The organism is Pseudomonas sp. GL_117 (genome assembly GCF_057835125.1).
This window is the reverse complement of sequence record NZ_CM174418.1, coordinates 284873-400215: the sequence shown is the minus strand read 5'-3', so window position 1 is coordinate 400215 and position 115343 is coordinate 284873. Positions and strand designations below refer to the sequence as shown.

Annotated in this window: 80 protein-coding genes, 2 tRNA genes and 3 pseudogenes (2 of these 85 running past the window's edge); 49 read left to right on the top strand and 36 right to left on the bottom strand. The window is 60.6% G+C overall.

Annotated elements, in window-relative coordinates:
• Nucleotides 1-2473: the 5' portion of a DUF2339 domain-containing protein gene (locus AC3ISR_RS01710; RefSeq protein ID WP_463983836.1), read on the bottom strand. The gene continues 1049 nt to the left of window position 1, outside the view; only the first 2473 of its 3522 coding nucleotides appear in the window; it begins with the start codon at nt 2471-2473; its stop codon lies beyond the left edge, outside the window.
• A 202-nt stretch (nt 2474-2675) separates the two neighbouring features.
• Entirely contained in the window at nt 2676-5126 is a 2451-nt protein-coding gene (locus AC3ISR_RS01705) for a glycogen/starch/alpha-glucan phosphorylase (protein WP_463983835.1), read from the bottom strand.
• 239 nt (nt 5127-5365) lie between these two features.
• On the opposite strand from AC3ISR_RS01705, the gene AC3ISR_RS01700 reads away from it, so the two are divergent.
• Nucleotides 5366-5800, top strand: a complete 435-nt coding sequence (locus AC3ISR_RS01700; RefSeq protein ID WP_017734855.1) for a YkgJ family cysteine cluster protein — start codon at nt 5366-5368, stop codon at nt 5798-5800.
• A 203-nt stretch (nt 5801-6003) separates the two neighbouring features.
• Here the strand turns inward: AC3ISR_RS01700 and typA are convergent, their stop codons facing one another.
• Both typA and thiI read right to left on the bottom strand, forming a co-directional pair.
• Nucleotides 6004-7824: a translational GTPase TypA gene (gene typA / locus AC3ISR_RS01695; RefSeq protein ID WP_181080294.1), complete on the bottom strand. Its 1821-nt coding sequence runs from the start codon at nt 7822-7824 to the stop codon at nt 6004-6006.
• Nucleotides 7825-7963: 139 nt separating this feature from the next.
• Nucleotides 7964-9418, bottom strand: a complete 1455-nt coding sequence (gene thiI / locus AC3ISR_RS01690) for a tRNA uracil 4-sulfurtransferase ThiI (protein ID WP_192298395.1) — start codon at nt 9416-9418, stop codon at nt 7964-7966.
• A gap of 334 nt (nt 9419-9752) precedes the next feature.
• Here thiI and glnA point away from each other — a divergent pair, with 334 nt between their 5' ends.
• The 4 genes from glnA (at nt 9753) to ntrC (ending at nt 14691) form a co-directional block, all read left to right on the top strand.
• Nucleotides 9753-11159, top strand: a complete 1407-nt coding sequence (gene glnA, locus AC3ISR_RS01685) for a type I glutamate--ammonia ligase (protein ID WP_192298396.1) — start codon at nt 9753-9755, stop codon at nt 11157-11159.
• A gap of 293 nt (nt 11160-11452) precedes the next feature.
• Nucleotides 11453-11878 (top strand): cupin domain-containing protein, encoded by a 426-nt coding sequence (locus AC3ISR_RS01680; RefSeq protein ID WP_463983834.1) that lies wholly within the window; start codon nt 11453-11455, stop codon nt 11876-11878.
• Between the two features lie 294 nt (nt 11879-12172).
• Nucleotides 12173-13258: a nitrogen regulation protein NR(II) gene (glnL, locus tag AC3ISR_RS01675; RefSeq protein WP_010213871.1), complete on the top strand. Its 1086-nt coding sequence runs from the start codon at nt 12173-12175 to the stop codon at nt 13256-13258.
• Entirely contained in the window at nt 13255-14691 is a 1437-nt protein-coding gene (gene ntrC, locus AC3ISR_RS01670; RefSeq protein WP_192298398.1) for a nitrogen regulation protein NR(I), read from the top strand. The genes glnL and ntrC overlap by 4 nt, the downstream gene beginning before the upstream one ends.
• Before the next feature lie 548 nt (nt 14692-15239).
• On the opposite strand, the gene AC3ISR_RS01665 is transcribed toward ntrC, so the two are convergent.
• Nucleotides 15240-15680, bottom strand: coding sequence for a hypothetical protein (locus AC3ISR_RS01665; protein ID WP_192298399.1), 441 nt, complete (start codon nt 15678-15680; stop codon nt 15240-15242).
• Here AC3ISR_RS01665 and AC3ISR_RS01660 point away from each other — a divergent pair.
• A complete protein-coding gene (locus tag AC3ISR_RS01660; RefSeq protein WP_226457630.1) occupies nt 15679-16134 on the top strand; it encodes a tRNA (cytidine(34)-2'-O)-methyltransferase in 456 nt (151 codons plus the stop codon). The two genes, AC3ISR_RS01665 and AC3ISR_RS01660, sit on opposite strands and share 2 nt — an antisense overlap.
• Before the next feature lie 128 nt (nt 16135-16262).
• Here AC3ISR_RS01660 and secB read toward each other — a convergent pair whose 3' ends face one another.
• Genes secB through AC3ISR_RS01645 form a run of 3 tightly spaced genes read right to left on the bottom strand, consistent with a single transcriptional unit; the run spans nt 16263 to nt 17443 of the window.
• Nucleotides 16263-16742 (bottom strand): protein-export chaperone SecB, encoded by a 480-nt coding sequence (secB, locus tag AC3ISR_RS01655; RefSeq protein WP_226457629.1) that lies wholly within the window; start codon nt 16740-16742, stop codon nt 16263-16265.
• A gap of 34 nt (nt 16743-16776) precedes the next feature.
• Nucleotides 16777-17028 carry a glutaredoxin 3 gene (gene grxC / locus AC3ISR_RS01650; RefSeq protein ID WP_463983833.1) on the bottom strand — a complete coding sequence of 84 codons (252 nt, stop codon included), beginning with the start codon at nt 17026-17028 and terminating at the stop codon, nt 16777-16779.
• Nucleotide 17029: 1 nt separating this feature from the next.
• Nucleotides 17030-17443 carry a rhodanese-like domain-containing protein gene (locus AC3ISR_RS01645; protein WP_192298403.1) on the bottom strand — a complete coding sequence of 138 codons (414 nt, stop codon included), beginning with the start codon at nt 17441-17443 and terminating at the stop codon, nt 17030-17032.
• Nucleotides 17444-17594: 151 nt separating this feature from the next.
• On the opposite strand from AC3ISR_RS01645, the gene gpmI reads away from it, so the two are divergent.
• The 6 genes from gpmI (at nt 17595) to AC3ISR_RS01615 (ending at nt 25811) form a co-directional block, all read left to right on the top strand.
• Nucleotides 17595-19121, top strand: a complete 1527-nt coding sequence (gene gpmI / locus AC3ISR_RS01640) for a 2,3-bisphosphoglycerate-independent phosphoglycerate mutase (protein WP_463983832.1) — start codon at nt 17595-17597, stop codon at nt 19119-19121.
• 259 nt (nt 19122-19380) lie between these two features.
• A complete protein-coding gene (locus AC3ISR_RS01635; protein WP_192298405.1) occupies nt 19381-20676 on the top strand; it encodes a murein hydrolase activator EnvC family protein in 1296 nt (431 codons plus the stop codon).
• A 30-nt stretch (nt 20677-20706) separates the two neighbouring features.
• On the top strand, nt 20707-22023 hold the full coding sequence (locus tag AC3ISR_RS01630) for a S41 family peptidase (RefSeq protein ID WP_192298406.1): 1317 nt from the start codon (nt 20707-20709) through the stop codon (nt 22021-22023).
• Between the two features lies 1 nt (nt 22024).
• On the top strand, nt 22025-22810 hold the full coding sequence (locus AC3ISR_RS01625; RefSeq protein WP_463983831.1) for a divergent polysaccharide deacetylase family protein: 786 nt from the start codon (nt 22025-22027) through the stop codon (nt 22808-22810).
• Between the two features lie 66 nt (nt 22811-22876).
• On the top strand, nt 22877-24466 hold the full coding sequence (locus tag AC3ISR_RS01620; RefSeq protein ID WP_463983830.1) for a trypsin-like serine peptidase: 1590 nt from the start codon (nt 22877-22879) through the stop codon (nt 24464-24466).
• Nucleotides 24467-24545: 79 nt separating this feature from the next.
• A complete protein-coding gene (locus AC3ISR_RS01615; protein ID WP_463983829.1) occupies nt 24546-25811 on the top strand; it encodes a Vps62-related protein in 1266 nt (421 codons plus the stop codon).
• On the opposite strand, the gene AC3ISR_RS01610 is transcribed toward AC3ISR_RS01615, so the two are convergent.
• The 7 genes from AC3ISR_RS01610 to AC3ISR_RS01580 form a co-directional block, all read right to left on the bottom strand.
• Nucleotides 25764-26519: a substrate-binding periplasmic protein gene (locus AC3ISR_RS01610; protein ID WP_192298410.1), complete on the bottom strand. Its 756-nt coding sequence runs from the start codon at nt 26517-26519 to the stop codon at nt 25764-25766. The genes AC3ISR_RS01615 and AC3ISR_RS01610 overlap by 48 nt on opposite strands.
• 66 nt (nt 26520-26585) lie before the next feature.
• Nucleotides 26586-27356, bottom strand: a complete 771-nt coding sequence (gene hisF, locus AC3ISR_RS01605) for an imidazole glycerol phosphate synthase subunit HisF (RefSeq protein WP_003171107.1) — start codon at nt 27354-27356, stop codon at nt 26586-26588.
• Nucleotides 27357-27435: 79 nt separating this feature from the next.
• Entirely contained in the window at nt 27436-28185 is a 750-nt protein-coding gene (gene hisA / locus AC3ISR_RS01600; RefSeq protein ID WP_192298411.1) for a 1-(5-phosphoribosyl)-5-[(5-phosphoribosylamino)methylideneamino]imidazole-4-carboxamide isomerase, read from the bottom strand.
• A 90-nt stretch (nt 28186-28275) separates the two neighbouring features.
• Nucleotides 28276-28536, bottom strand: a complete 261-nt coding sequence (locus AC3ISR_RS01595; protein ID WP_192298412.1) for a DUF2164 domain-containing protein — start codon at nt 28534-28536, stop codon at nt 28276-28278.
• A complete protein-coding gene (hisH, locus tag AC3ISR_RS01590; protein WP_226457623.1) occupies nt 28537-29175 on the bottom strand; it encodes an imidazole glycerol phosphate synthase subunit HisH in 639 nt (212 codons plus the stop codon).
• Nucleotides 29175-29768 carry an imidazoleglycerol-phosphate dehydratase HisB gene (hisB, locus tag AC3ISR_RS01585; protein WP_003218037.1) on the bottom strand — a complete coding sequence of 198 codons (594 nt, stop codon included), beginning with the start codon at nt 29766-29768 and terminating at the stop codon, nt 29175-29177. Before hisB ends, hisH begins: the two co-directional genes overlap by 1 nt.
• Nucleotides 29769-29989: 221 nt before the next feature.
• The gene (locus AC3ISR_RS01580) at nt 29990-31651 is read right to left on the bottom strand and encodes an OFA family MFS transporter (protein ID WP_226457622.1); all 1662 of its coding nucleotides are present in this window, start codon (nt 31649-31651) and stop codon (nt 29990-29992) included.
• Between the two features lie 326 nt (nt 31652-31977).
• On the opposite strand from AC3ISR_RS01580, the gene AC3ISR_RS01575 reads away from it, so the two are divergent.
• The 4 genes from AC3ISR_RS01575 to AC3ISR_RS01560 all read left to right on the top strand — a co-directional run bounded on the left by AC3ISR_RS01575 (nt 31978) and on the right by AC3ISR_RS01560 (nt 35712).
• Nucleotides 31978-34200, top strand: coding sequence for an AsmA family protein (locus AC3ISR_RS01575; RefSeq protein WP_463983828.1), 2223 nt, complete (start codon nt 31978-31980; stop codon nt 34198-34200).
• The gene (gene mutY / locus AC3ISR_RS01570; RefSeq protein WP_192298416.1) at nt 34197-35264 is read left to right on the top strand and encodes an A/G-specific adenine glycosylase; all 1068 of its coding nucleotides are present in this window, start codon (nt 34197-34199) and stop codon (nt 35262-35264) included. The genes AC3ISR_RS01575 and mutY overlap by 4 nt, the downstream gene beginning before the upstream one ends.
• Nucleotides 35261-35533 carry an oxidative damage protection protein gene (locus tag AC3ISR_RS01565; RefSeq protein WP_192298417.1) on the top strand — a complete coding sequence of 91 codons (273 nt, stop codon included), beginning with the start codon at nt 35261-35263 and terminating at the stop codon, nt 35531-35533. The genes mutY and AC3ISR_RS01565 overlap by 4 nt, the downstream gene beginning before the upstream one ends.
• A 103-nt stretch (nt 35534-35636) precedes the next feature.
• A tRNA-Phe gene (locus AC3ISR_RS01560) sits at nt 35637-35712 on the top strand.
• A gap of 132 nt (nt 35713-35844) precedes the next feature.
• On the opposite strand, the gene AC3ISR_RS01555 is transcribed toward AC3ISR_RS01560, so the two are convergent.
• The 3 genes and pseudogenes from AC3ISR_RS01555 to AC3ISR_RS01545 form a co-directional block, all read right to left on the bottom strand.
• Nucleotides 35845-37443, bottom strand: coding sequence for an ArnT family glycosyltransferase (locus AC3ISR_RS01555; RefSeq protein ID WP_192298418.1), 1599 nt, complete (start codon nt 37441-37443; stop codon nt 35845-35847).
• Between the two features lie 77 nt (nt 37444-37520).
• On the bottom strand, nt 37521-38486 hold the full coding sequence (locus AC3ISR_RS01550; protein WP_192298419.1) for an arsenic resistance protein: 966 nt from the start codon (nt 38484-38486) through the stop codon (nt 37521-37523).
• Nucleotides 38487-38536: 50 nt separating this feature from the next.
• Nucleotides 38537-38608, bottom strand: a pseudogene (locus AC3ISR_RS01545) (type II toxin-antitoxin system RelB family antitoxin); the annotation flags it as partial.
• Nucleotides 38609-38788: 180 nt separating this feature from the next.
• On the opposite strand from AC3ISR_RS01545, the gene AC3ISR_RS01540 reads away from it, so the two are divergent.
• Together AC3ISR_RS01540 and AC3ISR_RS01535 are read left to right on the top strand one after the other, a co-directional pair.
• Nucleotides 38789-39754, top strand: a complete 966-nt coding sequence (locus tag AC3ISR_RS01540) for an alpha/beta hydrolase family protein (RefSeq protein WP_463983827.1) — start codon at nt 38789-38791, stop codon at nt 39752-39754.
• A gap of 19 nt (nt 39755-39773) precedes the next feature.
• Nucleotides 39774-40187, top strand: coding sequence for a hypothetical protein (locus AC3ISR_RS01535; protein WP_463983826.1), 414 nt, complete (start codon nt 39774-39776; stop codon nt 40185-40187).
• A 79-nt stretch (nt 40188-40266) separates the two neighbouring features.
• Here the strand turns inward: AC3ISR_RS01535 and gabP are convergent, their stop codons facing one another.
• On the bottom strand, nt 40267-41658 hold the full coding sequence (gene gabP / locus AC3ISR_RS01530) for a GABA permease (RefSeq protein WP_463983825.1): 1392 nt from the start codon (nt 41656-41658) through the stop codon (nt 40267-40269).
• A 553-nt stretch (nt 41659-42211) separates the two neighbouring features.
• On the opposite strand from gabP, the gene AC3ISR_RS01525 reads away from it, so the two are divergent.
• The 5 genes from AC3ISR_RS01525 to AC3ISR_RS01505 all read left to right on the top strand — a co-directional run bounded on the left by AC3ISR_RS01525 (nt 42212) and on the right by AC3ISR_RS01505 (nt 46415).
• A complete protein-coding gene (locus AC3ISR_RS01525; RefSeq protein WP_010213906.1) occupies nt 42212-42985 on the top strand; it encodes an ABC transporter ATP-binding protein in 774 nt (257 codons plus the stop codon).
• A gap of 13 nt (nt 42986-42998) precedes the next feature.
• Nucleotides 42999-43751 carry an ABC transporter substrate-binding protein gene (locus AC3ISR_RS01520; protein ID WP_192298423.1) on the top strand — a complete coding sequence of 251 codons (753 nt, stop codon included), beginning with the start codon at nt 42999-43001 and terminating at the stop codon, nt 43749-43751.
• A gap of 72 nt (nt 43752-43823) precedes the next feature.
• Complete coding sequence (locus AC3ISR_RS01515) at nt 43824-44519, top strand: ABC transporter permease (RefSeq protein ID WP_053253867.1); 696 nt, start codon at nt 43824-43826, stop codon at nt 44517-44519.
• 38 nt (nt 44520-44557) lie between these two features.
• A complete protein-coding gene (locus tag AC3ISR_RS01510; RefSeq protein WP_025999969.1) occupies nt 44558-45247 on the top strand; it encodes an ABC transporter permease in 690 nt (229 codons plus the stop codon).
• Complete coding sequence (locus AC3ISR_RS01505) at nt 45228-46415, top strand: methyltransferase (protein WP_463983824.1); 1188 nt, start codon at nt 45228-45230, stop codon at nt 46413-46415. Before AC3ISR_RS01510 ends, AC3ISR_RS01505 begins: the two co-directional genes overlap by 20 nt.
• A 241-nt stretch (nt 46416-46656) precedes the next feature.
• Here the strand turns inward: AC3ISR_RS01505 and bcsQ are convergent, their stop codons facing one another.
• The gene (gene bcsQ, locus AC3ISR_RS01500) at nt 46657-47616 is read right to left on the bottom strand and encodes a cellulose biosynthesis protein BcsQ (RefSeq protein ID WP_463983823.1); all 960 of its coding nucleotides are present in this window, start codon (nt 47614-47616) and stop codon (nt 46657-46659) included.
• A 269-nt stretch (nt 47617-47885) separates the two neighbouring features.
• On the opposite strand from bcsQ, the gene lapG reads away from it, so the two are divergent.
• A complete protein-coding gene (gene lapG / locus AC3ISR_RS01495) occupies nt 47886-48602 on the top strand; it encodes a cysteine protease LapG (RefSeq protein WP_192298599.1) in 717 nt (238 codons plus the stop codon).
• Between the two features lie 11 nt (nt 48603-48613).
• Entirely contained in the window at nt 48614-50560 is a 1947-nt protein-coding gene (lapD, locus tag AC3ISR_RS01490; RefSeq protein WP_192298426.1) for a cyclic di-GMP receptor LapD, read from the top strand.
• Nucleotides 50561-50616: 56 nt separating this feature from the next.
• Here the strand turns inward: lapD and AC3ISR_RS01485 are convergent, their stop codons facing one another.
• Nucleotides 50617-50955 (bottom strand): tryptophan synthase subunit beta, encoded by a 339-nt coding sequence (locus AC3ISR_RS01485; protein WP_305391891.1) that lies wholly within the window; start codon nt 50953-50955, stop codon nt 50617-50619.
• 124 nt (nt 50956-51079) lie between these two features.
• Nucleotides 51080-70333, bottom strand: coding sequence for a retention module-containing protein (locus AC3ISR_RS01480; protein WP_489324558.1), 19254 nt, complete (start codon nt 70331-70333; stop codon nt 51080-51082).
• 341 nt (nt 70334-70674) lie between these two features.
• Between AC3ISR_RS01480 and AC3ISR_RS01475 the strand changes: the two genes are divergently transcribed.
• The 7 genes and pseudogenes from AC3ISR_RS01475 to AC3ISR_RS01445 all read left to right on the top strand — a co-directional run bounded on the left by AC3ISR_RS01475 (nt 70675) and on the right by AC3ISR_RS01445 (nt 79423).
• The gene (locus tag AC3ISR_RS01475; RefSeq protein ID WP_192298429.1) at nt 70675-72027 is read left to right on the top strand and encodes a TolC family outer membrane protein; all 1353 of its coding nucleotides are present in this window, start codon (nt 70675-70677) and stop codon (nt 72025-72027) included.
• A gap of 45 nt (nt 72028-72072) precedes the next feature.
• Nucleotides 72073-74226 (top strand): type I secretion system permease/ATPase, encoded by a 2154-nt coding sequence (locus tag AC3ISR_RS01470; protein WP_192298430.1) that lies wholly within the window; start codon nt 72073-72075, stop codon nt 74224-74226.
• On the top strand, nt 74216-75592 hold the full coding sequence (locus AC3ISR_RS01465) for an HlyD family type I secretion periplasmic adaptor subunit (RefSeq protein WP_192298431.1): 1377 nt from the start codon (nt 74216-74218) through the stop codon (nt 75590-75592). The genes AC3ISR_RS01470 and AC3ISR_RS01465 overlap by 11 nt, the downstream gene beginning before the upstream one ends.
• A 108-nt stretch (nt 75593-75700) precedes the next feature.
• Nucleotides 75701-75776, top strand: a tRNA-Thr gene (locus AC3ISR_RS01460).
• A gap of 164 nt (nt 75777-75940) precedes the next feature.
• A pseudogene (locus tag AC3ISR_RS01455) lies at nt 75941-77268 on the top strand (tyrosine-type recombinase/integrase).
• A gap of 902 nt (nt 77269-78170) precedes the next feature.
• Nucleotides 78171-79151 (top strand): annotated as a pseudogene (locus tag AC3ISR_RS01450) (integrase domain-containing protein).
• Nucleotides 79148-79423 (top strand): hypothetical protein, encoded by a 276-nt coding sequence (locus tag AC3ISR_RS01445; protein WP_463983820.1) that lies wholly within the window; start codon nt 79148-79150, stop codon nt 79421-79423. Before AC3ISR_RS01450 ends, AC3ISR_RS01445 begins: the two are co-directional and overlap by 4 nt.
• A gap of 86 nt (nt 79424-79509) precedes the next feature.
• Here AC3ISR_RS01445 and AC3ISR_RS01440 read toward each other — a convergent pair whose 3' ends face one another.
• From AC3ISR_RS01440 to AC3ISR_RS01425, 4 genes are all read right to left on the bottom strand, one after another.
• Nucleotides 79510-79914: a Mov34/MPN/PAD-1 family protein gene (locus AC3ISR_RS01440; RefSeq protein ID WP_489324829.1), complete on the bottom strand. Its 405-nt coding sequence runs from the start codon at nt 79912-79914 to the stop codon at nt 79510-79512.
• A gap of 94 nt (nt 79915-80008) precedes the next feature.
• Nucleotides 80009-80836 carry a toll/interleukin-1 receptor domain-containing protein gene (locus tag AC3ISR_RS01435; protein ID WP_463983818.1) on the bottom strand — a complete coding sequence of 276 codons (828 nt, stop codon included), beginning with the start codon at nt 80834-80836 and terminating at the stop codon, nt 80009-80011.
• A 1-nt stretch (nt 80837) separates the two neighbouring features.
• Nucleotides 80838-81263 carry a hypothetical protein gene (locus tag AC3ISR_RS01430; RefSeq protein ID WP_463983817.1) on the bottom strand — a complete coding sequence of 142 codons (426 nt, stop codon included), beginning with the start codon at nt 81261-81263 and terminating at the stop codon, nt 80838-80840.
• Between the two features lie 136 nt (nt 81264-81399).
• Nucleotides 81400-81978, bottom strand: coding sequence for a hypothetical protein (locus tag AC3ISR_RS01425; protein WP_463983816.1), 579 nt, complete (start codon nt 81976-81978; stop codon nt 81400-81402).
• 245 nt (nt 81979-82223) lie between these two features.
• Here AC3ISR_RS01425 and AC3ISR_RS01420 point away from each other — a divergent pair, with 245 nt between their 5' ends.
• Both AC3ISR_RS01420 and AC3ISR_RS01415 read left to right on the top strand, forming a co-directional pair.
• Nucleotides 82224-83705, top strand: coding sequence for a hypothetical protein (locus tag AC3ISR_RS01420; protein ID WP_463983815.1), 1482 nt, complete (start codon nt 82224-82226; stop codon nt 83703-83705).
• A 1106-nt stretch (nt 83706-84811) separates the two neighbouring features.
• Complete coding sequence (locus AC3ISR_RS01415; protein WP_463983814.1) at nt 84812-86941, top strand: M48 family metallopeptidase; 2130 nt, start codon at nt 84812-84814, stop codon at nt 86939-86941.
• A gap of 73 nt (nt 86942-87014) precedes the next feature.
• Here AC3ISR_RS01415 and AC3ISR_RS01410 read toward each other — a convergent pair whose 3' ends face one another.
• On the bottom strand, nt 87015-88310 hold the full coding sequence (locus AC3ISR_RS01410; protein WP_192298439.1) for an OprD family porin: 1296 nt from the start codon (nt 88308-88310) through the stop codon (nt 87015-87017).
• Nucleotides 88311-88720: 410 nt separating this feature from the next.
• On the opposite strand from AC3ISR_RS01410, the gene AC3ISR_RS01405 reads away from it, so the two are divergent.
• Nucleotides 88721-90796, top strand: a complete 2076-nt coding sequence (locus AC3ISR_RS01405; protein ID WP_192298440.1) for a TonB-dependent receptor — start codon at nt 88721-88723, stop codon at nt 90794-90796.
• Nucleotides 90797-90926: 130 nt separating this feature from the next.
• Here AC3ISR_RS01405 and AC3ISR_RS01400 read toward each other — a convergent pair whose 3' ends face one another.
• The 3 genes from AC3ISR_RS01400 to AC3ISR_RS01390 all read right to left on the bottom strand — a co-directional run bounded on the left by AC3ISR_RS01400 (nt 90927) and on the right by AC3ISR_RS01390 (nt 95502).
• The gene (locus tag AC3ISR_RS01400; protein WP_192298441.1) at nt 90927-91139 is read right to left on the bottom strand and encodes a hypothetical protein; all 213 of its coding nucleotides are present in this window, start codon (nt 91137-91139) and stop codon (nt 90927-90929) included.
• Between the two features lie 234 nt (nt 91140-91373).
• A complete protein-coding gene (gene aguA / locus AC3ISR_RS01395) occupies nt 91374-92480 on the bottom strand; it encodes an agmatine deiminase (protein ID WP_192298442.1) in 1107 nt (368 codons plus the stop codon).
• A 121-nt stretch (nt 92481-92601) separates the two neighbouring features.
• Complete coding sequence (locus AC3ISR_RS01390; protein ID WP_463983813.1) at nt 92602-95502, bottom strand: aminotransferase; 2901 nt, start codon at nt 95500-95502, stop codon at nt 92602-92604.
• A gap of 151 nt (nt 95503-95653) precedes the next feature.
• On the opposite strand from AC3ISR_RS01390, the gene rfbB reads away from it, so the two are divergent.
• From rfbB to AC3ISR_RS01355, 7 genes are read left to right on the top strand one after another with little or no spacing between them, the layout of a single operon-like run.
• Nucleotides 95654-96736: a dTDP-glucose 4,6-dehydratase gene (gene rfbB / locus AC3ISR_RS01385; RefSeq protein ID WP_463983812.1), complete on the top strand. Its 1083-nt coding sequence runs from the start codon at nt 95654-95656 to the stop codon at nt 96734-96736.
• The gene (gene rfbA / locus AC3ISR_RS01380) at nt 96733-97608 is read left to right on the top strand and encodes a glucose-1-phosphate thymidylyltransferase RfbA (RefSeq protein ID WP_192298445.1); all 876 of its coding nucleotides are present in this window, start codon (nt 96733-96735) and stop codon (nt 97606-97608) included. The genes rfbB and rfbA overlap by 4 nt, the downstream gene beginning before the upstream one ends.
• Nucleotides 97605-98150 carry a dTDP-4-dehydrorhamnose 3,5-epimerase gene (rfbC, locus tag AC3ISR_RS01375; protein ID WP_463983811.1) on the top strand — a complete coding sequence of 182 codons (546 nt, stop codon included), beginning with the start codon at nt 97605-97607 and terminating at the stop codon, nt 98148-98150. Before rfbA ends, rfbC begins: the two co-directional genes overlap by 4 nt.
• Nucleotides 98147-99028 carry a dTDP-4-dehydrorhamnose reductase gene (rfbD, locus tag AC3ISR_RS01370; protein ID WP_463983810.1) on the top strand — a complete coding sequence of 294 codons (882 nt, stop codon included), beginning with the start codon at nt 98147-98149 and terminating at the stop codon, nt 99026-99028. The genes rfbC and rfbD overlap by 4 nt, the downstream gene beginning before the upstream one ends.
• Nucleotides 99029-99064: 36 nt before the next feature.
• The gene (locus tag AC3ISR_RS01365) at nt 99065-100873 is read left to right on the top strand and encodes a sensor histidine kinase (RefSeq protein WP_463983809.1); all 1809 of its coding nucleotides are present in this window, start codon (nt 99065-99067) and stop codon (nt 100871-100873) included.
• Nucleotides 100870-102246, top strand: a complete 1377-nt coding sequence (locus AC3ISR_RS01360; protein ID WP_192298449.1) for a sigma-54-dependent transcriptional regulator — start codon at nt 100870-100872, stop codon at nt 102244-102246. Before AC3ISR_RS01365 ends, AC3ISR_RS01360 begins: the two co-directional genes overlap by 4 nt.
• Nucleotides 102247-102266: 20 nt before the next feature.
• The gene (locus tag AC3ISR_RS01355; RefSeq protein WP_192298600.1) at nt 102267-102722 is read left to right on the top strand and encodes a YiiD C-terminal domain-containing protein; all 456 of its coding nucleotides are present in this window, start codon (nt 102267-102269) and stop codon (nt 102720-102722) included.
• A gap of 128 nt (nt 102723-102850) precedes the next feature.
• Here AC3ISR_RS01355 and cysQ read toward each other — a convergent pair whose 3' ends face one another.
• Complete coding sequence (cysQ, locus tag AC3ISR_RS01350; RefSeq protein WP_463983808.1) at nt 102851-103687, bottom strand: 3'(2'),5'-bisphosphate nucleotidase CysQ; 837 nt, start codon at nt 103685-103687, stop codon at nt 102851-102853.
• Complete coding sequence (gene nudE, locus AC3ISR_RS01345) at nt 103684-104250, bottom strand: ADP compounds hydrolase NudE (RefSeq protein WP_192298451.1); 567 nt, start codon at nt 104248-104250, stop codon at nt 103684-103686. The genes cysQ and nudE overlap by 4 nt, the downstream gene beginning before the upstream one ends.
• Before the next feature lie 87 nt (nt 104251-104337).
• On the opposite strand from nudE, the gene yrfG reads away from it, so the two are divergent.
• A complete protein-coding gene (gene yrfG / locus AC3ISR_RS01340; RefSeq protein ID WP_192298452.1) occupies nt 104338-105000 on the top strand; it encodes a GMP/IMP nucleotidase in 663 nt (220 codons plus the stop codon).
• A gap of 103 nt (nt 105001-105103) precedes the next feature.
• Here the strand turns inward: yrfG and lysM are convergent, their stop codons facing one another.
• On the bottom strand, nt 105104-105544 hold the full coding sequence (lysM, locus tag AC3ISR_RS01335) for a peptidoglycan-binding protein LysM (protein WP_192298453.1): 441 nt from the start codon (nt 105542-105544) through the stop codon (nt 105104-105106).
• A 131-nt stretch (nt 105545-105675) separates the two neighbouring features.
• On the opposite strand from lysM, the gene AC3ISR_RS01330 reads away from it, so the two are divergent.
• From AC3ISR_RS01330 to AC3ISR_RS01315, 4 genes are all read left to right on the top strand, one after another.
• Complete coding sequence (locus tag AC3ISR_RS01330; protein ID WP_192298454.1) at nt 105676-106563, top strand: LysR family transcriptional regulator; 888 nt, start codon at nt 105676-105678, stop codon at nt 106561-106563.
• Between the two features lie 97 nt (nt 106564-106660).
• The gene (fdhD, locus tag AC3ISR_RS01325; protein ID WP_192298455.1) at nt 106661-107500 is read left to right on the top strand and encodes a formate dehydrogenase accessory sulfurtransferase FdhD; all 840 of its coding nucleotides are present in this window, start codon (nt 106661-106663) and stop codon (nt 107498-107500) included.
• The gene (locus AC3ISR_RS01320) at nt 107497-109845 is read left to right on the top strand and encodes an FdhF/YdeP family oxidoreductase (protein ID WP_226456736.1); all 2349 of its coding nucleotides are present in this window, start codon (nt 107497-107499) and stop codon (nt 109843-109845) included. Before fdhD ends, AC3ISR_RS01320 begins: the two co-directional genes overlap by 4 nt.
• Nucleotides 109846-110187: 342 nt before the next feature.
• Nucleotides 110188-110664 (top strand): glycine zipper domain-containing protein, encoded by a 477-nt coding sequence (locus AC3ISR_RS01315; RefSeq protein WP_463983807.1) that lies wholly within the window; start codon nt 110188-110190, stop codon nt 110662-110664.
• A 161-nt stretch (nt 110665-110825) separates the two neighbouring features.
• On the opposite strand, the gene AC3ISR_RS01310 is transcribed toward AC3ISR_RS01315, so the two are convergent.
• From AC3ISR_RS01310 to AC3ISR_RS01300, 3 genes are all read right to left on the bottom strand, one after another.
• Entirely contained in the window at nt 110826-111257 is a 432-nt protein-coding gene (locus AC3ISR_RS01310) for an acyl-CoA thioesterase (protein WP_192298457.1), read from the bottom strand.
• A 23-nt stretch (nt 111258-111280) separates the two neighbouring features.
• Nucleotides 111281-113218, bottom strand: a complete 1938-nt coding sequence (locus tag AC3ISR_RS01305; protein WP_192298458.1) for a RecQ family ATP-dependent DNA helicase — start codon at nt 113216-113218, stop codon at nt 111281-111283.
• Nucleotides 113219-113450: 232 nt separating this feature from the next.
• Nucleotides 113451-114626 carry a tetratricopeptide repeat protein gene (locus tag AC3ISR_RS01300; protein ID WP_192298459.1) on the bottom strand — a complete coding sequence of 392 codons (1176 nt, stop codon included), beginning with the start codon at nt 114624-114626 and terminating at the stop codon, nt 113451-113453.
• 175 nt (nt 114627-114801) lie between these two features.
• Here AC3ISR_RS01300 and AC3ISR_RS01295 point away from each other — a divergent pair, with 175 nt between their 5' ends.
• Together AC3ISR_RS01295 and AC3ISR_RS01290 are read left to right on the top strand one after the other, a co-directional pair.
• A complete protein-coding gene (locus AC3ISR_RS01295) occupies nt 114802-114972 on the top strand; it encodes a YhfG family protein (RefSeq protein ID WP_017737561.1) in 171 nt (56 codons plus the stop codon).
• A protein-coding gene (locus tag AC3ISR_RS01290) for a putative adenosine monophosphate-protein transferase Fic (RefSeq protein WP_463983806.1) crosses the window boundary here: on the top strand, nt 114972-115343 show its 5' portion. Its footprint extends 228 nt past the window's final position; only the first 372 of its 600 coding nucleotides appear in the window; it begins with the start codon at nt 114972-114974; its stop codon lies off the right edge, out of view. Before AC3ISR_RS01295 ends, AC3ISR_RS01290 begins: the two co-directional genes overlap by 1 nt.

Sequence of the window (115343 nt, the reverse complement as noted above, 5' to 3'; positions counted from 1 at the left end):
TCGGGACAAAGCGCAGCACCTCGCTGATCAACGCCAGCGCCCACCACGCGGCGCCCCACACCAACAGCACGTCGGACAGGCGTTGCAGTTTCAGCACCGCAAACACCGGCACATGCCGCTCGCGCTGCAAGCGCCAGGCGCCGACCAGCGCGGCCAGGCCCAGGACCATCGGTGTCCAGAAACCGCTATGCCCCAGCAGGCGCAAGCCTTCGCCGCTCAACGGCCCCAGCAGCTGCGGCACCGACAGCAGGAACGAACCGCCGCCGATCAGTTGCAGCAGCAAGCCAAACACAAAACTCACGCGCTGTTGCAGGTACAGGCTCAACCAGATGATCAACAGACCACTGGCCGCCCACACGCCACTCGCGCTTTGCCATGGCAGTACGAACAGCACCGCAAGGTTGATCAGCACCAGCCCGGCCAGCAACACCACCGACAGCCCGCGCAACAAGCGCACGTCACCGCGCACCATGTCGTCGCGCGCCGCCAGCAACATGCCGCCGATCAGCGCCAGGCCGATCAGCGAAGCGGTGAGCAAACCACTCCAACCCGCACTGAATACGGCTGCGCCCTCGCCGCCCTGCAAGCGCAGCAGGAACAACGCGCCGCCGAGCAGTTGCACGGCAAACGCGGTGAACAGGAAGGTGCGCGAGCCGATGCGCAGGCCGACAAACAGCGTCACCAGCCCGGCAATCGCCCAACTGATGGCAGTGCCCTGGGTCTGCAACAGCAACGGCGCCAGCAAGTACACAAAGCTCAAGCCCAGGCTCGCCAGTACCGGCAGGCCTCTACGTTCCCAATCCGCCGCCTGTTCAGCCGGCGCCTTGCGCAGTTGATCGAAGCTGAACAGCAACGCCGCGCCCAGCAGCAACGCCCCCAATGGCGCGCCGTCGAGCAGGCTGTGTTCGCCGATGCGCAACTCGCTGAGGAACGCCATTGCCGAGCCCAGTTGCAGCAGCAGGCCGAAGGCCCGCGCCAACGGCCGCTGTTGACGCAACCCGAGCCAGAAAATCCCCGCGCCCTCCACCGCCCACGCCGCGGCAGTCCAGCGCGCGTCGAGCCCAAGGGGAATCGCCAGGCTGGCAAAGATCACGCCCAGGGCCAGGCAGGTTTCCGCCAGCAACAAGGCGCGCCCACCACTGAGCAGACGGGCCAGGCCCATGTAGATAATGCCCAGGCCCAACGCACTGAACGCAGCGGCGAACTCCAGGTGCTGCACCAGCGCGAACTGCAAGCCAAAGCCCACCAGGGGCGGGCCGAACAGCATGCTGCCGTCGACATAATCACCCTTGGCCGCCGACCAGCGCAGCAGCGCTCCACGGCTGTCGTCCTCGGGCGCGTCACTCATCTCCAGCAATTTGCGCCGGGTGAACAACAGGCCGATGGCCAGGTACATCAGGAAAAACAGGATCAGGAACGGCTCGGTGCTCCACAGCAGTTCCGGCGTGTAGGAACGCAGGCCCCAGGCGAAGCCGATGCCGAAGGTGCCGACGAAGCCGATCAGGTTGAGCAGGCGCCAGGCCTTGAACCAGGCAATCGCGAGGATGCCCGCGTTAAGCAACGCGAAGTAACTGAACAGCGCCACATGGTTGCCAGCCCCCGTGGAAGTGAGGATCGGCGCGGCGAAACCACCGAGCGCGGCCGCACAGGCCAACCCCAGCGCGTCCTGGGTGATCGCCAGGATCGCCGAGAACACCGTAACCGCCACCAGCAGACCCAGTGCCGCGCTGGGGTCGATCAGCGGATGCAAGCGCATCGCCGCAAACACCGTGAGGTACAACACCGCGATCCCGGTGCCTTGCAGCATCAAGCCGTAATGGCTGTTGCGCAGGCGCAGCCACCAACCCAGGCCCAACAGGCCGACCGCAGCGGCGGCGACACCGGCGTAGCGCAACTCGATCGGCACCACCATGCCTTCGGTGGCATACCGCAGCAGGAACGCCAGGCCAAGGAACAACAGCACCACGCCGACGCGCAGCACGGTGTTGCCGCCAAACAGCCAATTGCGCGCACCGCCGATGGCGCGCTCGATCAGGCTGGGGCCACGCGGGGTTGCCGGTTCTTGCGGGCGTGGTGTCGGCATCGGCGCTGGCGCTGGCGCCCAGACATCATCCGGCAGCGGCTGGCTGGCCTCGGCAACCATCGGCACAGGCGCCAACTCGGTCGGCAGCTCCCAGACAAGGTCGGGCGCCTTGGCGACAGGGGTGGGGTCAGGAATGGCGGGTTCGACCCTGGCACTGCCGACCGGCGGCGTGGGCACTTCCAGTAGCCGCAGGCGTTCGCCCAGGGCGATCAGTGCCTTTTGCGTGGTTTCCAACTGGCTCGCCTGCTTGTCCGCCTGGGCCGACAGTTGCGACAGGCGAATCGCCTGGCCAAGCCCCAAGCCCAGCAGCGCACCGATGCCGGCGTCACTGAACGACTCGTCGAGTGTCCAGCCGAGCGCGAGGCCAATCAGCATGAAAATCCATTGCATGGTCGATATTCCCTAGGCAAACCGGGGCCTAGTATATCGACGCGAGAGCAATGTGGGAGAAGGCTTATGTGGGAGCGGGTTTGTGTGGGAGCGGGCTTGCTCGCGAAGACGGCGTGTCAGGCAACTCATCTGATACTGACCCACCGCTTTCGCGAGCAAGCCCGCTCCCACACAAGCCCGCTCCCACAACGTAGTGCGGCGTCTAGTCCAACGCTTTCCAGATTTCGGTGGCGTATTCGCGGATGGTTCGGTCGGAACTGAACCAGCCCATCCGCGCCGTATTGAGCACCGCCGAGCGCCACCACGCCTTGGAATCGTGCCAATGCGCTTCGACCCGCGCCTGGGCGTCCCAGTAGGAATCGAAGTCGGCACACACCAGGAAACGGTCGTAGTCGATCAACCCGTCGATCAGGCCCACATAACGCCCCGGATCATCCGGCGAGAACACCCCGCCGCGGATCGCTTGCAGCACATCGTTGAGGCGATGGGAGGCGGCAACATCGGGGCCGGCATTGAACTCCCCGGCATGTTTGCGCGCTTCCACCTGCTGCGCACTGAGGCCGAAGATGAACATGTGTTCGGCGCCGACGCGTTCGTGCATTTCCACGTTGGCGCCGTCCATGGTGCCGATGGTCAGCGCGCCGTTGAGGCCGAACTTCATGTTGCTGGTGCCCGAGGCCTCGAAGCCGGCGGTGGAGATTTGCTCCGACAAGTCCGCCGCCGGAATGATGCTTTCGGCCAGGCTGACGTTGTAGTTGGGCAGGAACACCACTTTGAGCAGCCCGCGCACGGTGGGGTCGTTGTTGACGGTGCGGGCGATGTCGTTGGTCAGCTTGATGATCAGCTTGGCCTGGTGATAACTGGCCGCCGCCTTGCCCGAGAAAATCTTCACCCGCGGCACCCAGTCGGTGCCCGGCTCGGCGCGGATCGCCTGGTACAGCGCCACGGTGTGCAGCAGGTTGAGCAGTTGGCGCTTGTACTCGTGGATGCGCTTGACCTGTACGTCGAACATTGCCGCCGGGTTGACCGAAATGCCCAGGCGCTCGTGGATGATTTGCGCCAGCGCCCGCTTACTGTGCAAGCGCTGCTCGGCGAAGGCTTTGCGGAACGTCTGCTTTTCGGCAAAGGTTTCCAATTCGCCCAGGCGGGTTTCCATGTTGTCGAGAATGTCCGGGCCCAATGCCTCCACCAGCATCTCGGTGAGCTTGGGGTTGGCCTGGTACAGCCAGCGGCGGAAGGTGATGCCGTTGGTTTTGTTGTTGATGCGTTCGGGGTAGAGCTTGTGCAGCTCGGAGAACACCGTGCTGCGCATCAATTGGGTATGTAAACCGGACACGCCGTTGACGCTATGGGAGCCGAGGAACGCCAGGTTACCCATGCGCACGCGGCGGCCGTTGTCTTCTTCGATCAGCGATACGGCGCGCAGTACGTCGAAGTCGTGGATGCCCTTGGCGCGCAGCGAATCGATGTGCTGGGCGTTGATCAGGTAGATGATCTGCATGTGCCGGGGCAGCATGCGTTCCATCAAACCCACAGGCCAGGTTTCCAGTGCCTCGGGCAGCAGGGTGTGGTTGGTGTAGGAAAGGGTTTCAACCGTCACATCCCACGCGGCGTCCCACGGAATGTCATGCAGGTCGACCAGTTGGCGCATCAACTCGGCCACGGCGATGGACGGGTGGGTGTCGTTGAGCTGGATCGCGGCGTGTTCGCCCAGGCTGAGCACCGAGCCGTGCATGTTCTTGTGGCGGCGCAACAGGTCTTGCAGGGACGCGGCGACGAAGAAGTATTCCTGGCGCAGGCGCAGTTCCTGCCCCGCTTCGGTGCTGTCGGCCGGGTAAAGCACCCGGGAGATGCTTTCGGCACGGGCGACCTCGGCGACGGCGCCAAGGTGATCACCGGCGTTGAAGCGCTCCAGGTGCAGGTCTTCCACCGCACGGGCGCGCCACAGGCGCAGGGTGTTGACGCTGGCGCCACGCCAGCCGACCACCGGAGTGTCATAGGCCACGGCCCGCACGGTTTCGTTGGGCGACCACACCTGAATCATCTTGCCGGAGGCGTCCGCCAGGGTTTCGACGCTGCCGCCAAAGCCGATCGGGTAAATCACTTCAGCCCGCTCGAACTCCCACGGGTTGCCAAAATCCAGCCAGCGCTCGGTCTGCTCCTGCTGCCAGCCGTCGACAATCGCCTGGCGGAACAAACCATGTTCATAACGAATGCCATAACCGTGGCCGGCAATGCCGAGAGTCGACATGCTTTCCATGAAGCACGCGGCCAGACGGCCCAGGCCGCCGTTGCCAAGCGCCGCGTCGGGCTCCAGCAGGCGGATGCGCTCAAGGTCCACGCCCAACTCGGCCAGGGCTTCGCGGGCAATCTCCAGCACGCCGAGGTTGCTCAGGCTGTCGTAGAGCAAACGGCCGATGAGGAACTCCAGGGAAAGGTAATACACGCGTTTCTGACCTTTGCGGTAAATGCGCCGCGTGTGGTCCATCCAGTGGTCGACCATCTGGTCGCGGGCGGCCAGGGCAATGGCTTCGAACCAGTCATGGTCGAAGGCGTGATCCGGGTCCTTGCCCACCGCGTAGGTGAGTTTGGTCAAGACAGCATCGCGAAATGCGGCTACCTCTGCTTCTCGTGCAAGTGGTTCCTGAGACATCAGATGCGACCTCGGGCGAGATAGAAGGAGTTGCTAGAGCCTAGACGGTCTGACAGACGGTGACCGCTCTGGTTCGGCACTTTTTTAACGCATTTACCTTTGGCGGTTTTTGATGCATTGGCCGTGCCTGCTTTGGCCCAGACACGCCTTCTGGCCGAAACCGGCAAAATATTGTTCAAAAAACCACCAATCCCGGTATGATCGCGCGCCCGGATACCGCCCCACCTTTTGGAACCCTGATGAAGCCTCAACTGATCGCCGCCGCGGAACTCGACCGTCTTGAAACATGGCAGAAATACTCCGCACACATGTGCGGTGGCTGCGTGTCCAGCTGCTGCACGCTGCCGGTCGAAGTGAAGGTCAAGGACCTGATCCGCATTGGTCTGGTCGATGAGTTCGAGCTGGGCGACCCGGCGAAGAACATCGCCAAGCGCTTGCAGAAGGAAGGCATCGTCGAGCGCTTCAATTCCAAGTCCGAGATTTTTACCCTGCAGCGCATGAGCAACAACGACTGCCTGTTCCTGGATCGTAAGACGCGCTTCTGCACTATTTATGACAAGCGCCCGGATACTTGCCGCAACCACCCCAAGATCGGGCCGCGGCCGGGGTATTGCGCGTACAAGCCCAAGGAAGTGGTGCGCGAGACCAAGTTCAAGACGCTCGATAAGTTCTGATCCGCATTTTGTATTGCTTGGGCTACCGCTTTCGCGAGCAAGCCCGCTCCCACATTTGACCGAGTTCCAACTTTGGAATGCATTCAAATGTGGGAGCGGGCTTGCTCGCGAAGGGGCCGGCACAGTCATCACATATTTTGCAGGCACAAAAAAACGCCCCCGGCCTTTCGACCGGGGGCGTTTTTCATTCAGCCTGAGTTAACTCAGTTCTTGGCTTTCTTGGCAGCGCGGGTACGCTCGCCTTCGTCCAGGATCTTCTTACGCAGGCGGATCGACTTAGGCGTGACTTCGCACAGCTCGTCGTCCTGGATGAATTCCAGGGCCTGTTCCAGGGTGAAGCGAACAGGTGGAACCAGAGCGATGGTTTCGTCTTTGCCCGAAGCACGCATGTTGTCGAGCTTCTTGCCTTTGGTTGGGTTGACGCCCATGTCGTTGTCACGGCTGTTCAGACCAACGATCTGACCGTTGTAGATCTCTTGACCGTGTTCAACGAACAGCTTGCCACGTGCCTGGAGGGTTTCCAGGGAGTAGGTCAGCGCCTTGCCGGTTTCAACCGATACCAGAACACCGTTCTGACGGCCGGACATGTCGCCGGACTTCATGGTGTCGTAGCGATCAAAGATCGAGGTCAGGATGCCAGCACCGTTGGTCAGGGTCAGGAACTGGTTACGGAAACCGATCAGACCACGAGCAGGGATGTTGTATTCCAGACGCACACGGCCTTTGCCATCCGGCACCATGTTGGTCAGGTCGCCTTTACGCAGACCCATCTCTTCCATCACCTTGCCCTGGGATTCTTCCGGGGTGTCGATGGTGACGTTTTCGAACGGTTCCTGCTTCACGCCGTCAACCTGACGGATGATCACTTCCGGACGACCAACGCCCATTTCGAAGCCTTCGCGACGCATGGTTTCGATCAGTACCGAGAGGTGCAGCTCACCACGGCCGGAAACCTTGAACTTGTCAGCCGAGTCGCCTTCTTCAACGCGCAGTGCAACGTTGTACAGCAGCTCTTTGTCCAGACGTTCCTTGATGTTACGGGAAGTCACGAACTTGCCTTCTTTACCGCAGAAAGGCGAGTCGTTTACCTGGAAGGTCATGGAAACGGTTGGCTCGTCAACGGTCAGAGGCTTCATCGCCTCGACGTTGTCCGGCTGGCACAGGGTGTCGGAGATGAACAGGGAGTCCATACCGCTCACGCATACGATGTCGCCTGCGAAAGCTTCTTCAACGTCGATACGGTGCAGACCGTGGTGACCCATCAGCTTCAGGATACGACCGTTACGCTTCTTGCCGTCAGCGCCGATAGCAACAACCGGGGTGTTCGGCTTGACGCTACCACGAGCGATACGGCCAACGCCGATAACACCCAGGAAGCTGTTGTAGTCCAGTGCCGAGATTTGCATCTGGAACGGGCCGTCACGGTCAACTTTTGGCGCCGGTACGTTGTCGACGATCGACTGGTACAGCGGGGTCATGTCTTCAGCCATGTCGTTGTGGTCCAGACCGGCAATGCCGTTCAGGGCCGAGGCGTAGACGACTTTGAAGTCCAGCTGTTCTTCGGTGGCACCCAGGTTGTCGAACAGGTCGAAGATCTGGTCCAGAACCCAGTCCGGACGCGCGCCTGGACGGTCAACCTTGTTGATGCACACGATCGGACGCAGGCCGGCTTCGAAAGCCTTCTTGGTCACGAAACGGGTTTGCGGCATAGGGCCGTCCTGGGCATCAACCAGCAGCAGAACGGAGTCAACCATCGACATTACGCGTTCAACTTCGCCGCCGAAGTCGGCGTGGCCCGGGGTATCCACGATGTTGATGTGGTAGCCGTTCCAGTTGATGGCGGTGTTTTTCGCCAGGATGGTAATACCGCGCTCTTTTTCCTGGTCGTTGGAGTCCATCACGCGCTCGTCATTGAGCTCGTTGCGCTCCAGGGTGCCGGACTGACGCAGGAGTTTGTCTACCAGGGTGGTTTTACCATGGTCAACGTGAGCAATGATGGCGATGTTACGTAGATTTTCGATCACTTGTGTATCTCGATCAGAGGATTCGGTGTGCTGACAGGTCGTGGCAGCGATTAACAGTAGAGTCAGGCCTTGCCGTTACAGCTTGACGGCAGAGTCGGGGGGCCGGTGACGCAGGCCACAGGCAAACAGCCCCGGGCTCTTAGCTCGGTCGATAAACGCGCACATTGGCATGCCCCTCACTGAGCAAATGGTGGGCATGCAGGCGACTCATCACGCCTTTGTCGCAATACAGCAGGTACTGACGGCTGTTATCCAGTTCCTTGAAACGCGCGTTCAATGCATAAAACGGCAGCGTTTGTACGTCGATGCCAGGAATCTCCAGCGGTTCATCTTCAGCGGCATCCGGGTGACGGATGTCGATGACGATCTGGCCGGCCAGGGCTTCGCTGACTTCTTCGATCTTCACGTCCTGGCCCAGTTCGTCGATGACACGATCGATAGGGACCAGCTTGGCGTTCTCGAGCGCACGCTCCAGAACCGCCATGTCGAACTGTTGTTCTTCGTACTCCACGCGGTTGCGCTTGGCGTGGGTCTTGGGGTTCACCGAGATGACCCCGCAATATTCAGGCATGTGCTTGGCAAAATCCGCCGTGCCGATTTCTTCGGCCAGGTCGATGATGTCCTGCTTGTGACTGGCGATCAGCGGGCGCAAGACCAGCTTTTCGGTGACGCAATCGATCAGCGACAGGTTCGGCAGCGTTTGGCTGGACACCTGGGAGATTGCTTCACCCGTCACCAGGGCGTCGATCTGCAACTGATCGGCGATCCGGGACGCAGCGCGCAACATCATACGCTTCAATACCACGCCCATATGACTGTTATCGACTTTGCCGAGAATTTCGCCCAGCACTTCTTCGAACGGTACGCTTACAAATAGCACGCGTTGGGAGCTGCCGTACTTCTTCCAGATAAAGTGCGCAACTTCCATCACGCCCAATTCGTGTGCACGCCCGCCCAGGTTAAAGAAGCAGAAATGGCTCATAAGGCCGCGGCGCATGATCTGGTAGGCGGCAACCGTGGAATCGAAACCGCCGGACATCAGGACCAGGGTCTGTTCCAGGGCGCCCAGCGGGTAACCGCCGATGCTGTTGTGCTGGCTGTGGATGACAAACAACCGTTGGTCGCGAATTTCCATGCGCACTTCAATTTGCGGCGCTTTCAGGGAAATTCCGGCGGCGCCGCACTCGCGACGCAGCTTGCTGCCGACGTATTTCTCGACATCCATGGAGCTGAAGGTGTGCTTGCCAGCGCGCTTGCAACGCACCGAAAAGATCTTGCCTTCAAGCTCGCTGCCGTAGTGCTGCTTGCACTTCTCGGTGATGTCGTCGAAGTCGCCCAGCGGGTACTCATCCACCTGCAGGAAATGCGCGATGCCCGGCATGCAGCTCAGGCGTTCGGTCATGTCCTTCAAGGCTTTGGCGTCGGTAATGCGGGTTTCCAGCTCGAGATTGTCCCACACGCCGTTCACCACCACAGCCGGGTCCAGGTCACGGAGCACGGCACGGATGTTCTTGGCCAATTGACGGATGAAACGCGTCCGTACCGGTCGGCTTTTGATGGTGATCTCGGGGAAGACTTTAACGATTAATTTCATGGAAACAGCGCGCGCCGGGCCTGCTGAAAAAGGGGGGCGCGGATTATAGCGGAAATCGCTCAAGGTTTAACCAGTTAATATGCATCGGACTGCAAGCGCACTAAAGCAGTGCATTTTCCAGTGCAAGCGCTACATTGCGGTGCGCCATTTTCGGGCTTTTGTCGCAATGCACCTTTATAGGGGCGTTTTTGGACCAGAAAACCCATGTTGGCGCACTGGCATGCAATTTGCTCTCTTGTGAGGCAGGTTGCCATGGCGGACTATCCGCGCCGGCATCACCCACATTCTAAGGGCTAACTCCACTACCCCAGCCCGAAGCCACCCGGAGGACACTATGTCGAAGTCGGTTCAACTCATCAAAGATCATGACGTTAAATGGATTGATCTGCGCTTCACGGACACCAAAGGCACTCAGCACCACGTGACCATGCCGGCTCGCGACGCGCTGGAAGACGACTTCTTCGAAGTTGGCAAGATGTTCGACGGTTCCTCCATCGCTGGCTGGAAAGGCATCGAAGCCTCCGACATGATCCTGCTGCCGGACGACGACTCTGCCGTACTGGACCCGTTCACCGAAGAGCCGACCCTGATCCTGGTCTGCGACATCATCGAACCTTCGACCATGCAAGGCTACGATCGCGACCCGCGCGCCATCGCCCACCGCGCCGAGGAATACCTGAAGACCACCGGTATCGGTGACACCGTCTTCTGCGGTCCTGAGCCTGAGTTCTTCATCTTCGACGAAGTGAAGTTCAAGTCCGACATCTCCGGCTCCATGTTCAAAATCTTCTCCGAGCAAGGCTCGTGGATGTCCGACCAAGACATCGAAGGCGGCAACAAAGGCCACCGTCCAGGTATCAAAGGCGGCTACTTCCCGGTTCCTCCGTTCGACCACGACCACGAAATCCGTACCTCCATGTGCAACGCACTGGAAGAAATGGGCCAAGTCGTTGAAGTTCACCACCACGAAGTAGCAACTGCCGGCCAGAACGAAATCGGCGTCAAGTTCAACACCCTGGTGAAGAAAGCTGACGAAGTTCAAACCCTGAAATACGTTGTCCACAACGTTGCCGATGCATACGGCCGCACCGCGACCTTCATGCCTAAGCCTCTGTACGGCGATAACGGTTCGGGTATGCACGTTCACATGTCCATCGCTAAAGATGGCAAGAACACCTTCGCTGGCGAAGGTTATGCCGGCCTGTCGGAAACTGCCCTGTTCTTCATCGGCGGTATCATCAAGCACGGTAAGGCCCTGAACGGCTTCACCAACCCGGCGACCAACTCCTACAAGCGTCTGGTTCCAGGCTTCGAAGCACCGGTAATGCTGGCCTACTCGGCGCGCAACCGCTCCGCTTCGATCCGTATTCCTTACGTCAACAGCCCACGCGGCCGTCGTATCGAAGCACGCTTCCCGGACCCGGCTGCCAACCCATACCTGGCTTTCGCAGCCCTGCTGATGGCTGGCCTGGACGGTATCCAGAACAAGATCCACCCTGGCGACGCCGCCGACAAAAACTTGTACGACCTGCCGCCTGAAGAGGCCAAAGAGATCCCACAAGTGTGCGGCAGCCTGAAAGAAGCCCTGGAAGAGCTGGACAAGGGCCGTGCGTTCCTGACCAAAGGCGGCGTGTTCAGCGACGACTTTATCGATGCCTACATCGCCCTGAAAAGCGAAGAAGAAATCAAGGTTCGCACCTTCGTACACCCACTGGAATACGAGCTGTACTACAGCTGCTGATCCGGTAGCGCTGCTTAAAGTAGCGTGATGAAAAAGACCTCCTTCGGGAGGTCTTTTTTTGCCTGGGATTCAGTCGCCCGGGGTATCGCGGCCGAGCATCTGCACGCCCGGCGCACTCGGTTGGTGGATGCCCGGACGGCATCGTGAGCCTTGCCTTCCGCCGCTTCAGATACGCTGAACAAAAGGGTGCTGACAATTGTGTACGCGGCCTACTTGATTTGAAGCACCGTCCTGCATCTTCACTTGGATAAGTCGCCATAGCCTGACCGTTCACTTACAGAACAGGATGGACCATGGACACTCTCAAGCTCTTGATTGCAGCAGCGTCGGGCTTATCGTTGCTGGGCTGCAACAGCCAGCCAAAGGGCGCCGTACAGATCGAAAAGGAGGTGCTGCTTGAGCGCAGCGAGTCGTGGGACGGCGAGCCTTACAGAGCCTACCCCTCCGGGCCGCCGCAGCTCACGCTGATAAGGCTCAGGATTCCTGCGCACACGCAATTGCCATGGCACACCCACCCAATGCCTAACGCCGCCTATATCGTCTCCGGAGAATTGACCGTTGAAACCCGCCAGAGCGGGGTTACTCGCACATTGAGACAAGGGCAAACCCTCGCCGAGATGGTGGGCACCGAACATCGTGGAGTCACCGGCGACACCCCCGTCGAACTTCTGGTCTTTTACGCCGGTACCGCGGGCATGCCGCTTTCCGAGCAACGTTGACCCACCGGCTATCGAGGATCGTTTTCACCACACACAGAAAGCGATCCGCCCACCACTTCCTGAACAACAGGCACAAAACCGCACTATATTGGTGCAACTGACTGCACCCTTCACACCCGCCAGCCCATTTTGGTTCGAAACTACCCGAGCAAGCTGGCAGAACGCCACAGATTCGCGCCTTAAACCCCTATTCCAGGGCATTTACGCTTCTTTTCGGAGCCTTGGTTTGGTTTTTGCATTTTCCTTGTATCAGCGTGTGCCTCAAGCCCGCGCCTTGCTCCAAAAGAGGTCCTGATGACCATCAGTGATGCACTGCACCGTTTGTTACTCGACAACCTGACCACCGCGACCATCCTGCTCAATGACGACCTGCGCCTTGAGTACATGAACCCGGCGGCGGAGATGCTCCTGGCCATCAGTGGTCAGCGCAGCCATGGGCAGTTCATCAGCGAATTGTTCACCGAGTCGGCCGAAGCCTTGAGCTCGCTGCGCCAGGCGGTGGAGCAGGCACACCCGTTCACCAAGCGCGAGGCGATGCTCACCGCACTCACCGGCCAGACGCTGACCGTCGACTACGCCGTAACCCCGATCCTCAGCAATGGCGCCACCCTGCTGCTGCTCGAAGTTCACCCCCGCGACCGCCTGCTGCGTATCACCAAGGAAGAAGCGCAACTGTCCAAGCAGGAGACCAGCAAGATGCTGGTGCGCGGCCTGGCCCACGAGATCAAGAACCCCCTGGGTGGCATCCGTGGCGCCGCGCAATTGCTCGCCCGCGAGCTGCCGGACGACAACCTCAAGGACTACACCAACGTCATCATCGAGGAAGCCGACCGCTTGCGTAACCTGGTGGACCGCATGCTCGGCTCCAACAAGCTGCCCTCCCTGGCGATGACCAATGTGCACGAGGTCCTGGAGCGCGTTTGCCAGCTGGTCGAGGCCGAAAGCCAGGGCTGCATCACCTTGGTGCGCGACTACGACCCAAGCATTCCCGACGTATTGATCGACCGCGAACAGATGATCCAGGCCGTGCTCAATATCGTGCGCAACGCCATGCAGGCCATCAGCAGCCAGAACGAGTTGCGCCTGGGCCGCATCAGCCTGCGCACCCGCGCCCTGCGCCAGTTCACCATCGGCCACGTGCGCCATCGCCTGGTGACCAAGGTCGAGATCATCGACAACGGCCCCGGCATTCCTGCGGAACTCCAGGAAACCATCTTCTTTCCCATGGTCAGCGGCCGCCCGGACGGTACCGGGCTGGGCCTGGCCATTACCCAGAACATCATCAGCCAGCACCAGGGTCTGATCGAATGTGAGAGCCATCCTGGCCACACCACGTTCTCGATCTTTCTGCCTCTGGAACAAGGAGCCCCATCGACATGAGCCGTAGTGAAACTGTCTGGATCGTCGATGACGACCGTTCTATCCGCTGGGTCCTCGAGAAAGCCTTGCAACAGGAAGGCATGACCACCCAGAGCTTCGACAGCGCCGACGGCGTGATGAGCCGCCTGGCACGCCAGCAGCCCGACGTGATCATCTCCGACATCCGCATGCCCGGCGCCAGTGGCCTGGACCTGCTGGCGCGCATCCGTGAGCAACACCCGCGCCTGCCGGTGATCATCATGACCGCGCACTCGGACCTGGATAGCGCTGTGGCGTCCTACCAGGGCGGCGCCTTTGAATACCTGCCCAAACCGTTCGACGTGGACGAGGCGGTGGCGCTGGTCAAGCGCGCCAACCAGCACGCCCAGGAACAGCAAAGCCAGGAAGCCCCACCCGCCCTGGCCCGCACCCCGGAAATCATCGGCGAAGCGCCGGCGATGCAGGAAGTGTTTCGCGCCATCGGGCGCTTGAGCCACTCCAACATCACCGTGCTGATCAACGGTGAGTCGGGTACTGGTAAAGAGTTGGTGGCCCACGCCCTGCACCGTCACAGCCCACGGGCGGCCTCGCCGTTCATCGCGCTGAACATGGCGGCAATTCCCAAGGACCTGATGGAGTCCGAGCTGTTCGGCCACGAAAAAGGCGCGTTCACCGGCGCAGCCAACCTGCGCCGCGGGCGTTTTGAACAGGCCGACGGCGGCACGTTGTTCCTCGATGAAATCGGCGACATGCCGGCCGACACCCAGACACGCTTGCTGCGCGTACTGGCCGATGGCGAGTTTTATCGCGTGGGCGGGCACACGCCGGTCAAGGTCGACGTGCGCATCATCGCGGCGACGCACCAGAACCTCGAAACCCTGGTGCATGCGGGCAAATTCCGTGAAGACCTGTTCCACCGTCTCAACGTGATCCGTATCCACATCCCGCGCATGTCGGACCGTCGCGAAGACATCCCGACCCTGGCCCGCCACTTCCTCAGCCGCGCCGCCCAGGAACTGGCCGTCGAGCCGAAGCTGCTGAAAAGCGAGACCGAGGAATACCTGAAGAACCTGCCGTGGCCCGGCAACGTGCGCCAACTGGAAAACACCTGCCGCTGGATCACCGTAATGGCGTCCGGCCGCGAAGTGCACATCAGCGACCTGCCGCCGGAGCTGTTGAGCCTGCCGCAGGACTCGGCGCCGGTAACCAACTGGGAGCAGGCATTGCGCCAATGGGCCGACCAGGCCCTGGCACGCGGCCAGTCGAACCTGCTGGACAGCGCCGTGCCGGCGTTCGAGCGCATCATGATCGAAACCGCCTTGAAGCACACCGCCGGTCGCCGTCGCGATGCCGCGGTGTTGCTGGGTTGGGGGCGTAATACCCTGACACGCAAGATCAAGGAATTGGGAATGAAGGTTGACGGTGGAGATGATGATGAGGGCGATGACGCCTGATTCTCAGCTCCACTGAAAATCCAATTTGGTAGCGGGCTTGTGTGGGAGCGGGCTTGCTCGCAAATACGGTGTAACAGGCACACATGTTCTGTCTGACCCACCGCTTTCGCGAGCAAGCCCGCTCCCACATTTGGATCGCCATAAACTTCGGGGATGTGCACCGCTTGAATGCACCATGAACCGGCATCGGGCACAGGTTTAGCGCTTCAAATCCTGGCCGCGCTGAAAAAAACAACAGCCAGAAACCACCAAAGCCCCGTATTCCGGGGCTTTGCGCTTTCTGTAGTAATTTTTTGGCACAACTCGGCCACTCTGGCACGCACCCTGCAATAACCCCTGTACAACCCGGTTTCGGGGACCTTGGTACAGGCAGGCCGAGAATCCCCTCTTTACACCCTGGGGTGCTTGATGCGAACCGCGTCGCACCCCGCCCCCGTTTCGGGAACCTCGGTACAGGCAGGCCGGGGCTTCCCTCTTTAACACCGAAGTCGTTGCGGCTTCAGCCCGTTTTGGGAGCCCTGGTACAGGCAGGCCGGGAACTCCCTCTTTTATTGCTCCTGGAGATGGATCTCCAACCGCCAGCGGCCGTCGGCCTTCTCGCCCTTCCACTCCCCGCGCAACGGCCGAGCCGCCACCAGGTTCAGCAGCAAGCCGCCATCGGTCTTGCGCACGCGCCAGTTCACATCCTTGTCATTGACCTTGAGTTGCCCGCCGGCGGCCTTGCCCTTGGCGTCGAACAGCAGCGCCACGGTGCCATCGATCAGCTCGCCATGCAGCTTGGGTTCGCTGTTGAACCACACCACCACACCGTCCGCGGCGGTCTCGACCTGTTGCAGTTCAACCGGGTCCGGCGTGGTCAGGCGGCCAATCATCAGCCCGACCATCATGCCGACAATCGCCAAAGAGCCCATGACCCTTGGCATTAGCTTCGGCCTTGGGTCGTCTTCGGGGGTAGAATGCAGCGCATCTTTACCTTCGGAGCCGTGCATGTTTCACGTCATCCTTTTTCAACCAGAAATTCCGCCGAATACCGGCAACGTTATCAGGCTGTGCGCCAACAGCGGCTGCCACCTGCATTTGATCGAGCCCCTGGGCTTCGACATGGACGATAAACGCCTGCGCCGTGCCGGGCTGGACTACCACGAGTACGCCACGCTCAAGCGCCACGCCGACCTGGCCAGCTGCCTGGAAAGCCTGGGCCACCCACGGTTGTTCGCGTTCACCACCAAGGGCTCGCGGCCGTTCCATGATGCCAGCTTTGCCGAAGGCGACGCCTTCCTGTTCGGCCCGGAAAGCCGTGGCCTGCCGGCCGAGGTGCTGGATGCCTTGCCTGACGGGCATCGCTTGCGTTTGCCGATGCGTGAAGGGTGCCGCAGCCTGAACCTGTCCAACACCGTGGCCGTCGCTGTTTACGAAGGCTGGCGCCAGCTGGGCTTTAGATAGCACCGCATAACAAATGTGGGAGCGGGCTTGCTCGCGAAAGCGGTGTGTCAGTCACTGAAAATATCGACTGATGGACCGCATTCGCGAGCAAGCCCGCTCCCACATTTAGTTCTGCGTCAGGTTCAGGATTACTGAACCGTCGAAGAACCTTCCTGTTGCATGCGCTGCAGCTCTTGCGCGTACAGGGCATCGAAGTTCACCGGAGCCAGCATCAGCGCCGGGAACGAGCCACGGGTGACCAGGCTGTCCAGGGTCTCACGGGCATACGGGAACAGGATGTTCGGGCAGAACGCGCCCAGGGTGTGGCTCATGGAGGCTTCGTCCAGGCCCTGGATCAGGAAGATACCGGCCTGTTGCACTTCAGCGATGAAGGCAACTTCTTCGCCGTTCTTGACGGTGACCGACAGGGTCAGCACGACTTCGTGGAAGTCGCCTTCCAGTGCCTTTTGACGGGTGTTCAGGTCCAGCGCGACGCTTGGGGTCCATTCCTGACGGAAGATGGCCGGGCTTTTCGGCGCTTCGAACGACAGGTCACGCACGTAGATGCGCTGCAGCGAGAACTGTGGGCTTTGGTCTTGCGCAGCTTCGGTGTTCTGTTGGTCAGTCATCGCAGATCCTTGTGATCTTGGGGTCTTTTAGGGGTTAGGCGAGCAGCGCATCAAGCTTGCCGGCGCGCTCCAGGGCAAACAGGTCGTCGCAACCACCGATATGCCGGGTGCCGATCCAGATCTGCGGCACGGACGTGCGCCCCGCTTTCTGGGCCATCTCGGCACGCACCTGGGGCTTGCCGTCGACCTTGATCTCTTCGAAGGCAACGCCCTTCTGCTGCAGCAAGGCCTTGGCCCGCATGCAGTAAGGGCACCAATCGCTGGAATATACGACAACCTGGCTCATATCACTTCACCAGCGGAAGGTTGTCGGCTTTCCAGCTGCCGATACCGCCGGACAGTTTGGCGGCGGTGAAACCGGCCTTGAGCATTTCGCGGGCGTGGGTGCCGGCGTGTTGGCCCTGGGCGTCGACCAGGATAATGGTCTTGGCCTTGTGCTTTTCCAGCTCGGCCATGCGCGCGACCAGCTTGTCCTGTGGAATGTTCAAGGCACCGACGATATGGCCGGCGGCAAATTCCTTGACCGGGCGGATGTCCACGACAACGGCCTCATCCTTGTTGACCAGCGCGGTCAGCTCCGATGTGCTCAGGCTGCGGCCACCACGGCTCATCTCGTGAGCGATCAGCAGCGCCAGCAGGATGACGAAGGCACCCACGAGCAGATAATGGGCAGTGGCAAATGCAATCAGGTGATCAACCATCAAGGAGGTTCCAGGGCGTTAAAATGGCGGTAAGTATACACAGCCGTCAGGGGGGGCCAACCCCCGTAAAGCGGTGACGCGGTTGGAACTTCGCTTTAAACTGCCACTCCCTTTTCAATCGCCTTCCTTTATTACCGCCACGAGAGGATCTATGACTACTACGCCTAAACCTTTGGTCCTGATAATTCTCGATGGCTTCGGACACAGTGAAAGCCACCACGACAACGCGGTGTACGCGGCCGACAAGCCGGTCCTCGACCGCTTGACCGCCAGCATGCCCAACGGCCTGATCTCGGGTTCCGGCATGGATGTCGGCCTGCCGGACGGCCAGATGGGCAACTCGGAAGTCGGCCATATGAATCTGGGCGCCGGACGAGTGGTCTATCAGGACTTCACCCGCGTCACCAAAGCGATCCGCGACGGCGAGTTCTTCGAGAACCCGACCCTCTGCGCCGCCGTCGATAAAGCTGTCGCTGCCGGCAAGGCCGTGCACTTCATGGGCCTGCTGTCCGATGGCGGCGTGCACAGCCACCAGGACCACCTGGTCGCCATGGCCGAGCTGGCCTTCAAGCGCGGTGCCGACAAGATCTACCTGCACGCCTTCCTCGACGGCCGCGACACCCCGCCGAAAAGCGCGCAATCGTCCATCGAACTGCTCGACGCCGCCTTCGCCGCCCTGGGCAAGGGCCGCATCGCCAGCCTCATCGGCCGCTACTTCGCCATGGACCGCGACAACCGCTGGGACCGCGTGTCCCAGGCCTACAACCTGATTGTCGACGGCCAGGCCGAGTTCAACGCCGCCACCGCCCAGCAAGGCCTGGAAGCCGCCTACGCCCGTGGCGAAAGCGACGAGTTCGTCAAAGCCACCACCATCGGTGAGCCGGTCAAAGTCGAAGACGGCGACGCCGTGGTGTTCATGAACTTCCGCGCCGACCGTGCCCGCGAACTGAGCCGCGTGTTTGTCGAGGATGACTTCAAAGAGTTCGAGCGCGCGCGCCAGCCGAAAGTGCACTACGTCGGCCTGACCCAATACGCCGCCAGCATCCCGGCCCCCGCCGCTTTTGCACCGGGCAGCCTGGAAAACGTGCTGGGCGACTACCTGGCGAAAAACGGCAAGACCCAGCTGCGCATTGCCGAAACCGAAAAATACGCCCACGTGACTTTCTTCTTCTCCGGCGGCCGTGAAGAACCGTTCCCGGGCGAGGAGCGCATCCTGATCCCGTCGCCAAAAGTCGCCACCTACGACCTGCAGCCGGAAATGAGCGCACCGGAAGTCACCGACAAGATCGTCGACGCCATCGACAACCAGCGTTACGACGTGATCGTGGTCAACTACGCCAACGGTGACATGGTCGGCCACAGCGGCAACCTCGCCGCCGCGATCAAGGCCGTGGAATGCCTGGACACCTGCGTCGGCCGTATCGTCGAGGCTCTGGAGAAAGTCGGTGGCGAAGCGCTGATCACCGCCGACCATGGCAACTGCGAGCAGATGTCCGACGAATCCACCGGCCAGGCCCACACCGCCCACACCACCGAGCCGGTGCCGTTCATCTATGTGGGCAAGCGCGACCTGAAAGTGCGCGAAGGCGGCGTGCTGGCGGATGTGGCGCCGACCATGCTGAAGCTGATGGGGCTGGAGAAGCCGGTTGAAATGACCGGCACTTCGATTCTGGTCTGATCCAAAGCACACCACCAACCCCTTGTGGGAGCGGGCTTGCCCGCGAATGCGCTCGTGCAGTCGACATCTTCAGTGACTGACACACCGTATTCGCGGGCAAGCCCGCTCCCACATTGGTTTTGCGTCGTCTGGAAGATGTCCTTTTGCCATCTCCCCACCGCTCGGCACCTATCTTGCCCACCAGCCCGAATTGGGCGTTTTTTTTGCAGCGCTTGCCGGGCATACTAGGCCGTCCATTTCCCTGGTGTCGCCCGCCTCTATGCTTCGCGCCCTGATTACCCTTGCCCTTGCCTGCCTGCTCCAACCGGCGTTTGCCGATGAGCGCGCACAAACCCAACAACAGTTGGACGCCACGCGTCAGGACATTACCGAGCTGAAAAAGCTGCTCGGCAAGCTCCAGGAAGAAAAATCCGGGGTGCAGAAAGACCTGCGCGGCACAGAGACCGAGATGGGCAAGCTGGAGAAGCAAGTCCAGGAGCTGCAAAAAGAACTAAAGAAGAGCGAGTCGGAACTGGAGCGACTCGACGCTGAGAAAAAAAAACTCCAGGGCGCCCGCGTTGAACAGCAACGCCTGATCGCGATCCAGGCCCGTGCCGCCTACCAAAGCGGCCGCCAGGAATACCTCAAGCTGCTGCTCAACCAGCAGAATCCGGAAAAATTTGCGCGCACCCTCACCTATTACGACTACCTGAGCCAGGCGCGCCTCGCGCAATTGAAGGGTTTCAACGAAACCCTGCGCCAACTGGCCAACGTCGAACAGGAAATTGCCGACCAGCAATCGCAGCTGCTCGACCAGAAAACCGCCCTGGACACCCAGCGCGACCAACTGGAGCAGGTGCGCAAGGAACGCCAGCTGGCCTTGGCCAAGCTCAATGACGACGTAAAAGCCCGCGACGCCAAGCTGCAGGCCCGCGAGCAGGACCAGGCCGACCTGGCCAAAGTGCTCAAGACCATTGAAGAAACCCTGGCGCGCCAGGCACGCGAGGCTGAAGAAGCGCGGCAAAAAGCGCTGATCGCCCAGCAGGAAGCGGAAAAAAAGCGCCAGCGTGAGGCCGAGCTGGCCGCCAGCTCGGACGCCCCGGCGCCGCGTAAACCGGCGCATGCAGCCCCTGGCCCACTGGTTTCCAGCGCCGGCGAGAACTTCGGCGGCCCTTTTGCTTCAGCCCGCGGCAAACTTCCATGGCCTGTTGATGGTCGATTACTGGCACGCTTTGGGGAAACCCGTGGCGATGACACCCGCGCCAAGTGGGACGGCGTGATGATCAGCGCCTCCGCCGGTAGCCAGGTGCATGCCGTTCACGGTGGGCGCGTGGTGTTTGCCGATTGGCTGCGGGGCGCCGGTTTGTTGGTGATTTTGGATCACGGTAATGGCTATTTGAGCCTTTATGGCCACAATCAGACATTACTCAAGTCGGCAGGTGATGTTGTAAAAGCCGGTGAATCCATCTCCACTGTCGGTAACAGTGGTGGCCAGGACACCCCGGCGCTGTACTTCGCTATTCGTCAGCAGGGTCGCCCGAGCGATCCTGCACAATGGTGCCGTTCCCAAGGATAGGGCCGCACCTACATTAGGAGTTCGTTCGACATGCTGCATTTGTCCCGCCTCACTTCGCTGGCTCTGACGATCGCCCTGGTGATCGGCGCGCCTCTGGCTTTCGCCGACCAGGCCGCACCGGCTGCACCTGCCGCCTCGGCCGCGACCACCAAGGCGCCGTTGCCGCTGGACGAGCTGCGCACCTTCGCCGAGGTCATGGACCGGATCAAGGCAGCCTATGTCGACCCCGTAGACGACAAGACTCTGCTGGAGAATGCCATCAAGGGCATGCTCAGCAACCTCGACCCGCACTCCGCCTACCTGGGCCCGGAAGATTTCGCCGAGCTGCAGGAAAGCACCAGCGGTGAATTCGGCGGCCTGGGCATCGAAGTCGGCGCCGAAGACGGCAACGTCAAGGTCGTCTCGCCCATCGATGACACCCCGGCGTCCAAGGCCGGCATCCAGGCCGGCGACTTCATCGTCAAGATCAATGGCCAGCCTACCCGTGGCCAGACCATGACCGAAGCCGTCGACAAGATGCGCGGCAAGATCGGCCAGAAAATCACCCTGACCCTGGTGCGCGACGGCGGTGCGCCATTCGACGTGACGCTGACCCGCGCGACCATCACGGTCAAGAGCGTGAAGAGCCAGTTGCTGGAGTCGGGCTACGGCTACATCCGCATCACGCAGTTCCAGGTCAAGACCGGCGACGAAGTGGCCAAGGCCCTGGCCAAGCTGCGCAAAGACAACGGCAAGAAACTCAACGGCATCGTGCTCGACCTGCGCAACAACCCCGGTGGCGTGTTGCAGGCGGCGGTGGAAGTGGTCGACCACTTCATCACCAAGGGCCTGATTGTGTACACCAAGGGCCGTATCGCCAACTCCGAGCTGCGTTTCTCGGCCACGGGCAACGACCTCAGCGAAGGCGTGCCCTTGGCCGTGCTGATCAACGGCGGCAGCGCCTCGGCCTCGGAAATCGTCGCCGGCGCCCTGCAAGACCAGAAGCGCGGCGTGCTGATGGGCACCACCAGCTTCGGCAAAGGCTCGGTGCAAACCGTGTTGCCGCTGAACAACGACCGCGCCCTTAAGATCACCACCGCGCTGTACTACACGCCGAACGGTCGCTCGATCCAGGCCCAGGGCATCGTGCCGGACATCGAAGTACGCAAGGCCAAGATCACCAACGAGGCCGACGGCGAGTACTACAAGGAGGCCGACCTGCAAGGTCACCTGGGCAATGGCAACGGCGGTGCCGACAAGCCTAGTGGCAGCGGCGTCAAAGCCAAGCCGATGCCGCAGGACGATGACTACCAACTGGCCCAGGCGCTGAGCCTGCTCAAGGGCTTGAGCATCACCCGCAGCCGTTGATATGCGTTTTGCCCTGATCATCGCTGTGCTGTGCAGCCTGGCAGGCGTCGCGCAAGCGGCCCCTGCCGGCGCGCCGCACAAAGCCTACCTGACCCTCATCATCGACGACCTTGGGCAAAACCTGCCCAGGGATCGCCGTGTATTGGCTCTGCCCGGCCCGGTAACCACCGCGATCATGCCCGACACGCCCCACGCCGCCGAATTCGCCCGCGAGGCGCACAAGGCCGGCAAGATCGTGATCCTGCACATGCCCATGGACCCGGCCACCGGCCCGTTCGCCTGGCACCCCGAGCTGCCCATCGAAGAGCTTGGCAAGCGCCTGGACGCCGCGTTCAAGGCCGTACCCTACACCGCCGGCATCAACAACCACATGGGTAGCCGCATGACCGCGCAACCGGCAGCCATGGCCTGGTTGATGGATGAGCTGCAACGGCGCAACAAGTTCTTTGTCGACAGCCGTACCAGCGCGCAGACGGTGGCCGCCGCCCAAGCGCAGAAGATCGGCCTGGCCAGCGTTTCCCGCGACGTGTTCCTGGATGACGAACGCACCGAAGCGGCGATCACCACGCAACTGCAGACCGCAATCAAGCTGGCCCACAAACAAGGCTCGGCAGTGATGATCGGCCACCCGTACCCGCAGACCCTGGCGGTACTCGAGCGTGAATTGCCCAAGCTCAAGGCCCAGGGCGTGGACTGGATCGACATCAAGCTGATGATCAGCCTACGCAGCAACCAGGCGATGGCCGGGCATGGCAAGGACGGCACCTACCGTCCCGCAGCTAGGTAAGTACCACCCATCCCCAACCCCGGTCCTGAATAGTGCGCCTTTAGGTTCACGCTTACAGGACACTTCATGAACATCACTCACCTCACACTCTGCGCCCTGCTGCTCGGCAGCCTCACCGGATCACTCATGGCTGCACCGCGGGATTTCGGCGAAGGCCTGCCGAACAGCAGCCCCGCACGCATGCTCAGCAACGCGCGCCATGAACACGACCACTGGAATGGCGTCGGCCGCATTCGCAACGAAGCCCAGACCCTGTGTACCGCCACGTTGCTGGACACCCGCGACGCCGCCGGAAAATCCGGCCCGGCCTACGTACTCACCAGCAGCCATTGCCTGCACCGCCTCAACGGCGCAGTGCAAAAGGACCTGCCGATCAAAGGCAGCATCAGCTTCAACTACTTCGACGACACCCTGGAGTCGATCAAGACCTATTCGCTCAAGACCCTGAAATGGGGCAGCAGCCAAGGCATGGACCTGGCCATTATCGAATTGCAGACTTCACTGGCGGCCTTGCTCAAGGCCGGAATCAACCCACTCAAACTCGCCGAAGAAGTCCCTGCCGATGGCAATGACATCCTTGCCCTGACCGCTCCGGAATGGGACACCCTGCACCTCGGCGCATGCGTCCAGCAAAGCTCCCAAGAACTGGTGGAGCAACCGTTCGTATGGCGCGTCACCCTGAAAAACCAATGCCCGGGCATCATGCGCGGCAGCTTTGGCGGGCCTCTGCTCGACCGCGCAACCAACACCGTGTTCGGCATTCTCAGCACCAGCACCAGTGGCCAACCCGAGGAGCGCAAATGCCAGCGGGACGCGCCGTGCGAGGTCAACCAAGGCCAAGCCTCCTGGCACGCCGAGACCAACTATGGCAGCCCGGTGACGTTCCTCAACCGCTGCTTCGCGGCCGGGGTATTGAAACCCGACAGCGAGTACTGCGACCTCTTCCCGACAACCACGATCACCTTCAAAAATCCGAAGCCGATCCAGCAGTACTTCATCAAGCAGCCTGGCACCAAAGGCAAAGACATCGTGCCGCGCTGGAACCTGGCCTTCACCACCAACACCCCGCTCTACCGCTACAAGACCACACGCCGTGCGATTGACTGCGAAAACCCGGTGCACTACAGCTCGCCCATCAACGCCGAAAACGCCCACATCAACGATGCCATCGGCCCACAGACCGGCATGCAGATGCTGTGCATCGTCGGCGTAGCTTCCGCCGAACAACCTGTGACCAACGGCATGATGCGCAACGCGTTGACCCTGGCCGTCGAACTCGCCGAACCCGGGCCGGCGCGCACGCCCAACCTGACGATCAGCCTCGACAAACATGGGCTGGGGGCCTACACCGTGATCTGGAACCTGGCCTCGCCATTCATGCATCGCTACACCTACAAATATGGCCCGGCCGCGACCACCGATTGCCTGCGTCCTGCCGCCTACTTGCCAATCCCACCCCCACCATTGCTCGGCGAAGAGGACGAAGACGAGCCCATTGACCTGGTGCGGCCCCTCAATGACTTCCCTGGGATGCAGACGGAAAAGTTCGCCCAACTGATCAACGTCAGAAACACGCCGATCAAGATTTGCACGTATGCATTCGACCAGGCCGACCAACCTTCAACCCTGCGGGTCGATCTGCTCAAGCCGCGCTGAATGCGCCCTACATAGCTACCGCTGGACGCCGCCGGGATTGACCGATAGTGCCCCCTCCAATCAACTGGAGAGATTCCCCATGAATCCGCTGCAATTCAACGACCTGCTTATCAGCTTTACCTGCGAGTTCCTGCCGCTGTGGAACGACAAGGGGTCAGGCGCCCACCGCGCCATCGGCCTGTGGCGGCCCAGCACGACATCCGACGCCCTCAGTCAGTTTTTCCCACTGGGCGACATCGCCACCGGCAGCTATCGCAACATCAATCAACGCAAGATCGTCGCCGTGGTCAGCGATGCCAACAAGGTCAATGGCACCGCACTGCGCCCGCCGGCAGACTATGAGCAAGTGTGGAAGGATGCAGGCTCGGGTGCGCGAAACGATTTTTCCATCTGGCGGCCGCTGCCACCTGAAGGCTATGTAGCTATGGGCCTGGTGTGCGGCGTAGGTTATGAAAAACCTTCGAGCAATGCCGTGCGCTGTGTGCGCGCCGACCTGGTGACGAGTGCCCAGCCCGGCGATTTGATTTGGAGCGACGAAGGCAGTGGCGCCTCTCGGGACTTCAGCGCCTGGTCGATCAGAGTGCCGGACGCAGCGCCCGGCGAGATCAACCTGGCGCCCGGGACGTTCGTCGCCAACGCAAGCTACACCCGGCCCACCCAGCCGACCTACGCACTGCGCCTGCCCCTCAGCGTGCCACTGAACGAACCCCCGCCACCGCCGGCCCTCACCAGTTACGCGGGCCCCGACGAGGCGGCAACCACGCCCACGACCCATGTGTGCCTGCTGCCGTGGTTCAGCGTCAAAGACCCGGAGTTGAATGCCATCGAACAGCTGCTGTCCTCACCTACCTACCGCCTGGAACGCACCGACCGCCATCTGTTCGCCGGCTTCGGCCACAACACCACCGACACCAGCCAACCGTTCATGTGGACCGCCAACAAGGGCGAAACCGGCAACCATTCCAGGGCCCTGGCCGCGACAACCTGCGTCGACCTGTGCAGCGAATGGCCACCCAAATACCGTGTATTCGAATTGAATTTCTCGGCGCATCTGGAACAGGACTTCACCCACACCCAACGTTCGGCCAAGGGCTGGAATCAAGCCTCGTCGCTGGACATCATCACCTACGTTCCGGCCAACAAGGCCGTCGCCGCTTACCTGATCCAGAGCGAATACCGCTTGCTGCGCCAGGACGGCAGCCAGGTGTCGACCACCGTCAGCTACACCAGCGGCGATCAAATCTATATGAGTGAATTTCCCCGCGAAGAATCGCCGCCGGCGGTGACGCAAGCCGCGCTAGAGGTAGCGAGCCATGATCTCGTCGATGAGACCGTCGCGCCGTAGCTGATCGAGCGTCGCCTGCAGCTTGAGCACCACCTCGTCCGGCACTTGCTTGTTGAGCGCCAGGTACAACTGCGCACTGTTGAAGCGCAGCACGGTCTTGAGGCCGGTGACGCCCACCTGGCGGGCGAGGTAGCGCCCGGCGGGATCGCCGGTGGCCCACAGGTCGATCTGGCCATCCAGCAGCTTTTGCGCATTGTCCTGGTCGCGCAATACCACTACCGGGTTGAGGCCCTGCTTCTCCAGGGTCTGGGCAATGGCATCGCCCTTGTACGCGCCGATCCTGTAACGGCGCGCGTGTTCCAGGTCAGTCAGTTGGATCTTGCTGTCGGCCTTGGCCAGCAGCACCCAATCGTCCGGGCCGATGGGGCCGACCCATTTGAACTGGGACTCGCGGTCCGGCAGGCGAGCCATCACGAATACGCCGTAGCCGGGTTTTTCCAGGGCGAGCTTGTAGATGCGCTCCCAAGGAAAACGTAGGGTCAGGTTGTAGGAAATGCCGGCACGCTTGAAGGTCTCGCGGACGATGTCCACGGCAATGCCTTCGATGTTCTCTTCCTTGGCGAAGTTCTTGCCGTTCTTCGCCATGTTGTACGGCGGGAAGTTTTCCGTCAGCAGCACCAGGGAGGTGTCGGACGGCTCCTCGGCGTGGGCAGAACCGGCCAAAAGAATGGAGGTACTGGCGAGGACGAGCAGAAGATCTTTGAACATGAAGGTTACCGGAATCCATGGCAAGCGCAGAGAGTGCCCCGCGCCTGCCATGGTGTCCAGCAGCGTTTAGCGAACGACGATACCGCGCGCCGCCATGTAGGCCTTGGCCTCGGGAACGGTGTATTCGCCAAAGTGGAAAATACTCGCCGCCAGTACCGCACTGGCGTGGCCTTCGATGACACCGTCGGCCAGATGTTGCAGGTTGCCGACGCCGCCGGAGGCAATCACCGGGATACCCAACGCATCGCTGATGGCGCGGGTTACGCCCAGGTCGAAGCCGTTTTTCATGCCGTCCTGGTCCATGCTGGTCAGCAGGATTTCACCGGCGCCCAAGCCTTCCATCTTCATCGCCCACTCCACCGCATCCAGGCCGGTCGGCTTGCGACCACCGTGGGTGAAGATCTCCCAGCGCGGGGTTTCGCCCGGGCCGGAGACTTTCTTGGCGTCGATGGCCACCACGATGCATTGCGAGCCGAAGTGCTGCGCGGCTTCGCCGACGAACTCCGGGTTGAACACGGCGGCGGTGTTGATCGAAACCTTGTCCGCACCGGCATTGAGCAGGTTGCGGATGTCTTGCACGGTCCGCACGCCACCGCCCACGGTCAGCGGGATGAACACCTGGCTGGCCATGCGCTCGACGGTATGCAACGTGGTGTCGCGACCGTCGACGCTGGCAGTGATATCGAGAAAGGTAATCTCGTCGGCACCTTGCTCATCGTAGCGACGGGCGATTTCCACCGGGTCGCCGGCGTCACGGATGTTCTCGAACTTGACGCCCTTGACCACGCGACCGTTGTCGACGTCCAGGCAAGGGATGATGCGCTTGGCTAAAGCCATAGACTTAATCTCCGATTAAGAAGCTTTAAGCTACAAGCGGCAAGTTAGAGCAGATCTGCTGTAACTTGCCGCTTGAAGCTTACGGCTTGGAGCTACTCGCGTAGGCGTCGCAGTAAGCCTGGGCTTCGGCGACGTCCAGGGTGCCTTCGTAGATTGCGCGGCCGGTGATCGCGCCGATGATGCCGGGGGCCTTGGCGTCCAGCAGCGACTTGATGTCACCCAGGTTGTGAATGCCGCCCGAAGCGATCACCGGGATTTTGGTCGCCGCAGCCAGCGCCGCAGTGAACGGCACGTTGCAGCCCTGCATCATGCCGTCTTTGGCGATGTCGGTATAAACGATGGCAGAAACGCCGTCGGCTTCGAACTGCTTGGCCAGGTCGATCACCTGCACCGTGCTGATTTCAGCCCAGCCGTCGGTGGCGACGAAACCGTCCTTGGCGTCCAGGCCCACGATCACTTTGCCCGGGAACGCGCGGCAGGCTTCGGCGACGAAGGCCGGGTCTTTGACGGCCTTGGTGCCGATGATCACGTAGCTCACGCCGGCCTTGACGTAGTGCTCGATGGTTTCCAGGGAACGGATACCGCCACCGATCTGGATCGGCAGGTTCGGGTAGCGCTTGGCGATCGCCGTGACCACTTCACCGTTCACCGGCTGGCCTTCAAAGGCGCCGTTCAGGTCCACCAGATGCAGACGACGGCAGCCCCCTTCCACCCATTTGGCAGCCATGCTCACCGGATCATCGGAGAACACGGTGGAGTCTTCCATGCGGCCTTGGCGCAGACGTACGCAGGCGCCGTCCTTGAGATCGATAGCGGGGATAATGAGCATGCTTTTCCTTCGTCAAAGAGCTGCAAGCTGCAAGCTATTAGCTGCAAGCAAGCACGCGTATCAATTCTTGCAGCTACAAGCTTGAAGCTTTCAGCTACTTTTTTCTAAAGCCCACAGGTCGCTTTCGATGCTTTCGAAGCGCTCTTTGAGCAGCGTCTGTGCGTCGAAAATCGCCCTGTTGTAATAGTGCGGAGCAACTTCGGTGGTGAACAGTTCGAGGATCTCGGCGACCTCGAACGAACCCAGCTTCAGCTCGAAGCGATCTTCCATGAACCGCTTGATCTTGAGGGTAGCCTCACTCTCCTGTTCGGGCGTGAGGTTCAAGAGCGGCAACTTCGGCTTCTTGGCCATTTACCAGCTTCCGTTCCAGGTGGCGAAGTTCTGCAGCAATTGCAGGCCATGGGTATGGCTCTTCTCCGGGTGGAACTGCACGGCAAAGCGCGAACCTTCGGCCAGCGCGGCGGCGAAGTCGACGCCGTAGTGCCCGCCACCCACCACCTGGCCTGGGTTACCGGCGGCGATGTAGTAGCTGTGCACGAAGTAGAAACGCGCCAGGTCCGGGATGTCGTGCCACAGCGGGTGATCGACGGTCTGACTGACCTCGTTCCAGCCCATGTGCGGCACTTTGAGGTGTGCGCCGTCTTCATGCAGGTCCTTGCCGAAGAACTTCACCTGGCCCGGGAACAGCCCGATGCAGTCGACGCCGTCGTTCTCTTCACTGCGATCGAGCAAGGCTTGCATGCCCACGCAGATGCCGAGGAACGGACGGTCCTGGCTGACTTCACGCACCAGGCTGTCGAAGCCCAGGCGGCGGATCTCGGCCATGCAATCGCGAATCGCGCCAACGCCGGGGAATACCACCCGGTCGGCTTCGCGAATCACGTCTGCGTCGCTGGTGATCAGCACCTTGCCGGCACCTACGTGTTCGAGGGCCTTGGCCACCGAGTGCAGGTTACCCATGCCGTAATCGATAACCGCGACCGTCTGCATTACAGGACGCCCTTGGTCGAGGGCATTTGCCCGGCCATGCGATCATCCAGCTCCACGGCCATGCGCAGGGCGCGGCCGAAAGCCTTGAACACGGTTTCGATCTGGTGGTGGGTGTTGGTGCCGCGCAGGTTGTCGATGTGCAGGCTGACAAGTGCGTGGTTGACGAAACCCTGGAAGAATTCCTGGAACAGGTCGACGTCAAAACCGCCCACGGTGGCGCGGGTGTAGGGCACGTGCATCTGCAGGCCTGGGCGGCCGGAGAAGTCGATGACCACACGCGACAGCGCTTCGTCCAGCGGGACATAGGCGTGGCCGTAGCGACGGATGCCTTTCTTGTCGCCGATGGCCTTGGCAAATGCCTGGCCGAGGGTGATGCCAACGTCTTCCACCGTGTGGTGGTCGTCGATGTGCAGGTCGCCCTTACTGACGATATCCAGGTCGATCAGCCCATGACGGGCGATCTGGTCCAGCATGTGCTCAAGAAAAGGTACACCGATATCAAATCGGGCCTTTCCGGTGCCATCCAGGTTGATCGAGGCTTTGATCTGGGTTTCCAGAGTGTCGCGCTCGACGGACGCCTTACGTTCGGCCATCACCAGCTCCGCAAAATCATTGGGCGAAAAAGGCAGCCATTATAGGGGCGCGGGCGCCAAACAGAAACATCGGAGGGGATAAGACTGATGGAGTGTCGAGGATAGACATGTGCATACAACTGTGGGAGCTGGCTTGCCTGCGATGCGGGCACCTCGGTCACTCAGACAGACCGAGGTGATGCTGCCGCGGGCGAGCCCGCTCCCACAGGGTTTTTGCGGTATTAGTGGAACAGTACCGCCGTCTTCTGCAGGGTCACCCACACACCCCACGCCAACGGAATACCGACCACCAGCCACGCGGCAATCGCCAATGGCACGGTGCCGGGCGCCGCTTTCCATTCCAGGGAAGTGGTGGCGTCCGCGCCTTTGTCATGCCCCAGCGCCTGCTCGGCCGCCAGTTCGGCGTCGGTCATGAAGTACTTGTCCGCCACCGGGCGGACCAGCATGTTGCAGACGAACCCCAGCACCAGCAGGCCAGCGAGGATATACAAGGTGATGTCGTAGGCCGCGGCACGTTCAACGCCGATGCTCAGTTGATATTCACGCAGGTAGTTCACCAGCACCGGGCCCAATACGCCCGCCGCAGCCCATGCGGTCAGCAGGCGACCGTGGATCGCGCCGACCATCTGCGTACCGAACAAGTCGGCCAGGTAAGCCGGAACCGTCGCAAAGCCACCGCCGTACATCGACAGGATGATGCAGAACGCCGCCACAAACAGCGCCACGTTGCCCAGGTGCCCCAGGTTCGGGATCAGCGCGTACAGGGCAAAGCCCAGGGCGAAAAACACGAAGTAGGTATTTTTACGGCCCAGGTAGTCGGAGAACGACGCCCAGAAGAACCGGCCACCGATGTTGAACAAGCTCAACAGCCCGGTGAAGCCCGCCGCGATGGCGGCGATGGACGCCAGTTGACCCGCATCCAGCTGGCCGAACGGCACATCCACGCCCAGCAATTTGCCGCCGAACACTTCCTGCAGCAGTGGCGAAGCCATGCCGAGGATACCGATACCGGCGGACACGTTCAGGCACAGCACCAGCCACACCAGACGGAATTGCGGGGTCTTCCACGCCACATTCACGTGCACGTGACGGTGGGTGATCATCGCATTGCTGGCTTTTTTCGCCGGCGCGGTCCAGCCCTCAGGCTTCCAGCCGGTCGGCGGTACGCGGTAGGACAAGGCGCCGCCGATCATGAACACGAAATAAATCGCGGCCATCACCAGGAAGCTCTGCCATACCCCCACGCTGTCGGGCGTGGCGAAGTGGCCCATCAAGGCTGCCGCCAACGGGGCGCCCACCATCGCGCCGCCGCCGAAGCCCATGATCGCCATGCCGGTCGCCATGCCGCGCTTGTCCGGGAACCACTTGATCAGGGTCGACACGGGCGAGATGTAACCCAGGCCCAGGCCAATGCCGCCAATCACGCCGGAACCGATCCACATCAGCCAGATCTGGTGGGTGTAGATACCCAACGCCGAGATCAGCAGGCCGCCACACCAGCACAGCGCCGATACGACACCGGCCTTGCGAGGCCCGGCATGTTCCAGCCAGCCGCCCCAGATCGCTGCCGAGCAGCCCAGGAAAATGAAGAACAGGGTGTAGATCCAGCCCAGCATGGAAATGGGCCAGTCGCATTGGGACGAGAAGACTTGGGCGATAAAGCTCATGTCCGGCGCGCAGGCCAATGGCTTGGTGATCCCCAGCGCCTTCGACAACGGCAGCCAGAACACCGAAAAACCGTAGGCCATGCCGATGCACAGGTGGATAGCCAGCGCGGCCGGCGGGACCAGCCAGCGGTTGAAGCCCGGCTTGGCGATGATGCGTTCCTTGGACAGGAACGCAGGCTGTGCGGCAGTTAAAGCTGCCGCAGTGCTTGTGCTCATTGGTGTTTCCCCCAGTTGTTAGTATGTGTTCGTCAGGCGCTCTCTCCCTCGGCCTTGCACGCAAAGCGTTGGCCGTTGTTTTGAGTCAAGCTCCATTTGATGCGCGACGTTGTGTCGCAGAAGGCAGACGAACCCGCGCAGATTAGCACCTGTGAATGCCAGAAAAACCAAACTGACATCACCTTTTTCGGGTTATCTGTTTTATTTGACGCCAAAATCCCGTTTTGCTGGGCGTGGATACAATGTAACGATCGGCGAACTGACGTACGGTTACCGGCGGTATACTCTTCGGCTAAATTTTAATCTCGACATACAAGGACTCGCCCATGAAAGCGTTCGGCAAAATCCTGGGTCTGGTACTTCTCGGGCTGTTGCTGATCATTGTGGCGCTGGGCTTTGCCCTGACCCACCTCTTCGATCCCAACGACTATAAAGACGAGATCCGCCAGATTGCCCGCGACAAGGCCCACATCGAGCTGACGCTCAATGGCGACATCGGCTGGAGCCTGTTCCCCTGGCTCGGCCTTGAGCTGCACGAAGCCAGCGTGGCGACCCTGACCACTCCGACACAACCGTTCGCCGACCTGCAAATGCTCGGCCTGTCGGTGCGCGTGCTGCCGCTGCTGCGCCGCGAAGTGCAGATGAGCGATGTGCGCGTCGAAGGCCTGAACCTGCGCCTCAACCGCGACAAGCAGGGCCACGGCAACTGGGAAGACATCGGCAAGACCGCACCGGTCGCCAGCACCGAAGCGCCTGCCACTGCGCCCGCGCCTGCCGAGCCGGCGCCCGAGGCCAAGCCGGAGAAGCCGCCGCAGCCGATCCGCCTGGACATCGACAGCCTGACCATCAACAACGCCCGCGTGGAATACAACGACGAGCAGACCGGTAAGCAATTCAGTGCTGAAAGTATCCAACTGAGCGCCGGTGCGATTCACGATGGCGCGAGCATTCCGGTGAAGCTCACCGCATTCTTCGGCAGCAACCAGCCAGTGATGCGCGTCAAGACCGAGCTCAATGGCAACCTGCGCATCCAACGTGCGCTCAAGCGCTACCAGTTCGAAGACATGCGCCTGAGCGGCGAGGCCACCGGCGAGCCGCTGCAAGGCAAGACCGTGACGTTCTCCACCCAAGGGCAGATTTTGGTGGACTTGGCGGCGAACATCGCCGAATGGACCAACTTGAAACTGTCGGCCAACCAATTGCGCGCCCTGGGCGAGCTGAAGGTCAACGACCTGGACAAGACGGCCCAACTGAACGGCGCCCTGTCCATCGCCCAATTTGACCTGGCCAAGTTCCTCGACAGCGTGGGTAACCCGTTGCCAACGATGGCCGAGGGCAGCCTGAGCAAGGTCGAGCTGGTCAGCCGCCTGGCGGGTACGCCCACCAGCGTGGTCCTCGACGACCTGAACCTGAAGGTCGATGGCAGCACCTTCACCGGGCGCATTGCCGTGGAAGACTTCGCCAAGCAATCGCTGCGGGTCCAGCTCAAGGGCGATACGTTCAACGTCGACAATTACCTGCCGGCCAAGTCCGAAGCCGCCAAAGGCGCAACCGCCGCACGCCAGGCCGAAGTGCAGAACAGCGAAGCCGGGGCCATGGCCGCCGGTGGCACCACGCCGCTGCCGGACGCGCCCACCAAAGGCGCCTGGAGCACCGACAAGCTGCTGCCTGTGGCACGCCTGCGCGCGCTGGACGTGAATGCCGACCTGGCCTTCGGCCAATTGACCTTGAGCAAGCTGCCGATCCAGAACGCGGTGCTCAAAGCCTCCGGCATCGACGGTCAACTCAAGCTCAGCACCCTGAGCGGCAGCCTCTACAACGGCTCTTTCCAGGCAACCGGCAACCTTGACGTGCGCCAGGATATTCCCGTGTTGGCGCTGCAAAGCCAGATCAGGCAAGTGCCGGTCGAGCGCATCCTGCAAGCCCAGGGACAAACGCCGCCGGTGAAGGGCCAGGTCACCCTCGACAGCAACCTCAGCGGCCGCGGCAACAGCCAGAAAGCCCTGATCGACAGCCTCAACGGCACCGCCAGCTTTGTGATCAACAACGGCGTGCTGCTCAACGCCAACCTCGAACAACAGCTATGCACCGGCATCGCCCTGCTCAACCGCAAGACCCTGAGCAGCGCACCGCAAGGCAAGGACACGCCGTTCCAGGAACTGCGTGGCAACCTGACCTTGCGCAACGGCGTCGCCAGCAACCCGGACCTGAAAGTGCGCATCCCGGGCCTGACGGTCAACGGCAACGGTGACATCGACCTGCGCGTGCTGGGCATGGACTACCGCGTGGGCATCCTCGTCGAAGGCGACCAGCGCGAAGTGCCGGACCCGGCCTGCCAGGTGGGCGCCAACTTCCAGGGGATCGAAGTGCCGCTGCGCTGCCGTGGCCCGCTGGAACTCGGCGCCAAGGCTTGCCGCCTGGACAAGGACGGCCTCGGCCAGGTCGCTATCAAGGCCGCCGGCAACAAGCTCAGCGACAAACTTGAAGAGAAGCTCGACAAGGTCAACCCGCAGCTCAAAGACGCGCTCAAAGGTCTGTTCAAACGATGAGAAACGAGCAGTTTTCAACGGCGGTGCTGGATTGGTACGACCGCCACGGTCGCCACGACCTGCCCTGGCAACAGGGCATCACGCCTTATCGGGTGTGGGTCTCGGAGATCATGCTGCAACAGACCCAGGTCAGCACCGTGCTGAATTATTTCGACCGTTTCATGGCCTCGCTGCCGACGGTCGAAGCCCTGGCCGCCGCACCGGAAGACGAGGTGCTGCATTTGTGGACCGGCCTGGGCTACTACACCCGCGCACGCAACCTGCAAAAGACCGCAAAGATTGTGGTGGCCGACTATGGCGGCGAGTTTCCCCGGGACGTGGAAAAACTCACTGAGCTGCCGGGCATCGGCCTGTCTACCGCCGGCGCAATCGCGAGCCTGAGCATGGGCCTGCGCGCACCGATCCTCGACGGCAACGTCAAGCGCGTGCTGGCACGCTTTACCGCGCAAGAGGGCTACCCGGGCGAACCCAAGGTCGCCAAGCAGCTGTGGGCCACGGCAGAGCGTTTCACCCCCCATGATCGCGTCAACGCCTACACCCAGGCGATGATGGACATGGGCGCCACCCTCTGCACCCGCAGCAAACCCAGCTGCCTGCTGTGCCCGCTGGAAAAAGGCTGCGAAGCCCACATGCTCGGCCTGGAGACCCGCTACCCGATCCCCAAGCCGCGCAAGACCATCCCGCAAAAGCGCACGCTGATGCCGATGCTGGCGAACGCCGAGGGCGCGATCCTGCTCTACCGCCGCCCATCGACGGGGCTCTGGGGTGGGCTGTGGAGCTTGCCGGAACTGGACGACCTGCAAGACCTGGAACACCTCGCCCACCAGCACGCGCTCGAACTGGGCAAGCAACAGGAACTGCCGGGGCTGGTCCACACCTTCAGCCATTTCCAGCTGGCCATCGAACCCTGGCTGGTGCGGGTCGAGGAATCCGCCCATCACGTGGCCGAGGCCGACTGGCTCTGGTATAACCTCGCCACCCCGCCGCGCCTGGGCCTTGCCGCCCCGGTCAAGAAACTGCTGAAGCGCGCGGCCGATGTTTTGAATGCAGGAGTGTCGTCATGACCCGCACCGTAATGTGCCGCAAGTACAAAGAAGAACTGCCAGGCCTGGAACGCCCTCCGTACCCAGGCGCCAAGGGCCAGGACATTTACGAGCATGTCTCTGCCAACGCCTGGGGCGACTGGTTGAAACACCAGACCCTGCTGATCAACGAAAAACGCCTGAACATGATGAACGCCGAAGACCGCAAGTACCTGGCAGGCGAGATGGACAAGTTCTTTTCCGGCGAGGATTACGCCAAGGCCGACGGCTACGTGCCACCTGCTCAATAATTGATCAAAAACCGGGGTCGGCACGTAAGCGACGGTAATAATTAAATATTTTTTGAAAACTTGCTTGACGACCCCCTGAAAAACCCGTTTAATGCGCCCCGTTGCCCAGATAGCTCAGTCGGTAGAGCAGGGGATTGAAAATCCCCGTGTCGGCGGTTCGATTCCGTCTCTGGGCACCACTAATTAGTTTTAGGTGGTGCGAACATCATCTGAAACACACAAGAAACCCGCCTAGTGCGGGTTTTTTGTTGCCCGGGATTTATTGAGCTGCGTCGGAGCAACCTCTGTCGCCCCGAAGCCCGTCATCTCAATCACTCAAGCAAAAACACCATCAACGGATTGTCATTCAACCGCCCGCTGTACACCGGCGCCTGATGTTCCAGCGGCGTTCCCGCCAGCAGCTTGGTTTCCTTACGTGCCACGATCACCCATGCCGGCTTTGGCAATGCAGCCAACCGCTCGACCTCGCTCCCCGCGACAAACAACGGCTGCTCATCATGATCCAGGTTCATCATGTAGCGCACCGCCCAGGTATCCCGGCCGAGATTGACAAACACCAACGGCCCCGGCTGCTTCATTCGTAGCGCTTCCACCTCGCCAACAAAGGTGCGGGTGTCGAATTGCAGATCCTTGGCCGGACCGATCACGGCCACCAGCAACAGCCATTGCGCCGCCAATGCGATCGCACTGAGCCCCACCAGACGACGCCAGGCGATCACTGCCGCCACTTGCAGGACCAGCAGCGCGCCGATCAACAGCGGCAACGAAACGTCCGGCCAATAACCGTGCTTCTGCCACCCATGCCGACAGACAAAGACTACAACCACGCACAACGCCGGTAGCGCCACGACAAGCCATTCGTAACACCTGCGCACGCCAACGAGCCAGCCTTGCGCCTGGAGCAGCCCATAGGCGGCGACAGCGGCAAACATCGGCACCATGGGCAGGATGTAATAAGCGCGCTTGAAGTGCGGCACCGATAGCCCGAGCAGGATCATCAAGCCGCAGGCGCCCAGGCGCACCACCATCTGCACGTCGTCATTCACAAACCGTTCAGACCAGCGATGGCGCAGCGCGATCAACGTTGCCAGCGCCAGCGGCACCACCGGGAAGTAGCGGTACACACTCAACTGGAAGTAGAAGTAGAACGGCTCGCCACTTTCATCGAGGCGCCCGCCGACCTGCATCTTGAACACTTCGTCGGCAAAGGCATCGCCACCGCTGATCCGCGCCAGCTTCACCAACAGCCACCAGCACGCCGCCAACAGCAGCACGCCAACCACACCATGGATCAGCACCTGCCTGACCCGCTGCCCGGGGCGGCTCAACGCCCAGTACACGCACACCACGCCACAGACTTCGATCAACCCCAGCGGCCCTCGAATCGCAAAGCCGAGGACGAACAACGGGAACACGGCGAGTTGGCGCCAGCGCGATCCCAAGCGCTCCCCCGTGTGCAACAGGTAGAAACTGCCGACACAGAGTAGCGACACCATCTGATCCAGGCACACCGAACGCGACTTATCGAGCAACTGCGCAGTGAGCAACGTCAGCAGCACCGTGAGCAGCGCCCATTGCCGGCTCGACGGCACCAGCAGGCGATAGATCAGGGCAACGGTGCCGGCAGACGCGAGGGCGGTGGGCAGGATATTTGCCAGGTGGTTGGGCGCACCAAACAGCCGGGCAAACACAAAACTGAAGAAGGTCGCGGTGCCGGGATAGTCCGCGTAGGGCTGACCGTAGGTGGTCGGGAAAAAACTCGCGCCGTGGCGAAACATTTCCTGCAGGAACAACGCCCAACGCCCGTCAAAACCCTGAGGCTGCTGATCCCAGATCCCCAGGGTAAACAGCAGAGAGGCGAGCAAGAAAATGCCCAGGGACTCCAGGCGAAAACGGTTGTGGTGATCCATCGGTTGACCTGTCAGGTAAAGAGTGCCGACTTATGGTGCCGGCCACCCTGCTGAATAGCGCCTGAACAGACTCACATTTACCGACGCACGGGCCATACCAACGCCGGGATCAGACGCACATAGATCAATTCACCGACCAACTCGATCAGGGTTTGCAGGATCACCGCCGTCGCCGCCAACCCGCGTACACCCTCGGGCAGGGCCAGCGCCAAGGGCAGCACCACCAACGAGTTGCGTGTCGATGCGCTGAACGTCACCGCACGCGCCGTCAACGCCGGCAACGCACAGACACGCGCCGCCAAAGCGCCCATCAGCGGCGCCAGCAACAGGAAGCCCAGGTAGACCGGAATCACCGGCAGCAACAGGCTGAAATCACGCACCACCGCAGTGATCTGCGAGGCGATCACCACAAACAACACCAGTGCCATGGCCGGCACCGGCAACCAGGCCCAGGCGTTGTTCCACGCGCTGATAACGGTCGAGCTGCGCGCCAGCGCCGTGGTGCCCACCGCCAACACCATCGGCACCACAATCAACATCAGGAACGCCTCGACAAAAGGCCCCGCCTCGACCACCACCCCAGGCTGCGGCCCCAGCATCAACCCCAGGTACACCGGCAACAGCGCCAACTGCACCAGCAGCAACACCGGCGTCGCCGCCAGCATCAGCCGCGAGTCGCCCTTACCCATATGGGTAAACACCACCACGTAATCGATGCACGGCGTCAGCAACACCAGCAACGCACCCAGCAATAGCGCCGGGTGCGCGACCAAGCCACGGGTCAATGCCCACACCAGCAACGGCACCAGGATGAAATTGACCAGCAGCAAAGCCGACAGGAAGCGCTTGTTGCCCCAGCCGTGGCGCAACTCCAGAAACGGGATCTGCAAGAACATCGCGTACATCAGCACGGCAATAGCGGGCGTGACCAGTGCGCCCAGGCCATTGGCCGATGAGGGCGCGAGCAGGCCGAAGGTGGCTGCCAGGAGGACCGTGATGAAGTAGAGGGGGATCTGATTGTGTTCGAGGGTGTCGCGGGTCATGAAAGCGCCCTGGCTGATCGCAAAGGCAACAAGCCTATGGATCTATTGGCAAAACGGTCGTAGCTGGCAGCCTGCTCTTCTGTTTCAAACTCTGAAACGATGGGAGAAAGTGGGATGCTCATAGAGACCTCCAAAGTGGGTGCCTGCCAGTCTAATCGGTCCATGATCGGGTGTCGTTCCTCTCGTATATATGGCTCTATCAGTGAGCGCCGAGATTAGTGGGGCCGCCGAATGGCACACACGTACTGGCAAACCGGCCAACTGTTACTAAAAAAATAAAAACCGACATAGGCAGAAAACCAATGAACTTGAATGACGCCTCTTCGCGAATACCACTCGCAACACGCAACCCAGGGCAAAGCACGCCCTTCAATGAACCCGCTGCCGACAACCACCTCATCGGCGGCTTCACCTGGCGCCACCTGCGCACCGACTTCGACCGCCCTGTCGTCATCATCAACGCCGCCACATCCCTGCGCTGCCGCTATTACTCGCGTTTCGCCGACTACCTGTTTGCCAACGGCCTCGACGTCATCACCTACGACTACCGTGGCATCGGCGAATCCCGCCACGGCTCGCTAAAGGGCTTCAAAGCCTCGTGGTCGGACTGGGGCGTGCTGGATTTCGAAGCGATCTTGCAGCGCGCGCAACGGGAGTTTCCAGGCCAGCCGATCGATGTCGTCGGCCACAGCTTCGGCGGCTGTGCGGCCGGGCTGGGAGCGTCAGGCGCAGTGATCCGGCGGATCGTCACGGTCGGCGCGCAGTTCGCGTACTGGCGCGACTACGCCACGAGCCAGCGCTGGCAGATGTTTGCCAAATGGCATGTAGCAATGCCGCTGATGACCGCGCTGTGCGGATATTTCCCCGGCAAGCGCCTGGGCTGGATGGAGGACACGCCGGCGGGCGTGGTACGCGACTGGAGCACCCCGACACCCAACTATGAAACACGCCCCAGCGGGCGGGGCTTGCGTGAACTGCCCTTCAGCCAGGTACAAGCGCAGATACTGGCCATCAGCATCACCGATGACCCATTTGGGACCGTAGCAGCCATCGAGCGGTTACTGGGTTACTTCGACAACAGCGAACGCACCCACCTACGGCTTGCGCCTGAAGACATCGGTGAGAAGAGGGTCGGGCATTTCGCTTTTTTCCGCAGCGAGTATCAGGACCGCCTGTGGCCGATTGCATTGGCCTGGCTGCAAAACGGCCAATTGGCGACGGATACCCTTGGGATTTCCCACAACCTGCGCTTCAATAGCCCACTCTGAACCCTAGGACGCTACACCCATGCCCTCGCCAAACAAGCAGCAAAAACGCGCCCAACGAGCAAAGGCCAAGGCCAAGCAAAACCGCTCCCAGCGCGCCGGCGCGAGCAAACCGGACGCCTTTGCCGGCGATGACAGTCGCATTGACCTTGAATCGGTGGACTTGACCGAGTTGTTCGTAGAAATGCGCACCGCCAGCGAGATCAACCAGCAGGCATTGTGCGCCGCGTTCCTATCGCACCCGCTGCTGGCGGTCGTGCTGGAACAGGAAGGCGAAGAAGAAGCCACCGACTTTATCCTCGCGGCACTGATCGAATATCGCCAATGGGCCACAGATAGCGATGATGAAGCGGCTGCGTTGGCGTGGATCGAATCGCCACAGTTCCAGGCGGATTACGTGGCGGCCTCCCAGGCACTGGCCAACTCAGCAGACTGACGTAAAACCAAATGTGGGAGCGGGCAAGCCCGCTCCCACATTTGAACTGCGGCGCAATCAAGCGCCGCACTCGATCACATCAATTGAGTACCGCAGCACCCACTTTCTGCTCCTTGCGACGGCTCGATACCATCAACCCCGCCGCCACCACCAGCAAGCTCAACACGCCAGTCGCAATGATCTCGACCCGGTGCGCTTCCTGGAACAGCATGATGGTCAACGTACCGACGATGAACACCATCACCGCGTAGGTCAGGCCCGGGAACAGCCACATCTTGAAGACAATCTTCTCACCCGCCGCCGTACGCTTCTGGCGCATGCGCAATTGCGACACCGCGATCACCAGGTACACCAGCAGCGCGATCGCGCCGGAGCTGGCCAGCAGGAATTCGAACACCGCCGCCGGAGCGACATAGTTGGCAAACACCGCCAGGAACGCAGCGCCGGTAGACAGCATTACCGCCCAGTATGGCGTGCCGCTGCTGTTGGTGCGCTTGGCCACGGCCGGTGCATCACCGCGACGGCCCAGGGAGAACAGCATGCGCGACGCGGTATACAGGGCCGAGTTCAGGCAACTGGTCACGGCAACCAGGACCACGATGTCAACGATCATCTTGGCGTTCGGGATGCCCATGCGTTCCAGCACGGTCTGGTAGGAACCTACGGCAGCCAGGGTCGGATCGTTCCATGGCACCAGGGACACCACGATGAAGATCGACAGCAGGTAGAACAAACCAATCCGCCAGATCACCGAGTTGGTGGCCTTGGTGATTTGCTGGCCAGGGTTCTTCGATTCAGCGGCAGCGATGGTAACGATCTCGGTACCCATGAAGGAGAACATGGTGGTCAGGATCGCGGCCAATACCGCGCCCATGCCGTTAGGCATGAAGCCTTGGGTGTCGAACAGGTGCGAAACACCGCTGACCTGACTGGTCGGCAGGAAGCCAAAAATTGCCGCCAGGCCGAGGATCACGAAGCCCACGATCGCGACCACTTTGATCAGCGCAAACCAGAACTCGAACTCGCCGTAGTTCTTCACGCTGAACAGGTTGGTCGCCGTCAGCAGCAAGGTGATGACCAAGGTAAAGGCCCAGATCGCAATGTCCGGGAACCAGGCATGCAGGATGGTCGCGGCGGCGTTGGCTTCCAGTGGAATCACCAGCACCCAGAACCACCAGTACAGCCAACCGATGGTGAAACCGGCCCAGTGGCCGATGGCGCGGTCGGCGTAAGTCGAGAACGAACCGGTGTCCGGCGACGCCACGGCCATTTCGGCCAGCATGCGCATCACCAATACCACCAGCGTACCGGCGGCGGCATAAGCCAGCAGCACAGCAGGGCCGGCGGCAGCAATCGCGTGGCCGGAGCCAACAAACAAACCGGCACCAATAACGCCGGCAATCGACAGCATGGTGACGTGACGCGGTTTGAGCCCCTGTTCGAGGTCATTGGAGCTTTGCGTACTACTCATTGACACACCTTTGCGAGGAATTGCGAAAACGGTTCGCCCGGCCTGTGCTCTTTCTCGTGAAAAGAAACCAACAGGGCGTTCTTTATTTTTTACGCAATATTTGCGCCAAAATGTTACAAACCCGCAATTGACGCGGGCTGTAGGACAATTCAACAGCCGTCGCAACTCATTGAGAACACTGAGATTCCGCTATAGCGTTACCGTGCGACTCACTTTTAAACGAACGCGCGCACCAAAAACACACACAAAAAGTACGTGACGCTCCATAACAGGGCTGATAAGCACCGTTTGCCCGATTGACCCTTCCAACACCCGGCCAAAGCTGGCACCATCGCGCCCTTTTTTACGCGAAGCCTGCGGGTTTTCCGGTTCAAACGGCTGTTCGGTTGTAGATGGCGCGACACGCCGCTGTGCCGATGCGACACCCTGCCGCACACAGCCCGTCAACCGTCCGCAGCGTTGTTGGCTGCCATCCAGACGCTATGCTAGCTTGGCGCCTCGCCAGGAAGGCGGCCCAACAGCAAGCACGCAACGAACACAATGAGGACCGCACATGGCCGAGGCCACGCCCGCGCTTGAAATCCGCAACTTGCATAAACGCTATGGTGAGCTGGAGGTACTCAAAGGTATCTCGCTGACCGCTCGCGACGGCGACGTGATCTCGATCCTGGGTTCCTCCGGTTCCGGCAAGTCCACCTTCCTGCGCTGCATCAACCTGCTGGAAAACCCGCACCAGGGCCAGATCCTGGTGGCCGGCGAAGAGCTCAAGCTCAAGGCCGCAAAAAACGGCGAGCTGATGGCCGCCGACGGCAAGCAGATCAACCGCCTGCGCAGCGAAATCGGTTTTGTGTTTCAAAACTTTAACCTGTGGCCGCACATGAGCATCCTCGACAACATCATCGAGGCCCCTCGCCGTGTGCTCGGCCAGAGCAAAGCCGAAGCCATCGAAGTGGCCGAAGCGCTGCTGGCCAAGGTCGGCATCGCCGACAAACGCCACGCCTACCCCGCGCAACTGTCCGGCGGCCAGCAACAACGGGCGGCCATCGCGCGCACCCTGGCGATGCAGCCTAAAGTCATCCTGTTCGACGAGCCCACATCCGCCCTTGACCCGGAAATGGTCCAGGAAGTACTTAATGTGATCCGCGCGCTGGCCGAGGAAGGCCGCACCATGCTGCTGGTCACCCATGAAATGGGCTTCGCCCGCCAGGTGTCCAGTGAAGTGGTGTTCCTGCACCAGGGCCTGGTCGAGGAGCAAGGATCGCCACAGCAGGTGTTTGAAAACCCGCTTTCGGCGCGCTGCAAACAATTCATGTCCAGCAACCGCTAACGGAGCAACATGCATGCAGAACTATAAAAAATTCCTTCTGGCCGCCGCCGTCTCGATGGCGTTCAGCGCCACGGCCATGGCAGAAACCTTGAAGATGGGGATCGAAGCGGCCTACCCGCCCTTCAACAATAAAGACGCCAGCGGCAACGTCGTCGGCTTCGACAAAGACATCGGCGACGCCCTGTGCGCCAAGATGAAAGTCGAGAAGTGTGAAGTGTACGTGTCCGACTGGGACGGCATCATCCCGGCCCTGAACGCCAAGAAGTTCGACTTCCTGGTGTCCTCGCTGTCCATCACCGATGAGCGCAAGCAGGCCGTCGACTTCACCGACCCGTACTACTCCAACAAGCTGCAGTTCATCGCGCCGAAAGCCACCAAAGACTTCAAGACCGACGCCGGTTACCTCAAAGGCAAGATCATCGGTGCACAACGCGCGACCCTGGCCGGTACGTACCTGGAAGACGAGCTGCCGGACACCACCTCCAAGCTCTACGACACCCAGGAAAACGCCTACCTCGACCTGATCTCGGGCCGCCTCGACGGCATCCTCGCCGACAAGTACGTGCAGTACGAATGGCTCAAGAGCAAAGACGGTTCCGCCTATGAGTTCAAAGGCGACCCGGTTGTGGAAAGCGACAAGATCGGCATCGCCGTCCGCAAGGGCGACCCACTGCGCGAGCGCCTGAACAAAGCCCTGGCAGAGATCAAGGCCGACGGCAGCTACAAGAAGATCAACGACAAGTACTTCCCTTTCAGCATCGAATGATCTGAACGGTATGCCCGACGCGCTCACCTGAGCGCGTCGGCTTTTAGCAATGCCTTGCGATATGAAAACACCATGAATTTCGATCTCTACGGATTCGGCCCCGCGCTTGCCGCCGGCGCGCTGATGACCGTCAAGCTGGCGCTCACCGCCCTGTGCCTGGGGCTGGTGCTCGGCCTCGCCGGCGCCTTGGCCAAGACGTCCCCGTACAAGCCGCTGCAATGGCTTGGCGGCGCTTACTCGACCATCGTTCGCGGCATTCCCGAACTGTTGTGGGTGCTGCTGATCTATTTCGGCACGGTCAACCTGATGCGTGCCCTCGGCGAGTTCTTCGGCAACCCCGATCTGTCCCTCAGCGCCTTTGCCGCCGGGGTGATCGCCCTGGGCCTGTGCTTTGGCGCCTACGCCACCGAAGTGTTCCGCGGCGCGATCCTCGCCATTCCCAAGGGCCACCGCGAAGCCGGCGTGGCGTTGGGGCTGTCGAAGTTCCGGATTTTCACCCGCCTGATCATGCCGCAGATGTGGCGCATCGCCCTGCCGGGGCTGGGCAACCTGTTCATGATCCTGATGAAGGACACCGCGCTGGTCTCGGTGATCGGCCTTGAAGAAATCATGCGCCACGCGCAGATCGGCGTGACCGTGACCAAGCAGCCATTCACCTTCTTCATGGTCGCGGCCTTCATGTACCTGGGCCTGACCGTACTGGCGATGACCGGTATGCACTTCCTGGAAAAACGCGCCGCCCGCGGCTTTGCAAGGAGCACCCAATGAGCGGCGACTACAGCTGGCTGGCGCATTTCGACCTGGGCCTGAACTGGGCCGTGATCATCAAATGGCTGCCCAAACTGGCCCAGGGCGCAATCCTGACCCTGGAACTGGTGGCCATCGCCGTGATCGCCGGCCTGCTGCTGGCGATCCCGCTGGGCATCGCCCGTTCCTCGCGACGCTGGTACGTCAGCGCCCTGCCCTACGCCTACATTTTCTTCTTCCGTGGCACGCCGCTTCTGGTACAGCTGTTCCTGGTCTACTACGGCCTGGCGCAGTTCGATGCGGTACGCGAGAGCTTCATGTGGCCCTACCTGCGCGATCCGTTCTGGTGTGCCACGGCCACCATGACCCTGCACACCGCCGCCTATATCGCCGAGATCCTGCGCGGTGCGATCCAGGCGATCCCGCCGGGCGAGATCGAAGCGGCACGCGCCCTGGGCATGTCCAAGCCCAAGACGCTGTTCTACATCATCCTGCCGCGCGCCTCGCGCATCGGCCTGCCGGCTTACAGCAACGAAGTAATCCTGATGCTCAAGGCCAGCGCCCTGGCCAGTACCGTGACCTTGCTGGAACTGACCGGCATGGCGCGCACGATCATCGCCCGCACCTACTTGCCGGTAGAGATCTTTTTCGCCGCCGGGCTGTTCTACCTGTTGATGGCCTATATCCTGGTGCGCGGCTTCAAACTGCTGGAACGCTGGCTGCGCGTCGATGCGTGCCAAGGACGTTGAAGCGCGCTTCGCGGCGCTCGATGCATTCCTGATCGAACACCAAGGGCTGTGGCGACCACGGCCCTTCACCCACCGGCAATTACCCTGGGAAGCCGAACACCCCGCGCTCTCCCAGTGGCTGCGCCAACGTTCGCTGGCTGACGCCGAAACCGCCCACAACCAGCCCCACGACCTGCCCGCCCCGGCCCCTTTTCCACAGCTTGCCGCCCAGGCTCTCGCGCTCAGCGCTGTGGATAACTTGCCGAAGGTGCCCCTTGAACCGGCTCGCCCGCGCCTGAATGTCGATGTGCCCGGGCGCAAGTGGCAACAGATCGAAGCCTTCGGTGCGGCCCTGTCATTTGCGGCAACGCCAACGCACTGGCTGGACTGGTGCGCCGGCAAGGGCCACCTCGGCCGCCGCCTGCTGCACACCGGGCAACAATTGACCTGCCTGGAATATGACCCGGCCTTGATCGCCGCCGGCCAAGCCTTGAGCGATCACCACGGCTTGCCCGTGACCCATCGCCTGCAAGACGTGATGGCCGACGTGCCGCTCAGCGCCGTACACACCCCCGTCGCCCTGCACGCTTGCGGCGACCTGCACGTACGCTTGCTGCAAGCCGCCAGCGCGGCTGGCTGCAAGCAACTGGCACTGGCGCCATGCTGCTACAACCGCATCAGCGCAGACCGCTATCAAGCCCTGTCGGGCCCGGGCCGCGCTTCGGCGTTGCAGCTGTCGATCGATGACCTTGGCCTGCCCCTCAGCGAAACCGTGACCGCCGGCGCCCGCGTGCGCCGCCAGCGCGACAGCTCCATGGCGCGGCGCCTGGGCTTCGACCGACTGCAACGTGAACTGCGCGGCTGCGACGACTACCTGCCCACGCCGTCATTGCCCAGCGCCTGGCTGGACAAACCCTTCGCCGACTACTGCCGGGAGCTGGCGACCCTCAAAGGGTTATCCACAGGCGCACAGGATTGGGCGGCACTGGAAGCCCACGGCTGGCAACGCCTGGCCGAGGTCAGGAACCTGGAATTATTGCGTGGTCTGTTTCGGCGCCCGCTGGAGCTGTGGCTGGTGCTGGATCGGGCACTGTTTCTCAGCGAAAACCGCTACCGGGTTGAAGTAGGCAGTTTCTGCGAACCGGCACTGACGCCGCGCAACTTGATGGTGCTTGCCGAGCGCGATTAAAGGGCAAAATTGTCGCAGCCCAGCCTGTGGATAACTCTGTTGATGAATTCTTTTCAGCGCCTGTCGCGGCCTACGCTGAAGGCAAAAAGCCACGCTGGTCATTTTTTGTGCACAGAATAAAAAGCACGCAAAACAGGCAGTTGCGGCGTGTTGAGAACAGCTCCACAAAATCGCTGTTTACCCCCGACCGCAACCTACCGATTGTGCATAAGCATCTGGCGTCATGGGTCTAACAAGCGGTTCAGGGCGTGGTTTTCGGGCGGATCAGCAACTGACAGAGTTCGTTGAGATCGTCGCTCGCCAGGCTCTGGCCCAGGTTATCCAGCGGGTCCGAACCAAAGGCCAGGGCTTCGCTGATGGACGGATCGCGGTGCACGACCTCCAACAGGCTGTCACCCAGACGCAGCTTGAAGGCTTCGAGCATGTCCAGGCTGAACGCCGAATGCTCGTCCAACTGGTTGATCACAAAGTGACAACGCGGCGGGAAATTGCGCGCCAGATAGGGCGCCAGCAACGCATCCATCTGATCCAAAGTGCCCAGGCACGCGGCGTCCGGCTGGACCACCACCAGCACAATGTCGGCCACGTTCAACGCTTGATGCAGGTACACATTATTGCCGGCCGGGGTATCGACGATCACCGTGTGGCGCTCGCTCAAGCCCAGCACCGACAGGCGCTGCGCCAGCCACTTGGGTTCACGTGTGAGCCAGTGCTGCAGGTTGTCCTGCTGCTGGGGGTCGGTGTCGCCAAAGGGCATCACCTCGCAACCGGCGAACCCGGTGTGCAGCACGTTCTGCCAGGGTCCGTTGACCAGGCTGGTGCGGCCGATGCCGGGCAATTCATGATCCACACCGAAGTGCTGGCGCAAGGCGTTCTGCGGGTCGAGGTCGAGTGCCACCACCGACTCCCCCAAACGCTGCAGGCCGCTGCTCAGGGCCGTGACCAGGGTACTGCGGCCGACGCCACCGTTGACGGACACCACAGCGACCACGTTCGGGCGCGGTGCGGTTTCGTCAAAGGCCAGGGGTTGTTCGTGAGCATATGGCGTGTTGGGGCCCAAACGTGAACCGTCTTTCATGTTCACGCGCGTGCCATCATCGAACGGAACGGTGCCGAAAAAGTGCAGCCGAGCATTGCGCCCTTTCGGGTCGCGGGACACGCTCTTGCCGAACAGGGCAAGCAGATCATCAGTGCGGCTCATGGCCGGAGCTCCTTCACGGCGCGAATAAAGACGTGGGAGATCGGCAAGAAAACAAAGGGGCTCACCGCAGTCTTTTTGTAGGCGCTTTCGTTGAGACATTTTGTGACAGCGCTCGGCAAGTGTCATTATTTTGATGATATTCGCGCAAGCCTTTCAGATGAGCGGAAAATAGTCACTTTACTGACGCCTGGTTCGCGTAAATTCAGCCCCGTGATTCCACCGTGCCATTGTTTTTTACCCGCCAGCACCGCACCATTGCCGCACCTTCAATGCTGCAAGCTTGGATATTCGCAGTGGCGATACGCTTTAAATTCCCTCGGTTTCTCTACGGCCTTGCCATCACCCTGCTGCTGGGTGGCGGCCTGCTGGGCAATTTGCTTGCCGATTGGGATTTCAGCCAGATCAGCCGCCGCGCCGAGTCGCTTTACGGCCCATTGGGTGCCGGGCGTCAACGCATCGATGCCTGGCAACAATTACTCTCGACGCAAAAGCAGATCGGCGAGCTTGAGCAACTCAAAGTGGTCAACTTGTTCTTCAACCGCCAGTTGCACTACGAGGAAGACATCGACCTGTGGCACGAGATTGATTACTGGGCGACGCCCATTCAATCCCTGTGGAAAGGTGCCGGTGACTGTGAAGACTATGCCATCGCCAAATACTTCAGCCTGCGTAACCTCGGTATACCGGCGGAAAAGCTGCGGATCACCTACGTTAAGGCCTTGCGCCAGAACCGCGCGCACATGGTGCTGACCTACTACGCCAGCCCCAACGCGATGCCGCTGGTACTGGACAGCCTGATGGACCCGATCCTGCCCGCCAGCCAGCGTACGGACTTGTTGCCCGTCTACGCGTTCAACGGTGAAGGGCTGTGGCTGACGGGTGCTGCGGGCAACAAAAAAGTCGGTGACACCAAGCGCCTCTCGCGTTGGCAGGATGTCTTGAAGAAAATGACCGCCGAAGGGTTTCCGGCCAGTTCGGATAATTAACAGGAGCTACGATGTCACTGTTCAAACAATTGCTGATCGCTATCTGTGTGTTTCTCGTGGTCGCCTTCAGCGGTAGCTTCGTGGTCAGCCTGGAAAGCTCGCGCTCGCAGTACGTCAACCAGTTGCGTTCCCACGCCCAGGACGCGGCCACCGCGCTGGCGCTGTCGCTGACGCCAAACATCGATGACCCGGCGATGACCGAGCTGATGGTCAGCTCGATCTTTGACAGTGGCTACTACGCCAGCATCCGTGTGATCGACCTGAGCAACGACCAGGTGCTGGTGGAACGCGCCGCCGAGCCCGACGCCAGCGGTGTACCCGCCTGGTTCGTGAAGATGATCGGCCTTGCGCCAGCCGGCGGTGATGCCATCGTCAGCCGCGGCTGGCAGCAGGCGGCGCGCGTGGAGGTGGTCAGCCACCCGATGTTCGCCCTCGCCAAACTGTGGCAGAGCGCCTTGGGCAGCCTGGGTTGGCTGCTGCTCTGTGGTGCGGCGAGCGCGATCCTCGGCGCATTGCTGCTGCGTCGCCAACTCAAGCCGTTGGACTACATGGTCGAACAATCCCACGCCATCGCCCGCCGCGAGTTCCTCAGCCTGCCCGACCTGCCGCGCACCCCGGAACTGCGCCGTGTGGTGCAGGCGATGAACCAGATGGTGGAGAAGCTCAAGGCACTGTTCCACGAACAGACCGAGCGCAGCGAGAAGCTGCGGGTGGAGTCCTACCAGGACAGCCTGACCGGGCTGGCCAACCGACGCTATTTCGAGATGCAACTCAACTCCCGGGTCAGCAACCTGGAGGAGCACAGCTCGGGCTACCTGCTGATCCTGCGGGTCAACGACCTCGCCGGCCTCAACCAGCGCTTCGGCGGGCAACGCACCGACCAACTGCTGCAAGCCGTCAGCCAGCTACTGGTGCGCACCTGCGCCAAGTACCCGGAGACCCACAACCTGATCACCCGCAGCCGTGGCGGTGAGTTCGCGGTACTCGCACCGGGCCTGGTGCGTGACGAAGCCCTGCAACTGGCCCAGGAACTGGAAACCACCCTGCAAAGCCTGCACGAAACCGGCGCTACCGACATGCAGACCGTGGCCTACATCGGCCTGGCCCCCTACAACGCCGGCGACGCCTCGGCCGACCTGTTGATGCTGGCCGACCAGGCCCTCACTCAAGCCGAAGCCAACAGCGGCCAGAGCTGGGTCTGCCTCGAACACCACACCGCCGGCACCGTCAGCGATGACCCGCACAGCTGGCATACCCTGCTTGACGATGCCCTCAAGCAAGGACGTTTCCGCCTGTTCTTCCAGCCAGTGGTGAGCAGCGCCGATACCCAGCGGGTGCTGCACTACAAGGTGTTGTCGCGTTTGCTGGACAACCAGGACCAGACCATCGCCGCCGGCCACTTCCTGCCGTGGCTGGAGCGCTTTGGCTGGACCGCGCGCCTGGACCAAGTGATGCTCGACCTGGTGATCAAGCAACTGGCCCAGCACAACCAGTCGGTGGCCCTGAACCTCTCGGCCGCAACCCTGAACGACCCGCAGGCCCTGGAACGCATCTTCGAACGCCTGGCCCAGCACCCGACCCTGGGGCCGCGCCTGATCCTGGAGATCGGCGAAGAACAAGTGCCCGAGCAAACCCAGCTGGAGTTGATGATCCGGCGCATGCGCAACCTCGGCTACAGCCTTGGCCTGCAGCGTTTCGGCGGGCGCTTCAGCATGATCGGCAACCTGGCGCACCTGGGCCTGGCCTACCTGAAAATCGACGGCAGCTACATCCGCGCCATTGATCAGGAGAACCACAAACGGATCTTTATCGAAGCGATCCAGCGGGCCGCCCACAGCATTGATTTGCCGTTGATTGCCGAGCGCGTGGAAACCGAGGGTGAATTGCGGGTGATCCGCGAGATGGGCGTGGAAGGGGTGCAAGGCCAACTGGTCGGTGAACCGGCGCCCTGGAAGTAAAACGTTGAAGCCTCATGCCTCCTTGACGCTGATACCGTGAAGGAGGTGTGCCCGGTTCAGATCAAACCGGTTTCATCATCATTGATCAGCTCGCTCAAACCGCCCAGCGCCGCCCGTGCCTGGGTCCGTTCCAGGAACTTGGCCTGTGCCGCCGGTGGCAAGTCAGTGATGCGAATCACGCCTTTGGACGTCAGCACCTGAATCAAGTCATCCAGCACTCGAATCATCTCAAGGTCACTGCTCTTGAGCTGCTTGAGGCTGTTTTCGATCTCGTCCCCGGCAAACCACGCCTGGATCTCATGGTGATCCGCCGGTAGCGTCTCGGTGGCTTCCGCGTAGGCCTGCGCCTCGACGCGCACCAAAGCGTTGTTTTGATCGCGTTGCACGTAGAACATCAGCGTTCTCCCAATAAAAAATCCCTGCAGGCGCCGCGTACGACGCCCACAGAGATTACACACTTTTTCCCGCAGCCGATGCCAAGGGGGCGCCAATCCCGAAAGATTGACGCCCCCGTGGTGATCAGTCGTGGTGCTTGACGGTCAGGTCGCCACCGGCGATCAGGTTGTTGATCGCGGTGCTGCCACTGCCCCAGTTCGCGCCATCGACCTTGATCGTCACATCGGCCGTGCCGCCGCTGGCGGTGAACGAACCGGTGCTGCTCACGCTCAGCGTCGAGTTGCCCGCCGAGTCGGTGGTCAACTTCAGGTAGTTCGCCAAGTTGGTGTCGTTGTTGCCTTGCAGCAAGTCGGACAGGTCCAGCTTGTCGCCTTCGCTGTGCTTGAAGTCCTTGATCTGATCAAAGCCGCCGTTGGTGTTGGTGTCGCCTTTGAGCCAGACGAAGGTATCGGCACCCGCGCCGCCGGTGAGGATGTCGTTACCCTTGCCGCCGACCAGGATGTCGTTGCCTGCGCCGCCATTCAAGGTGTCGTTGCCGCCCTGGCCGAACAGGATGTCGTTGCCGGCATTACCGATCAGGCTGTCGTTGCCATCATTGGTGTTGTAGATGTTCGACGCGTTGGCCAACGCCCCCACGTCCTGCACGTGCTCAGTGATGTACTGGTGCAAGGTGCGGTCATCGATCTGGTCGACGGTAGTGGACAGCTTCTCGGCGGCGAACGCCTTGAGTGCCGCACTGCCTTCCTGGCCTTTGTAGCTGATCAGGTCGCCGAACAGGATGTCGTTGCCCGAACCACCGGAAATGCTGTCGGAACCCGCATCGGCGGTGTGGCCGGTGATGGCATCCGCCAGCTTCGCGGTATCAATGTTGGCAACCACTTTGTCGGTATCGAACTGCTTGAGCACGGTGCTATCGATGTCCGAACCCAGGCCGATCGCCTCGACCACTACTTTGCCGGAGACCGCGTTGACCAAGTCGTTGTAGGCGGTCTTGGCGTTCGCCAGTGCGGTGCTGGAGCTCTGGTAGACCGACGCAACGTCGAAGCCGCCATTGCTGTTGGCCACGACCGTGCCCTCGAAGTAGCGGCTGCCACGGCTGTCGTAGGAGTAAACGTTACCGCTACCGTCGACGATCATCTGCGACCTGCCATTGATCGTCGTATAGAGCGCGTTGCTCTGGCCCAGGACGTAATTGGAGTTATTCACAACGCTGTCAAAGTAGACGGTCGAACCCCAGAAGCTGGTCGTGCCCAGGTTCGGGTTGCCCTGCACGTCGGTGTACACGTTCGGCGAACCGTCGGTGATGAAGTACGTGAGGTTTTTCGCGCCGGTGTTGCTGGTCGCGTCGCTGCTCTTGAACCAATCGGAGGCCGCTTTGAACGCGTCCTGGTAGTTGGTCATGTCGCTGGAATTGGACACCATCTGGTTCAACACAGCCTGCAACGCAGCCTTGGCAGCCGTCTTGTCGGCCAGGTTGACCGAGACCTGCGACTCGACACGGGTGTCGAAGTCGACCAGCAGCACTTTCACCACGCCCGAGTCTTTATTGCCGGCATTGGCAATCAAGGTATCGAAGATGCCCGAGAGCTGGTCCTTGATCGACTTCATGGCCGAGGAGCCGATACTGCCTGAGGTGTCGACCAGGAACGCGATGTTGTAGTTGGTGCCCGCAGTGGTGATACCACCCTTGTCGCCGACCACAACGTTATTCGCCGAGCTCGAACCCAGGTCGATGGTGTCGGCAGCAGCGCCGCCTTCGGTGACCGGGGTGTAGACCTGCGGCTGAACGGTAATGGTGCTGGTAGCGACCAACGAACTCAGGCTGTTGCCGCCTTCGTTGTCCGTCACCGAGATCTCGACCGTACGATCGCCCAGGGTCGGGTACTTGCTGGTGCTGGAGTATTGGAACGACTCCAGCAGTGCCTTGTAAGTCGCCGAATCCGCGGTGCCCGAGAGGGTCAGCACGATTTTGCCGCTGACGTCGGTGCCGACGCTGGTCAGGGTGATGCCTTTGTACGTACCGCCCACCGAAACCAGGCTCGAGCTGAGCTGATCGCCGGCACTCGCGTTTTTCAGGGTGATGGTCGCGTTTTGCATCTGGGTACTGTCGACGTCGCCGATAGCGACGACGCCAGTGATCGCCACACCCGCGGCGGCACGTTCGGTGTACGCCGTGTTGTAGCCGGTGGCGACAGCACCGTCCGCAGTGCTGAGGTCCAGGGTCGGCGCGTCGTTGACCGCGGTGATCACAATGCTCACTTTGCCGGTCGTTACCGCTTCAACCCCAGTGCTCAACTCTTTGGCGGTCGCTTTCACGGTCAGGTCGAAGCTGGCGGTCGAATCCTTGAACGGAGTGACCGTCAGGGTTTTCAGGTTCCAGGTGCTGACGTCGTACAGCGTGGTACTGCCGGTCGAGGTGATGCTGTTGCCAGTGGTGCCATCGGTGATCACGGTGCCTTTGGGCAGACCGCTGATTTCCACCTTGTGGGATTCCGAGCCGTCATTGTCGACAAACGTCGTGGTGATCGGGCTGACCTTGATCGCGGTGTCTTCCAGGCCACGGTTGTAGACGTAGCCGGTGTAATAGCCTTCGCCATTGACCACGTGGCTGTCGCCGAGCACCGCACCGGCGGCTTTCAACGCATCCACGCTGGTGTAGGTCTGCACGCCGCTGTTGCCCAGGGACATCGACGGGCCGTTGTTGATCGACACGTTGACGTCGTAGTTGCCCGCGCCGGCCTGGTTGTAGTGGTAGATGTCGAGGGTGTAGTAGCCCGACTCGGTCGGCGTGTAAGCCGTGCCGGTAATCGCGCTGCCCTTGCTCCAGGTCTCGGTCGCAACCAACTTGCCGCCCACGGTGATAGCCAGGCTGTCATCGGCTGTACCCGTGAAGGTGTAGCTCTTGCCGGCTTCCAGGTAGATCAGGCCAGAGACCTTGGTCGCGGTGGCTTCCACTACGTTGCTGTTGCTCACGTTGCTGGTCACGCCAGTGGACGCGGCGCTGGCAGCGGTTTTGGCGTCGATGACCTTGATCAGGTCGTCGGTTTTGGCCACGCCATTACCGTTGGTGCCCAATGCGCTCGGCAGGTTGCCGCCGGTCCAGGTCTGGATGACCAAGCCGGTTGGTACCGCGTTGAACGCATTGATCGTGACGACAGGCACGTCCGTCACCGGGTGGATGTCCACGGTGATGGTTTTGGTGTCGCTGTAAGTGTTGCCGTCGGTGGCCTGGAACTTCAGCTCGGTGTAATCACCTTGCTTGTTACCCACGCCGGTGCCGCCGAAGCTGTTGTCACCCGACTCGTTGGCCGCCGGGCTGTAACGCACGTTGTGGTTGTCGAAGTCAGCCTGGCTGAACGACTTGCCGGCCGAGGTATCGGTCTTGAGGTCAGCGGTGGTGAGCGCAACCCACACGCCGTTGACTTTGTACTCGATGGAACCGGCAGGCAGGCTGGTGAACACCACTTTCGGGTTCGTCGAGTCTTCATCCTTGACGCCAAAGGTCGCCCAGGTCAGTTCGACCGGGGTGTCTTCGTCGCTCTGGATGTAGCCGTTGGTAGCGGTTGGCGTGTCGTCGACCAGGGTGACCGTCGGCTGGCCAGTGCTGTGGGAACTGGCGTTGTCGGCGTCGGTCACGGTCAGGTCGATCTTCGGCAATTGGTTGCCGGCGTTGACCCAATCGGCGCCCTTCTGCGTCAGCACGACGTTGCTACCGGACAGGCTGTAGTAGCCGTCGGTGTTGGTGCCAGTGGTGAAGGTGATCTTCAGCTGGGCAACAGGAGTTTCTTCGTCGCTCGCGGAGAACGTACCGGCCACGGTGCCGACTTTAGCGGTGTCTTCAACGATGGTGGTCGCCGTGATGGCGATCACTGGCACGTCGTTGTGCAGGTTGACCACTGGCTGCGCGTTGTTGCTGGAGTGCAGGCCCTCTGGATCGGTGACGGTCAGGTCGATTTTCGGCAACTGGTTGCCGGCGTTGACGAAGTCCGCGCCTTTCTGGGTCAGCACAACGTTGTTGCCGGAGATGCTGTAGTAGCCGCTCGCGTTGCTGGTGCCCGTGAAGGTGATGGTCAGACCCGAGCGTGGAGTCTCTTCGTCGGTTGCCGTGAAGGTACCGGCGACGGTGCCTGCAGTGGCGGAGTTTTCTTCCAGGGTGTTGGCTGCGACGGTGATGACCGGTACGTCGTTGTGCAAGTTAACGTTCGGCTGGGCCGCTGCGTTGGAGTGCAGGCCTTCTGGATCGGTGACGGTCAGGTCGATCTTCGGCAGCTGGTTACCGGCGTTGACGAAGTCCGCGCCTTTCTGGGTCAGCACGACGTTGTTGCCGGAGATGCTGTAGTAGCCATCGGCGTTGCTGGTGCCGGTGAAGGTGATGGTCAGGCCCGAGCGTGGAGTCTCTTCGTCGGTGGCCGTGAAGGTACCGGCAACGGTGCCCGCAGTGGCCGAGTTTTCTTCCAGGGTGTTGGCTGCGACGGTGATGACCGGCACGTCGTTGTGCAAGTTAACGTTCGGCTGGGCCGCTCCGTTGGAGTGCAGGCCTTCTGGATCGGTGACGGTCAGGTCGATCTTCGGCAACTGGTTGCCAGCGTTGACGAAGTCCGCACCTTTCTGGGTCAGCACAACGTTGTTGCCGGAGATGCTGTAGTAGCCATCGGCGTTGCTGGTGCCGGTGAAGGTGATGGTCAGGCCAGCACGTGGGGTTTCTTCGTCGGTTGCCGTGAAGGTACCGGCGACGGTGCCCGCAGTGGCCGAGTTCTCTTCCAGGGTGTTGGCTGCGACGGTGATGACCGGTACGTCGTTGTGCAAGTTAACCACTGGCTGCGCGTTGTTGCTGGAGTGCAGGCCTTCTGGATCGGTAACAGTCAGGTCGATCTTCGGCAGCTGGTTGCCAGCGTTAACGAAGTCAGCGCCTTTCTGGGTCAGCACAACGTTGTTGCCGGAGATGCTGTAGTAGCCATCGGCGTTGCTGGTGCCGGTGAAGGAGATGGTCAAGCCAGCACGTGGGGTCTCTTCGTCGGTCGCGGTGAAGGTACCGGCGACGGTGCCCGCAGTGGCCGAGTTTTCTTCCAGGGTGTTGGCTGCGACGGTGATGACCGGTACGTCGTTGTGCAAGTTAACGTTCGGCTGGGCCGCTGCGTTGGAGTGCAGGCCTTCTGGATCGGTGACGGTTAGGTCGATCTTCGGCAACTGGTTACCGGCGTTGACGAAGTCAGCACCTTTCTGGGTCAGCACAACGTTATTGCCGGAGATGCTGTAGTAGCCATCGGCGTTGCTGGTGCCGGTGAAGGTGATGGTCAGGCCAGCACGTGGAGTCTCTTCGTCGGTTGCCGTGAAGGTACCGGCGACGGTGCCTGCAGTGGCCGAGTTTTCTTCCAGGGTGTTGGCTGCGACGGTGATGACCGGTACGTCGTTGTGCAAGTTAACGTTCGGTTGGGCCGCTGCGTTGGAGTGCAGGCCTTCTGGATCGGTAACAGTCAGGTCGATCTTCGGCAGCTGGTTGCCAGCGTTAACGAAGTCAGCGCCTTTCTGGGTCAGCACAACGTTGTTGCCGGAGATGCTGTAGTAGCCATCGGCGTTGCTGGTGCCCGTGAAGGTGATGGTCAGACCCGAACGTGGAGTCTCTTCGTCGGTTGCCGTGAACGTACCGGCGACGGTGCCCGCAGTGGCCGAGTTCTCTTCCAGGGTGTTGGCTGCGACGGTGATGACCGGTACGTCGTTGTGCAAGTTAACGTTCGGCTGGGCCGCTGCGTTGGAGTGCAGGCCTTCTGGATCGGTGACGGTCAGGTCGATCTTCGGCAGCTGGTTGCCAGCGTTGACGAAGTCCGCGCCCTTCTGGGTCAGCACAACGTTGTTGCCGGAGATGCTGTAGTAGCCATCGGCGTTGCTGGTGCCGGTGAAGGAGATGGTCAGGCCATCACGTGGAGTTTCTTCGTCGGTCGCAGTGAACGTACCGGCGACGGTGCCCGCAGTGGCGGAGTTCTCTTCGATGGTGGCAGGAGCAACCTCGATGACCGGCACGTCGTTGTGCAGGTTAACAGTCGGTTGGCCTTCGCCATTCGAGGAAGCGCCCGCTGGGTCGGTAACGGTCAGATCAATCTTCGGCAACTGGTTGCCAGCGTTAACGAAGTCAGCACCTTTCTGGGTCAGGACCACGTTGTTGCCAACGATGCTGTAGTAGCCGTCGACGTTGCTGTTGCCAGTGAAGGAGATGGTCAGACCATCACGCGGAGTCTCTTCGTCGGTCGCAGTGAAGGTACCGGCGACGGTGCCCGCAGTAGCCGAGTTCTCTTCGATGGTGGCAGGAGCAACCTCGATTACCGGCACATCGTTGTGCAGGTTAACGGTCGGTTGGCCTTCGCCATTCGAGGAAGCGCCCGCTGGATCGGTGACGGTCAGGTCGATCTTCGGCAGCTGGTTGCCGGCGTTAACGAAGTCGGCGCCTTTCTGAGTCAGCACGACGTTGTTGCCGGAGATAGCGTAGTAGCCATCAGCGTTGCTGGTGCCCGTGAAGGAGATGGTCAGGCCATCACGTGGGGTTTCTTCGTCAGTCGCGGTGAAGGTACCGGCGACGGTACCCGCAGTGGCGGAGTTCTCTTCAATGGTGGCCGGAGCAACTTCGATCACCGGCACATCGTTATGCAGGTTAACAGTCGGCTGGCCTTCGCCATTCGAGGAAGCGCCCGCTGGGTCGGTAACAGTCAGGTCAATCTTCGGCAGCTGGTTGCCAGCATTAACGAAGTCCGCGCCCTTCTGGGTCAGCACAACGTTGTTGCCAACAATGCTGTAGTAGCCGTCGACGTTGCTGGTGCCAGTGAAGGAGATGGTCAGGCCATCACGCGGCGTCTCTTCGTCGGTCGCGGTGAAGGTACCGGCGACGGTACCCGCAGTGGCGGAGTTCTCTTCAATGGTGGCCGGAGCAACTTCGATCACCGGCACATCGTTATGCAGGTTAACAGTCGGCTGGCCTTCACCATTCGAATGCGCGCCCGATGGATCGGTAACAGTCAGGTCAATCTTCGGCAGCTGGTTGCCAGCATTAACGAAGTCAGCACCTTTCTGGGTCAGGACCACGTTGTTGCCAACGATGCTGTAGTAGCCGTCGACGTTGCTGTTGCCAGTGAAGGAGATGGTCAAACCATCACGCGGAGTCTCTTCGTCGGTCGCAGTGAACGTACCGGCGACGGTGCCCGCAGTAGCCGAGTTCTCTTCAATGGTGGCCGGAGCAACTTCGATTACCGGCACATCGTTGTGCAGGTTAACGGTCGGTTGGCCTTCGCCATTCGAGGAAGCGCCCGCTGGGTCGGTGACGGTCAGATCAATCTTCGGCAGCTGGTTGCCAGCGTTAACGAAGTCCGCTCCCTTCTGGGTCAGGACCACGTTGTTGCCAACGATGCTGTAGTAGCCATCGACGTTGCTGTTGCCAGTGAAGGAGATGGTCAGACCATCACGCGGAGTCTCTTCGTCGGTCGCAGTGAACGTACCGGCAACGGTGCCCGCAGTAGCCGAGTTCTCTTCGATGGTGGCAGGAGCAACCTCGATTACCGGCACATCGTTGTGCAGGTTAACGGTCGGCTGGCCTTCGCCATTCGAGGAAGCGCCCGCTGGGTCGGTGACGGTCAGGTCGATCTTCGGCAGCTGGTTGCCAGCATTAACAAAGTCAGCACCTTTCTGGGTCAGGACCACGTTGTTGCCAACAATGCTGTAGTAGCCGTCGACGTTGCTGTTGCCCGTGAAGGAGATGGTCAGGCCATCACGTGGAGTTTCTTCGTCGGTCGCAGTGAAGGTACCGGCGACGGTGCCTGCAGTGGCGGAGTTCTCTTCGATGGTGGCAGGAGCAACCTCGATTACCGGCACATCGTTATGCAGGTTAACGGTCGGTTGGCCTTCGCCATTCGAGGAAGCGCCCGCTGGGTCGGTGACGGTCAGGTCGATCTTCGGCAGCTGGTTGCCAGCGTTAACGAAGTCCGCGCCCTTCTGGGTCAGCACGACGTTGTTGCCGGAGATAGCGTAGTAGCCATCAGCGTTGCTGGTGCCGGTGAAGGAGATGGTCAAACCATCACGCGGCGTCTCTTCGTCAGTCGCAGTGAAGGTACCGGCGACGGTGCCCGCAGTAGCCGAGTTCTCTTCGATGGTGGCAGGAGCAACCTCGATTACCGGCACATCGTTATGCAGGTTAACAGTCGGCTGGCCTTCGCCATTCGAGGAAGCGCCCGCTGGGTCGGTGACGGTCAGGTCGATCTTCGGCAGCTGGTTGCCAGCATTAACAAAGTCCGCGCCCTTCTGGGTCAGCACGACGTTGTTGCCGGAGATAGCGTAGTAGCCATCAGCGTTGCTGGTGCCGGTGAAGGAGATGGTCAAACCATCACGTGGAGTTTCTTCGTCGGTCGCAGTGAAGGTACCGGCGACGGTACCCGCAGTGGCGGAGTTCTCTTCGATGGTGGCCGGAGCAACTTCGATCACCGGCACGTCGTTGTGCAGATTGACGGTCGGCTGGCCTTCGCCATTCGAGAAAGCGCCCGCTGGATCGGTGACGGTCAGGTCGATCTTCGGCAACTGGTTGCCAGCGTTAACAAAGTCCGCGCCCTTCTGGGTCAGGACCACGTTGTTGCCGGAGATAGCGTAGTAGCCATCAGCGTTGCTGGTGCCGGTGAAGGAGATAGTCAAGCCATCACGTGGAGTTTCTTCGTCGGTCGCGGTGAAGGTACCAGCAACGGTACCCGCAGTAGCCGAGTTCTCTTCGATAGTGGCCGGAGTAACTTCGATCACCGGCACATCGTTGTGCAGGTTAACGGTCGGTTGGCCTTCGCCATTCGAGGAAGCGCCCGCTGGGTCGGTGACGGTCAGATCAATCTTCGGCAGCTGGTTGCCAGCGTTAACGAAGTCCGCTCCCTTCTGGGTCAGGACCACGTTGTTGCCAACGATGCTGTAGTAGCCATCGACGTTGCTGTTGCCAGTGAAGGAGATAGTCAAACCATCACGCGGCGTCTCTTCGTCGGTCGCAGTGAACGTACCGGCGACGGTGCCCGCAGTGGCGGAGTTCTCTTCGATGGTGGCAGGAGCAACCTCGATGACCGGCACATCGTTGTGCAGATTGACGGTCGGCTGGCCTTCGCCATTCGAGGAAGCGCCCGCTGGGTCGGTGACGGTCAGATCAATCTTCGGCAACTGGTTGCCAGCGTTAACGAAGTCAGCGCCTTTTTGGGTCAGCACGACGTTGTTACCGGAGATAGCGTAGTAGCCATCAGCGTTGCTGGTGCCGGTGAAGGAGATGGTCAAACCATCACGCGGCGTCTCTTCGTCAGTCGCGGTGAAGGTACCGGCGACGGTACCCGCAGTGGCCGAGTTCTCTTCGATGGTGGCAGGAGCAACCTCGATTACCGGCACATCGTTATGCAGGTTAACGGTCGGCTGGCCTTCACCATTCGAGGAAGCGCCGGCTGGATCGGTGACGGTCAGGTCGATCTTCGGCAGCTGGTTGCCAGCGTTAACGAAGTCCGCGCCCTTCTGGGTCAGCACAACGTTGTTGCCGGAGATAGCGTAGTAGCCATCGGCGTTGCTGTTGCCCGTGAAGGAGATGGTCAAACCATCACGCGGCGTCTCTTCGTCGGTCGCAGTGAACGTACCGGCGACAGTACCCGCAGTAGCCGAGTTCTCTTCGATGGTGGCAGGAGCAACCTCGATTACCGGCACATCGTTATGCAGGTTAACGGTCGGTTGGCCTTCGCCATTCGAATGCGCGCCCGATGGATCGGTAACAGTCAGGTCGATCTTCGGCAACTGGTTGCCGGCGTTAACGAAGTCAGCACCTTTCTGGGTCAGGACCACGTTGTTGCCGGAGATAGCGTAGTAGCCATCGGCGTTGCTGTTGCCCGTGAAGGAGATGGTCAAACCATCACGCGGCGTCTCTTCGTCGGTCGCAGTGAACGTACCGGCGACGGTGCCCGCAGTAGCCGAGTTCTCTTCCAGAGTATTGGCAACAACTTCAATCACCGGCACGTCGTTGACCAACGTCACATCCGGTGTAGCCGCATCGTGCGAGCTGCCTTTATCGGCATCGGTCACGGTCAGGTCAATCGCAGGCAGCTTGTTACCGGCGTTGACGAAGTTCGCGCCCGCCAGGGTCAGTACCACGGCATTGCCAACGAGGGTGTAGTAGCCATCTTTGTTGCTGTCGCCAGTGAAGGTGACCTTCAGCTGGGCAACCGGGGTTTCAACATCGCTGACGGTGAAGGTACCGGCAACGGTGCCTTCAGCCACCTGGCCTTCCACCAGGTCATTGGCGACCACTTCGATGACGGGCAGGTCGTTGACCGAAATCACATTGATCGGCAGCGTGATCGACTCGGACTTAGGCGCAGCATCACCATCCTGCGCGGTGGCGGTCACGGTCAGGTTCACCAGACCGTAGGCGTTTGGCACCGGGTTGTAGACCAGTGTGGCCTTGCTCCAGTCGCTGATGTCGACGCTTTGGTTGCCGGCCGACGCGGTAAAGGTGTGGCCCGCGCCATCGGAGATGGTCGCGCCTTGCGGAATGCCGCTGATTTCCAGCTTGAGCGTCTCGGAGCCATCCTTGTCGGTGGCGTAGGCGTCAATTGCGGACAACTTGATCGCGTGGTCTTCCAGGCCGGTGTTCAGCACCTGGGTGACGCTGATGTTGTCCATCACGCCGCCAAGGGAGTTGTTGGCTTGGCCGGCCGGGGCCTTGAATTCGAGTTTGGCGTCACCGTCGACAGTCACCGGCACCACGAAGGTGTAGGTCTTCATGCCAACGACGGTGGTGTCCAGGGTGCCGACTTTGACGCCACCCCAGAACACATCGATGACCGAGTTGTTCTCGGCGCCGGCACGCGGCGAGTAGTCGACCGAGATGGAGTACGCGGTACCGCTTTCAGCCTTGATGATGGTGTACAGGCTGGAGTCGTCGCCAGCGTTTTTCTCAAGCTCGATGACCTGGCTGTTGCCCGGGGTCTCGACGCCGTAGATGCTGCTCTGGCCGATTTCGACTTTGCCGTCGCTGTTGCCGGTCAACCACTGGGTGGTCGGTGCGGTGCCGGCTGCGTTGTTGGCATCGCCAACGGCAACCGTGCCCCACGAACCGTTGAGGTTCGCGCTGTCGAAGTTGATCGCGCTGACAACGCCGCCACCGAGCAGGCCCAGGTGCGGGGTGTCGGTGACCGGCGCGATGGTCACTGGAGCAGTGGTGACATCGCTGGCTTTACCGGCATTGTCGACCGCCGTGAAGGTCAGCGAGGTGCTGCCACTCCAGTCGGCGGTTGGGGAGAAGTAGACCGACGCCTTGCCGTCAGCGCCCGCAGGCACCGAATCACCGACCTTCAGTTCGGTGGTCAGGCTGGCGTCGCTGTACAGCTTGCCGTTTTCCGGCAAGGCGGTAATGACGAAGTTGGCAACGGTACCGTCCACATCGGCGCCGCTGAGTACGATCGTGGCCGCGTGGTCTTCGTCCGCGCCTGCCGAGGTGGCGGTTGCAGTCGGTGCGTCGTTGAACAGCTCGACGGTGACCTTGCCCGTGGCGGTGCTGGTTTCTGGTGGCTCACGGTCGAGGTTGCCGCCACCGTTATCGGTGACAGCGATGGACACAGTGCGATCAGTGCCGGCCGGGTTGTTGCCCGGGGCCTGGAAGGTGATCGCTTCAACCAGCTTGATGAAGTCGGCGGCGCTGCTGCCAGCCGGCGAGCTGCTGGTCAGGGTGTAGACGATCTTGCCATCGGCGGCGCTGCCGCTTTCGGTGATGGTGATACCGGCAACCGCGAGGGCCTTGAGCACGTCGGCGCTGCTGAGCAGGTCGCCGGACACCAGGTGATCAACGGTGACCACCACTTTGCTGAAGGTCTTGTTGTCGACGTCGGTGATGCTCAGGTTTTCAACCAGGGCCACTGCGCCTTTTTGCTCGACAAATTTGCTGCTGTCGAAGCCGATCACCGGCGCGTCGTTGACCGGAACCACGTAGATCACGGAGGTCGCCGGTGCCGAATCCGCCTGGCCGTCGTTCACGGTGATGGTCAGGTTGCGGTTGGCCGGGCTTGGGTCTTCGCTTTCGCTGGCGAAGTGCACCGAGCGCAGGACTTCCTGGTATTCAGCCTTGGTGGCTTCACCGGACAGGGTCAGCACGCCGGTGGTCTTGTCGTAGCTGACGGTGATTTTGGTGTTGCTGACATCCGCGATCAGCACGTCGTCGGTCAGGTGGTTGACCAGCGTGACCTTGGCGCTTTGCAGGGTGCTGTTGTCGACGTCGGTGATGGTCAGGTGCGCCGCGACATAGCCGCCTGGCTTGCCTTCGATGTAGGTGTCGCCGAACGCGTTGGTCGAATCGTTGCCCAGTACTGGCGCGTCGTTGACCGCCGTGACCACAACGCTGATTTTGCCGGTGGTGACTTCTTCAACGCCGGTGCTCAGCTCTTTGGCCGTGGCTTTCACGGTCAGGTCGAAGCTGGCCGTCGAGTCCTTGAACGGTGTAACCGTCAGGGTGCTCAGGTTCCAGGTGCTCACGTCGTACAGCGTGTTTGCGCCGGTCGAAATGATACTGTGGCCAGTGGTGCCGTCGGTGATCACGGTGCCTTCCGGCAAGCCGCTGATTTCCACCTTGTGGGATTCCGAGCCGTCGTTGTCGACAAACGTGGCGGTGATCGGCGCGAGCTTGATCGCGGTGTCTTCCAGGCCGTGGTTGTAGACGTTGCCGGTGTAATAGCCTTCGCCATTCACCACGTGGCTGTCGCCCAGCACCATGCCGGCGGCTTCCAGCGCGGCTGCACTGGTGTAGGTCTGCAGGCCGCTGTTGCCCAGCGACGTCGACGGGCCGTTGTTGATCGACACGTTGACGTCGTAGTTGCCCGGGCCGTTCTGGTTGTAGTGGTAGACGTCGAGGGTGTAGTAGCCCGACTCGGTCGGCGTGTACGACGACCCGTTGATCCCGCTGCCTTGGCTCCAGGTCTCGGAAGCGACCAGCTTGCCGCCCACGGTGATTGCCAGACTGTCGTCGGCCGTACCCGTGAAGGTGTAGCTCTTGCCGGCTTCCAGGTAGACCAGGCCGGACACTTTGGTCGCGGTGCCTTCGGCCACATTGCCGTTGCTCACGTTGCTGGTCACGCCAGTGGACGCGGCGCTGTCAGCGGTCTGGCCGTTGATGACCTTGATCAGGGTGTTGGAGTCGGTCACGCCTTGACCATTGGTGCCCAACGCGCCCGGCAGGTTGCTGCCGGTCCAGGTCTGAATGGTCAGGCCGGTGGGTACCTGGCCGATGTTCAAGATCGGCACATCCGTCACCGGGTGAATATCCACGGTGATGGTTTTGGTGTCGCTGTAGGAGTTGCCGTCGGTGGCCTGGAACTTCAGCTCGGTGTAGTCACCTTGCTTGTTGCCCACGCCGGTGCCGCCGAAGCTGTTGTCGCCGGATTCGTTCTCTGCCGGGCTGTAGCGCACGTTGTGGCCGTCGAAATCAGCCTGGGTGAAGACCTTGCCCGACGAAGTGTCGCTTTTCAGGTCGGCGGTGGTGAGCTTGACCCACTCACCGTCGACTTTGTATTCGATGGAACCGGCCGGCAGGCTGGTGAACACCACGCCTGGGTTGGTGGAGTCTTCATCCTGGACACCGAAAGTCGACCAGGTCAGTTCGATCGGGGTGTCTTCGTTGCCTTCGATATGGTTGTCGATGGCGGTTGGGGTGTCGTCGACCAGGGTCACCGTCGGCTGGCCGGTGCCGTTGGAGTGGAGGCCTTCTGGGTCGGTGACGGTCAGGTCGATTTTTGGCAGCTGGTTGCCGGCGTTAACGAAGTCGGCGCCCTTTTGGGTCAGCACAACGTTGTTGCCAACGATGCTGTAGTAGCCGTCGGCGTTGCTGTTGCCAGTGAAGGAGATGGTCAGGCCATCACGCGGGGTTTCTTCGTCGGTTGCGGTGAACGTACCGGCGACGGTGCCTGCGCTGGCGGTGTCCTCAACAATGGTACTGGCCGCAATTTCGATGACCGGTACATCGTTGTGCAGGTTGACGCTCGGTTGGTCGGAACCCGTGGAGTTCGCGCCCTGAGGGTCGGTGACGGTCAGGTCGATTTTTGGCAGTTGGTTGCCGGCGTTAACGAAGTCCGCGCCCTTCTGGGTCAGCACAACGTCGTTGCCTACGATGGTGTAGTAGCCGTCGGCGTTGCTGTTGCCAGTGAAGGAGATGGTCAGGCCATCGCGTGGGGTTTCTTCGTCGGTGGCGGTGAAGGTACCGGCCACGGTGCCCGCAGTGGCGGAGTTTTCTTCCAGGGTGTTGGCAACGACTTCAATCACTGGCACATCGTTGTGCAGGTTGACGGTCGGCTGAGCGCTGTTGCTGGAGTTCAGGCCTTCAGGGTCGGTGACGGTCAGGTCGATTTTTGGCAGTTGGTTGCCGGCGTTAACGAAGTCGGCGCCTTTCTGAGTCAGCACAACGTCGTTGCCTACGATGCTGTAGTAGCCGTCGGCGTTGCTGTTGCCAGTGAAGGAGATGGTCAAGCCATCACGCGGGGTTTCTTCGTCGGTCGCAGTGAAGGTACCGGCGACGGTGCCCGCAGTGGCGGAGTTTTCTTCCAGGGTATTAGCAACGACTTCAATCACTGGCACATCGTTGTGCAGGGTGACGGTCGGCTGAGCGCTGTTGCTGGAGTTCAGGCCTTCTGGGTCGGTGACAGTCAGGTCGATTTTTGGCAACTGGTTGCCGGCGTTAACGAAGTCCGCGCCTTTCTGAGTCAGCACAACGTCGTTGCCTACGATGCTGTAGTAGCCGTCGGCGTTGCTGTTGCCCGTGAAGGAGATGGTCAAACCATCACGCGGCGTCTCTTCGTCGGTCGCAGTGAACGTACCGGCGACAGTACCCGCAGTAGCCGAGTTCTCTTCGATGGTGGCAGGAGCAACCTCGATTACCGGCACATCGTTATGCAGGTTAACGGTCGGTTGGCCTTCGCCATTCGAGGAAGCGCCCGCTGGGTCGGTGACGGTCAGGTCGATCTTCGGCAGCTGGTTGCCAGCATTAACAAAGTCCGCGCCCTTCTGGGTAAGCACAATGTTGTTGCCGGAGATAGCGTAGTAGCCATCAGCGTTGCTGGTGCCGGTGAAGGAGATGGTCAAACCATCACGCGGCGTCTCTTCGTCGGTCGCAGTGAACGTACCGGCCACGGTGCCCGCAGTGGCAGAGTTTTCTTCCAGGGTGTTGGCAACGACTTCAATCACCGGCACGTCGTTGTGCAGGTTGACGGTCGGCTGAGCGCTGTTGCTGGAGTTCAGGCCTTCTGGATCGGTGACAGTCAGGTCGATCTTCGGCAGCTGGTTACCGGCGTTAACGAAGTCCGCGCCTTTCTGGGTCAGCACAACGTTGTTGCCAACGATGCTGTAGTAACCGTCGACGTTGCTGTTGCCGGTGAAGGAGATGGTCAGGCCATCGCGTGGGGTTTCTTCGTCGGTCGCGGTGAAGGTACCGGCCACGGTGCCCGCGGTAGCGGAGTTTTCTTCCAGGGTGTTGGCGACGACTTCAATCACTGGCACATCGTTGTGCAGGTTGACGGTCGGCTGAGCGCTGTTGCTGGAGTTCAGGCCTTCTGGATCGGTGACGGTCAGGTCGATTTTTGGCAACTGGTTGCCGGCGTTAACGAAGTCCGCGCCTTTTTGGGTCAGGACGACGTCGTTGCCCACGATGCTGTAGTAGCCGTCGGCGTTGCTGTTGCCAGTGAAGGAGATGGTCAGGCCATCACGCGGCGTTTCTTCGTCGGTCGCAGTGAACGTACCGGCCACGGTGCCCGCAGTGGCGGAGTTCTCTTCCAGGGTGTTGGCAACGACTTCAATCACTGGCACATCGTTGTGCAGATTGACGGTCGGCTGAGCACTGTTGCTGGAGTTCAGGCCTTCTGGGTCGGTGACGGTCAGGTCGATTTTTGGCAGTTGGTTGCCGGCATTGACGAAGTCGGCGCCTTTCTGAGTCAGCACAACGTTGTTGCCAACGATGCTGTAGTAACCGTCGGCGTTGCTGTTGCCAGTGAAGGAGATGGTCAGGCCATCACGCGGCGTCTCTTCGTCGGTGGCGGTGAAGGTACCGGCCACGGTGCCCGCTGTGGCGGAGTTTTCTTCCAGGGTGTTGGCGACCACTTCGATCACCGGCACATCGTTGTGCAGGTTGACGGTCGGCTGAGCGCTGTTGCTGGAGTTCAGGCCTTCTGGGTCGGTGACAGTCAGGTCGATCTTCGGCAGTTGGTTGCCAGCGTTAACGAAGTCGGCGCCTTTTTGGGTCAGCACAACGTTGTTGCCCACGATGCTGTAGTAGCCATCGGCGTTGCTGTTGCCAGTGAAGGAGATGGTCAGGCCATCGCGTGGGGTTTCTTCGTCGGTTGCAGTGAAGGTACCGGCGACAGTGCCCGCAGTGGCAGAGTTTTCTTCCAGGGTGTTGGCAACGACTTCAATCACTGGCACATCGTTGTGCAGGGTGACAGTCGGTTGGTCGGAACCCGTGGAGTTCGCGCCCTGAGGGTCGGTAACCGTCAGGTCGATCTTCGGCAATTGATTGCCAGCGTTAACGAAGTCCGCGCCTTTCTGGGTCAGCACAACGTTGTTGCCGGAGATAGCGTAGTAGCCGTCGGCGTTGCTGTTGCCAGTGAAGGAGATGGTCAAGCCATCACGCGGCGTCTCTTCGTCGGTCGCGGTGAACGTACCGGCGACGGTGCCCGCAGTGGCAGAGTTTTCTTCAAGGGTGTTGGCAACGACTTCAATCACCGGTACATCGTTGTGCAGGTTGACGGTCGGCTGAGCGCTGTTGCTGGAGTTCAGGCCTTCAGGGTCGGTGACGGTCAGGTCGATTTTTGGCAGCTGGTTGCCAGCGTTAACGAAGTCGGCGCCTTTTTGGGTCAGGACGACGTCGTTGCCAACGATGGTGTAGTAGCCGTCGGCGTTGCTGTTGCCGGTGAAGGAGATGGTCAAGCCATCACGCGGGGTCTCTTCGTCGGTCGCGGTGAAGGTACCGGCGACGGTGCCCGCAGTGGCGGAGTTCTCTTCCAGGGTGTTGGCAACGACTTCAATCACCGGCACGTCGTTGTGCAGGTTAACCACTGGCTGAGCGTTGTTGCTGGAGTTCAGGCCTTCTGGGTCGGTGACGGTCAGGTCGATTTTTGGCAGCTGGTTACCGGCGTTAACGAAGTCCGCGCCTTTCTGAGTCAGCACGACGTTGTTGCCAACGATGCTGTAGTAGCCGTCGGCGTTGCTGTTGCCGGTGAAGGAGATGGTCAAGCCATCACGTGGGGTTTCTTCGTCGGTCGCGGTGAAGGTACCGGCGACGGTGCCCGCAGTGGCAGAGTTTTCTTCCAGGGTGTTGGCGACCACTTCAATCACCGGCACATCGTTGTGCAGGGTGACGGTCGGTTGGTCGGAACCTGTGGAGTTCGCGCCCTGAGGGTCGGTAACCGTCAGGTCGATCTTCGGCAATTGGTTGCCAGCGTTAACGAAGTCCGCGCCTTTCTGGGTCAGCACAACGTTGTTGCCGGAGATAGCGTAGTAACCGTCGACGTTGCTGTTGCCAGTGAAGGAGATGGTCAAGCCATCACGCGGCGTCTCTTCGTCGGTTGCGGTGAAGGTACCGGCGACGGTGCCCGCTGTCGCGGTGTCTTCAACAATGGTGTTGGCCGTGACTTCAATCACCGGCACATCGTTTTGCAGGGTGACGGTTGGTTGGCCGGTAGCGGTGGTGCTGACGTTGTCAGCATCGGTAACGGTCAGGCCGATCTGCGGCAGCTGGTTGCCGGCGTTAACGAAGTCTGCACCCTTCTGGGTCAGGACCACGTTGTTGCCGTCGATGGCGTAGTAGCCATCTTTGTTGCTGTCGCCGGTGAACGCGATTTTCAGCTGGTCAGCTGGCGTTTCTGCATCGTTGGCAACAAAAGTGCCCGCCACACTGCCGGCGACCGCGGTGTTTTCGACCAGGGTGTTGCCCGTTACTTGAATCACTGGGGCATCGTTAACCGGCGTCACCGTCACATTCAGCGTGCTGCTGGACCCGGTGTTGGTGGTGTAGCCAATCGTTGGCACCTCACCGTTGTAATCCTTGATCGGCGTAAAGGTGTACGCGCCATCCGTGCCAATCGTGATGCTGCCCACGCCTTCGATATTGGCGGTTTGACCGGCGTTATAGGTATTGCCGCCCACCTGGAAGGTGGCCACGGTCAACACGTTGTCGATGTCGCTGTCGTTGCTCAGCACGTTGCCAGTGGCGAGGGTATCTTCGGCAATCGTGTTGGTATCGGGCTTCAATACGCTCGGATCATCCACGGCAACGACCGTCGAAGTGGCCGCCTGCGGATTGATCGCAAGGTTCTCGTAGTTACCGCCGGTCGCGCTGGTGATGGTGGCGCTGACAGTGAGGTCTTTGCCGTCGGCCAGGTTGGCAGGTGTGTCGACCGTGACCGTACCAGTGGTTTTACCGGCTTCGATGGTGATGGTCTTGTCGTTCGACAGCTTGATCACCACGTCGGTCTGCGCCGCGTTGGTTACGGTAGCGGTGTAGACGATCTGGCCGCCTTCATTCACCGAGGCGGTCGCGGTCAGGGTGACGGTGGTGGTGTCGATGGTGTCGGTGATCTGCGTAACAGCCGGCGCCGGGTCGGTGGTGATGATCAGGTTGCCGCCGCCGGAAGTGCCGGCGATGGTGGCCGAGATCGACGAGGCGTCCAGGTAAGGCGTGTCGTTACCGGCGAAGGTGACGTTCAGCGCGCCCGAGGTCTGGCCGGCGGCGATCACCACGGAGAGGCCGTTGGACAGGGTGACGGTCAGGTCGCTGGTCGGTGCCTGGGTGATGAATACGGTGTAAACGACGACGCCACCGGCTTCGGTGATGGTCGGCGTGGCGGTCAGGGTGATCGTGACGTTACGCGGGTCGACACCATTGTTGGTGGCACCGGTATCGAGGGCGGTGGTGGCGCTGGCGGCGTTCAGACCGTTCGTCGGATAGCCGATGGTCGGGTCAACCACGCCTGCGGTGGCTTCCAGCACGATAAAGCTGTGGCCGCCGCCCGCGGCGCCGTCTGCGCCTGCGGAGGTCGGGCCGGCGGCGGTGGCTTCGAGGTCTTGGGTCGGGTCGGCGCCGGCGGCGATGGCTTGCTGCAGTTCGGCAACGGACGGTGCGGCTTGGGCAGTGGCGGCGCTGAGGTCGGTGACCGAATCAGGAGCGTTTGCGCTCCACTGAGTGTCACGCCCCAGGTCAATGGTGCGGCCGTCGGCCAGTTCCAGGGAGACAGCGCCCGATGCGCCGGTATCGACTTGCTCACCCGAGAGCAGGCGATCCCCTTCTACAAGCAGGCGACGAATCCCTTCCGGGGATACCGCGAACACTTGACCGACAATGCTTTTGACGACCGCAACGCTGCTCATAAAAGACTCTCCGTGTATTACCGTTCGGGGTATCCATCATGGAGACCGGCCTCATTACCTATGCCGATTCGATAGCTGGAGTACTTAACTGTGTGTGATAAATTTGGCGTCAATAATTTGTTGTTTAATTCAGCAAATTACTTTTCCGTCAAGGTATTGACCTATTTGGCGCCATCCTAAACAATCCGCCCAGTAATGTCACATTGATATTTAATCGGCTCGCGACTTTCTGTTTGGACTACCAGGTTCCTATGACAAGCAGTCATTTCGGTTGCCAACTCCAATGCAATATTTCACGTCTGTTGCGTTTTTCAGGCAACCATCCCCGGGGAAGAATCAGAATGCGTTTGCACCTTTTTAAAGCTGTGCCGTTTGCTTTAGCCGCCAGTTTCGTCCAGGCCCAAACCCTGCCCGAAGCCATGCAAGATGCGGTGAAAAATCACCCGGAGATTCAGGCAGCTATTAATGCACGCATTGCTGCCGACTATCAGGTACGCGAAGCCCAGGGCGGCTACCTGCCTAAAGTCGACCTGTTGGGCGGCTATGGCCGTGAAAGCTCCGACAACACCACGACCCGCGCCAACAGCAACAGCCATGACTGGAAGAACCTGAACCGCGGCGAGTCGACCATTCGCCTGCAACAAAATTTGTTCCAGGGCTTTGGCACCGTCAATGAAGTCGGCCGCCAACAAGCCACCGCCAACTCCCGTGGTTATGCGCTGCTCAACACCTCCGAGCGCACCGCGCTGACCGTTGCCCAGGTTTATCTGGATGTCTTGACCCGTCGCGAGATGGTGCAACTGGCAGAAGACAACCTGAAGAGCCACGAACGTATTTTTGACCAGATCAAACTGCGCACCAGCCGTGGCGTCGGAAGAATGGCGGACATGGACCAGGCCGAAGCCCGTCTGGCTCAAGCGCAAAACAACCTGATCACCGAGCAGACCAACCTGGCTGACGCAAACACCAACTTCCTCAGTGTTGTCGGCAAGGAACCGGACCAACTTGAAAGGCCCACGGGCGTGGTGACCGAATTGCCGGCCAGCCTGGAAGAAGCACGCCGCCAGATGGTTGCCGACAGCCCGGTATTGCGCTCGGCCGAATCGGACATCGCCGCTGCCGAGAAGCAGTACGAAGCCGCCAAGTCGACCTTCTACCCACGTTTTGATGCGGTGCTGCAGCGTTCGGCCAACAACAACATCGGCGGCCAGGAAGGTCATGAAAATGGCTACTCCGCGATGCTGAACATGCAGTTCAACCTGTTCAACGGCGGCAGCGACAAGGCCAGCCTGCAATCGAAGGCGTCCCAGGCCAGCCAGGCACTGGACATCCGCAACAACGCCCTGCGCCAACTGAACGAAGAACTGGGCCTGGCGTGGAACGCCTACAACAACGCCACCCAGCAAGTGCCGATCGCGCAGCAGTATGTTGACCGCAGCACCAAAGTACGGACCTCGTACCAGCAGCAGTTCAGCCTCGGTGAGCGTACACTGCTCGACTTGCTCGACAGCGAGAACGAATTGTTCACCGCCCAGCAGCGCTTGGCACAGATCAAAAGCCTGCAAACTTACACGCAGTACCGTATCAAGGCCGACATGGGCCAACTGCTGAGAAGTCAGGGCGTGGTGGCTCCGATGGCATCAGTTGTGCAAAACGATATTAAACCGTCGGTAAACCTGCCAGGGATGAACTGATTCTTGACGGCGTTGAACCACAAAACCGCTTAAGAGAGAGTCAGCTTGGATCCTGAAATTGGTGTGGCGCAACTCAACCATGACCCGCGCACTCAGCACGACGACCCATTGCTAGATGGGTTGTTGGCTCTCTGCTCCCTGCATTACAAGCCCGCCAGCCGGGCCATGCTGACCACCGGCCTGCCTCTGGCAGGCCAACGCATGAGCGCCGATCTGCTGCCGCGCGCAGCAGCCCGGGCGGGTTTGCAGGGGCGGTTGCTACAGCGCAAGCTGGAGCAGATCCCGTCCATCGCCTTGCCGGCCTTGCTGCTATTAAAGGAAGGCCGCAGTGCGGTGCTGTTGGGTTGGGAGGGTGATACCGCCCGCCTGCTGCTCAGCGAAAGCGACGGCGGTGAGGTGCAAGTCAGCCGAGAAGTGCTGAGCCAGGATTACAGTGGTCGGGTGTTCTTCGCCCAGCCACAGCACAAATTTGACGTCACCAGCGGCACCCTGATTCCACGCGCACGCTCGTGGTTCAAAGACACCCTCAAACGTTCACGCTGGCTGTACGCCGACGCCATCGCCGCAAGCCTGGTGATCAACCTGATCGCCCTGGCCGCGCCGTTGTTCGTGATGAACGTGTATGACCGCGTCGTACCGAACCAGGCCACCGCCACCTTGTGGGTACTGGCCATCGGTATCTGCGGCGCCTACCTGTTCGACCTGCTGCTCAAGAGCATGCGCAGCCTGTGCCTGGACCTGGCGGGCAAGAAAACCGACCTGATCATCTCCGCGACGCTGTTCGAACGCATCGTCGGCATGTCGATGAAAATGCGCCCAGCGCGCGTCGGCAGCTATGCGTCCAACATCCACGAGTTCCAGGGGATGCGTGACTTCCTCACGTCCCTGACCCTCGCCAGCCTGATCGATTTGCCCTTTACCCTGATCATCCTCGCGGTGATCGCGCTGCTGGGCGGCCACCTGGTGTGGATTCCCATCGTCGCTTTCCCGCTGGCCCTGGGTATCGGGCACTTCCTGCAAAAACCGCTGACCGCGACACTTGAACGCACCATGGCCCTGGGCGCCGAGCGCCAGTCGAGCCTGATCGAAACCCTCGCCGGGCTGGATGCGGTGAAGGTCAACAACGCCGAAAGCGAGCGCCAGTACCAGTGGGAACAAACCATTGGCACCCTCAGCCGCCTGGAACTGCGGGTCAAGGTGCTGTCCGGCCTGGCGATGAACATCACGCTGCTGATCCAACAACTGGCCGGCGTGGCGATGATCATCTTTGGTGTGTACCAGATCATCGACGGCACCCTCAGCATGGGCGGCCTGGTGGCCTGCTACATGCTCAGCGGCCGTGCACTCGGCCCGCTGGCCCAGCTGTCGGGCCTGTTGACGCGCTACCAGCAAGCCAAGGTGACGATGGTCTCGGTGGACCAGATGATGGAATTGCCGCAGGAACGCAACTTCGACGAACGCCCCCTCAGCCGTAAAACGCTGCAAGGCGCGATGACCTTCCGCGACGTCAATTTCACCTACCCGGACCAGCAGAACCAGGCCCTGCACGGGATCAACCTGAACGTTCGTCCCGGTGAAAAAATCGGCATCATCGGCCGCAGCGGCTCGGGCAAAAGCTCGCTGGCCAAGCTGCTGGTGGGCCTGTACCAGCCGGACTCCGGCTCGTTGCTGGTGGACGGCGTAGACATCCGCCAGATCGACGTCAGCGAATTGCGCCACAACATCGGCTACGTCGCCCAGGACATCCAGCTGCTGGCCGGTACCCTGCGTGACAACCTGGTCTCGGGTGCGCGCTACGTGGACGACGAAATGGTGCTGCAAGCCGCCGAACTGGCCGGCGTGCACGAGTTCGCCAGGCTGCACCCGCAAGGCTATGAGTTGCAGGTGGGCGAGCGCGGGCAGAACCTCTCCGGCGGTCAACGCCAGAACGTCGCCCTGGCCCGTGCGCTGCTGCTGAACCCACCGATCCTGCTGCTCGACGAACCGACCAGCGCCATGGACAACACTGGCGAAGAGCGCCTGAAACAGCGCTTGCAAGCCGTCATCGAAAACAAGACGGTGATTCTGGTCACCCACCGCGCCTCGCTGTTGAGCCTGGTGGATCGCCTGCTGGTGATCGACCGTGGCCAGATACTCGCGGACGGTCCAAAAGCGGCCGTTATGGAAGCGCTGAAAAAGGGACAGATCAGTGTTGCTTAAGTCCGGCCCAGGCCGTTGGAAAGATGTGATCTTCCGCTACTTCAAGGGCAGCGCCTCGCTTGATGGCCAGCCCCTGCCCGAAGTCGAAAAAGCCCTGATCGACGACGCCCCGCGCATCGTGCGCCTGACCATCTGGGGCGTGATCGGCTTTTTCGTGTTCCTGCTGCTGTGGGCCCACTTCGCGATCATCGACGAAGTGACCAAGGGCGAAGGCAAGGCGATTCCGTCCTCGCGCATCCAGAAGATCCAGAACCTGGAGGGCGGCATCGTCGCCCAGATCTACGTGCACGAAGGCCAGATCGTCGAAGCCGGCGCGCCGCTGATCCGCCTGGACGACACGCGCTTTGCCTCCAACGTCGGCGAAACCGAAGCCGAACGCGTATCCATGGAACTGCGTGTGGAACGTCTCAGCGCGGAAGTCGACGACCGCCCGCTGAAGATCACCGACGCCGCGCGCAAGGCTGTGCCCAATCAGGTGTCGAGCGAAGAATCGCTGTACGCCAGCCGCCGCCAGCAACTGGCCGACGAAGTGGGCGGGCTGCAACAACAGCTGCTGCAACGCCAGCAGGAGCTACGCGAGTTCAGCTCCAAGCAGGAACAGTACCGCAACAGCCTGAACCTGCTGCGCCAGGAAATCGGCATGTCCGAACCGCTGGTCGCCCAGGGCGCAATTTCTCCGGTAGAAGTCCTGCGCCTCAAGCGCTCGGAAGTTGAAACCCGCGGCATGCTCGACGGCACCACCCTGGCCATCCCCCGTGCCCAGGCGGCGATCAACGAAGTGCAACGCAAAGTCGACGAAACCCGCGGCAAATTCCGCAGCGAGGCCCTCGCCCAACTGAACGAAGCGCGCACCCTGCTGAGCAAGGCGCAAGCCACGTCCAAGGGCCTGGAAGACCGCGTCAGCCGCACCATGGTCACCTCGCCCGTGCGCGGCATCGTCAAGCAGATGCTGGTCAACACCGTCGGCGGCGTGATCCAGCCTGGCAGCGACATGGCCGAAGTGGTCCCGCTGGACGACACGATCCTGGTAGAAGCAAAAATCCGCCCGCAAGACATCGCCTTCCTGCACCCCGGCCAGGAAGCCATGATCAAATTCACCGCCTACGACTACACCATCTACGGCGGCCTCAAAGGCAAACTCGAACAGATCGGCGCCGACACCGTGATGGACGAAGAGAAGAAAAACACCTTCTACATCATCAAACTGCGCACCGACCGCAGCCACCTGGGCACGGACGAGAAGCCACTGCTGATCATCCCCGGCATGGTGGCCTCGGTGGACATCATCACCGGCAAGAAGAGCATCTTGAGCTACCTGCTCAAACCGATCATCAAGTCCCGGGCCGAGGCGATGCACGAGCGGTGATTGCGGGGAAATACCGGGTGACGATGGGAAAACTGGGGTTTTCGCAAAAATAGTCAGATTTCAGGGGTTTACAGAACCTTGGCAGTCGCTATAATCGTCGCCCAACACGCCGGTATAGCTCAGTTGGTAGAGCAACTGACTTGTAATCAGTAGGTCCCGGGTTCGACTCCTGGTGCCGGCACCACATTAGGCTCCATTGCATTCCACTGAATGCTCTGGAAGCCCCGAAAACCCGCCCTTTGGCGGGTTTTTTCGTTCCAAGACCCTCTGTCGGGATCCAACAAAATCCCCCTTCCCCGAGGGTATGTTAGGGGTACTGCGATTTCCCGGTCAGGAGCGCGTACCCCTATGCCACGTCTAGCGATCCCCCTCAGCGACCTGCAATGCCGCACGGCCAAAACCCGCGAACGCGCCTACAAGCTGTTCGACGGCGGCGGCATGTACCTTTTCGTCAAACCCAATGGCGTGAAGACCTGGCGCTTGAAGTACACCAAGCCCAGCGGCAAGGAAGGTACGCTCATCATCGGCAATTACCCCATCGTTACCCTTTCCGTCGCACGGCGTAAGCGAGACGAGGCCAAGGCGTTGCTGCTCGACAACCTCGACCCAATGGAAGAAAAGAAGAAGGCCAAGATCGTAGCCCAGCGGGCGGCACTGCTTTTCGAAACCGTTGCTCTGGAGTGGCACGCCGACATGTCCCGTCGCTGGACCGAAGGACACGCAAAAACCGTGATGAGCCGACTACGTACCCACGTCTTTCCGCTGATCGGCCAACGACCCATCGCTGAACTCGATACCCATGACCTATTAGAGATCACCCAGAGCATCAAGGAACGCGGCACCATGGATGTGGCGTTAAGGGTACAGAACTACTTATCCACCATCATGCGCGGGGCCAAAAGGGCTCGGCAGATCACCATGAATCCTGCACTGGATCTGGCAGGCTCGATTCACGCGCCGCGCACAGTCCATCGCCCCGCCCTATCCCTCAACCGCCTACCGAACTGCTACACCGTATCGACAACTACAACGGCCGCGAGCTGACGCGCCTTGCCGTGCTGCTGACTCTGCATGTATTCGTCCGCTCCAGCGAACTGCGCTTCGCTCGATGGAGTGAGTTCGACCTTCAACGCGCAATGTGGGAAATCCCCGATACGCGCGCACCGATTGAAGGGGTACGCAACTCCACGCGCGGGACCAAGATGAACGGCAACATTCAAATGGTTCCGTTATCGCCGCAGGTCATCGAAATACTGGAGCGCCTGCGCAGCCTCAGTCGCTTTTCAGAGTTAGTGCTACCGGGCGACCACAAGTACTGGAAGCCCATGTCCGAGAACACGGTGAACACCATGCTCCGCAACGTCGGCTATGACACCAGCAAGGACGTGTGCGGCCACGGCTTCAGGACCATGGCCTGTAGCGCCCTGCTTGAGTCCGGGTTATGGACCGACGCAGCCATCGAAAGACAAATGAGCCACAAGGAACGCAACCGTGTGCGCGCCGCGTATATCCACAAAGCTGAATTTCTGGAGCAGCGCCGGCTGATCATGGCGTGGTGGAGCAACTACATCGACGCCAACCGCCATGGGCATGTGACGCCCCACGAATTCGCTCACCCGGTCGGTGACAACATTACCGCCCTACAAAATAGCCGTGGCGCATCCAAACGTGGGTAAGCCAATGAGATCACCGCAGTCCGCCCTTCCACGCGGGTCCATCCAAGCGGGGCTGCAAAGCCGCCCTGCTTGGATGGACCTCATTTAAAAAATCTAAAGCCCACGCAACTGTCTGTGGAAAACCACTGATTTCCACCGGTGGATAATTTCATCCACAGCTGCAGAGTTCCCGAAAATTCGAGCCTTGACCCAAATTATCCACAGGCGTAGAAAAGATCGGGCAAGTGCTGTCGTTGACAGCAACCCAGGTAGCCAGAACCTTTAAGGCTACGCCACACCGTGGTGGTTCTCCCAAAGTGCGATTAGCGTCCGGCGGCTCGCACGCTCACAGCGATGTGATGGATGCCTACTTTTACCAGTGTGCCCACTGCGGCAACTTCCCCCTTTCATAGCTGCCTTGCAGCAACCTATCTGCTTGGCCATTTCCTTGCGCCAACCTGCGCCCGTCTCTTTCTCCCGGAAAGAGACGGGCGCTCCTACCGGTGCTGCAGCCCAACTCGTACAAGGCTTTGTGGCATTCCCCCTCGTGACAATCGGCGTGACAAACACCGAGGTCACCAGCAACAGCGATGCAGATGATCGTGCCGCAGCCCACGGAATGGACTGCACCTGACTGACAGTCAGGCATGCCCCGGTGATCGCATCACTGCCTTCATCTGACTCAGGATCTCGCGGTGTCGGTCTCGTCAGCCAGCGCAGTCTCCACCCGCCCACTTCCTCGGAAGTGCTCAGGAGGCCAGATCATGAGATGCCCAAGCTCCCGGTCGTAAAGAGCCGCCAGTCCCGCGTTAGTGGACAACCCTCACAGGTCGCAGGGGCCTTGATCCCTGATAACACTCAACATTCTTGGCGGGATGACGTGGGGAAGGTTTTACAAGTGTGGCTTACAGAGGAGTTTGGTCATGGGATTGGTCGGTAGACGGGAGGGGCGTAATTTTGGCTATGGCCGGCAATTGAGCTATGCCGGGCCGCAGGCACTGAAAGACCTGTTTGGCGGTGGACATTACGGGACGGTCAAAGCACACAGTGATCGTTGGCAGAGGTTCGTGCGCTGGTGTCGGTCGTAGGATGGCCCGGGAATTAATGATGCACGGCAGATTGATCGGCAGACCTTGCTGGATTACGCGGAGCATCTGCGTCACCTGGTTGAGCGCAGCGATCTCACCATCGCCACTGCGCAAAACCGATTGTCCAGCGTCAATCGGACCCTGGCAGCGCTTCGCGGTGATCAGTATGTGAAAGTACCGAGTCCGAGCAAGGCGCTAGGAATGCGGCGCACCAGTGTTCGTCGTTCGGTCCCGCAAGGCCAAGACCGCGAACATGTGAAGAGGGTCGTAGAGGTGCTTTGCGCACACCAGCAGCCGCGTGTCGCGGCCATCGCTCAATTAGCGCGAGCCACCGGCGTGCGCTTACGTGAGGCCATTTTGGCCGACCTTCCGCGCTTAAAACGTGAGGCCGAACAATACGGCAAGATCAACATCCAGGATGGCACCAAGGGGGGCCGCTCAGGTGCCTCGGCACCTCGCTGGATCAGGGCGGATGATCATATTCGCGAGGCGCTGAAATTCGCCGAACAGGTCTCACCCGACGGTAGCCGCAACCTACTTGCACCGAACGAAACCTACCTCGATTTCCAACGGGGAATCGTCCGTCCTGCACGGGACATCCTCCATCAGTACAACCTCAAAGGCTTCCACGAATTGCGGGCAGCCTATGCGTGCGAACGCTATGAGCAAATCACCCACCATCCCGCCCCCATCAACGGTGGCCATTGCTATCAACTCGACCGACGTTTCGATCAGCAAGCCCGATTACAAATCAGCTATGAGCTGGGGCACAACCGTATCGTCGTGGTGGCCGCTTACATTGGTGGTCGCGCATGAGCACGGCATTCGATATGGATCTGTTCCTGGCGGGCGTCCTGACCGGGTCGCATACCACGCGCCAACGCCACTTGCGTCAGACGAAGGCCATCCAAACAGCGATCGCTGAGCGCTGGCAACGCGACAATCCATGGACTTGGCAGAGAAAACACCTTGCGTGGTTTTTGAATCACCACCTAAACCAGCACACTCAATCGACGCGCTATTACTATTTGCTGACCATGCAATTACTCACTCATCGCTTAGGAAAATCCTGGCAGTTCAACCTCTAAACGAAGATCAGAAAACGGCCAATAGCTGCCGGTGGCTACAGAATGCACTGGGCTAAGAAACCTAATCACCAGGCGCCTCGAAGTAGCTAGGTCCCCTCGGTGGTTGTTGGGCTGCATTTGATTAGCGCGTTGTTAACAGAGAGCCCCAACCATATAGTTCCTGTCAGGCCTAAAATCATGAACGCCATAGGCTTGGTTAGCCGATTTGTGATCTTGACCCACTCATTGATATCGACGCCTGAAGGAGATGGATTGATTTCTGGGTGTGTGTGCCATTCGCCCAGATAATCCATTGTCTTTTCACTAACATGCCATTGTTCCAAGGCGATTTGCTGATGATGAGTAGACCTGTCAAATCGGAAGCGGCGGCGCCGATCGGTCAACTGCGGAACTGTAACTTGGACGATGTGAAGGTGTGGACCTTTCCGGTATCCCAGTAAAATCCCCCCGGCTTCGGTTTTGTCGCTTCGGTCTTGGCGGTACCTATCCATGGTCTGGAGAGGCTCGTCTTCTACAAGAATTTTGTGATGTTGTGGTGAGGCTTCCCACACTATTGCGGTTCGCATGCAGGACTCTCGTGAGCGGTTAGGCGGAGGTCCGAGGATCTTTTAGCAGCTCTGCCGGTACGCCAACTTGCTTGTAGAGTACGTCAAGATGCTTAAGCCCCTCGATCCAGCCAGCAGTCAGGGTGCTGCCGTTTCTGATCCAGTTTAGGAATTCGACGTAGGAGATGCTGCTGGAAAGTTGAGGCAGTTCGTACTGGAACTCAAACTGGCGATATTCTTCGGTCCCCGCGTGTGCTTTGAATACATGTTCCAATGTGAGCTTGGCCGTCTTCCTAGGCGTGCGTCTGGCACGTTTGGTAAACGTGAGCTCGGAAAAGATCCAGGGAGAGGAGAGGTATTCATCCCCTTCCATGAGATCCTTGACCTTAACGGACTGATCCGTATCCAAAAAAATCAGCAACTCAGAGCGGTCGATCATCTCATGCAGGGCTGAATTCAAGATCATGTGAACGTTGGATGTCGTTCGGTTCCTCAGTTCGTAAGAGTACGAGTGCTCTTTCTCTCGGTTGGCGCTGAATTGCTTGTCTACTTTGAGCAAAAGGTCATCCGCATGACCCCACACGCACGAATCCACAAACGCAGTGAGCCCGATTCGTTGGAAAGCGATAGCGAGGTTGATCGCTTGTGCTTTATCGGCATGGGCATGCGATATGAAGACGTCAGCATGCACTTTGGGAAAGAGGTGGTTTTCGATTGCCTTGGCGTTGAGGTTCTTCTCGCCGTCGACCAGGTACCGCTCGATCTCGGCAGTCAGGTTGGCATTTTTGGATTCAAACTCCGCGATTTCGGTAGTGGTGGCGCTCAAACTTGCCCCGGAAAATCCATTGATCTGCAGGTCCAGAAACATATCAACCTCTCGGGGAAAGACAGAAGACGATGACAAAACCAGCGATCATGGGGAGGTGAAACCCCCAAATAGTTTTTCTAAACAAGACGGACCAGTAGGTCTCCTTCGCTGAATTAATCTTTGCCGCGTCAATCACCAAACTTACCTGTGTGGTGATTGGTTGGGCCGCAGCAATATTGTAAAGCTTCACGAATGCACGCTCCTGCTGCAAAAAGTAAGCGTGATAACACATGAAGATCAGGCCTGGCAGAATGAACATCCACGCATGAAATTTGACATGCTCTCCCCCGGCGAAGGCAAGCAATGCGCTAAGCACGGTGACGCTCGCACCTTTAATGACAGAGGAACTGTTGGCCAAGCGTGAAATTATCCCCTGAACAATGTTCAGGTATGCCACCCGCAGAGCGGCGCTGTCTGAATCAGACATCATTCATCCTTATGTATTGAGTTTCTTAACAGTCCCGAACGCTGAGTCGGCAGGTGGCACATTGGTATCATAGGTGTAGGGCTGCGTAAACATCAGATTCGCTGATACTGCCAAGCTTATAAATGGTATGGCCGAATCAGGATTTTCTGTGCATCTCGAAGGTAAATGGTTTTCCGAACGGGTCTTTCGTTTTCAGGACGATCACATCCGAGCTGACCGACTGTAATTCATATTTTTCAGACATGCCCTCTGGGTACGAGTCGCTGGGGGTTGGCAAAGGTTGGCCCGACAGCCTCACAGCAAACTCCGGGGGGATGTTGACACCAGCGAGGGTCAGCGATTTGGTCATGGATTTCATATTGGTCAGAGAGACCGACATCCGCTCGCTGTCGCCAGCCCAGACCCCAGCCCCCACCACTTCATAGGTGAATTTATAGGGCTTATCCTCTACCACGCCTTCCAGCGTCATGACCCCGATCACATTGCATTTACCTTGCTGGAACAGGTCAGTTTTACCTTGGAAGCTGGCGGTGCCCCCGGTGATAGGATATGAATAGTCGCTCTCCCAGCGACCTACCAATTTCGCATTCTGATGATCCGGCCGGTAGTAAACAAGTAGGACCGTGAGAATGCCTGCCAGACCGCTGATGGCAGCGATCAGCGAGCTAACTCTTTTAAATATGGGTGAAAAATTAGTCAGTTTTAAACTTTTCATTTAAATGTCCATGTAGTGTGTCGGCACACTCTGGCGTCCAGCAGGTGCAGAAAACCAACCGGTGTAGCCTTTTCTGTGGGTAGGCATTTGACGGACGTCCCGTTATGAGAGACGTACGTGTTGCATGGAACGGCAAGACAGAAATAGCACCATGTCGATTGGGCCTCCTCTGCTAACAGGGCTTGCTCTTTAATAGACTCAGTGTCTTAATCGTCCTTATGAATCTGCACACGGAAGGCGTTAGAATGGCTGGCTCGTCAAATCTGGAAGATGTTTTCGTAACTGAAGGTGTTCCGCTAATCACATTTGTAAAACCCCCAAATTATACCGCGCTGTTGGTAGATATACGTCGCGAAGCTAAGCCCGTAATAATCGAAGGCCAGTCAGGAACTGGCAAAACGACTACTTTGAAAAAAGTGTTATCAGATGTATTTCCCGACAATCCTCCCCGAGTCTTAACGCCTAGAAATCCTGACGACCTTCCTATAATTGAAGCAATATCAGAAAAATCCGGTGCGGAAATATTCGTTATCGATGACTTCCACAGACTACCTAAATCCACCAAAGAAAGATTAGCTAACCTTGCGAAGGTTGTTGCAGAACGGGAAGATCGGGCGGGCCTTCCCAAAATAGTTATCATAGGAATAAATGAGGTAGGCTCCGATCTAATTCAACTTGTGCCAGATATCGCCAAACGAATTGGGGTGCATCGAATATCTCCCGGCACGTCAGAAGCCATTCGAGAAATAATCAGCCTAGGTTCAAAGCAGCTAAACATTATAATATCCGACCACGATGGAATTATTTCCGACAGTCGCGGCGACTATTGGCTCACACAGCAAATTTGCAAGACTATCTGCATAGCAGCGGAAATATCCCAATCCCAACAAAGCACAAAGACAGTAACCTGGCAGCACGCAAATATCAGGGATTTAATAGTCGCAACACTAAAACATAATTATGACGCACCGGTTCGTGAGTTCTGCCGCGGTCGGAGGTTTAGACCATCAAACGATCCATATTTCAAGCTTCTGAGAGCAATATCAGAGCAAGAGTCTTCGAACGTTGATTTAAATGAGCTAGCCAACTCCAGACCAGATATTAAGGGCAGCATCAATAATATAAAGGACCACAGGCTAACGGTTCTGCTTGAGAGGAAGGAGGCATGCTCAAGATTATTCTATTATGATTCGGCTACAAAAAACTTTGCACTTGAAGACCCAGCATTGTTTTTTTATCTAAAAAACTTGAACTGGGATGATCTTCGACAGCGTTGCGGCTTTAGAGATGGCGCGAAAGACTTCGAGTTTGATATAGCCATTTCATTCGCGGGAGAGAATCGGGTCCTAGCTAAATTCATTGTAGATCAGCTGGCAGAGCTCGACATCTCATCCTTCTACGATAAAAATTATGAAGACAACTATTTAGGTGGCCCGTGGGCAAAACTTTTTAAAGAGATCTTTGTTGAGAAATCTCGCCTAGTCGTCGCGATATTGGATGCACATCACTATGAAAAAGTCTGGCCGACGTTCGAGCGAGACTGCTTTACGGTCAGAGTCGCGCAGTCCGAAGTGATACCTATAATTCTTGATGACACTGTCTTCCCTGGCTTTCCAAAGGATTTGGTATCGATTTACACTCGTTTGGAAGGAGACATCGAATCCAATAAAAATTATTTAATTGATAATGTAGTTCTCAGAATCGCTTCGAAATTAGACTCACTGTAATCATGATGGTGCCGGGGGCATTAATGGCCTTTACATTACTATCGAGGACAGGCCCCACGTGATAGGCGCGTGGGGCTTCACCGTATAGGCGCATTCGGGCAAATCCAGGTGTACCAAGAAAATTCATAACCCTCTGATTCATAAGCTTAAATTACCTTCCTTGTAATCAGTCGCTCTCAAGTCATGAAGAGCGCCAATTCGCCATTCTGTTGCGGCGACCGATTGAATCCACATTAGACTGCTACCCTTCGCCACAGGCAGCAATCGCCCCAGAGCGGCCCTTCGTGGAGGGCAGCATTTGGCCGTCTGCTGCCTGTCGCCACGGCAGCTTTTGGCGGATTCCTACCTATTCTCGACGGAGGGGATGATCAACAACGTTCGAATTCGGGAGGTTTACCATTCCGTATGCGGCTCTGAATTACTTGCAGACCGACAACGTGCTGACATCTAAAAAATCCCGAGTTCGATTCCAACGAACGCCATAACTAGCTGATTTGTTTATAGTTACTAGTTGGGGTACGCCGAATTTTCCAGCGAACTCCAGATGCCCGAAAAACCTACTCTCGCCGAAACATACCGTTCGTCTGGTGCCGCACCATATCTCGAAGCCCCGCAATGCAGGGCTTTGTGGCTTCTGAGGTTTAGAAAAACACTCATCCTAAAACCACCAAAAACCCCACTCCGTCCAAAATTCGTCCAATTTCATTTTTTGGACGCTTTCCTACTATCAGCTTTCCTTCCGCCCTCTTCCTCTCAAAAAAACACCCGCCAACTGATTCAACAAAACTACCTCCCCCATATGCCCAGAGCTGAAATGCGCATTCTTCATCGCCATCACCTACGAGGCTGTTAAATGACACTGAGCACGGGCGATGCGGTTCTTTAACAGTTCGGTTATCACGACTTGGGCGCCGATCCGGCGCCTAGGATAATTTCTCCCAGGCCCCACTGTGGCAGGTGGACCTGATGGCCCGCTACCCGATCACCGACAACGCCTCGGCCACTGATCATCCGAGGCGTTTTGCATCACATCACGGCAAATTTTGGCCTCCCGCCCGCGCGTTTTTCGGTATAACCCAAATTTACTGCGTCGCGAACGGACTCCCATGAACGCCCTGAAACTCATCTTTCTGCTGGTCATTTTCCCGCTGCTGCTGGCCGCCCTCGGCGGCTGGGAGTTGCAGCGGGCTGACCGCGCCACAACGGCGATGATCGACCAGCACATCAGTACCGACCTCTACAAACAAACCCTGCAAGCCGTGGCGGCCAGGCAACCCGAGGCCGATGTCGCGCCGCCGGAGGGCATGATCACTGTCCAGGCCGCCCTCGCGCGCCTGGAGAAGGTCGAAGCCGAGTTTCCCACCGCCCACCGCATCAACCGCGTCTTGCGCGCACTGGCCCCCTGGGTGATCGGCCTCGGGCTGCTCGCGACGTTCATCGGCCTGGCCGCACTCGCTGGTACGCATTGGGCCGGGCGCCGCGCGCAGCAGTCTCGCGAACAGTTGCTACGCGTGTTCAGCCTGGGCAGCCGCCTGTTGCCCTACGTGTTGGTGAGTCATGTGGTGGCGATGGCCGCGACGGTAGCGCTGGTGCTGGTCTTCGAGGGGCTGGCGCTGTGGCATGTGGGCAAGCTCGGCAGCGGCGTAATGAAGCTGATGGGCATGCTGGGAATGGTCGCGGCGTTGTGCCTGTATTCGATCTGGCTGTTGCTCAAGCAATTGCGCCCGATGCTGGCGATGTTCGAGCCCACGCCGCTGGAGATGTTTGGCCAGCGCGTGACGCCCGAGCAAGCGCCGGGGTTGTGGCGCCATGTCGATGAGTTGGCCGCCAGGTTGGGTGCATTGCCACCGGAGCATATCGTGGCGAGCCTGACCCAGGACTTTTACGTGACCTCCAGCGCAGCCCTGGTGATGCCCGCCGGAACCCTCTTGCACGGCCGCACCCTGCATGTCCCGCTGCTGTACCTGGGGCTGCTGGACCGTGAAGAAATCGGCGCGGTGATCGGGCATGAACTGGCGCACTTTGCCGGTGAAGACACCGAGTACAGCCTGCGTTTTTTGCCGATCTACGATGGGGTCAGCCGCAGCCTTGGCGCATTGGCTGACACGATACTGGCCAGCGATCCGCTCCAGGGTCGCCTGATGCGCCCGTCGTTCATGCTTGGCGTGTTTTTCATGGAGCGTTTCGACCACGCCGTAAACCATTGGCGCCGCGAGCGCGAGTTGCTCGCCGACGCCGCCGGCGCGCGGCTGGTGGGCCGTGCCGCCATGGCATCGGCGTTGTTGCGGGTGTCGGTGTTGCACGCGCCGCTGGACGATACGTTGATGGACAAGGGCGCAAACGCCGCTGAACGCGATCTGCCAAACGCCGTACTCATGGCGCTGCAAGGCATGGAGTTGCAACTGCCACCCGAGGCATTGGAGAGCCAGCAGCCGCACCCCACCGATACCCACCCGTCCAATGGCGAGCGCCTGCACGCATTGCAAGTGACCGTCGATGACAGCGTGCGCAGCGCCACGCGTGCCGTGGATGCAGGGGCAGCCAACACACAGATCGACGCGTGCTTCAGCGCGCCGCAGGCCCTGCGTGAAGCCTTGTCCCGCGACCTGACCGCCGTGATGGCGTCTGAAGAATCGGCACATATGCAGTTGCTGGAAACCATGGTGGACTCGGTCGAGGGCGAACGGACCTTCCATGAAGGCGGTCGCTGGCGCGGTGCGCTGATGGCGCTGGCGTCGACACCTTTTGTACTCGCCGGGTTGTTTGCCATCAGCCGTCCCTGGCTCGCCCCGGAACGCTTGAAGGGCACGCCGCTGTCGGCGCTTGGCGCAGGTGCGTGCCTCAGTCTGATCGGGCTGGCCCTGCTGTGGCTGGGCATCCGCCGCTTCAAGCGTGCGCCCCAGACTGCGTTGCGCCTGACGCCGGAACATTTTGTGTTCAACAACCTCGCGCAACCGCTGCCGATCGAGCATATCGACGAGGTCAGCTTGCAGTTCGTCCAGGGCATCTGGGTAACCGTGCACCTCACACCCGAAGCGCCGCTGCCGGCAACGCGCAAAACCGCGTTCGGCGTACCCGGCGCACGGGTCAACAGGAAGAAGCGCCAGGTGCTGCTGCACATGGCGCAGCTGTGTGTCGACAATAAGAAGATCGAACCCTATGAAGGGCTGTCGATGATGCTCAACTACAAAAACGCGGCACTGGCGCGCAGGATCTTGCAACAGCGCGAGGACTGATCCGGCGGCATAAAAAAACCCCGAACCAGTCGGGGTTTTTTATCGCCTTGAATCAGGCGCTACACACGATCACTTAGAAAACGTTGATCGGGTAGTCAGCGAACAGACGCAGTTCGTTACCGCCAATGTTGTAGTTGCTGGCGTTGTTCGAAACGCGCAGCCACGAGGCGCGAGCGCGCAGGCTCAGGTCTTTGGCCGGGCCGCTCTGAACCACGTATTTGAACTGGTTGAAGATCTCGCGCTCGGTGCCATTGCCGCGGTTGGAACCGTCGTCGATGTTGGTGCCGCGCACGTACGCCACGTTGTAGCTCAGGCCAGGCACGCCGTAGGCGCTGAAGTCCAGGCCGTAGCCAACCTGCCAGGAACGCTCGTCCTTGCCGTTGAAGTCAGACCAGTAGGAGTTGGCCAGCAGGATGGTGTTGCCACCGTCGCCGATGCCGCTGTTCTTGTTGTCCTGGTGGTAGCCGCTGTACAGGTAGCCGGTGTCGCCGGTGCTGCGCTGATGAGCGAGGGTGAAGCTGTGTGCGCCAACAGCCCAAGTGGCGGCCAGGCTCCAGATTTTGTTGTCGCGGGCGTCTTGGTCGCCTTGGGTCAGCTGGGCGAAATCTTTGTCCAGCTTGGTTTTGTAGCCGTTGAAGTCAAAGGTCAACGATTGCTTTTCTGGCAGGGCCAGCACGTAGTTGACGTTGACGTATTGCTTCTTCAGCACGTCCTGCATATCGGAAGCGTACAGCGCGGCCGACAGGCTTTCGGTGAACTTGTAGCTACCGCCGACGTAGTCGATGCTCTTCAGGTGGCCGCTGTCGCTGCCTTCGGCGCTCTTGCGACCTTGCTTGGTGAAGTGACCAGCGTCCAGTTGCAGACCGGCGATTTCCTTGGAAACAATCGAGGTGCCCTCGTAGGTTTCCGCCAACAGACGGCCACTGTCATAGGCCAGGACCGGTACGTTCGGCAGCTGCTGACCGTATTTCAACACGGTGTTGGAGATACGTGCCTTGACCGCTGCGCCGCCTTTGGCCAGGTCATTGGCGGCCGAGCCGCTGTCGCCTTGCTTGAAGAAGTCGATACCGCCACCGCCGCTGCGACCTTTACCACCGTCCAGACGGATAGCGTATTGGCCCAGCACGTCCACACCCACACCGACGGTGCCTTGGGTGAAACCGGACTCGAACTTGCCGATGAAGCCTTGGCCCCATTCCGCTTTGTCCTGGTTGTGGTCTTTGTAATCACGGCTGATGTACGCGTTACGTGCAGCGATGTTCAGGTGGCTGTCTTCAACGAAACCCTTCGATTCCGCTTGATCGTTAGCCATTGCTGTCGATGCGCTCAAAATCCCCAGAGCGATCAGACTCATCCGTTGCTTCAACATTTCTTATATTCCTTATTACTGGTTGAGTACGCGCTATGACACCAGGCTCCGTATTGCTTTCTGGCGTCGACTTTTCCCGGGAAAAAGAAGGCCCGCGGACGACGAGTCTGCCGCGGGCCTTTTCTTATTGGAGGAGTCATGGCTGTTAGCCACAGGCGTTGGACGCAATCCTAGTCGCGCCCGGAACTATGTGTCAATTTCGCGAATCGTCTGTATTTAGGCGAAAAAATTCTAAGCAAAGGCCTACAGCCTTTCTGAAAACGACCAAAAAACCCTTCCAACGACGAAAAACACACATTTCGTAACATATTTCAAAGCCGATACATTTGGTATTGGATAACGCACGCAAATGCAAAGCATTACCATTAACGCGTAGTTTTCCTCCCCAATAATCCGGATACATTTCCCCCATGCCTGCCCCACGCCTGTCGCCCATCACCCTTGGGCTTTCCGTCTTGCTGTCTGCCGGTTTTGCCTGTGCCACCACCACCTTGCCTGCCACCTCGATCAGCGCCGAAGCGGATGAAGACGACCCGCGCATCAAGCAAACCAGCACCGCCACACGCACTGCCACCCCGGTGCGGTATGTGCCCCAAGCCATCGACTCGGTAAAGACTGAAAGCCTGCGTTCCTACGGCACCAACGACCTGGGCCAGGCCTTGAGCGGTATCCCCAACGTCAGCAGCGGCGCCGACACACGCTTCGACAGCCTGCGCATTCGCGGTTTCGACGCGAGCAACGATTTCTACCTCGATGGCATTCGCGACGACAGCCAATATGTTCGCGACCTGCACAACATCGAGCGCATCGAAGTGCTCAAGGGCCCGGCGGCCGTACTCTACGGGCGAGGCGGTCAGGGAGGGATCGTCAACCGTGTGAGCAAGCTGCCGATCGCCGGGCACAAGTCCAGCATCGAAGCCCAGGGCGGCAGCAACGACCTGCGCAGTCTGTATGCCGACCTGAGCACCGACCCCAGCGATAACATCAGCCTGCGCCTGAACATGGGCAACCAGGACAACAACAGTTTTCGCGACGGTGTCAGTGGCAACCGCCAACTGTTTGCGCCGTCCATGAGCTGGCAGCTCACGCCGGACCTGAACTGGCTGGTGCAATACGAATACAGCCGCTACAACCGCACACCGGATCGCGGCATTCCCGGCGTCAACGGCCGCCCGGCCGATGTGAGCCGCAGCACCACCTACGGCGACAGCCGCGACTACATCGACGACAAGTCCCAGTCGCTGCGCTCCAAGCTGACCTATGAACTCAACGACAACTGGCAACTGCGCCAGACCCTGGGCGTGTTCAAGCTCGACAGTGATTTCGACAACACCTATCAAACCGCCTACGTGCCGGCGACCCATAGCGTCACGCGCCAGCGCTGGCAGCAGGACCTGACCACCCGCAACGTCTTCAACAACGTCGAACTGGAAGGTGGCTTCAGCACCTACGGCCTGGAACACCGCGTGTTGACGGGCCTTGAACTGGGCAGCCAGCGGCGCGATCCGAAGCTGTACACCGCGGCGGTCAGTCGCGAGGTGCCAAGCCTCGACCTCAACCAGCCCAATCGCAACCAGCGCCACACCGGGCGAATGAACGTGTGGAGCAACGCCCACACCGAAGTCGAAAGTCGCGCCGTCTACGTGCAGGACCAACTGCGCCTGAACGATCAATGGCAAGTGCTCGCCGGCCTGCGCTACGACCGGTTTGAAGTGGACTCCAAGAACAAGCTGCTCAACCGCCAGCAGGCTGTCGAAAGCCACAGCACCAGCCCGCGCTTCGGCCTGGTCTGGACGCCCCTGGAAAACCACTCGTTCTACGCGTCCTGGAGCAAGACCTTCTCGCCAGCGGGCGGCGGCGTGATCGGCATCACCCCCAATGCCGCCGGCAGCGTCAACGACCTGAGCCCCGAGCTGACCAAGCAAAAAGAAATCGGCGTCAAAAGCGACTGGTTCGACGACCGCCTGAGCACCACCCTGGCGGTATACGAACTGGAACTCTACAACCGCCGCACCGCCGACCCGCAGGACCGCTCCATCACCCTGCTCAGCGGCCTGCAACGCTCGCGCGGCGTGGAACTGACCGCCAGCGGCAAGATCGTCGGCAACTGGTACGTGCGCGGTGGTATCGGCCTGCAGGACGCCACGGTCGTGAAGGACAACAACGGCTTCGAAGGTAAGCGGGTCAGCGACGTGGCCAAGCGCAATGGCAGCCTGTTCATCACCTGGAAACCGGAAATGGGCTGGTACGCGGAAACCGGCTTGACCCTGGTGGGCGATCGTTATGCCGACAGCTTGAACACCGTGGTCCTACCGGGATATGGCCGCTGGGATGCGCTGGCCGGGTTCCGTCAGAAGGAATGGGATGTGCGTGCGGCGCTGAACAACATCGCCGACAAGACCTACTACGCCTCGGCGACGAGTGTGGCGCAGATCCAGCCGGGGGAGCCGCGTAGCCTGGTCGTAACCGGCACCTACAGCTTCTAAGACAGAACACCACCCCAATGTGGGAGCGGGCTTACTCGCGAATACGGAGTGCCAGTCACCAGATGTATTGACTGATTCACCGTATTCGCGAGCAAGCCCGCTCCCACATTTTTTTGAATGCAGTGTTCTTTTAATTTTTCAGCAAATCACACAACGCGTGCACTTCATCTTCACTGAACAGCCCCACCGGATAGCGTTGGCTCATCATGCTGCGCAAATCCGGCAGCCTGCTCTTCCGTGAGCCGTTTTCCTTCAACCAGAGCCCCAGTGCTTGGATCGCGTCGCCGTCAACCCGCATAGGGTGAAACGTGCGCGTGTACATCAGGTTGATTTGAGGACTCATTTCAGCGCTCTCTCCTACTGCGTGAGCGGCCAACTTACTCAAGGTTTATGACAGAACTGCACAGCCATAAACCTGGATCACTGTCGCAACAGCGATACAAGAGCTATGCCAATGTCGGCGTTTTATCGCCAGGCGCACACAAAAAAGCCCGCGGCCTTGATGGGCCGCGGGCTTGCTGTGGGTGATGACAGCGTTGGGGCGCCAGTCACCGTCACGCTGCTGTTACAACTGCACTCAGTTTTTCTGTGGAGCCGGCTGTTGTTGGGTAAGGCAATGAATATTCCCGCCGCCCAGTAACAGTTCGCGGCCCGGCACCATCACCACTTCATGCTGTGGGAACAGGTTCTGCAGGATGACCCTGGCCTGGCCGTCCAGTGGGTCGTCGAAACTTGGCGCGATGATGCCGCCGTTGACGATCAGGAAGTTCACGTAGGAACCGGCCAGGCGCACGCTCGGATTACGTTCCTGCGAACCGTCCACCGGGTCGACACCGGCGCACTCTTCCTCGGTGGCGTACAACGGCCCCGGGATCGGCATTTTGTGCACTGTGAACGGGCGGCCCTTGGCGTCGGTGCTGCTTTGCAGCACGTCCAGGGCGGCGTGGCAGCGCGCGTAGTTGGGGTCTTGCGGGTCGTCGGTCCAGGCCAGCAGCACTTCGCCAGGGCGCACGTAGCAGCAGAAGTTATCCACATGGCCGTCGGTTTCATCGTTGAACAGGCCATCCGGCAACCAGATGATCTTATCCACAGCCAGGTTGGCGCTGAGCACCGCTTCGATTGCCGTGCGATCCAGATGTGGGTTGCGATTGCGGTTGAGCAGGCACTCTTCGGTGGTGATCAACGTGCCTTCGCCGTCGACGTGAATCGAACCGCCTTCCAACACAAAACCCTCGGTGCGGTAGCGCGGCGCGCGTTCGATCTCGAGGATCTTGCCGCCCACCTGCGAATCGCGGTTCCACGGCGCGTACAGGCCACCATCAAAGCCGCCCCAGGCGTTGAAGTCCCAGTTCACACCGCGCACTTCGCCGCTGTCGTTGATCACGAAGGTCGGCCCGGTGTCACGCACCCAGGCGTCGTCGCTGGACATTTCCACCACACGGATATTCGGCACATCCAGGCGTGCACGGGCGTTTTCGTACTGGCCGGCGGACACCGCCACCGTCACCGGTTCAAAACGCGCAATGGCCTTGGCCACCGCCACATGCGCCGCTTGCGCCGGCTTGCCGCCCAGGCGCCAGTTGTCCGGGCGCTCGGGCCAGATCATCCAGGTCTGGGTCTGTGGCGCCCATTCGGCAGGCATGTAGAAGCCATCGGCGCGAGGTGTGCTGTGCAGGGTGGTCATGGCGATCAGGACTCCGAATGGGGCAAAGGCCGACTTTATAACGGATAAAAATCGGCTTTAAAAGCAAGCAATGATGCTAGCCAATAAATATGACAAGAAATAACCGATAACAATCGATTAACTACAGTTGCTCGTCGAGCACCTTCGACAGCATGTCGACAAAAAAATCCACGCTGCGCCTGGACGTGACCATCGGCGGTTTGATCTTGAGGATGTTCAGATAGTCGCCGGTTGGCTGCATGAAAATCCCCAGCTCGCGCAGGCGATCACACAGCAGCGTGGTTTCTTCGGTGGCCGGCTCCAGAGTCTGACGGTCGCGAACCAGCTCCAGCCCCAGGTAAAAGCCGGAACCGTGAACCGCCCCGACCAGTGGATGCCGCTCGATCAATTCCTCCAGGCGTGCCTTGAAATGCCCGCCAACCACCTGGGCGTTTTCCCACAGCTTTTCTTCCTCCATCACATCCAGCACCGCCATGCCGATCCGGCAACTCACCGGGCTGCCCCCCGACGACGAGAAGAAATACCCCTCAGCCTCCAGCGCCTCGGCAATCTCCCGCCGGGTGATCACCGCGCCCAGCGGCTGGCCGTTACCCATGCCCTTGGCCATGGTGATGATGTCCGGCACCACGCCCTGCTCTTCAAAGCCCCAGAAGAAGCGGCCCATGCGCCCGTAACCCACCTGCACCTCGTCGGCGATGCATACGCCACCCTGGGCGCGGACCAGCCCATACACTTGCTGCAAATACCCCGCAGGCAACGAGATGCCACCGGCATTGCCGTACACCGGCTCGCAGATGAAACCCGCCAGCTGGCGCTGATTAGCAGCGATTTTCGCCAGGTTGTGCTCCACACTTCGTACGTAGTCCGGCGCACTGTCCGGCCCGCGAAACTCGCCTCGATAGGTATTCGGCGCAGTCACCGGATGCACCCAATCCGGGCGGCTGATCAGCGCCTGGGGGTTGTCGGCAATCGAGGTGGACACCGCGTCCGCCGCCACCGACCAGCCGTGGTACGCCTCCAGCACGCTGAGCATGTCGCGCCCGCCGCTGTAGGCCCAGGCCAGGCGGATCGCCAAATCATTGGCCTCGGTGCCGCTGTTGACCAGGAACACCCGGTCCATCCCCTTGGGCGCCAGCGCCAGCAAGCGCTCGGAAAATTCGGCAATCGCCGCGTAATGGAAGCGCGAGTTGGTATTGAGCAGCGACCACTGCCGCGCCGCCACCGCCGCCATGCGCGGGTGGCCGTGGCCTAGGACCGCGACGTTGTTGAGCATGTCCAGGTAGGAGCGGCCCTGCATGTCGATCAGGTGGTTGCGCCAGCCGCGTTCGATACGCGGCGGGTCGACGTAATAGTGTTTTTGCGAACGGGCGAAACTGGCGTCGCGTCGGGCCAGCAATGCCTTGGGGTCCAGCTCGGGTTCGGCATCACAGGCCAACCCAAGCAACGAAGCTGGCGACGGGCACAGGGCCTGCCATGCCATGGCGCGCGACGGCGTGCAGAACAGCGGCGGCGTAACGTCCGCCCGGCACAGTTGCACGATCAACGGCGCATGCACCTCGCCGAGCACCTGGCCCTCAACCAGCAGCGCCCCCGGTTTCAACCCGGTTGTCAGCCCCCACAACCGCAGGCTCAACTCGACGCCCTGCACACTCACAAGACCGTCGGCGTCGTGGTGCAGCGTCCCGGCGAAAGGCGCTTCCAACAGCGTGCCATGGGGCAGATGCATCTCGACATGCAGCGCGAATGTCTCAGGCTCCGTGGCAGTGTCCGGGTTGGTGCGCGAAAGCCGATATTGGCCGTAGCGGCTGGCCGCCAACCCATGCACCGCCGCCGCTTCGTCCAGCAGCCGGCGATCAATCCCGGGCTGCTCCCAATTGCCCGCCTCGAAATGCGGGCTGAGCACGCCCAGGTCGATCAACGCAAACTCACGCCCCACCAGCTCCGGCAACAACGGCGCGAAATCCTGGCTGGCAAACGGCAGCAGGTTCTCGCCGACGCTGCGCAAGATCGCCGCGTCCATCAACGCGAACGGCACCGACGTTGCTACGTGGAAAATTTCCCACTCATGTTCAGCGTTCTTCAGCAGGTAAGCGTTATCCGGGTCCAGCCGTTGTTGCTGCTCGCTGCTCAGTACCAGCACCGCCGCCCGTGCCACGATCAGCGGCCATAGCGCCTGCAACTCTTCACGGCGCAGCGGCGTCACCGCATGGAACGCCTGCACTGCCGGCAAGATCGCAAAGGGGTCGCCCTCGGCGTGATGCAGCAGCGCCGCGCAGGTCACCGACAGGTCGGCAATGCGCCAGGTGTGCACCAGATCACCGAAATCAATCACGCCCTCAACCCGCCAATGCCGCTGGGCGTCACGCTGCCAGACCACATTGTCGTCGGTGATGTCCATGTGCACGGCCTGCCACGGCAGGTGCTCCGCCAGCGGTCGGATATGCGCCTCGACCTGCTCGGCGACCCGCTCCAGTTCGGCGCGGTGCGGCAGATTTTCCAGGGTTGCCAGCAAGTGCGTGATCAACTCAGGCGCGTGGCGCGGGTCCCATTGCAGCGTGCGGTCCAGGCCCGGGTGCCCGAACGGCGCCAGGGCCAGGCTCATGCGCCCGCACAGGTCGCCGAAGCCTGCGATCACCTCGCGGCCCAGGTGCGGCAGATGGGTCAGCGGCTGGCCATCGATGTAGTCCAGCACGCGCAGGTGCAGGGTTTGCCCGTCGAGGATGATGGTCAGCAACTCTTCGCCATTGAGCGCCTTTATCACCTGTGGTACGCGTACGGCGTGCAGGCTGTTGAGTGCGGCGTGTTGGGCCTGCAACTCCACAGCGGCGTAGTCGCCCCGGCAGATTTTCAGAACGAACCGACCGCGGGCGCTGTCGACCTTGTAATTGAGGTCTTGTTGGCTGCCCAGTGATTGCAAGGTGCCAGTTAGGCCGTAATGCTGCTCAAGTAATTGCGCCGCCTGGTCGAGGCCCACTTGCGGGCAGGGTAGACTGGCGCGGTGAATCAACGTGGCGAGCAGCATGGGGGCATCCTCTATTTTTTAGACGTGTATCTCGCCACTGTTCGGGGGGTTTAGGCAACCCCCTGCGCATACCGTGCTTGCGCCGCCCGGCTCCACAACTCAAGCTATGCTCCATTCGCAAAACACCCGTCTTAGGAAAAGGCCCTCCGACATGCGCATTCTCATCACCGGCGGAGCGGGTTTTATTGGCTCCGCCCTGATCCGCCACCTGATTCAACACACCGAGCACGAAGTGCTCAACCTGGACAAGCTGACGTACGCTGGCAATCTGGAATCACTGACCAGTATTGCCACCAACAGCCGCTATGAGTTCGTCCAGGCCGACATCATTGACCAGGCCACAGTCAGCGCTGTGCTCGCACGTTTCGAGCCACAGGCAATCATGCACCTGGCTGCCGAGTCCCATGTCGACCGTTCGATTGACGGCCCATCGGACTTTATCCAGACCAATATCGTCGGCACCTACAGCCTGCTGGAGGCCACCCGCGCCTACTGGCAGACGCTGGCCGAGCCGGCCCGCAGTGCGTTCCGTTTCCACCACATTTCCACCGACGAAGTGTACGGCGACCTGCACGGCGTGGACGATCTGTTCACCGAAACCACGCCCTACGCCCCCAGCTCGCCTTACTCCGCGAGCAAGGCAGCGTCCGACCACCTGGTCCGCGCCTGGCAGCGCACCTATGGCCTGCCGGTATTGCTGACCAACTGCTCGAACAACTACGGCCCCTTCCACTTTCCCGAAAAGCTCATCCCGCTGGTGATCCTCAACGCCCTTGCGGGCAAGCCGCTGCCGGTCTATGGCGATGGTTTGCAGGTGCGCGACTGGCTGTTCGTCGAAGATCACGCCCGTGCGTTGCTCAAGGTCGTGACTGAAGGTGCGGTGGGCGAGACCTACAACATCGGCGGGCATAACGAGCAAAAGAACATCGACGTGGTACGCGGTATCTGTGGCCTGCTGGAAGAACTGGCGCCTCAACGCCCGGCGGGTGTCGAAAAATTCACCGACCTGATCACCTTCGTCAAGGATCGTCCAGGCCACGATCAGCGCTACGCGATCGATGCCGGCAAGATCGAACGCGAATTGGGCTGGACCCCCGAAGAAACCTTCGAAACCGGCCTGCGCAAAACCGTACAGTGGTATCTCGATAACCTGGAATGGTGCCGCAGGGTCCAGGACGGCAGCTATCAAGGTGAACGACTCGGCAACACCAATCTAAAGGATCTGATCGCATGATGAAGGGAATCGTATTGGCCGGCGGCTCCGGCACCCGCCTTCACCCCATCACCCTGGGTGTCTCCAAGCAACTGCTGCCGGTGTATGACAAGCCGATGATCTACTACCCGATCTCGGTGCTGATGCTGGCGGGGATCAAGGAAATCCTGGTGATCTCCACGCCGGTGGATTTGCCGCAGTACCGCAACCTGCTCGGCGATGGCAGCCAGTTCGGCGTGCGCTTCAGCTATGCCGAGCAGCCGTCGCCGGACGGCCTGGCCCAGGCCTTCATCATCGGCGAGGAGTTCATCGGTGATGACCCGGTCTGCCTGATCCTGGGCGACAACATCTTCCACGGCCAACACTTCGGCGACCAGTTGCGTGCCGCCGCGCAGCGCCCTTCGGGTGCCACCGTCTTCGGCTACTGGGTCAAGGACCCGGAGCGCTTCGGTGTCATCGACTTCGACAAAGACGGTCGCGCCCTGTCCATCGAGGAAAAACCGGCCAAGCCCAAATCGTCGTATGCCGTGACCGGCCTGTACTTCTACGACAACGACGTGATCAGCATCGCCAAGGCCGTCAAGCCTTCGCCCCGTGGCGAGCTGGAGATTACCGACGTCAACAACGCCTACCTCAAGCGTGGCGACCTGCACGTAGAGCGTTTCGGTCGTGGCTTTGCCTGGCTGGATACCGGCACCCATGACAGCCTGCTCGAAGCCTCCACCTACGTGCAGACCATCGAACATCGCCAGGGCCTGAAGGTGGCCTGCCTGGAAGAAATCGCCTACGAGAATAGCTGGATCGACAGGGATCACTTGCTGGCGCGTGCCAAATACTTCGGCAAGACCGGCTATGGCCAATACCTCTACTCTCTTGCCGGGGAAAACCTATGAATGTAACCGCCACTGAGTTGCCCGGTGTATTGATCATCGAGCCAAAGGTTTTTGGCGATGAACGCGGTTTTTTCTACGAGAGTTTCAATGCCCGGGCGTTTGCCCAGGCCACCGGGCTGCAACAGCATTTCGTGCAGGACAACCACTCTCGCTCGCAAAAAGGTGTATTGCGCGGCCTGCACTACCAAGTCGAGCACGCCCAGGGAAAACTGGTCCGCGTAACGGCCGGTGAAGTGCTGGACGTGGCCGTGGACATTCGCCGCAGCTCGCCTCATTTCGGCCTATGGGCCAGCGTACGGCTATCTGCCGACAATAATCGCCAACTGTGGATTCCACCGGGATTTGCCCACGGTTTTGTGGTGCTCAGTGAGCACGCCGAGTTCCTGTACAAGACAACGGATTACTACACACCGTCGGCAGAGCGCTGCATCCGCTGGGACGATCCAGACCTCAATATCGATTGGCAGTTGACCGGCACCCCGACCCTGTCCGCCAAGGACCAGAATGGCAAAAGCCTGAAAGAAGCCGACCTGTTCCCATGACCAGCCCTCTGAAAATCCTCATCACCGGCCAACACGGCCAAGTCTCCCAGGCCCTGCAACAGCAGCTCCTGGGCCTTGGCGAACTGATTGTGCTGGGCCGCGACAGACTCGACCTGGCCAACCCCGAGCAAATCCGCCAGCAAGTGCGCGCCCAGCGTCCCGACCTGATCATCAACGCCGCCGCCCACACCGCCGTCGACCTGGCGGAAAGCGAGCCGCAGGTCGCGTTCGCGATCAACGCCAGCGCCCCCGGCATCCTCGCCGAAGAGGCCAAGGCCCTGGGCATCCCGTTGATCCACTACTCCACCGACTACGTGTTCGACGGCCGCAAACCGACGCCCTACACCGAAGCCGACACGCCGAACCCGCTCGGTGTCTACGGCCAGAGCAAGCTGGCCGGCGAGCAGGCGATTGCGGCGGTGGGCGGCGAATACCTGATCCTGCGTACCAGTTGGGTGTACTCCAACCATGGCAAGAACTTCCTGCTGACCATGCAACGCCTGCTGCAGGAGAAGCCGCAGATGCGCATTGTCGCCGACCAGATCGGCGCACCCACCTGGGCCGGCAGCATTGCCAGCAGCACCCGCGCCTTGATCGAACGCTGGCAGGCCGGTGATGCGGGGCAATGGGGCGTCTATCACCTGACGGCCCAGGGGGAAACCTCGTGGTTCGGCTTCGCCCAGGCGATTGGCGAACATTTGCGCGCCGAAGGCAAAGCCTGTGCCGAGCTGGAAGCGATCCCCTCCAGCGCCTACCCGACGCCCGCGCAGCGCCCGTTGAACTCGCGCCTCGATTGCCGCCGCCTGCAACAGCAATGGCAGGTCAGCCAGCCACAGTGGCAAGACGCATTGCGCGAGTGTCTTGCACAGCAGCACTAGGCATAATGCGCCTGTACTCACAGGCGCCCGACTCCCATGACTCCACCTCTCCCGCGAAGACCCCGCTGGCGCAGCCTCGCCCTGTTGGCGTTGTGCCTGGCACCGCTGCTGTGGCCGCTGGAGCACCTGGCCGAGCGCTACTACCGCAGCGAACTGGCCGGGCAGAACCGCCAGACCCTCGACCTGTACGTCGCCAACCTGCTCGGCACCCTGCACCGCTTCGAAGTACTGCCGCAGATCCTCGGCGACCTGCCGGCCCTGCGCACCGCATTGGCGGCGCCCCAGGTCAGCACCAACCTGGCCAATGCCAACCAGCTGCTCAAGGACGTCGCTGCCCAGGCCGGGGTGGAAGTGATGTACCTGATGGACACCCACGGCAAGACCCTCGCCGCGTCGAACTGGGATAAACAGGACAGCTTCGTGGGGCGCAATTTCTCGTTCCGCCCCTATTTCAGCGAAGCCATGGCCGGGCGCCTGGGGCGTTTCTTCGGCCTGGGCACCACCTCGGCCAAGCGCGGCTACTTCTTCGCCGCCGCCGTGCGCGATGGCGACAACATCATCGGCGTGCTGGTGGTCAAGGTCGACCTGGACCACACCGAAAGCCTCTGGGGCAAGACTCCGGAACAACTGCTGGTGACCGACCACAACGGCGTGGTGATCCTCACCTCACGCCCGCAATGGCGCTTCCGCGCCACCCGCCCGCTGACCGCCGAAGAGCGCCAGGCAATCACCGCCATCCAGCCCTACCCGACCCGCGACCCGCAGCCGCTGACCCTCAGCTCCACCGCGTGGCTGCGCCAATCCACGGCCATTGCCGAAACCGGCTGGAACGTGGAGATCCTCGCGCCGCAATCCCTGATCAACCGCCCGGTGCGCACCGTGGTCGCCGTCGGCGGCGCGACGTTGCTGGTGCTGATGCTGTTGCTCGGCCTGATGATGCAGCGCCGTCGCCACTACCTGGAGCGCATCGCCTTCGAAGCCAAGGCGCGTCGCGAGCTGGAAGCCCGCGTGATCGAGCGCACCAGCGATCTGGAAGGCCTCAACCGGCGCCTGAAACAGGAAGTGCTGGAGCGCGAACACGCGCAGCAGGAATTGGTGCGCGCCCAGGATGACCTGGTGCAGGCCGGCAAACTGTCAGCGCTGGGCACCATGTCGGCGAGCATCAGCCACGAGCTCAACCAGCCCTTGGCAGCGATTCGCAGCTATGCGGAAAACGCCGAGATCCTGCTCGACCACCAGCGCACCGACGACGCCCGCGGCAACCTCAAGCTGATCAGCGAACTGACCGGGCGCATGGCCTCGATCATCGCCCACCTGCGCGCCTTCGCCCGTCGCGACCGGCATGCGCCGGAGAGCGTCGGCCTGCAACCGGCGCTGGACGATGCACTGGCGTTGCTGGCCAAGCGACGCCGTTCGATGGAAGTCGAGCTGATCCGCGATTTGCCCGAAGCAACGTTGTGGGTAGAAGCCGGCGAAACCCGGCTGCGCCAGGTGCTCGGCAACCTGCTGGCCAACGCGCTCGACGCCCTCACCGAAAAAGGCCCGCCGCGCAAGCTCTGGCTGAGTGCCGAAACCACCGAACAGGGCGTCAACCTGTACATCCGCGACAACGGCCCGGGCTTTTGCATGGAAGCCCTGGGCCGCGCCAGCGAGCCGTTCTACACCACCAAGACGCGCACCCAGGGCCTGGGGCTCGGCCTGGCGATCTGTGACACCCTGATGCGGGCGTTTGGTGGCGAGTTGCTGTTCGCCAACCACAAGGAAGGCGGCGCGTTGTTAACCTTGAAATTGCGTGCCGGCTCGCCGGGCGTCAGTCTGCAACCGTCCGAGGACCGCAGTGTATGAGTATCGAGAACGGCATTCAGGTGGTGTTGATCGACGACGATCCACACCTGCGCCAGGCCCTGTGCCAGACCCTGGACCTGGCCGGGCTGAAAGTCCTGCCCCTGGGCGAAGCCAACGGCCTCACCGCACGCCTGTCGCGGGATTGGCCAGGGGTGGTGGTCAGCGACATCCGCATGCCCGGCATGGACGGCCTGGAGCTGCTCACCGAACTGCACGGCCAGGACCCGGACCTGCCAGTGCTGCTGATCACCGGCCACGGCGATGTGCCGCTGGCGGTGCAGGCCATGCGTGCCGGGGCCTACGACTTCCTCGAAAAACCCTTCGCCAGCGACGCCCTGCTCGACAGCGTGCGCCGCGCCCTGGCCCTGCGCCGCCTGGTACTGGACAACCGCAGCCTGCGCCTGGCCCTCAGCGATCGCCAGCAATTGAGTACCCGACTGGTCGGCCACTCGCCCCAGATGCTGCGCCTGCGCGAGCAGATCGGTGCCCTGGCGGCGACCAAGGCCGATGTGCTGATCCTGGGCGAAACCGGTGCCGGCAAAGAGGTGGTGGCCCGTGCACTGCACGATTTGTCGAGCCGCCGCAGCGGGCCGTTCGTGGCGATCAACGCCGGTGCGCTGGCCGAATCGGTGGTGGAAAGCGAGCTGTTCGGCCATGAGCCGGGCGCGTTCACCGGCGCGCAGAAGCGCCGCATCGGCAAGTTCGAATTCGCCAACGGCGGCACGTTGTTCCTCGATGAAATCGAGAGCATGAGCCTGGACGTACAGGTCAAGCTGCTGCGCCTGCTGCAAGAGCGCGTGGTGGAACGCCTGGGCGGCAATCAGTTGATCCCGCTGGACATCCGCATCATCGCCGCCACCAAGGAAGACCTGCGCCAGTCCGCCGACCAGGGCCGTTTTCGCGCCGACTTGTATTACCGCCTCAACGTCGCCTCGCTACGCATTCCGCCACTGCGCGAGCGCGGCGAAGATGCGTTGATGCTGTTCCAGCACTTCGCCGACGAAGCCAGCAGCCGCCATGGCCTGCCCCTGCACGAACTGCAACCAGGCCAGCGCGCCCTGCTGCTGCGCCACAACTGGCCAGGCAACGTGCGCGAACTGCAGAACGCCGCCGAACGCTTCGCCCTGGGGCTTGAGCTGGCCCTGGACGCCACGCCGGACAACCCGTTCGCCAGCGTACTGACCTCCACCCCGGGCGGCTTGAGCGAGCAGGTCGAACAGTTTGAAAAAAGCCTGATCGCCGCCGAACTGACGCGCCCCCACGGTTCCATGCGCAGCCTCGCCGAAGCCCTCGGCGTGCCGCGCAAGACCCTGCACGACAAACTGCGCAAGCACGGCCTGAACTTCGCCAACCAAAGCGGCGACGACGAATGACCCACGCCAAAGAGACCGCCATGAGCCGCGACAGCCAATACCTCGAATCCGTCCTGCACCACGACATCCCCCTGACCCGGGAAATGGGCCTCAAGGTGCGCGGCTGGCAGCACGGGCGGCTGGAATTGCACCTGCCGTTGCAGGCCAATATCAACCACAAGAGCACCATGTTTGGCGGCAGCCTGTACTGCGGCGCGGTATTGGCGGGTTGGGGTTGGCTGCACTTGCAGTTGCGTGAAGAAGGGATTGAGGACGGGCACATCGTGATTCAGGAGGGGCAGATCAGTTATCCGCTGCCCGTCACGCGGGATGCGACGGTGGTGTGCCAGGCGCCGGAGGAGAAGGTGTGGAAGCGGTTTGTGGCGACCTACAAGCGCTATGGGCGCGCGCGGTTGACGCTGCAGACGTGGATTGTGAATGAGGGCAGCGAGGACCGCGCCGTTGCCTTTACCGGCCAGTACGTCCTGCACCGCTAACCGCAACAACACCAAACAATTGTGGGAGCGGGCTTGCTCGCGAATGCGGAGTGTCAGCTAGAACATTTCTGACTGATCTACCGCTTTCGCGAGCAAGCCCGCTCCCACACTTTTGATCTGCTGTAGTTCTAAGACCGAGCCAGGCTCAGCAGGCGTTCACGCCACGGCGCTTTGGCCGGCAACGCCAAAAAGAACGGATTCAACAACGACGCCCGCGCCGGATAACTGAACGGCGCACCGCTCAACTCCAACACTTCGCCACCCGCGCCTTCCAGTACGCCTTGGGCCGCGGCGGTGTCCCACTGCGATGTCGGCGCCAGTCGTGGATAACAGTCGGCACTGCCTTCGGCCAACAGGCAGAACTTCAGCGAACTGCCGATATTCGCCAGCTTCAGCGCTCCCAAGCCTTCACTCAAACCGTCCAGCAGACGCTCCTGCTCCGGGCTGGTATGCCGACGGCTGGCGACCACGGTAAACGCCTCGCCGGCCGCCGGGGCCGTGCGCACCTGGATCGGCTTGTGCGCTTCATTCACATCCGAACGCCATGCGCCCAGGCCCGCACCACCGAAGTAGCAACGCCCGTTGGTCGGCATCGACACCACGCCAAACACCACGCGGCCCTGCTCGATCAAGGCGATGTTGACGGTGAACTCTTCGCTGCCGGCGATAAATTCCTTGGTGCCGTCCAGCGGGTCCACCAACCACCAGCGCTGCCAAGCGGCGCGTACGCTTTGATCAATGTCGGCATCCTCTTCGGACAGTACCGGGATGCTCGGGTCCAGCGCGGTCAGGCCCGCGAGGATGAGGTGGTGAGCGGCAAGGTCGGCCGCCGTCACCGGCGAATCATCGGCCTTGGACGTCACGGCCACCCCGGCGCGCCAGTACGGCAGGATCACTTCACCGGCCTGGCGAGCCAGCTCGATAACGGGGGCGATAAACGGGTGGCCTAAAAACAATTCGCTCATGCGTTAAACGCTCCTCGCTGGGTCAACAGGTCTCGTACCAGGTACAACGCGGCCAGGGCGCGGCCTTCGCTGAATTGCTCGTTTTGCGCCAGCATCGACAGCTCACGCAGGTTGACCTTGTCCACCCGCATCGGCTCGGGCTCATCACCTTCAAGACGCTCTTCGTAGAGATCGGTGGCCAGCACCACCTGGATTTTCTGGCTCATGTAGCCGGGCGACAGCGACAGCTCGGTAATCAGTTCCAACTGCCGTGCACCATAGCCCGCCTCTTCCTTGAGCTCACGATCGGCAGCTGCCAGGACATCTTCGCCGGGCTCGATCAGGCCCTTGGGCAAGGACAGTTCATATTCATCGGTGCCGCCGCAATACTCTTCCACCAGCACCGCATGCTCGTCATCGAGCATCGCCACGATCATCACCGCGCCGTAGCCGGCACCGCGACCCACCAGGCGCTCGTAGGTCCGTTCAACGCCATTGGTGAAGCGCAATTGCACTTCCTCCACGCGGAACAAACGGCTACTGGCGACTATTTCGCGGGCGAGGACGGTGGGTTTCTGGCGCATAAGCGGCTCCTTGGCGTGATCGGGTTACTATACCGTGGCTTTTCCGATTGTCTGTGTCGGATATTTCAACTTACAAGAGACCGCCCCATGCCCTCTTTGCCCTGGCACGCCATCGACACCGTCCTGCTGGACATGGACGGCACCCTGCTCGACCTGCATTACGACAACCATTTCTGGATGGAGCACCTGCCCCAACGCTACGCCGAACTGCACGGCGTGAGCCGGGCCATGGCCGAGATGGAGTTGCAGCCCCTGTTCGAGCGTAACGCCGGGCAGTTGCAATGGTATTGCCTGGATTTCTGGAGCGCCGAACTCAAGCTCCCGGTACGTGAACTCAAGCTGGAAACCGCCCACCTGATAGCGCTGCGCGCGGATGCAGACACCTTCCTCGCGGCGATCAAACGGGCCGGCAAGCGTGTGATCCTGATCACCAACGCGCACCGTGATTCGCTGTCACTGAAATTGGAACGGATTGAACTGGCACCGTACTTCGAACGCCTGATCAGCTCCCACGACTACGGTTTTGCCAAGGAAAACCCGCAGTTCTGGGATGCGTTGCAAGCCGACATCGGCTTCGACCCGGCGCGCAGCCTGTTTATCGACGATACCTTGCCGATTTTGCGCAGTGCGCGGGCGTTTGGTGTGGGGCATTTGTTGGCGGTCAAAGAGCCGGACAGTAAAAAAGGGGCCAAAGACACAGGGGAATTCGAGGCCGTCGACGACTACCGCGATCTCATTGCCGGACTCTAAACCCTATGTGGGCTTGCCCGCGAAGGCGGTGGATCAGAAACACATTCAGTGACTGACACTCCGCTTTCGCGGGCAAGCCCGCTCCCACATTTTGCTGCGCGTATTACTCAGGGATACGCAGTGTCTGGCCTGGATAGATCTTGTCCGGGTGCGACAACATCGGCTTGTTCGCCTCGAAAATCTTGTTGTACTGATTGGCGTTGCCATATACCGCCAGGGAAATCGCGCTCAGCGTGTCGCCCTTCTTCACCACGACAAAACGGGCGGCAGCCACCACCGGGCCGGTTACCTTGATCTGATCATCCACACTGGCCACACCGGCAATATTGCCCAGCGCCAGCAGGATCTTCTCTTTCTCTTCCTGGGTGGCCACTTCACCGGTCACGGTCACCTTGTCGCCGTCCACCGTGGTCTGCACATTCGGATTCCCCAGACCGACCTTGGACACGTGGTCCTTCAACTGCTCACTGGCGTTTGCATTACCCGGCGTCAACAGGTCGACAATCTTTTCGCCGGCTTCCTTGATAAAGCTGAAAATGCTCATAGTGCGCTCTCCTTGGGATTTGAGTTCCAGATGCCCAAGACTAGACCAGTGCCAAGGGTTTGGGTTCCAGCCCGGCCAAAGACCCAAACGCGCTAGAATCCCCCCGCCATTGGAATAAGCCCGGAGCGAAGATGGACATCAAACAGCTGAAATTCCTCATCGCCCTCGACGAAACCCGGCACTTTGGCCAGGCGGCGGCGCGTTGTCACATTACCCAGCCGACCCTGTCGATGCGCCTGCGCAGTCTTGAAGAAGAGTTGGACCTGCCCCTGGTCAATCGCGGCCAGCGCTTCGAAGGTTTTACCGCGCCCGGTGAGCGCGTGCTGGCCTGGGCCCGAACAGTCCTGGCCGCCTATGACGGCTTGCAGGCTGAAGCCGCCGCCTGTCGCGGCAACCTGGTCGGTACGTTGCGCCTGGGCGTGGTGCCACTGTCGAGCTTTGATCCGTTGGCCTTGATGCAGCAACTGCACAAGCAGCACCCGAGCCTGCGCTTCGAGCTGTCGGCACTCAGCTCCGAACAGATCCTCGAACAGCTGGCCAGCAACCGCCTGGACCTCGGCGTGTCCTATCTGGAGCGCCTGGACACCGAGCGTTTCGACTCCCTGGCCCTGGGCGAAACCCGCATGGGCCTGCTCTATGACCAACGCTTCTTCAGCTTCGGCGACAAACCGTTGAGCTGGGAAGCGCTGACCGAACTGCCCCTGGGCATGCTCACCAGTGGCATGCACTTTCGCCAATCTATCGACCATAACTTCCACAGCCGCGGGCTCAACCCGCAACCGCTGCTGCAAACCGATGCCGTCCATCAGTTGTTGCAAGCGGTGCATGGCGGTTTGTGTTGCGCGGTGATGCCGCTCGATGGCGGCCTCGATGCGCTCACCGAGCACCTGCGTCTGCAACCCATCGAAGACGCGCACACCCTGGCGCGCCTGGGGTTGATCATGCGCCGCAGCGCGCCGCGTTCGGCGTTGGCCGAAGCGTGCTTCGCGCTGTTTCAGAAATCGCAAATAGAGTCTTGATCGACGTCATCTATCGGCGGATCAGTACTGGCAATTAGACGCGACGCTTTGTCGCGCCTAGTCTAAACACTGATCAATCCGCCGGTGGTATTGCCCCATGAACGCCAAGCTCCCAGTCTGCGCGGCGCCCGCCCTTGATACGCCCGCGCCGGCCGCCAGCCAGAGCTACCAGTTTTGCAATCTCGAACACACGGAAGTCGCCAGCACCGCGCTGGCGGAAGAAGTGGCGTTGGCAATTGCCTACAACGACATCAGCCAGGCGGTGATGCTGGTAACGCCCACCGACCTGCAGGATTTTATCGTCGGCTTCAGCATTGGCAGCGGCATTATCGCCGACGTTAGCGACATTTATGATCTGAAACTCAGCGGATCTGGCTCAGCGCAGTACGCTCAGGTGCAGATCTCCAGCCGCGCGTTCTGGAACCTCAAGCAGCAGCGCCGCCAATTGGCCGGCACCAGCGGCTGTGGCCTGTGCGGCGTGGAAGCGGTGGAACAAGCCCTGCCCGACCTGCCAGTGCTGCCCGGCGCACCCTTGCCGCCTGCCGCATGGCTTGATGGCCTGCGCCAACGCATCAGCGCGTTCCAGCCGTTGGGGCAGTACAGCGGCGCGGTGCATGCCGCCGTATTCATGAACAGCCAGGGCGAGTTGCTGCTGGGCCGCGAAGACATCGGCCGGCATAACGCCCTGGATAAATTGATCGGCGCCTTGATCCGCCAAAAGATTCCGACCGAAGGCGGCCTGGCGATTGTCACCAGTCGTTGCAGCCTGGAGCTGATCCAGAAAGTCCTGCGCGCGGGCATCCAGACCCTGGTCAGCCTGTCGTCGCCCACCGGCCTGGCCCTGCAATGGGCGCGCCGGCATAACCTCAATCTCATTCACCTGCCGCAGAAAAGTGCGCCGCGGGTCTACAGCCCCGCGATGGAGAACCAGCCGTGAGCAACCATAATCAAGCCGACCAAACCCCAACCCCGCGCTACAAGCCCTACAAGGGCGCAGCCGGCGGCTGGGGCGCACTGATCAGCGTGGCCCAGGCCTGGCTGACCAGCGACAACGCGCTGAAAAACCTGCGCATGATGCTCAAGACCAACCAGAACGGCGGCTTCGACTGCCCAGGCTGCGCCTGGGGCGACTCGCCGGAAAGCGGCATGGTCAAGTTCTGCGAGAACGGCGCCAAGGCGGTGAACTGGGAAGCCACCAAGCGCCGTGTCGATGCGGCGTTCTTCGCCAAGCACAGCGTCACCTCGCTGCTGGCGCAAAGCGACTACTGGCTGGAATACCAGGGCCGCCTGACCGAGCCGATGCGCTACGACGCCGACACCGACCGCTACCAGCCCATCAGCTGGGAAGCCGCGTTCGACCTGGTGGGCAAGCACCTCAACGCCCTGCCCAGCCCGGATATGGCCGAGTTCTACACCTCGGGCCGCGCCAGCAACGAAGCGGCGTACCTGTATCAACTGTTTGTGCGCGCCTACGGCACCAACAACTTCCCGGACTGTTCGAACATGTGCCACGAAGCCAGCGGCGTCGCCCTGGCGCAAAGCGTGGGCGTGGGCAAAGGCACCGTGACCTTTGACGACTTTGAACATGCCGACGCGATTTTCGTCTGGGGCCAGAACCCTGGCACCAACCACCCACGCATGCTTGAACCCCTGCGCGAAGCGGTGACCCGTGGTGCCCAGGTGGTGTGTATCAACCCGCTCAAAGAGCGCGGCCTGGAACGCTTCCAGCACCCGCAACACCCGCTGGAAATGCTCACCAACGGCGACAAACCGACCAACACCGCCTACTTCCGCCCGGCCCTGGGTGGCGACATGGCCATTTTGCGCGGCATGGCCAAGTTCCTGCTGCTGTGGGAACGCCAGGCCCAGGCCGAAGGCAAGGAAGCGGTGTTCGACCACGACTTCCTCAACGAACACACCGCCAACGTGCTGGACTACCTGGCCAGGATCGACGACACCTCGTGGGATGAAATCACCGAGCAATCGGGCCTGACGCTGGTCGAGATCGAGCAGGCGGCGCGCATGTACGCCAAAGGCAAGAACGTGATCATGTGCTGGGCCATGGGCATTACCCAGCACCGTCACTCGGTGCCGACCATCCAGGAAATCGCCAACCTGATGCTGCTGCGCGGCAACATCGGCCGCCCCGGCGCCGGCCTGTGCCCGGTGCGTGGCCACAGCAACGTGCAGGGCGACCGCACCATGGGCATCAACGAACGCCCACCGGTGGCGTTCCTCGACGCCCTGGAGCGGCGCTTCCAGTTCCAGGTGCCACGCACCAACGGCCACAACGTGGTCGAAGCGATCCACGCCATGCTCGAAGGCCGCTCCAAGGTGTTTATCGGCCTGGGCGGCAACTTCGCCCAAGCCACCCCAGACAGCCCGCGCACCTTTGAAGCGCTGCGCAACTGCGACCTGACCGTGCAGATCAGCACCAAGCTCAACCGCAGCCACCTCATGCACGGCAAAGACGCGCTGATCCTGCCGTGCCTGGGCCGTACCGACATCGACATCCAGGCCGACGGCCCGCAAGCGGTGACGGTGGAAGATTCGTTCAGCATGGTCCACGGCTCCAACGGCCAACTGCAACCGCTGTCGAAACTGATGAAATCCGAGCCGGCGATCCTGGCCGGTATCGCCGCCGCCACCCTGGGCAGCAAACCAGTGGACTGGAACTGGCTGGTGGCCGACTACGGGCGCATCCGTGAATTGATCGCCGACACCATCCCGGGCTTCAAGGACTTCAACGAGAAGATCAAGCACCCGGGCGGTTTCTACCTCGGCAACTCCGCCGGCTCACGGCGCTGGAACACTCCGTCGGGTCGCGCCAACTTCCGCGCGAACATCCTGCCCAAGGACCTGATCCACGAACGCACCCACGCCACCGGCAAGGTGCCGGACCTGATCATGCAGTCGATGCGCTCCCACGATCAGTACAACACCACCATTTATGGCCTGGACGACCGCTACCGTGGGGTCAAGGGCCAGCGCGACGTGCTGTTTGTCAACGAAGCCGACATCATCCGCCTGGGCTTCAAGCCGGGGCAGAAGGCTGACATCGTGTCGCTGTGGGAGGACGGCCGTGAACGCCGTGTGAAAGGCTTTACCTTGCTGGCGTTCGATATTCCGGCAGGGCAGGCGGCGGCCTACTACCCGGAAGTGAACCCACTGGTGCCACTGGAAAGCACTGGGGATGGCAGCCATACGCCGACGTCGAAATTCGTGGCGATCCGGCTGGAAGCCGCGAGCGACAACGGCCTGATCATGGCCCGCAGCGCCTGACCATCACCTCGTAGTGAGCGGGCTTGCCCGCGCTGGGCGGTGCAGCCGCCCCAAACGGTACGCCGCGGTGCATCAGAAAGACTCAGGTGTATGGATTTGGGGCGGCTTCGCCACCCAGCGCGGGCAAGCCCGCTCACTACAATTGCGGGCACAAAAAAGGCCGCTTTTGCATAAAAGCGGCCGTTCCGAAGTAGCTAAAGACCCATGAAACCAGCTTAAGTTCCCTAGCCAAAACAGTAACTTAGCGAATTGTGCACAACTCGTGTTACTGGTCGGATTTCTATTGTCACAATACCGATACAGCCTCAGGATCGCGCCGTCATCCCCTTGAGGTTTCCCTGAATGAAGTTCTCCTCGATTCTCTTGTTGTCCCTTGGCCTGGTCAGTGGCGCAGCCATGGCCGGTGGCACCACCGAAGCCGGTGTAGGCGGCGCATTGGGCGGGGTTCTAGGTTCGGTTGTTGGCCAGCAGCTTGGCGGCAACACCGGCTCGACCATTGGCGCAGCCCTGGGTGGCGCCGGTGGTAGTGCGGTCGGCGCCGACAAACGCAGCCGTGGCGAAGCCGCCATCGGCGGTGCGTTGGGCGCAGCGGGCGGCAACGTTGTGGGTCGCAGTGTCGGCGGCAGCACCGGCAGCCTGATCGGCGCAGCCGCCGGCGGTGGCGCGGGTGGTGCGCTGGGCAACTACATGGGCAACAAGAGCGATGACGATGATCGTCGAGACCGTGGCCGCGATCACCGCCGTTATGACCGCGATGACCATCGTGGCCGCGGGCATGCCTATGGGCATCGCAAGAACAAGCATCACTACCGCGACTGATAAGTTCTGAAGAACCCCCAGAGGCTCAATGTGGGTGGTGCTTGTGTGGGAGCGGGCTTGCTCGCGAATGCGGTATGTCAGTTACAGCTGTGTCAACTGACTCACTGCATTCGCGAGCAAGCCCGCTCCCACATTGGGCCTGAGACGCTTGTGGAGTCGTGTCAGGCCACCAACCGCTGCAACGCCACGCGCAACACCCCCGCAATCGGCACCGGCTGGTTCGACCCACGCTCCACAAACACATGCACAAAGCGCCCCGCCGCACAGGCTTCGTCCTCGCCTGCCTTGAACACCGCCAACTCGTACTGCACCGAACTGTTGCCCAACTTGCCCACCCGCAAGCCAATGTCGATGCGCTCGGGAAAGGCAATCGACGCGAAGTAATCACACGCCGAACTCACCACGAACCCCACCACTTCGCCGTCGTGAATATCCAACCCACCCTGTTCGATCAGGTAGGTATTCACCGCCGTGTCGAAAAAGCTGTAGTAGGTCACGTTGTTCACATGGCCATACACATCGTTGTCGTGCCAGCGCGTGATGATCGGCTGGAAGTGAAGGTAATCGGCACGTTGTGGCACGGAATCAGGCATAGGGCTCACCTCTAAAGAAGGGTTCAAAGCGCGTTCAAATGGACCTCGGCCCACTCGCGTACCTCGGCATACGGATAATCTTCCAGCGCAGCAAAGCCCGGAATACCCCGCGCTTTCAACTTGGTAAACAACGGTACGCTGATCCCGCCGAGGAACCGCGTCAGGCGTTCCGCTTCGGGCAATTGGCCGGTGTGCTGATGATGCCTGTGGATAAAATCACCGCACAGCCCCATGAAGTTTTTATCCACAAGCGGCGGCAAGGCCGGCGGCGGCGGTAAGTGCGCCACATCACCGTGGCAGACCGAACAATGCCCACAGCGCTGCGGCGCGTTTTCATCGCCAAAATACTGCGCCAGGCGCTGCCCCAGGCAGCGTTCGGTGGCGAACAGATCAAGCATGGCGTGAATCCGTGCCACCTCACCGATCTCGTGCTGCTTGAAGCCTGTGTATAACTCGGCGCTCAAGGCCTGTGGGTCGAAATCCGTATCGAGCAGGCTGTAGACCTCGGTCATCTGCTTGCTTTCCAGCTCGACCAAGCCCTGTTCCTGGAAGTAATCCAGCGCCTTCACCACGCGGTCGCGCCCGGCGTTGTGTTGTTGATAAAGCGCGTCGAAGTCCACCGTCGCCCAAGTCCTGGCCCGCTTGCACACCTGGATAATCGCCGCGACAAACTGCTGCCGCTCGCCGGAAAAACGCGCCAGCAGGGCTTCGGGTTCGATCAGGTACTTGAAGCGGTATTCGGCATAAAACGCATAGCGCGGCGCGATCACGCCCTTGAGTTCCAACTGCACCAGCAACGTTTTCAGCGGCAGCTCGCGGATGTTGCTGTGGTCCGACAGCGAGCGCAGCAGGAACTCCCACTGCCCGTCACCCCGCGCGGCCTGCAGCTCGTCGAGCACACGGCGAATGCCGTCCCGCTCCGGCGTGTCGCCATAGACGAAGTTTTCCAACACGTTGAGGCTGTCGCGGTTGGCCAGTACCAGGCAATCGGACGGTTGGCCATCACGCCCGGCGCGGCCGATTTCCTGACTGTAGTTCTCGATGGACTTGGGCAGGTCGAAATGCACCACATTGCGGATGTCGCTCTTGTCGATGCCCATGCCAAACGCGATGGTGGCGACGATGCAATTGGAGCGCCCGCCCATGAAGCGCCGCTGGATACCCTCGCGCTTATCGTGAGGCAAACCGGCGTGATACGCCTCGGCCTGGATGCCATGGCGATTGAGATGCTCGGCAATCTGTTCGGCGGTTTTTTGCAAGGTGACGTAAACGATGCTCGGCTGGCCCACCCGCTCGCCCATCCACTGCACCAGTCGGCGGCGCTTGTCTGCACCACTGACGGGTTCCACCAACAGGTTGAGATTGGGCCGGTAGAAGCCCGTGGTGACCACATCGTCCGCAGCAATGGCGAACTTCGCCTGCATGTCGGCAATCACCTTGGGCGTCGCTGTAGCCGTCAACAGCAGGGCTTGTGGGATATTGAACTGACGCTGGTAGTCCGGCAGCTTCAAATAGTCCGGACGGAAGTTATGGCCCCATTCGGAAATACAGTGCGCCTCATCCACCACCAACAGCGAGATCTGCACGCTTTGCAGGAAGTTGCGAAAACGCTCGTTCTTCAAGCGCTCCACGGAAATCATCAGGATCTTCAACTCACCCGAACGCGCACGCGCCATCACATCATTCGCGTCTTCGCGGCTCTGGGCCGAATCGATGCTGCCTGCCGAAATGCCATGGCGTTGCAGGAAACCCAGCTGGTCCTGCATCAGCGCCAGCAGCGGCGACACCACCAGCGTCAGGTGCGGCAACAGCACTGCCGACAGCTGATAACAAAGGGATTTGCCGGAGCCCGTGGGAAAAATCGCGGCAGCAGAACGGCCGGCCAGCACGGCGCTGACCGTTTGTTCCTGGCCCAAACGAAACTGTGGATAACCAAAGACCTGCTGGAGGGTGTCGTGCATAAGCTGTCACTCCATTGACCGCTGAGTTGGCTCAAAAACATAGCCCGCAAATCTCAGCGCATCGAGAAAGGTCGCATGGAAAAAAGAGACAGGATGATACACAGGGCGGGGATGGCCCAGGGCCGAAGTGGGATGTTTCACCAGGTTTTGCAGGAACACCACAAACCAAATGTGGGAGGGGGCCAGCCCCCTCCCACATTGTTTAGATCTGTATTTCTGTATTACCGGTGAATCAGCGGTTTTTCACCCGCTCAATCGCCGTGTCATACACCGGATTGGCCTTCTGTTCCTTGGCCAACTGGTAGTGACGCAACGCATCCTGGAACTGCCCGGCCGCTTCATAGATCCGCGCAATGTTGTAGTAAGACCCTGCACGCACGGTAGGAGCATTCGCACCAGTCGCCAAAGCGATGGCCTTGCGGTTGGCCCAGATCGACTCGGCGGTGTTGCCAGCCTTCTGATAGGCCAGGCCCAGGTTGCCGTAGGCCTTGCCGAAGCCATTGTCCAGCTCGATGGCTTGGCGGAACAGGTCGATCGCCTGGTCCAGCTTGCCAGCCTGGTAGGCCGCTTCACCTTGCAGGTTAAGACGTTTCGCATCGGTTTGTGCGGAGGAGCTGACCGCCACTGCCGAGACCGCCACGCTGTCATCCAGCAACGGCTTGACTTCGTTCAGCACGTTCGCCGCGTCCACAGTCACACCGGTGAAGGTGTTGATGTCCTGGAAGTCGCCGCTGCCGGTCATGCGGAATACTGTCCACAGGTTGCCGGTGCGGTTCTGCGGCACGTAGTAGGTGCGTACCAGCGATTGGCCCATATACACAAACACCTTGGCCTCGCTGTTGGACAGCTGGCGCGAGCTTGGATTGCTGCCGTTGGTGAAGTCATGCACCGCATACACGTAGCTTTCGCCGTAGTGTTTTTTCTGCAGGGTGATGGTTTCCGGGCCGTAGCTGTCAACGTCGTCCACGTCCAGCTCGGCGTCGGTACCTTGCTTGTTTTCGAAGTAGATATTGTTGCCGGGGAAGATCATGTGGGAATCGAGGTCTTCCGGGGTCTTGCCCCACGTCAGCACCACACGCAGGCCGTCGAGGTTTTCCATCACCGGGCTGACCGCATAGGTCATGCCCTTGCACGGGCACTTCACCACCAGGTTGGAATAGCCAGGCTTCTTGATGATCAGCAGGCTGCTGCCATCATCGGCGCCTTCGCTGGTGAGCGTCACCTGGCCTTGCGCGTTGGTACGACCCACCACGTTCTGTGCGCCGTTGCGTTGCAGCAGCACTTCGGCGTCAGCGATTTTCTGATCCTTGACCACCGCGCTGAGCACTTCGATCGGCAACTGTTCGGCCTGGACGGAAAACGCTACCGCACACAATGACATCGCCGAAGCGACACGCAGCAAACCCATGCTTAACTCCCTTTAAGTAGTGGGCGGAATCGCCCTACAAGATTTTGCGCTGCAACATACGCTGAATTCAGCGGGCTGGCAGTTTATTTGTACAAAATGTGACGTGGTTTTTATCGCGCCTGCCCTCGGAAGCATTGCGCTACAATCAAGCCTTGCTACCCAGGAGTACGCTGCGATGAGCGAACTGACGTTTGAGCAAAAACAGGATCATTACCACAAGATCCGCCGTTCCAATTACCTGGCCAGCCTGCGCCTGGAAGGGTTCGACACCCAACCGGCCGACGTCGACAAACCCCTGCCGACCCGCGAAGCCGTCCTTGCCAAGTACCGCGACACCCCACGCTGATGCTCGACAAATACGGGGTGGGCCAGGACCCGTACTGCTATCCCGGTAGCAGCGTGCTGCGCAACCGCCTCGATTTGCACGATGAAATCCGCCTGCACCAGGCTGAGCGGGAACTCTCCGAAATCGCCGTAGGCAACCTCCCGCTCTTCTCTCCGCCCTACGACCTCGACCGACTACAACATATCCACCGCACCCTGTTTGGCGACCTCTACGACTGGGCCGGTGAGTTGCGCAGCGTCAACATCCAGAAAGGCGACACCCTGTTCTGTACCCCGGAGCGCATCCCGCCGGAAGCGGCAAAAATCATCCGGCATATGGAACACGCCAACTGGTACGTCGGCGCAACCCAGGCCGAGCTGGTAACGCAGATT

What these genes read in the sequence shown, in the direction of transcription:
- AC3ISR_RS01705 (WP_463983835.1), bottom strand. Translation starts at nt 5,126, where the DNA reads ATGTCTCAGGAACCACTTGCACGAGAAGCAGAGGTAGCCGCATTTCGC.
- AC3ISR_RS01700 (WP_017734855.1), top strand. Translation starts at nt 5,366, where the DNA reads ATGAAGCCTCAACTGATCGCCGCCGCGGAACTCGACCGTCTTGAAACA.
- thiI (WP_192298395.1), bottom strand. Translation starts at nt 9,418, where the DNA reads ATGAAATTAATCGTTAAAGTCTTCCCCGAGATCACCATCAAAAGCCGA.
- glnA (WP_192298396.1), top strand. Translation starts at nt 9,753, where the DNA reads ATGTCGAAGTCGGTTCAACTCATCAAAGATCATGACGTTAAATGGATT.
- AC3ISR_RS01680 (WP_463983834.1), top strand. Translation starts at nt 11,453, where the DNA reads ATGGACACTCTCAAGCTCTTGATTGCAGCAGCGTCGGGCTTATCGTTG.
- glnL (WP_010213871.1), top strand. Translation starts at nt 12,173, where the DNA reads ATGACCATCAGTGATGCACTGCACCGTTTGTTACTCGACAACCTGACC.
- ntrC (WP_192298398.1), top strand. Translation starts at nt 13,255, where the DNA reads ATGAGCCGTAGTGAAACTGTCTGGATCGTCGATGACGACCGTTCTATC.
- AC3ISR_RS01660 (WP_226457630.1), top strand. Translation starts at nt 15,679, where the DNA reads ATGTTTCACGTCATCCTTTTTCAACCAGAAATTCCGCCGAATACCGGC.
- AC3ISR_RS01665 (WP_192298399.1), bottom strand. Translation starts at nt 15,680, where the DNA reads ATGCACGGCTCCGAAGGTAAAGATGCGCTGCATTCTACCCCCGAAGAC.
- secB (WP_226457629.1), bottom strand. Translation starts at nt 16,742, where the DNA reads ATGACTGACCAACAGAACACCGAAGCTGCGCAAGACCAAAGCCCACAG.
- grxC (WP_463983833.1), bottom strand. Translation starts at nt 17,028, where the DNA reads ATGAGCCAGGTTGTCGTATATTCCAGCGATTGGTGCCCTTACTGCATG.
- AC3ISR_RS01645 (WP_192298403.1), bottom strand. Translation starts at nt 17,443, where the DNA reads ATGGTTGATCACCTGATTGCATTTGCCACTGCCCATTATCTGCTCGTG.
- gpmI (WP_463983832.1), top strand. Translation starts at nt 17,595, where the DNA reads ATGACTACTACGCCTAAACCTTTGGTCCTGATAATTCTCGATGGCTTC.
- AC3ISR_RS01635 (WP_192298405.1), top strand. Translation starts at nt 19,381, where the DNA reads ATGCTTCGCGCCCTGATTACCCTTGCCCTTGCCTGCCTGCTCCAACCG.
- AC3ISR_RS01630 (WP_192298406.1), top strand. Translation starts at nt 20,707, where the DNA reads ATGCTGCATTTGTCCCGCCTCACTTCGCTGGCTCTGACGATCGCCCTG.
- AC3ISR_RS01625 (WP_463983831.1), top strand. Translation starts at nt 22,025, where the DNA reads ATGCGTTTTGCCCTGATCATCGCTGTGCTGTGCAGCCTGGCAGGCGTC.
- AC3ISR_RS01620 (WP_463983830.1), top strand. Translation starts at nt 22,877, where the DNA reads ATGAACATCACTCACCTCACACTCTGCGCCCTGCTGCTCGGCAGCCTC.
- AC3ISR_RS01615 (WP_463983829.1), top strand. Translation starts at nt 24,546, where the DNA reads ATGAATCCGCTGCAATTCAACGACCTGCTTATCAGCTTTACCTGCGAG.
- AC3ISR_RS01610 (WP_192298410.1), bottom strand. Translation starts at nt 26,519, where the DNA reads ATGTTCAAAGATCTTCTGCTCGTCCTCGCCAGTACCTCCATTCTTTTG.
- hisF (WP_003171107.1), bottom strand. Translation starts at nt 27,356, where the DNA reads ATGGCTTTAGCCAAGCGCATCATCCCTTGCCTGGACGTCGACAACGGT.
- hisA (WP_192298411.1), bottom strand. Translation starts at nt 28,185, where the DNA reads ATGCTCATTATCCCCGCTATCGATCTCAAGGACGGCGCCTGCGTACGT.
- AC3ISR_RS01595 (WP_192298412.1), bottom strand. Translation starts at nt 28,536, where the DNA reads ATGGCCAAGAAGCCGAAGTTGCCGCTCTTGAACCTCACGCCCGAACAG.
- hisH (WP_226457623.1), bottom strand. Translation starts at nt 29,175, where the DNA reads ATGCAGACGGTCGCGGTTATCGATTACGGCATGGGTAACCTGCACTCG.
- hisB (WP_003218037.1), bottom strand. Translation starts at nt 29,768, where the DNA reads ATGGCCGAACGTAAGGCGTCCGTCGAGCGCGACACTCTGGAAACCCAG.
- AC3ISR_RS01580 (WP_226457622.1), bottom strand. Translation starts at nt 31,651, where the DNA reads ATGAGCACAAGCACTGCGGCAGCTTTAACTGCCGCACAGCCTGCGTTC.
- AC3ISR_RS01575 (WP_463983828.1), top strand. Translation starts at nt 31,978, where the DNA reads ATGAAAGCGTTCGGCAAAATCCTGGGTCTGGTACTTCTCGGGCTGTTG.
- mutY (WP_192298416.1), top strand. Translation starts at nt 34,197, where the DNA reads ATGAGAAACGAGCAGTTTTCAACGGCGGTGCTGGATTGGTACGACCGC.
- AC3ISR_RS01565 (WP_192298417.1), top strand. Translation starts at nt 35,261, where the DNA reads ATGACCCGCACCGTAATGTGCCGCAAGTACAAAGAAGAACTGCCAGGC.
- AC3ISR_RS01555 (WP_192298418.1), bottom strand. Translation starts at nt 37,443, where the DNA reads ATGGATCACCACAACCGTTTTCGCCTGGAGTCCCTGGGCATTTTCTTG.
- AC3ISR_RS01550 (WP_192298419.1), bottom strand. Translation starts at nt 38,486, where the DNA reads ATGACCCGCGACACCCTCGAACACAATCAGATCCCCCTCTACTTCATC.
- AC3ISR_RS01540 (WP_463983827.1), top strand. Translation starts at nt 38,789, where the DNA reads ATGAACTTGAATGACGCCTCTTCGCGAATACCACTCGCAACACGCAAC.
- AC3ISR_RS01535 (WP_463983826.1), top strand. Translation starts at nt 39,774, where the DNA reads ATGCCCTCGCCAAACAAGCAGCAAAAACGCGCCCAACGAGCAAAGGCC.
- gabP (WP_463983825.1), bottom strand. Translation starts at nt 41,658, where the DNA reads ATGAGTAGTACGCAAAGCTCCAATGACCTCGAACAGGGGCTCAAACCG.
- AC3ISR_RS01525 (WP_010213906.1), top strand. Translation starts at nt 42,212, where the DNA reads ATGGCCGAGGCCACGCCCGCGCTTGAAATCCGCAACTTGCATAAACGC.
- AC3ISR_RS01520 (WP_192298423.1), top strand. Translation starts at nt 42,999, where the DNA reads ATGCAGAACTATAAAAAATTCCTTCTGGCCGCCGCCGTCTCGATGGCG.
- AC3ISR_RS01515 (WP_053253867.1), top strand. Translation starts at nt 43,824, where the DNA reads ATGAATTTCGATCTCTACGGATTCGGCCCCGCGCTTGCCGCCGGCGCG.
- AC3ISR_RS01505 (WP_463983824.1), top strand. Translation starts at nt 45,228, where the DNA reads ATGCGTGCCAAGGACGTTGAAGCGCGCTTCGCGGCGCTCGATGCATTC.
- bcsQ (WP_463983823.1), bottom strand. Translation starts at nt 47,616, where the DNA reads ATGAGCCGCACTGATGATCTGCTTGCCCTGTTCGGCAAGAGCGTGTCC.
- lapG (WP_192298599.1), top strand. Translation starts at nt 47,886, where the DNA reads ATGCTGCAAGCTTGGATATTCGCAGTGGCGATACGCTTTAAATTCCCT.
- lapD (WP_192298426.1), top strand. Translation starts at nt 48,614, where the DNA reads ATGTCACTGTTCAAACAATTGCTGATCGCTATCTGTGTGTTTCTCGTG.
- AC3ISR_RS01485 (WP_305391891.1), bottom strand. Translation starts at nt 50,955, where the DNA reads ATGTTCTACGTGCAACGCGATCAAAACAACGCTTTGGTGCGCGTCGAG.
- AC3ISR_RS01480 (WP_489324558.1), bottom strand. Translation starts at nt 70,333, where the DNA reads ATGAGCAGCGTTGCGGTCGTCAAAAGCATTGTCGGTCAAGTGTTCGCG.
- AC3ISR_RS01475 (WP_192298429.1), top strand. Translation starts at nt 70,675, where the DNA reads ATGCGTTTGCACCTTTTTAAAGCTGTGCCGTTTGCTTTAGCCGCCAGT.
- AC3ISR_RS01445 (WP_463983820.1), top strand. Translation starts at nt 79,148, where the DNA reads ATGAGCACGGCATTCGATATGGATCTGTTCCTGGCGGGCGTCCTGACC.
- AC3ISR_RS01440 (WP_489324829.1), bottom strand. Translation starts at nt 79,914, where the DNA reads ATGGATAGGTACCGCCAAGACCGAAGCGACAAAACCGAAGCCGGGGGG.
- AC3ISR_RS01435 (WP_463983818.1), bottom strand. Translation starts at nt 80,836, where the DNA reads ATGTTTCTGGACCTGCAGATCAATGGATTTTCCGGGGCAAGTTTGAGC.
- AC3ISR_RS01430 (WP_463983817.1), bottom strand. Translation starts at nt 81,263, where the DNA reads ATGTCTGATTCAGACAGCGCCGCTCTGCGGGTGGCATACCTGAACATT.
- AC3ISR_RS01425 (WP_463983816.1), bottom strand. Translation starts at nt 81,978, where the DNA reads ATGAAAAGTTTAAAACTGACTAATTTTTCACCCATATTTAAAAGAGTT.
- AC3ISR_RS01420 (WP_463983815.1), top strand. Translation starts at nt 82,224, where the DNA reads ATGGCTGGCTCGTCAAATCTGGAAGATGTTTTCGTAACTGAAGGTGTT.
- AC3ISR_RS01415 (WP_463983814.1), top strand. Translation starts at nt 84,812, where the DNA reads ATGAACGCCCTGAAACTCATCTTTCTGCTGGTCATTTTCCCGCTGCTG.
- AC3ISR_RS01410 (WP_192298439.1), bottom strand. Translation starts at nt 88,310, where the DNA reads ATGTTGAAGCAACGGATGAGTCTGATCGCTCTGGGGATTTTGAGCGCA.
- AC3ISR_RS01405 (WP_192298440.1), top strand. Translation starts at nt 88,721, where the DNA reads ATGCCTGCCCCACGCCTGTCGCCCATCACCCTTGGGCTTTCCGTCTTG.
- AC3ISR_RS01400 (WP_192298441.1), bottom strand. Translation starts at nt 91,139, where the DNA reads ATGAGTCCTCAAATCAACCTGATGTACACGCGCACGTTTCACCCTATG.
- aguA (WP_192298442.1), bottom strand. Translation starts at nt 92,480, where the DNA reads ATGACCACCCTGCACAGCACACCTCGCGCCGATGGCTTCTACATGCCT.
- AC3ISR_RS01390 (WP_463983813.1), bottom strand. Translation starts at nt 95,502, where the DNA reads ATGCTGCTCGCCACGTTGATTCACCGCGCCAGTCTACCCTGCCCGCAA.
- rfbB (WP_463983812.1), top strand. Translation starts at nt 95,654, where the DNA reads ATGCGCATTCTCATCACCGGCGGAGCGGGTTTTATTGGCTCCGCCCTG.
- rfbA (WP_192298445.1), top strand. Translation starts at nt 96,733, where the DNA reads ATGATGAAGGGAATCGTATTGGCCGGCGGCTCCGGCACCCGCCTTCAC.
- rfbC (WP_463983811.1), top strand. Translation starts at nt 97,605, where the DNA reads ATGAATGTAACCGCCACTGAGTTGCCCGGTGTATTGATCATCGAGCCA.
- rfbD (WP_463983810.1), top strand. Translation starts at nt 98,147, where the DNA reads ATGACCAGCCCTCTGAAAATCCTCATCACCGGCCAACACGGCCAAGTC.
- AC3ISR_RS01365 (WP_463983809.1), top strand. Translation starts at nt 99,065, where the DNA reads ATGACTCCACCTCTCCCGCGAAGACCCCGCTGGCGCAGCCTCGCCCTG.
- AC3ISR_RS01360 (WP_192298449.1), top strand. Translation starts at nt 100,870, where the DNA reads ATGAGTATCGAGAACGGCATTCAGGTGGTGTTGATCGACGACGATCCA.
- AC3ISR_RS01355 (WP_192298600.1), top strand. Translation starts at nt 102,267, where the DNA reads ATGAGCCGCGACAGCCAATACCTCGAATCCGTCCTGCACCACGACATC.
- cysQ (WP_463983808.1), bottom strand. Translation starts at nt 103,687, where the DNA reads ATGAGCGAATTGTTTTTAGGCCACCCGTTTATCGCCCCCGTTATCGAG.
- nudE (WP_192298451.1), bottom strand. Translation starts at nt 104,250, where the DNA reads ATGCGCCAGAAACCCACCGTCCTCGCCCGCGAAATAGTCGCCAGTAGC.
- yrfG (WP_192298452.1), top strand. Translation starts at nt 104,338, where the DNA reads ATGCCCTCTTTGCCCTGGCACGCCATCGACACCGTCCTGCTGGACATG.
- lysM (WP_192298453.1), bottom strand. Translation starts at nt 105,544, where the DNA reads ATGAGCATTTTCAGCTTTATCAAGGAAGCCGGCGAAAAGATTGTCGAC.
- AC3ISR_RS01330 (WP_192298454.1), top strand. Translation starts at nt 105,676, where the DNA reads ATGGACATCAAACAGCTGAAATTCCTCATCGCCCTCGACGAAACCCGG.
- fdhD (WP_192298455.1), top strand. Translation starts at nt 106,661, where the DNA reads ATGAACGCCAAGCTCCCAGTCTGCGCGGCGCCCGCCCTTGATACGCCC.
- AC3ISR_RS01315 (WP_463983807.1), top strand. Translation starts at nt 110,188, where the DNA reads ATGAAGTTCTCCTCGATTCTCTTGTTGTCCCTTGGCCTGGTCAGTGGC.
- AC3ISR_RS01310 (WP_192298457.1), bottom strand. Translation starts at nt 111,257, where the DNA reads ATGCCTGATTCCGTGCCACAACGTGCCGATTACCTTCACTTCCAGCCG.
- AC3ISR_RS01305 (WP_192298458.1), bottom strand. Translation starts at nt 113,218, where the DNA reads ATGCACGACACCCTCCAGCAGGTCTTTGGTTATCCACAGTTTCGTTTG.
- AC3ISR_RS01300 (WP_192298459.1), bottom strand. Translation starts at nt 114,626, where the DNA reads ATGGGTTTGCTGCGTGTCGCTTCGGCGATGTCATTGTGTGCGGTAGCG.
- AC3ISR_RS01295 (WP_017737561.1), top strand. Translation starts at nt 114,802, where the DNA reads ATGAGCGAACTGACGTTTGAGCAAAAACAGGATCATTACCACAAGATC.